This window comes from Labrenzia sp. THAF35, from assembly GCF_009363595.1.
Lineage (GTDB): Bacteria > Pseudomonadota > Alphaproteobacteria > Rhizobiales > Stappiaceae > Roseibium > Roseibium algicola.
In genome coordinates, this window is the sequence record NZ_CP045380.1 from 969,173 (window position 1) to 1,084,515 (window position 115,343).

98 protein-coding genes (2 of these 98 running past the window's edge) are annotated in these 115,343 nt (G+C 60.6%); 56 read left to right on the forward strand and 42 right to left on the reverse strand.

The window, feature by feature from the left end:
- The 3 genes from FIU93_RS04465 to gcvA all read right to left on the reverse strand — a co-directional run.
- Positions 1 to 22: the 5' end (the start) of a hypothetical protein gene (locus FIU93_RS04465; protein ID WP_055656968.1), read on the reverse strand. 713 nt of this gene lie to the left of the window's left edge; 22 of the gene's 735 nt are visible here — the first part of the coding sequence; the start codon lies at positions 20 to 22; its stop codon lies off the left edge, out of view.
- A gap of 97 nt (positions 23 to 119) precedes the next feature.
- Positions 120 to 1,028: a lipid kinase YegS gene (gene yegS, locus FIU93_RS04470; RefSeq protein WP_055656966.1), complete on the reverse strand. Its 909-nt coding sequence runs from the start codon at positions 1,026 to 1,028 to the stop codon at positions 120 to 122.
- Between the two features lie 267 nt (positions 1,029 to 1,295).
- A complete protein-coding gene (gcvA, locus tag FIU93_RS04475; protein WP_152504933.1) occupies positions 1,296 to 2,219 on the reverse strand; it encodes a transcriptional regulator GcvA in 924 nt (307 codons plus the stop codon).
- Positions 2,220 to 2,376: 157 nt separating this feature from the next.
- On the opposite strand from gcvA, the gene FIU93_RS04480 reads away from it, so the two are divergent.
- Together FIU93_RS04480 and FIU93_RS04485 are read left to right on the forward strand one after the other, a co-directional pair.
- Positions 2,377 to 3,594, forward strand: a complete 1,218-nt coding sequence (locus tag FIU93_RS04480; RefSeq protein ID WP_152504934.1) for an acyl-CoA dehydrogenase — start codon at positions 2,377 to 2,379, stop codon at positions 3,592 to 3,594.
- A gap of 121 nt (positions 3,595 to 3,715) precedes the next feature.
- Positions 3,716 to 4,897 carry an FAD-binding oxidoreductase gene (locus tag FIU93_RS04485; RefSeq protein ID WP_152504935.1) on the forward strand — a complete coding sequence of 394 codons (1,182 nt, stop codon included), beginning with the start codon at positions 3,716 to 3,718 and terminating at the stop codon, positions 4,895 to 4,897.
- A gap of 11 nt (positions 4,898 to 4,908) precedes the next feature.
- On the opposite strand, the gene FIU93_RS04490 is transcribed toward FIU93_RS04485, so the two are convergent.
- Positions 4,909 to 5,997, reverse strand: a complete 1,089-nt coding sequence (locus FIU93_RS04490; protein WP_152504936.1) for an N-formylglutamate amidohydrolase — start codon at positions 5,995 to 5,997, stop codon at positions 4,909 to 4,911.
- A gap of 388 nt (positions 5,998 to 6,385) precedes the next feature.
- Here FIU93_RS04490 and FIU93_RS04495 point away from each other — a divergent pair, with 388 nt between their 5' ends.
- Positions 6,386 to 7,564 (forward strand): aminotransferase class V-fold PLP-dependent enzyme, encoded by a 1,179-nt coding sequence (locus FIU93_RS04495; RefSeq protein WP_152504937.1) that lies wholly within the window; start codon positions 6,386 to 6,388, stop codon positions 7,562 to 7,564.
- Positions 7,565 to 7,819: 255 nt separating this feature from the next.
- Here the strand turns inward: FIU93_RS04495 and pap are convergent, their stop codons facing one another.
- A complete protein-coding gene (gene pap / locus FIU93_RS04500; protein WP_075283379.1) occupies positions 7,820 to 9,286 on the reverse strand; it encodes a polyphosphate:AMP phosphotransferase in 1,467 nt (488 codons plus the stop codon).
- On the opposite strand from pap, the gene FIU93_RS04505 reads away from it, so the two are divergent.
- The 7 genes from FIU93_RS04505 to sulP all read left to right on the forward strand — a co-directional run bounded on the left by FIU93_RS04505 (position 9,285) and on the right by sulP (position 17,385).
- Positions 9,285 to 9,470: a hypothetical protein gene (locus tag FIU93_RS04505; protein ID WP_139314197.1), complete on the forward strand. Its 186-nt coding sequence runs from the start codon at positions 9,285 to 9,287 to the stop codon at positions 9,468 to 9,470. The genes pap and FIU93_RS04505 overlap by 2 nt on opposite strands.
- Positions 9,471 to 9,507: 37 nt before the next feature.
- Positions 9,508 to 11,583 (forward strand): bifunctional DedA family/phosphatase PAP2 family protein, encoded by a 2,076-nt coding sequence (locus tag FIU93_RS04510; protein WP_152504938.1) that lies wholly within the window; start codon positions 9,508 to 9,510, stop codon positions 11,581 to 11,583.
- A gap of 329 nt (positions 11,584 to 11,912) precedes the next feature.
- Positions 11,913 to 12,341 (forward strand): YeeE/YedE family protein, encoded by a 429-nt coding sequence (locus FIU93_RS04515; protein ID WP_031268741.1) that lies wholly within the window; start codon positions 11,913 to 11,915, stop codon positions 12,339 to 12,341.
- 4 nt (positions 12,342 to 12,345) lie between these two features.
- The gene (locus FIU93_RS04520) at positions 12,346 to 12,780 is read left to right on the forward strand and encodes a DUF6691 family protein (RefSeq protein WP_062491082.1); all 435 of its coding nucleotides are present in this window, start codon (positions 12,346 to 12,348) and stop codon (positions 12,778 to 12,780) included.
- Between the two features lie 36 nt (positions 12,781 to 12,816).
- Positions 12,817 to 13,710 carry an MBL fold metallo-hydrolase gene (locus tag FIU93_RS04525; RefSeq protein ID WP_152504939.1) on the forward strand — a complete coding sequence of 298 codons (894 nt, stop codon included), beginning with the start codon at positions 12,817 to 12,819 and terminating at the stop codon, positions 13,708 to 13,710.
- 127 nt (positions 13,711 to 13,837) lie between these two features.
- Positions 13,838 to 15,508, forward strand: a complete 1,671-nt coding sequence (locus tag FIU93_RS04530; RefSeq protein WP_022999240.1) for a bifunctional protein tyrosine phosphatase family protein/NAD(P)/FAD-dependent oxidoreductase — start codon at positions 13,838 to 13,840, stop codon at positions 15,506 to 15,508.
- A 92-nt stretch (positions 15,509 to 15,600) separates the two neighbouring features.
- Complete coding sequence (gene sulP, locus FIU93_RS04535; protein WP_152504940.1) at positions 15,601 to 17,385, forward strand: sulfate permease; 1,785 nt, start codon at positions 15,601 to 15,603, stop codon at positions 17,383 to 17,385.
- A gap of 149 nt (positions 17,386 to 17,534) precedes the next feature.
- Here sulP and FIU93_RS04540 read toward each other — a convergent pair whose 3' ends face one another.
- Positions 17,535 to 18,017, reverse strand: a complete 483-nt coding sequence (locus FIU93_RS04540; RefSeq protein WP_031268743.1) for a hypothetical protein — start codon at positions 18,015 to 18,017, stop codon at positions 17,535 to 17,537.
- Positions 18,018 to 18,153: 136 nt separating this feature from the next.
- Here FIU93_RS04540 and FIU93_RS04545 point away from each other — a divergent pair, with 136 nt between their 5' ends.
- From FIU93_RS04545 to FIU93_RS04555, 3 genes are all read left to right on the forward strand, one after another.
- The gene (locus tag FIU93_RS04545; protein ID WP_031268744.1) at positions 18,154 to 18,663 is read left to right on the forward strand and encodes an MmcB family DNA repair protein; all 510 of its coding nucleotides are present in this window, start codon (positions 18,154 to 18,156) and stop codon (positions 18,661 to 18,663) included.
- A 79-nt stretch (positions 18,664 to 18,742) separates the two neighbouring features.
- Positions 18,743 to 20,311, forward strand: a complete 1,569-nt coding sequence (locus FIU93_RS04550) for a deoxyribodipyrimidine photo-lyase (RefSeq protein WP_209010281.1) — start codon at positions 18,743 to 18,745, stop codon at positions 20,309 to 20,311.
- A 2-nt stretch (positions 20,312 to 20,313) separates the two neighbouring features.
- The gene (locus tag FIU93_RS04555; RefSeq protein WP_152507496.1) at positions 20,314 to 20,481 is read left to right on the forward strand and encodes a DUF2256 domain-containing protein; all 168 of its coding nucleotides are present in this window, start codon (positions 20,314 to 20,316) and stop codon (positions 20,479 to 20,481) included.
- An 80-nt stretch (positions 20,482 to 20,561) separates the two neighbouring features.
- Here the strand turns inward: FIU93_RS04555 and xylA are convergent, their stop codons facing one another.
- From xylA to xylF, 5 genes are all read right to left on the reverse strand, one after another.
- On the reverse strand, positions 20,562 to 21,881 hold the full coding sequence (gene xylA, locus FIU93_RS04560; protein WP_022999245.1) for a xylose isomerase: 1,320 nt from the start codon (positions 21,879 to 21,881) through the stop codon (positions 20,562 to 20,564).
- A gap of 25 nt (positions 21,882 to 21,906) precedes the next feature.
- Positions 21,907 to 23,358 carry a xylulokinase gene (gene xylB, locus FIU93_RS04565; RefSeq protein ID WP_152504942.1) on the reverse strand — a complete coding sequence of 484 codons (1,452 nt, stop codon included), beginning with the start codon at positions 23,356 to 23,358 and terminating at the stop codon, positions 21,907 to 21,909.
- Between the two features lie 149 nt (positions 23,359 to 23,507).
- Positions 23,508 to 24,275: an ATP-binding cassette domain-containing protein gene (locus tag FIU93_RS04570; RefSeq protein ID WP_006939086.1), complete on the reverse strand. Its 768-nt coding sequence runs from the start codon at positions 24,273 to 24,275 to the stop codon at positions 23,508 to 23,510.
- Positions 24,276 to 24,299: 24 nt separating this feature from the next.
- Positions 24,300 to 25,589, reverse strand: coding sequence for a sugar ABC transporter permease (locus FIU93_RS04575; RefSeq protein WP_031268746.1), 1,290 nt, complete (start codon positions 25,587 to 25,589; stop codon positions 24,300 to 24,302).
- A gap of 137 nt (positions 25,590 to 25,726) precedes the next feature.
- On the reverse strand, positions 25,727 to 26,758 hold the full coding sequence (xylF, locus tag FIU93_RS04580; protein ID WP_022999249.1) for a D-xylose ABC transporter substrate-binding protein: 1,032 nt from the start codon (positions 26,756 to 26,758) through the stop codon (positions 25,727 to 25,729).
- 350 nt (positions 26,759 to 27,108) lie between these two features.
- On the opposite strand from xylF, the gene FIU93_RS04585 reads away from it, so the two are divergent.
- The 4 genes from FIU93_RS04585 to FIU93_RS04600 all read left to right on the forward strand — a co-directional run bounded on the left by FIU93_RS04585 (position 27,109) and on the right by FIU93_RS04600 (position 31,915).
- Positions 27,109 to 28,293, forward strand: coding sequence for an ROK family protein (locus FIU93_RS04585; RefSeq protein ID WP_208984363.1), 1,185 nt, complete (start codon positions 27,109 to 27,111; stop codon positions 28,291 to 28,293).
- Entirely contained in the window at positions 28,290 to 29,711 is a 1,422-nt protein-coding gene (locus FIU93_RS04590; protein ID WP_152504943.1) for a di-heme oxidoredictase family protein, read from the forward strand. The genes FIU93_RS04585 and FIU93_RS04590 overlap by 4 nt, the downstream gene beginning before the upstream one ends.
- Positions 29,708 to 31,366 (forward strand): CRTAC1 family protein, encoded by a 1,659-nt coding sequence (locus FIU93_RS04595; RefSeq protein WP_152504944.1) that lies wholly within the window; start codon positions 29,708 to 29,710, stop codon positions 31,364 to 31,366. Before FIU93_RS04590 ends, FIU93_RS04595 begins: the two co-directional genes overlap by 4 nt.
- Positions 31,367 to 31,510: 144 nt before the next feature.
- On the forward strand, positions 31,511 to 31,915 hold the full coding sequence (locus FIU93_RS04600) for a Rid family hydrolase (protein WP_152504945.1): 405 nt from the start codon (positions 31,511 to 31,513) through the stop codon (positions 31,913 to 31,915).
- Positions 31,916 to 31,936: 21 nt separating this feature from the next.
- On the opposite strand, the gene FIU93_RS04605 is transcribed toward FIU93_RS04600, so the two are convergent.
- The 6 genes from FIU93_RS04605 to FIU93_RS04630 form a co-directional block, all read right to left on the reverse strand.
- The gene (locus FIU93_RS04605; protein WP_022999255.1) at positions 31,937 to 32,518 is read right to left on the reverse strand and encodes an NAD(P)H-dependent oxidoreductase; all 582 of its coding nucleotides are present in this window, start codon (positions 32,516 to 32,518) and stop codon (positions 31,937 to 31,939) included.
- Between the two features lie 4 nt (positions 32,519 to 32,522).
- Positions 32,523 to 33,929 (reverse strand): FAD-binding oxidoreductase, encoded by a 1,407-nt coding sequence (locus tag FIU93_RS04610; RefSeq protein ID WP_062491106.1) that lies wholly within the window; start codon positions 33,927 to 33,929, stop codon positions 32,523 to 32,525.
- Positions 33,930 to 33,931: 2 nt separating this feature from the next.
- Positions 33,932 to 35,236 (reverse strand): cytosine deaminase, encoded by a 1,305-nt coding sequence (locus FIU93_RS04615; protein ID WP_152504946.1) that lies wholly within the window; start codon positions 35,234 to 35,236, stop codon positions 33,932 to 33,934.
- Complete coding sequence (locus tag FIU93_RS04620; RefSeq protein WP_205838497.1) at positions 35,236 to 36,156, reverse strand: ABC transporter permease; 921 nt, start codon at positions 36,154 to 36,156, stop codon at positions 35,236 to 35,238. Before FIU93_RS04620 ends, FIU93_RS04615 begins: the two co-directional genes overlap by 1 nt.
- Positions 36,156 to 36,914, reverse strand: a complete 759-nt coding sequence (locus FIU93_RS04625; RefSeq protein WP_228872661.1) for an ABC transporter ATP-binding protein — start codon at positions 36,912 to 36,914, stop codon at positions 36,156 to 36,158. Before FIU93_RS04625 ends, FIU93_RS04620 begins: the two co-directional genes overlap by 1 nt.
- A 154-nt stretch (positions 36,915 to 37,068) precedes the next feature.
- Positions 37,069 to 38,079, reverse strand: a complete 1,011-nt coding sequence (locus FIU93_RS04630) for an ABC transporter substrate-binding protein (protein ID WP_022999260.1) — start codon at positions 38,077 to 38,079, stop codon at positions 37,069 to 37,071.
- A gap of 178 nt (positions 38,080 to 38,257) precedes the next feature.
- Between FIU93_RS04630 and FIU93_RS04635 the strand changes: the two genes are divergently transcribed.
- The gene (locus FIU93_RS04635) at positions 38,258 to 39,193 is read left to right on the forward strand and encodes a LysR family transcriptional regulator (protein ID WP_031268748.1); all 936 of its coding nucleotides are present in this window, start codon (positions 38,258 to 38,260) and stop codon (positions 39,191 to 39,193) included.
- A gap of 13 nt (positions 39,194 to 39,206) precedes the next feature.
- On the opposite strand, the gene FIU93_RS04640 is transcribed toward FIU93_RS04635, so the two are convergent.
- Complete coding sequence (locus FIU93_RS04640; protein ID WP_152504947.1) at positions 39,207 to 40,004, reverse strand: creatininase family protein; 798 nt, start codon at positions 40,002 to 40,004, stop codon at positions 39,207 to 39,209.
- Between the two features lie 501 nt (positions 40,005 to 40,505).
- On the opposite strand from FIU93_RS04640, the gene FIU93_RS04645 reads away from it, so the two are divergent.
- The 3 genes from FIU93_RS04645 (at position 40,506) to preA (ending at position 43,880) form a co-directional block, all read left to right on the forward strand.
- Entirely contained in the window at positions 40,506 to 40,760 is a 255-nt protein-coding gene (locus FIU93_RS04645) for a hypothetical protein (RefSeq protein WP_022999263.1), read from the forward strand.
- 369 nt (positions 40,761 to 41,129) lie between these two features.
- Positions 41,130 to 42,476 carry an NAD(P)-dependent oxidoreductase gene (locus FIU93_RS04650; protein WP_031268749.1) on the forward strand — a complete coding sequence of 449 codons (1,347 nt, stop codon included), beginning with the start codon at positions 41,130 to 41,132 and terminating at the stop codon, positions 42,474 to 42,476.
- A gap of 90 nt (positions 42,477 to 42,566) precedes the next feature.
- Positions 42,567 to 43,880: an NAD-dependent dihydropyrimidine dehydrogenase subunit PreA gene (gene preA / locus FIU93_RS04655; RefSeq protein ID WP_152504948.1), complete on the forward strand. Its 1,314-nt coding sequence runs from the start codon at positions 42,567 to 42,569 to the stop codon at positions 43,878 to 43,880.
- A gap of 111 nt (positions 43,881 to 43,991) precedes the next feature.
- Here the strand turns inward: preA and FIU93_RS04660 are convergent, their stop codons facing one another.
- The gene (locus FIU93_RS04660; RefSeq protein ID WP_152504949.1) at positions 43,992 to 46,283 is read right to left on the reverse strand and encodes an EAL domain-containing protein; all 2,292 of its coding nucleotides are present in this window, start codon (positions 46,281 to 46,283) and stop codon (positions 43,992 to 43,994) included.
- A gap of 127 nt (positions 46,284 to 46,410) precedes the next feature.
- Positions 46,411 to 47,406 (reverse strand): ABC transporter substrate-binding protein, encoded by a 996-nt coding sequence (locus FIU93_RS04665; protein ID WP_023014426.1) that lies wholly within the window; start codon positions 47,404 to 47,406, stop codon positions 46,411 to 46,413.
- A gap of 414 nt (positions 47,407 to 47,820) precedes the next feature.
- Between FIU93_RS04665 and FIU93_RS04670 the strand changes: the two genes are divergently transcribed.
- A complete protein-coding gene (locus FIU93_RS04670; protein ID WP_022999268.1) occupies positions 47,821 to 48,522 on the forward strand; it encodes a nitroreductase family protein in 702 nt (233 codons plus the stop codon).
- Positions 48,523 to 48,606: 84 nt separating this feature from the next.
- Here FIU93_RS04670 and FIU93_RS04675 read toward each other — a convergent pair whose 3' ends face one another.
- From FIU93_RS04675 to FIU93_RS04705, 7 genes are read right to left on the reverse strand one after another with little or no spacing between them, the layout of a single operon-like run.
- Complete coding sequence (locus FIU93_RS04675) at positions 48,607 to 50,442, reverse strand: V-type ATP synthase subunit A (RefSeq protein WP_152504950.1); 1,836 nt, start codon at positions 50,440 to 50,442, stop codon at positions 48,607 to 48,609.
- Positions 50,439 to 51,185 (reverse strand): hypothetical protein, encoded by a 747-nt coding sequence (locus tag FIU93_RS04680; RefSeq protein WP_152504951.1) that lies wholly within the window; start codon positions 51,183 to 51,185, stop codon positions 50,439 to 50,441. Before FIU93_RS04680 ends, FIU93_RS04675 begins: the two co-directional genes overlap by 4 nt.
- 1 nt (position 51,186) lies before the next feature.
- Complete coding sequence (locus tag FIU93_RS04685) at positions 51,187 to 51,888, reverse strand: hypothetical protein (RefSeq protein WP_062491117.1); 702 nt, start codon at positions 51,886 to 51,888, stop codon at positions 51,187 to 51,189.
- Between the two features lie 24 nt (positions 51,889 to 51,912).
- Positions 51,913 to 52,362, reverse strand: coding sequence for an ATP synthase subunit C (locus FIU93_RS04690; protein WP_006939055.1), 450 nt, complete (start codon positions 52,360 to 52,362; stop codon positions 51,913 to 51,915).
- Complete coding sequence (locus FIU93_RS04695) at positions 52,359 to 54,152, reverse strand: V-type ATP synthase subunit I (RefSeq protein WP_152504952.1); 1,794 nt, start codon at positions 54,150 to 54,152, stop codon at positions 52,359 to 52,361. Before FIU93_RS04695 ends, FIU93_RS04690 begins: the two co-directional genes overlap by 4 nt.
- A complete protein-coding gene (locus FIU93_RS04700; RefSeq protein WP_022999273.1) occupies positions 54,149 to 54,772 on the reverse strand; it encodes a V-type ATP synthase subunit D in 624 nt (207 codons plus the stop codon). Before FIU93_RS04700 ends, FIU93_RS04695 begins: the two co-directional genes overlap by 4 nt.
- Positions 54,772 to 56,139 carry a V-type ATP synthase subunit B gene (locus FIU93_RS04705; RefSeq protein ID WP_152504953.1) on the reverse strand — a complete coding sequence of 456 codons (1,368 nt, stop codon included), beginning with the start codon at positions 56,137 to 56,139 and terminating at the stop codon, positions 54,772 to 54,774. Before FIU93_RS04705 ends, FIU93_RS04700 begins: the two co-directional genes overlap by 1 nt.
- A gap of 676 nt (positions 56,140 to 56,815) precedes the next feature.
- Between FIU93_RS04705 and FIU93_RS04710 the strand changes: the two genes are divergently transcribed.
- Positions 56,816 to 58,603: an ethylbenzene dehydrogenase-related protein gene (locus FIU93_RS04710; protein WP_286202404.1), complete on the forward strand. Its 1,788-nt coding sequence runs from the start codon at positions 56,816 to 56,818 to the stop codon at positions 58,601 to 58,603.
- 62 nt (positions 58,604 to 58,665) lie between these two features.
- The gene (locus FIU93_RS04715) at positions 58,666 to 59,682 is read left to right on the forward strand and encodes a 2Fe-2S iron-sulfur cluster-binding protein (protein ID WP_152504955.1); all 1,017 of its coding nucleotides are present in this window, start codon (positions 58,666 to 58,668) and stop codon (positions 59,680 to 59,682) included.
- Between the two features lie 50 nt (positions 59,683 to 59,732).
- On the opposite strand, the gene FIU93_RS04720 is transcribed toward FIU93_RS04715, so the two are convergent.
- The 3 genes from FIU93_RS04720 to FIU93_RS04730 all read right to left on the reverse strand — a co-directional run bounded on the left by FIU93_RS04720 (position 59,733) and on the right by FIU93_RS04730 (position 64,921).
- Positions 59,733 to 62,624, reverse strand: a complete 2,892-nt coding sequence (locus FIU93_RS04720; protein ID WP_286202437.1) for an EAL domain-containing protein — start codon at positions 62,622 to 62,624, stop codon at positions 59,733 to 59,735.
- Positions 62,625 to 62,638: 14 nt separating this feature from the next.
- Positions 62,639 to 63,382 carry a substrate-binding domain-containing protein gene (locus FIU93_RS04725; RefSeq protein ID WP_286202405.1) on the reverse strand — a complete coding sequence of 248 codons (744 nt, stop codon included), beginning with the start codon at positions 63,380 to 63,382 and terminating at the stop codon, positions 62,639 to 62,641.
- Positions 63,383 to 63,886: 504 nt separating this feature from the next.
- Positions 63,887 to 64,921, reverse strand: coding sequence for a LacI family DNA-binding transcriptional regulator (locus FIU93_RS04730; protein WP_055659226.1), 1,035 nt, complete (start codon positions 64,919 to 64,921; stop codon positions 63,887 to 63,889).
- A 228-nt stretch (positions 64,922 to 65,149) separates the two neighbouring features.
- On the opposite strand from FIU93_RS04730, the gene FIU93_RS04735 reads away from it, so the two are divergent.
- The 9 genes from FIU93_RS04735 to FIU93_RS04775 all read left to right on the forward strand — a co-directional run bounded on the left by FIU93_RS04735 (position 65,150) and on the right by FIU93_RS04775 (position 75,162).
- Entirely contained in the window at positions 65,150 to 66,385 is a 1,236-nt protein-coding gene (locus FIU93_RS04735) for an ABC transporter substrate-binding protein (RefSeq protein ID WP_022999280.1), read from the forward strand.
- Positions 66,386 to 66,529: 144 nt separating this feature from the next.
- The gene (locus FIU93_RS04740; protein ID WP_055656892.1) at positions 66,530 to 67,420 is read left to right on the forward strand and encodes a sugar ABC transporter permease; all 891 of its coding nucleotides are present in this window, start codon (positions 66,530 to 66,532) and stop codon (positions 67,418 to 67,420) included.
- 110 nt (positions 67,421 to 67,530) lie between these two features.
- A complete protein-coding gene (locus FIU93_RS04745; protein WP_031268755.1) occupies positions 67,531 to 68,415 on the forward strand; it encodes a carbohydrate ABC transporter permease in 885 nt (294 codons plus the stop codon).
- Between the two features lie 11 nt (positions 68,416 to 68,426).
- The gene (locus tag FIU93_RS04750) at positions 68,427 to 69,518 is read left to right on the forward strand and encodes an ABC transporter ATP-binding protein (RefSeq protein ID WP_022999283.1); all 1,092 of its coding nucleotides are present in this window, start codon (positions 68,427 to 68,429) and stop codon (positions 69,516 to 69,518) included.
- Between the two features lie 31 nt (positions 69,519 to 69,549).
- Entirely contained in the window at positions 69,550 to 70,296 is a 747-nt protein-coding gene (locus FIU93_RS04755; protein WP_075283403.1) for a sugar phosphate isomerase/epimerase, read from the forward strand.
- Positions 70,297 to 70,305: 9 nt separating this feature from the next.
- On the forward strand, positions 70,306 to 71,427 hold the full coding sequence (locus tag FIU93_RS04760; protein WP_022999285.1) for a Gfo/Idh/MocA family oxidoreductase: 1,122 nt from the start codon (positions 70,306 to 70,308) through the stop codon (positions 71,425 to 71,427).
- An 11-nt stretch (positions 71,428 to 71,438) separates the two neighbouring features.
- Positions 71,439 to 72,485, forward strand: a complete 1,047-nt coding sequence (mgrA, locus tag FIU93_RS04765) for an L-glyceraldehyde 3-phosphate reductase (protein WP_022999286.1) — start codon at positions 71,439 to 71,441, stop codon at positions 72,483 to 72,485.
- Entirely contained in the window at positions 72,482 to 74,080 is a 1,599-nt protein-coding gene (locus tag FIU93_RS04770) for a glycoside hydrolase family 43 protein (protein ID WP_152504957.1), read from the forward strand. Before mgrA ends, FIU93_RS04770 begins: the two co-directional genes overlap by 4 nt.
- Positions 74,081 to 74,103: 23 nt before the next feature.
- Positions 74,104 to 75,162 (forward strand): sugar phosphate isomerase/epimerase, encoded by a 1,059-nt coding sequence (locus FIU93_RS04775; RefSeq protein WP_152504958.1) that lies wholly within the window; start codon positions 74,104 to 74,106, stop codon positions 75,160 to 75,162.
- Between the two features lie 390 nt (positions 75,163 to 75,552).
- Here the strand turns inward: FIU93_RS04775 and FIU93_RS04780 are convergent, their stop codons facing one another.
- Positions 75,553 to 76,767 carry an ROK family transcriptional regulator gene (locus tag FIU93_RS04780; RefSeq protein WP_077291250.1) on the reverse strand — a complete coding sequence of 405 codons (1,215 nt, stop codon included), beginning with the start codon at positions 76,765 to 76,767 and terminating at the stop codon, positions 75,553 to 75,555.
- A 114-nt stretch (positions 76,768 to 76,881) separates the two neighbouring features.
- Between FIU93_RS04780 and FIU93_RS04785 the strand changes: the two genes are divergently transcribed.
- The 5 genes from FIU93_RS04785 to FIU93_RS04805 are packed head-to-tail and all read left to right on the forward strand — an operon-like array spanning position 76,882 to position 81,979.
- On the forward strand, positions 76,882 to 78,108 hold the full coding sequence (locus tag FIU93_RS04785; RefSeq protein WP_228148121.1) for an extracellular solute-binding protein: 1,227 nt from the start codon (positions 76,882 to 76,884) through the stop codon (positions 78,106 to 78,108).
- Between the two features lie 25 nt (positions 78,109 to 78,133).
- A complete protein-coding gene (locus FIU93_RS04790) occupies positions 78,134 to 79,027 on the forward strand; it encodes a sugar ABC transporter permease (RefSeq protein WP_209010283.1) in 894 nt (297 codons plus the stop codon).
- Positions 79,024 to 79,863, forward strand: coding sequence for a carbohydrate ABC transporter permease (locus tag FIU93_RS04795; RefSeq protein WP_055656877.1), 840 nt, complete (start codon positions 79,024 to 79,026; stop codon positions 79,861 to 79,863). The genes FIU93_RS04790 and FIU93_RS04795 overlap by 4 nt, the downstream gene beginning before the upstream one ends.
- A 23-nt stretch (positions 79,864 to 79,886) precedes the next feature.
- Positions 79,887 to 81,029, forward strand: coding sequence for a sn-glycerol-3-phosphate ABC transporter ATP-binding protein UgpC (ugpC, locus tag FIU93_RS04800; protein ID WP_152504959.1), 1,143 nt, complete (start codon positions 79,887 to 79,889; stop codon positions 81,027 to 81,029).
- Positions 81,026 to 81,979 (forward strand): ROK family protein, encoded by a 954-nt coding sequence (locus FIU93_RS04805; protein ID WP_152504960.1) that lies wholly within the window; start codon positions 81,026 to 81,028, stop codon positions 81,977 to 81,979. The genes ugpC and FIU93_RS04805 overlap by 4 nt, the downstream gene beginning before the upstream one ends.
- A 168-nt stretch (positions 81,980 to 82,147) precedes the next feature.
- On the opposite strand, the gene FIU93_RS04810 is transcribed toward FIU93_RS04805, so the two are convergent.
- Positions 82,148 to 82,441: a hypothetical protein gene (locus tag FIU93_RS04810; protein ID WP_152504961.1), complete on the reverse strand. Its 294-nt coding sequence runs from the start codon at positions 82,439 to 82,441 to the stop codon at positions 82,148 to 82,150.
- 91 nt (positions 82,442 to 82,532) lie between these two features.
- A complete protein-coding gene (gene pcaQ / locus FIU93_RS04815) occupies positions 82,533 to 83,453 on the reverse strand; it encodes a pca operon transcription factor PcaQ (RefSeq protein ID WP_055656875.1) in 921 nt (306 codons plus the stop codon).
- Positions 83,454 to 83,545: 92 nt separating this feature from the next.
- On the opposite strand from pcaQ, the gene pobA reads away from it, so the two are divergent.
- From pobA to FIU93_RS04850, 7 genes are all read left to right on the forward strand, one after another.
- Complete coding sequence (pobA, locus tag FIU93_RS04820; RefSeq protein ID WP_152504962.1) at positions 83,546 to 84,715, forward strand: 4-hydroxybenzoate 3-monooxygenase; 1,170 nt, start codon at positions 83,546 to 83,548, stop codon at positions 84,713 to 84,715.
- On the forward strand, positions 84,715 to 85,506 hold the full coding sequence (gene pcaD / locus FIU93_RS04825; RefSeq protein ID WP_152504963.1) for a 3-oxoadipate enol-lactonase: 792 nt from the start codon (positions 84,715 to 84,717) through the stop codon (positions 85,504 to 85,506). Before pobA ends, pcaD begins: the two co-directional genes overlap by 1 nt.
- On the forward strand, positions 85,499 to 85,903 hold the full coding sequence (gene pcaC, locus FIU93_RS04830; protein WP_022999298.1) for a 4-carboxymuconolactone decarboxylase: 405 nt from the start codon (positions 85,499 to 85,501) through the stop codon (positions 85,901 to 85,903). Before pcaD ends, pcaC begins: the two co-directional genes overlap by 8 nt.
- Positions 85,904 to 85,916: 13 nt before the next feature.
- Complete coding sequence (gene pcaH, locus FIU93_RS04835) at positions 85,917 to 86,645, forward strand: protocatechuate 3,4-dioxygenase subunit beta (RefSeq protein WP_055656871.1); 729 nt, start codon at positions 85,917 to 85,919, stop codon at positions 86,643 to 86,645.
- Between the two features lie 2 nt (positions 86,646 to 86,647).
- The gene (pcaG, locus tag FIU93_RS04840) at positions 86,648 to 87,268 is read left to right on the forward strand and encodes a protocatechuate 3,4-dioxygenase subunit alpha (RefSeq protein WP_152504964.1); all 621 of its coding nucleotides are present in this window, start codon (positions 86,648 to 86,650) and stop codon (positions 87,266 to 87,268) included.
- A 188-nt stretch (positions 87,269 to 87,456) separates the two neighbouring features.
- Positions 87,457 to 88,293 (forward strand): 3-keto-5-aminohexanoate cleavage protein, encoded by an 837-nt coding sequence (locus FIU93_RS04845; RefSeq protein WP_152504965.1) that lies wholly within the window; start codon positions 87,457 to 87,459, stop codon positions 88,291 to 88,293.
- Between the two features lie 54 nt (positions 88,294 to 88,347).
- Entirely contained in the window at positions 88,348 to 89,661 is a 1,314-nt protein-coding gene (locus tag FIU93_RS04850; protein WP_152504966.1) for a lyase family protein, read from the forward strand.
- Between the two features lie 13 nt (positions 89,662 to 89,674).
- On the opposite strand, the gene FIU93_RS04855 is transcribed toward FIU93_RS04850, so the two are convergent.
- The gene (locus FIU93_RS04855) at positions 89,675 to 90,574 is read right to left on the reverse strand and encodes a LysR family transcriptional regulator (RefSeq protein ID WP_152504967.1); all 900 of its coding nucleotides are present in this window, start codon (positions 90,572 to 90,574) and stop codon (positions 89,675 to 89,677) included.
- A 202-nt stretch (positions 90,575 to 90,776) separates the two neighbouring features.
- On the opposite strand from FIU93_RS04855, the gene xdhA reads away from it, so the two are divergent.
- From xdhA to maiA, 6 genes are all read left to right on the forward strand, one after another.
- Positions 90,777 to 92,240 (forward strand): xanthine dehydrogenase small subunit, encoded by a 1,464-nt coding sequence (gene xdhA / locus FIU93_RS04860; protein WP_152504968.1) that lies wholly within the window; start codon positions 90,777 to 90,779, stop codon positions 92,238 to 92,240.
- A 17-nt stretch (positions 92,241 to 92,257) separates the two neighbouring features.
- Positions 92,258 to 94,600, forward strand: coding sequence for a xanthine dehydrogenase molybdopterin binding subunit (gene xdhB, locus FIU93_RS04865; RefSeq protein WP_152504969.1), 2,343 nt, complete (start codon positions 92,258 to 92,260; stop codon positions 94,598 to 94,600).
- Positions 94,601 to 94,603: 3 nt separating this feature from the next.
- The gene (gene xdhC, locus FIU93_RS04870) at positions 94,604 to 95,458 is read left to right on the forward strand and encodes a xanthine dehydrogenase accessory protein XdhC (RefSeq protein WP_173017269.1); all 855 of its coding nucleotides are present in this window, start codon (positions 94,604 to 94,606) and stop codon (positions 95,456 to 95,458) included.
- Between the two features lie 68 nt (positions 95,459 to 95,526).
- Positions 95,527 to 97,110: a xanthine/uracil/vitamin C permease gene (locus FIU93_RS04875; RefSeq protein WP_031268760.1), complete on the forward strand. Its 1,584-nt coding sequence runs from the start codon at positions 95,527 to 95,529 to the stop codon at positions 97,108 to 97,110.
- Between the two features lie 66 nt (positions 97,111 to 97,176).
- Positions 97,177 to 98,556 (forward strand): guanine deaminase, encoded by a 1,380-nt coding sequence (gene guaD / locus FIU93_RS04880; RefSeq protein WP_152504970.1) that lies wholly within the window; start codon positions 97,177 to 97,179, stop codon positions 98,554 to 98,556.
- A gap of 208 nt (positions 98,557 to 98,764) precedes the next feature.
- Positions 98,765 to 99,409: a maleylacetoacetate isomerase gene (maiA, locus tag FIU93_RS04885; protein WP_055656853.1), complete on the forward strand. Its 645-nt coding sequence runs from the start codon at positions 98,765 to 98,767 to the stop codon at positions 99,407 to 99,409.
- Positions 99,410 to 99,416: 7 nt separating this feature from the next.
- On the opposite strand, the gene FIU93_RS04890 is transcribed toward maiA, so the two are convergent.
- Positions 99,417 to 100,508, reverse strand: a complete 1,092-nt coding sequence (locus FIU93_RS04890; RefSeq protein WP_152504971.1) for a FecR domain-containing protein — start codon at positions 100,506 to 100,508, stop codon at positions 99,417 to 99,419.
- Positions 100,509 to 100,709: 201 nt separating this feature from the next.
- Here FIU93_RS04890 and FIU93_RS04895 point away from each other — a divergent pair, with 201 nt between their 5' ends.
- The gene (locus FIU93_RS04895) at positions 100,710 to 102,929 is read left to right on the forward strand and encodes an adenylate/guanylate cyclase domain-containing protein (RefSeq protein ID WP_173017270.1); all 2,220 of its coding nucleotides are present in this window, start codon (positions 100,710 to 100,712) and stop codon (positions 102,927 to 102,929) included.
- A gap of 72 nt (positions 102,930 to 103,001) precedes the next feature.
- Here FIU93_RS04895 and FIU93_RS04900 read toward each other — a convergent pair whose 3' ends face one another.
- The 7 genes from FIU93_RS04900 to FIU93_RS04930 form a co-directional block, all read right to left on the reverse strand.
- On the reverse strand, positions 103,002 to 104,783 hold the full coding sequence (locus tag FIU93_RS04900; RefSeq protein ID WP_152504973.1) for an ABC transporter ATP-binding protein: 1,782 nt from the start codon (positions 104,781 to 104,783) through the stop codon (positions 103,002 to 103,004).
- Positions 104,784 to 104,849: 66 nt separating this feature from the next.
- A complete protein-coding gene (locus FIU93_RS04905; RefSeq protein ID WP_022999313.1) occupies positions 104,850 to 105,800 on the reverse strand; it encodes an acetamidase/formamidase family protein in 951 nt (316 codons plus the stop codon).
- Complete coding sequence (locus FIU93_RS04910) at positions 105,790 to 107,418, reverse strand: ABC transporter substrate-binding protein (RefSeq protein WP_152504974.1); 1,629 nt, start codon at positions 107,416 to 107,418, stop codon at positions 105,790 to 105,792. Before FIU93_RS04910 ends, FIU93_RS04905 begins: the two co-directional genes overlap by 11 nt.
- A 71-nt stretch (positions 107,419 to 107,489) precedes the next feature.
- Positions 107,490 to 108,410 carry an ABC transporter permease gene (locus tag FIU93_RS04915; RefSeq protein ID WP_022999315.1) on the reverse strand — a complete coding sequence of 307 codons (921 nt, stop codon included), beginning with the start codon at positions 108,408 to 108,410 and terminating at the stop codon, positions 107,490 to 107,492.
- A 2-nt stretch (positions 108,411 to 108,412) separates the two neighbouring features.
- A complete protein-coding gene (locus FIU93_RS04920) occupies positions 108,413 to 109,300 on the reverse strand; it encodes an ABC transporter permease (protein WP_088665254.1) in 888 nt (295 codons plus the stop codon).
- A 4-nt stretch (positions 109,301 to 109,304) separates the two neighbouring features.
- The gene (locus FIU93_RS04925) at positions 109,305 to 109,907 is read right to left on the reverse strand and encodes an ANTAR domain-containing protein (RefSeq protein ID WP_022999317.1); all 603 of its coding nucleotides are present in this window, start codon (positions 109,905 to 109,907) and stop codon (positions 109,305 to 109,307) included.
- A complete protein-coding gene (locus tag FIU93_RS04930; protein ID WP_152504975.1) occupies positions 109,904 to 111,118 on the reverse strand; it encodes a transporter substrate-binding domain-containing protein in 1,215 nt (404 codons plus the stop codon). Before FIU93_RS04930 ends, FIU93_RS04925 begins: the two co-directional genes overlap by 4 nt.
- 682 nt (positions 111,119 to 111,800) lie before the next feature.
- Between FIU93_RS04930 and FIU93_RS04935 the strand changes: the two genes are divergently transcribed.
- The 4 genes in view from FIU93_RS04935 to FIU93_RS04950 are tightly spaced (at most 28 nt apart) and all read left to right on the forward strand, a layout consistent with a single transcriptional unit that may run on beyond the window.
- Positions 111,801 to 112,517: an FCD domain-containing protein gene (locus FIU93_RS04935; RefSeq protein ID WP_022999320.1), complete on the forward strand. Its 717-nt coding sequence runs from the start codon at positions 111,801 to 111,803 to the stop codon at positions 112,515 to 112,517.
- Positions 112,507 to 113,502 carry an ABC transporter ATP-binding protein gene (locus tag FIU93_RS04940; RefSeq protein ID WP_022999321.1) on the forward strand — a complete coding sequence of 332 codons (996 nt, stop codon included), beginning with the start codon at positions 112,507 to 112,509 and terminating at the stop codon, positions 113,500 to 113,502. Before FIU93_RS04935 ends, FIU93_RS04940 begins: the two co-directional genes overlap by 11 nt.
- A complete protein-coding gene (locus FIU93_RS04945; protein WP_152504976.1) occupies positions 113,499 to 114,599 on the forward strand; it encodes a dipeptide ABC transporter ATP-binding protein in 1,101 nt (366 codons plus the stop codon). Before FIU93_RS04940 ends, FIU93_RS04945 begins: the two co-directional genes overlap by 4 nt.
- Positions 114,600 to 114,627: 28 nt before the next feature.
- On the forward strand, positions 114,628 to 115,343 hold the beginning of the coding sequence (locus FIU93_RS04950) for an ABC transporter substrate-binding protein (RefSeq protein ID WP_022999323.1). 790 nt of this gene lie beyond the right edge of the window; only the first 716 of its 1,506 coding nucleotides appear in the window; its start codon is at positions 114,628 to 114,630; its stop codon lies off the right edge, out of view.

The following is a 115,343-nucleotide window of genomic DNA, read 5'->3' on the forward strand; positions in this document are numbered from 1 at the left end:
TCTTGAGCTGGTATTCGTCCATGCTGTCCGTCTCTTGAAAGCCGTGCCCTGCGCCTTCCCGCACCTTGCACGGCTGACGGAAAGACGTCGTTTCAGCCTGCTGCCGGGCGCGGCGACCGTCAGCGCCTGAGGTCGATCTGGTGGTGCCTTATCCCAATCTGCCAAGACTGTCCATTCATCGGCTCGCCGTCCAGATTGAACTGCACGGGCTGCTGGGTCTCGATTTTCAGATTGCGCACCTTGCGCTGGATCGGGCCGCCGTTGATGTCGTCAACGCCGCTGTCCAGCAGCACCGACAAAAGGTCGATCACCTTGCCCGTCTGCGGGAAGGGAACGATGGTCAGATCGAGGAAGCCGTCATCAAGCTTGGCATCGGGGCACAGCCGAATGCCGCCGCCAGCGCGGCGGCCATTGCCCACGGCGAGGGCCAGGAACGAGCCCTCCCAGGAGAAATCGTCCGCCTCGATACGTGCTTCGCAGGCCGAAAGTTCCGAAAACCGCTGCAGACCTGTGAAGAGATAGGCAGCCCCGCCAAGAACGCGCTTCAGGTTCGGGTCGGTCTGTGATGTCACCTGTGAACCAAAGCCGCCAGTTGCCATGTTGATGAACACACAGCCGTTGACCTCGCCAATGTCGGTCGGTTTGGCGGATGCGCGCACGGCAAACCTCAGGCAGGAGGTGATATCCGCCGGATCAAGGCCAATGTGATTGGCAAAGTCATTTGCCGTTCCAAGAGGTAGAACCGCAAATGAAAAGGGAGGCTTTTCCCCTTCGGGCAAATCATGCAGGGCCGCATCCAGAACCTCGTTCAAGGTGCCATCGCCTCCGCCGCTGACAAGCGTGTCGATCCGCTCGCTCTCGTGATCGCGCAGGGCATCGCGAACCAGTCTCTCGACATCGCCGGCCTCATAGGTCACGCGAACGGAGACATTGTGGCCCATGGACCGTACGGCCTCTACCGCACTGCGGACATCGTCGCGGCCGGCGGACTTGCCATTGAGGATCAGGCGCAGATGGTGCTTTTCCAATTACGTCTCCTTGTCCCTGCTGCTTTCCTACACGAGCAGGGAAAATTGCCATCAGGCATGGCAGCAGATCATAACCCGGGGCCGGGCTATGGCAGTTTGAAAGCGGGACTGGTCTCTCCGAATGGTGCCTTTGAGCAAAACGCCGGCAAGGTGCAATCGTTCCGCTGAAAAGTGGGCCATGTGCCCGCCGGTTTCAATTTCTGCCGATCGCTAAAAAGTCGGGACCAAGGGAACCGTCGTGCCGGACGCACTGTCTTGACGCCTGCTTCAGCCCGGCAGCATGGTTTCCCGGCGCGTCCGTGCGGTGCGGGCTTCCTCCATCAGCCATTTTCGGAATGCAGACACCACCGGCCGCATCGTCCGGCCCTCAGGATAAACGAAATAATACGCCGTCTGCTGTGACAGGGAGAGGTCGAAAAGCCGGACGAGACGTCCTGAGGCCAATTCCGCCTCTACGAAAAAACGCGGGATCAGCGCGGCCCCAGCGTGGTGGATCGCGGCCTCGGAGATCATGACGAACTGTTCGAAACGCGCGCCTTGGAAGGCGGCATCTGTTTCCACGCCTGCAAGCTCAAACCACTGCCGCCAGGCAAGCGGGCGTGTTGCAAGCTGCAGGCGCGGCACGCGGGCAAGATCGGCAGGTGTGCGGATCTGGTGCCGATCGCGAAAGACGCGTGAGGCAACGGGGATGACTTCCTCGTCGAACAGCCGTTCGGCGATCGCCCCCGCCCAGACCGGGTCGCCGTGGTGAATGGCGCCGTCAAACGGCTCCTCGTCGAAATCGAACGGCTGCAGGCGCACACTCAGATTGAGGCCAGCATCCGGATAGCGGCGCCCGAAATCGGCAATCCGCGGTGCCAGCCAGCGGGTGCCAAAGGTCGGCAGAACCGCGAGGTTGAGAACGTCCGCACTGCCGGCATAGGACATCACCTGCCGCGTGGCCGCGGTCATCTGTTCCAGCGCTCCTCGGATATCGTGAAGGTAGATCCGGCCTGCGTCGGTCAGGACAATGCGCTGGCGAACCCGCCGAAACAGCTCGACGCCCAGCCTGTCTTCCAGCTGGCGAACCTGCTTGGACACTGCGCCCTGCGTCAGGTGCAGTTCCTCCGCGGCGCGGGTAAAGCTCAAATGCCGGGCGGCACATTCGAACGCGATCAGCGTGTCTGCCGGCGGGACGAAGGCGCGCCGCATGGCAAATTCCCCTACTTCATTCCATTTCGTCATGAATGATGGACGAGGTTTCGCTTTTACGCAAACGGATTTGAGGCAAGACTAGAGGAAATAGAATGACCCTGGCCGTCAAGCGGCCGCACATCATTGGCCGGATCACGGCCTGGGAGACACGACCATGAACGCACCCGCGAATGTTAAGTCCTCACCGGCCGGTGGCGGCTCCTTCGACTGGCAGGACCCGTTTCACCTGCGCGACCAGCTGAAGGAAGACGAACAGCTGATCCAGGATACGGCTCGCGCATTTGCCCAGGAAAAGCTGCTGCCGCGCGTCATTGAAGCCTACCGCGAGGAAAAGACCGACCGGGGCATCTTCAACGAAATGGGTGAACTCGGCCTTCTGGGCGTCACCCTGCCGGAAGACTACGGCTGCGCCGGTGCATCCTATGTCGCTTACGGCGTCGTTGCCCGCGAGATCGAGCGTGTCGACAGCGGCTATCGCTCCATGATGAGCGTGCAGTCCTCGCTGGTCATGTACCCGATCTATGCCTACGGCTCGGAAGAACAGCGCCAGAAATACCTTCCGAAACTGGCGAGCGGCGAATTTGTCGGCTGCTTCGGCCTCACCGAGCCCGATGCAGGTTCCGATCCGGCCGGCATGCGCACCCGCGCGGAAAAAATCGACGGCGGCTACAAGCTGACCGGCTCGAAGATGTGGATCTCGAACGCTCCGATCGCAGATGTCTTCGTCGTCTGGGCGAAGTCGGAAGCTCACGACGGTGCCATCCGCGGCTTCGTGCTCGACAAGGGCATGAAGGGCCTCACAGCACCGAAGGTCGGCGGCAAGCTTTCCCTGCGTGCCTCCATCACCGGTGAAATCGTCATGGACGGTGTGGAAGTGGGCGAAGATGCCCTGTTGCCGAATGTTTCCGGCCTGAAAGGCCCGTTCGGCTGCCTCAACCGCGCACGCTACGGCATTGCCTGGGGCGCAATGGGCGCTGCAGAAGACTGCTGGACCCGCGCCCGTCAATATGGCCTCGACCGCGAACAGTTCGGTCGCCCGCTGGCTCAGACCCAGCTCTTCCAGAAGAAGCTGGCGGACATGCAGACCGAAATCACGCTCGGCCTGCAGGCAGCGCTGCGTGTCGGCCAGCTGTTCGACGCCGGCAAGGTGGCGCCGGAAATGATCTCGCTGATCAAGCGCAACAACTGCGGCAAGGCCCTGGATATCGCGCGCCAGTCTCGTGACATGCACGGCGGCAACGGCATCCAGGAAGAATACCACATCATGCGCCACGCCCAGAACCTGGAAACGGTCAACACCTACGAAGGCACGCATGACATTCATGCGCTGATCCTCGGCCGTGCGCAGACCGGCCTGCAGGCGTTCTTCTAAGACCCTGAAGTCATGACATTTGAAGCGGGCGGCCAAGCCGCCCGTCTCTCGTTCGGTTCTCTTGAAAAGGGTTTGCGTCAGCAGGCCCGTTGTTTTTCCTGACAGCGCTTGAGGAGGCTCCATGGCGGACCAGACTGCGGATGTCGTCATCGTAGGGGGAGCCGTCATGGGCTCGTCCGTCGCCTGCCACCTGGCCATGCGCGACGATTTTTCCGGACGCATCGTCGTTATCGAGGCGGATCCCGCCTATGAAACCTGCGCCTCCGCGCGGTCGGCAGCGTCCATTCGCCAGCAGTTCTCCAGCGCCATCAACATCGAGATTTCGCTTTACGGCATCCGCTTTCTGCGGGAGATCGGAGCAGCGCTCAACGTGAACGGCGACAGGCCCGCTATCGACCTTCACGAGGGTGGCTACCTGTTCCTGGCAACGCCCGACAAGCTCAATATCCTTCAGGAAAATCACCGCCTGCAGCAGCAGCTCGGCGCGGATATCGCTTTTCTTGACCCGGACGGTCTCAAGGCGAAGTTCCCCTGGCTGGAGGTTTCCGACCTTGCCGCAGGCTGCCATGGCGTTACAGGCGAAGGCTGGTTCGACGGCTACGGCCTGATGCAGGCCTTCCGCAAGAAGGCCCGGTCGCTGGATGTCGACTACATTGCCGCAAAGGCCAGAGTGGCAGCCGACGGCAATGGCGGCTGGAGCGTTGAGCTATCGACGGGCGAGAGACTGTCGACACCTGTCGTCGTCAACTGCGCCGGTGCATCCGGCGGAGCCGAGCTTTGCCGTCAGGCCGGAATGGACGTTCCGATCGTTTCCAAAAAGCGCTGCGTCTTTACCTTTGAATGCAAGGACAAGCTGGAGCGTTTTCCGCTGCTGATCGATCCGAACGGCACCTACGCGCGCCCGGAAGGCACCGGCTACATCTGCGGTTCGGCGCCGCCTGAAGATCGCGATCCGGACTGCCACGATTTCGACGTCGATTATGGCCTTTTCGAAGAACATATCTGGCCGACACTGGCAACGCGCGTTCCCGCTTTCGAGGCAATCCGGCCGGGAGCCGCCTGGGCCGGCTGCTATGACATGAACCTCTTCGACCACAACGCCTTTGTCGGCGCAGTGCAGGGGCTGGACGGGTTCTATCTGGCACTCGGGTTTTCAGGACATGGTCTGCAGCAGTCACCCGCGGTTGGGCGCGGCCTTGCGGAACTGGTCGTGACAGGTGGCTATCAGACGCTGGATCTCTCGCCGCTGGCGTTCGACCGGCTGGCTGCCGGAACACCGATTATCGAAAAGAACGTGGTCTGACCGTCTGAAGCTTACTCGGCCACCAGCAAGGGCGTGACAGGTCCGTCCTCGACCTTGCTCGTCTGGGCGCTGGATACCTTGGGCAGGGTCAATGGATTGGCGGGGCTGATCTCCGCCTTTTCCGGTGCCGCGTCAGGCGTTTCCGCCGAAATATCGTCCGGGATTTCTGCCGCGCCTTCCGTCAACGCTTCGGCATTGTCGGTAACCGGGCCAGAGTTGCTGCCGCTGTCTTCAGCGTCCATCGTCTCCACCAGAGGCTCTTCCACCGGCAAGGGCAGGCTTTCAACCTGGTTCTGACCAGATGAGGCACCGCCCACCGACGTCCAGTCCACCAGCCGGGTCATTGCATCCTGCAGGACGGCCGTCAGACGGGCCATTCGCACCTTGTCCGGCTCGAAAGGCGGTGACTCATGGCGCAGGTAAGAGCGTTGTGCCAGCAGCAGCGTCATCGCATGCAGGCCGCGGTCCGGTCGACCGAACGTATGGGTGATGAAACCACCCTGGGTCTGCTCATCGACGCTGACCGTATACCCTTCCCGCCCCTTGAACGAGCCGACCAGTACATTGCGCAGGTCCGGATCACACGACTTTCCGCCCGCCGTGCCGATACTGACCAGCGGCAGTCCATTTTCGGTAACGCCCTTGATGTTCGAGCGCATGGACTGGCAATCGAGCACGATCACCTTGCGATGACTTCGCAAAAGCCGGTCGATCTGGCGGCGTAGGGCCTTGTGGAAGGGCGTATAGAAAAGCAGCGTGCGTTGTTCGATCTCGGTCGGGCCAGGCTCTTCGCCTTCCTGATAGATGCGCTTGCCATCCAGCGTGGTGGCGGGACACAAGGCGCGCGTCGGATCCTGCGCAGCGCTGACAGGTGTCTTGGGATCGCGGTCCAGATCGACAACGTAGCGGGAAATGGTGGAGCGCAGCACTGTCGCGCTCAACTCTCCGTGAAAGTCGAACACGCGCTCCAGGCGCCAGGCGAGATCGGCCTGAAGACGGCCCGTGGCGTTCAGCCTTTTTTCGACAGCGTTCGGGATCTCCGTGCCCGAATGGGGCAGGCAGACAATCAGCGGGCTTTGTCCTTCTTCAACCAGGATCATGCTGCAACGCCTAAACGACGAGACCAAACGGCCTCTAACTTGGAGAATTTACTTAACGGAAACAAGACATTTTCTTTACAACCAGAAGACACGTAACCACACCCGCGACAAGGCATGGTCGAATAGATCATTGTTTCCAGCAGCTTGCCAACCCTTATTGCCTGCACCGCTTCTGGGTGAAAGCCGTTTCCGGTCCGAAGCTCTCTTTCCCACACTATTTCGCGGTCGCACAAACAATCGTATCGCGCATGTTAATCCGGCGAGCTGACCAACTGGCGTCTTGACGGATGCCTGCAGGCGGGCAATTTTCACAGCAACACATCTTTCGGCGGCCAAGGCCGTCCCATCCCCTTCCGTTCAGGATCTGCCTTCAAACGAGGACCCGGCCATGACGCTTCGCAATGGCAAAGAATTTCTGATGATTCCAGGACCGACCAATGTGCCGGAGGAAGTCCTGCGGGCCATGCACCGGCCGGCAGTGGACATTTATGAAGGCCCGTTGCTGGAAACGACCGGGTTCTGCCTGCACGGTTTGCAGCGTCTGTTCCGGACCGAAGGCAAGACCTACATCTACGCAGCCAACGGTCATGGAGCCTGGGATGCCGCCCTGTGCAACACGCTGAAGCGTGGCGACAAGGTGCTCGTGCTGGAGTCCGGCCGCTTTGCCCTTGGCTGGGGAGAAGCTGCCAACGTGCTGGACCTCGATATCGAGGTTCTGCCGGGTGCCTGGGACAAGGGGGTCGACCCTGCTCACCTGCAAGAACGGCTGAAACAGGATACCGCCCACGAGATCAAGGCCATCCTGGTGGTTCAGGTCGATACGGCCTCCGGGGTCTGGAATGATATTGCCGCCTTGCGCAAGGCGATCGACGCAGCTTCACACCCTGCCCTGTTCATGGTCGACACCATTGCCTCGCTAGGCTGCATGCCGTTCGAGATGGACGCCTGGGGTGTCGATGTGGCGCTGACGGGATCGCAGAAGGGTCTGATGTGCCCGCCAGGCCTCTCCTTTGTTGCCGCCGGCCCGAAAGCCGACAAGGCACATGAAACGGCGGAGCTGCGGACCAACTACACCGACTGGACTTTCCGGCAAGGACCGGAGCACTACCAGAAATACTGCGGAACCCCGCCCGAGCACCTTCTGTTCGCCTTTCACAAGGCCCTCGATCTCATTTTCGAGGAAGGGCTGGAGAAGACCTGGCACAGGCATGCCCTTCTGGGTGAGGCAACCAGGCGGGCCGTTGCGGTCTGGGCGGAAAAGGGCGCGGTCGACTTCAACATCACCGACGCGCATGCCCGCTCGAACTCCGTCACCGTTGTGCGGTTCAACGAAGGCGACGTGGCGGCACTGAGGACCTTCACCAAGGAAGTCTGCGGCGTCACCATCGGTGGAACGATCGGTGAATTGTCCGGCAAGGGCATCCGCATTGCCCACATGGGCCACGTCAACGCCGTCATGCTGCTCGGCACGTTGTCAGCCATCGAACTCGGCTTCCAGAAACTGAGCATTCCCCATGGGCGGGGCGGAGTGCAGGCGGCGATGGATTACCTGGCTGGGGCTCTCTGAGAACGGTGGCACGCGTCCTGGAAAATGTCGGAATTTTGAGCGCGATCGACCGCCTTCCACACGGGTTCAAATGCCTGGCGATGCTTGCTGAGCAGCATTTTCGCCTGTCCCTTCAGCAATACGGTCCTCATCCTGAGGAAGCGAGTAGCGCTGTCTCGAAGGATGGCAGCATAATCCGGTACAAGCGGCCCATCCTTCGAGACGGACCTGACCGGTCCTCCTCAGGATGAGGGTCGTTTTGAAGTCTTTTTCTTCCTAAAGCTTCTCCTCCAGCCGGTCGCAGATCGTTTTCAGAACCTTGATCCGGGCATGGCGCTTGTCTTCGGAGGAGACCAGCGTCCAGGGGGCGTAGTGGGTTGATGTGCGATCGATCATGTCGCCGGCCGCGATGGCGTATTGGTCCCATTTCAGGCGATTGCGCCAGTCGTCATCCGTGATCTTGTGCTGCTTGTAGGCCGTGTCCTCGCGCGCCTTGAACCTGCGCAGCTGCTCGTCCTCGGAAATGGCGAGCCAGAATTTGCAGACAATGTAGCCAAAGTCCGTGAGTTCCTGCTCGAACTCGTTGATTTCATTGTAGGCGCGCAGCCAGTCGTCGTGTCCGGCGTAGCCTTCGACACGCTCCACCAGCACGCGTTCGTACCAGGACCGGTCGAAGATGGCGAAATGTCCCTTGGCCGGCACGCGCCGCCAGAAGCGCCACAGATAGGGGCGGGCCTTTTCCTCGTCGGTCGGTGCCGAGATCGGGTGAACCTTGTAGATGCGCGGATCGAGCGGACGGATCACCCTGCGTATCGCACCGCCCTTGCCGGCGGCATCATTGCCCTGAAACACCAGAACAACACCCGTCTTGGACAGGGACTTCATGTCCGACAGATCGGACAGTTGCTTCTGGTACTTGTCGCGAAGCTCTTCGTATTCCGACTTCTCCAGCTTTTCCGTCAGGTCGATGGTGTCGACCGCTGTTTCGCGCTTCAGCCCGCCGACCACGGGAGGTGCGGCAATCGAATGCGGTTCGCCGTCCTCCAGTTTCAGCTTCATGGCATTGGCAACCGTTTGTGCCAGCGCGGCATCGCGGTACTCGGGATCCTGCGAGGGGATGACAAACCAGGGCGCGTAGCCCTTGCTGGTTTCCAGAATGATCTTTTCGCCGGCCTCACTCGCCTTCTTGTGGTGCTTCAACGCTGCCCAGTCGGCCAGCACATGGCGCGCGGCATGTTTTTTCTCGATGTGCTTCAGCCGTTCTTCCTGTTCCTTCTTGGGCAGGTAGAACCAGAATTTCAGGATCAGCACATCCTCGTTGGCGAGCATTTCCTCAAACCGGCGGATCCGGGTCAGGGCCTTGTCGAACGCGTCCTCGTCGATCTTCTTGTAGATCCAGTCCCGCAGAACGGTCTGATACCAGCTCCCGAACACGATGGCCGTCTCGCCCTTGGGCGGCAGATCGCGCCAGTAGCGCCACAGCGGCGGGCGTAGCCGGGCCTCGTCCATCAATTCGCCATAGGCGTTGCAGACTAGATGGCGCGCATCCATCCAGCCATAGAGCCGAGCAACCGCTTCGCCCTTGCCCGCGCCATCCAGGCCATCAACCAGGATCATCGTCGAGAACGGCTGTTTCTCGACAACGGGCAGTTGGGCCGCCAGCAGCGCCTCGCGCAACTGCGGCTCCAGTTTCTTGAAGGTTTTCTTGTCCATGTTCTGCGGCAGGCGGGCGGATTCAAACATGAAGACCTCAAAAGAAAAGACGCACTGGCTGCATCTTGAAACACCCGCACTTAAAAAACCATCTCTTGCTTCAATGTTCCCGAATGGCAGGAGATTTCAATTTTTCGCTATCGGATGGAAGAAGGCGCAACTATATGAAGCGGTAACCGTTTGCTTCACGTCTTTGAAGGCACCCGGCATTTGACAGTTTTTCACTTTTCTCGACCAACACGACCGACCCCGTGACCGAATTTCTTGATCCTGTTCTGACCTTCATCGCGGAAAACCCGTCTCTGGCAGGTCTGATCTGTTTTCTGGCCGCCATGGGCGAAGCGCTGTTCCTGATCGGCCTTTTCGTGCCGACGACGGTGGTGCTGGTTGGCGCCGGAACGCTTGTCGGGCTCGGCAAGCTGGATCCCGTGCCACTGTTCATCTGGACGACCCTGGGAGCGACCGCAGGCGATGCGATTTCCTACTGGATCGGCTACACCTTCAAGGACAAGATCAAGACCATGTGGCCGCTGAACAAATATGCGGACATTGTGGAAAGCGGCGAGAATTTCTTCAAGAAACACGGCGGCAAGAGCGTCTTCATCGGCCGCTTCGTGCCTGGTGTAAAATCGGTGGTTCCAGGCATCGCCGGCATGGCCGGCATGAATTTCACCCGCTTTTCGGTGGTCAACGTCACCTCCGCATTCGCCTGGACGATCGTGCATATTGCCCCCGGTATCATTGCAGGTTCCGCACTTGATGCCATCGGCCAGATCAGCGGACGGCTGGCCCTGGTGCTCGGCGCTCTTCTGGTCATCGTCTTCCTGGCGGTGATGCTCGGCCGCTGGCTGATCCTGATTGTCCTGCCGCTGTTTCCCAACACCCATGCGGCCATCTTCAAACGCTTCGCCAAGCGTCAGGACCGGGTATCCCAATGGATCGCACGCAATTTCGACCCCGCGCATCCACGCTCGGCAGGCATGCTGGCCTCCGCGCTGATCCTGCTGATCTCCTTGCCGGCCTTCTTCTGGATTGTCGGAGAAATCGCCCCCGGCGAACCGATGGTGCGGGCCGACCTTGCCATCCTGAACCTGTTCGACAGCCTGCGCACGCCGGTCGGCGACCGGATCATGGTGTTCGTGACATCGCTCGGCGACGGGATCGTCGTTACCGCCGTCACCGTTGCGGTCGCCGCCTATCTGTTCCTGAGGAAAGCCTGGCGGCGCGGCATCGGCTTCGTCATCGCGATGGCCGGCACTGCCATGTTCGTGCCCCTGTTCAAGCTGATGCTGCATCGCTCGCGGCCGATCGAACTTTATGCGGGTGCCGACGCCTACAGTTTCCCCAGTGGCCATGCGACGCTGAACGCAGTGCTCTACGGCATTTGCGCCGTGTTGATCGCCCACGATCTCAGCCGTTGGGCCAAGGCCAGCATTTTCACCATCACCGCGACACTGGTCATTACCATCGGCTTTTCGCGTGTCTACCTTGGCGCCCACTGGATGTCGGACGTCCTGGCCGGACTGTTGTTCGGCATTGGTATGGTTTCCGCCTTCGCCTTCGTGTTCGGCCCGATCCACAACGAGAAGATCGGCCGGACGACACTTGCCGTCATCGTCGTTGCTACACTCGGCATCTTCGGCACCTGGCACCTTTCAGGTACCTATGACAAGGCACTTCAGATCTATGAGCCGCGCACCAACACCGAAGCGCTGACAGCAACGGGCTGGCTTGCAGGCGGTTGGCGGGCATTGCCTGCTGAGCGGATCGAACTGAATGGCGATACCGAGGAACCGCTGGTGATCCAGTACACCGGGTCCCTGGACCGCTTTGCCCAGGCTGCAGAAGCCGATGGCTGGCAGAAACCGCCGAAATGGTCCCTCTCGAGTGCAGGCGGGTTCGTGGAAGGCAAGACACCGCCGGATTCCCTGCCGATCCTGCCTCGAAGCCAGAACGGTCGCCAACCGTCTCTCGTTCTCATCCGCAAGGATCATTCCGCCGACGCAGACAAAAGCGGACGCTGGGTGCTTCGGCTCTGGCCGAGCCGCTATGCCATCCTGCAAGCGGGCAGCCTGCATCCGCTTTACCTCGGCAGCGTGGTACATGAGGATATCCTGCGCCCGATGGGCGAGTTTTCCGGTCCAAAAACGGATATCGAAACTCCGGACCCGACCGACAATCCGGCCCATCTGCTGCCTGGCGCGATAACGCGAAAGCGAGCGGACGGGACGGAAGTCGTGCTTGGCTTCAGCTATGGTCCGGTACCTCCGGCTGCGTCCGGGGTTCCCGCAAAAGATACGCCCGTGGCTGCACCGCAGGCTCAGTAATCTCGCCATCGCAGCAGTTCGGATCTGGTGCCTGCAACACGTTCCGGACCAGCCCCTTGCGCTGGTTTAGAGACGGTTGATCTGTTGAGCCTCCACACAACGCGGTCCCAAAAATGTCCTAATGGGCCGCCATTCTCTTGCGAGACATATTCGGATCAAGGCTTCGCTTTACGCCAAAAGACACCATTATTCCAGCGGGTTAGGCACCAATGGCCGAGTTTGTTTTTCGCGTGTCAGCTCCCCGGTCCCGGAAGCGCAATCGAAAATTACCCCTTGATACTTTTTTCGTATATTCATATATTTGAATATATCGTAATCAAGGGCACATCATGACTGACTTTACACCCCTTATGAGTTTCCTGGGTGGAACGCTGATCGGCGTTGCCACGGTTGCCCTGATGGCCGTGCTCGGGCGCATTGCCGGCATCAACGGCATTGCCAGCGGCTTTCTGACCACGCAGTTCAACCAGGACTGGGCCTGGCGCGCCGCCTTTCTGGCCGGCATGGTCGCCAGCCCGCTGATCATGCTTGGCGTAACCGGGCAGCTGCCGGAAATCACCGTGCCGTCCTCCCCGCTGCTGCTGGTGGTCGGCGGTTTTCTGACCGGTATCGGCACGACCTATGGTTCCGGCTGCACGAGCGGCCATGGTGTTTGCGGCATCTCGCGCCTGTCGGCACGGTCCATCGTGGCAACCGTCACGTTCATGGCAACCGCGGGTGTGACCGTCTACCTGACCCGCCACGTCTTTGGAGGATAACGGCATGAAACTTCTTTCCGCTTTTGCCATTGGCCTCCTCTTCGGCTGCGGCATCCTGATCTCGGGCATGGGCGACCCTGCCAAGGTTCTGAACTTCTTCGATGTGGCTGGCACCTGGGACCCGAGCCTTGCCTTCGTGATGGGTGGTGCGCTGCTTGTCACGGCCATCGGCTATCGTCTGGTCTTCCGGATGAACACGCCGCTGCTTGCACAGGGCTTCAACCTGCCTTCGAGAACCGATCTCGACGCCAAACTGATCGGCGGCTCCGCAGTTTTCGGCATCGGCTGGGGCCTGAGCGGTTTCTGTCCGGGTGGTCTCGTTCCGGTGCTGGGTCTGGGCATGGAGCCTCTGCTGACCGCCGGTGCTATCGTTGCCGGCATCTTGACCGCAAGATGGATGATCGCCCTCGGCCATCGCCAGCAACCCGCAAAAGCCTGACCCGGCTCGGCCGGCAAAAACAAACGGGAGATTGTTATGAGCAACTCAAACTATCCGGTCGACATGGGTGTCAAACCTGACGTCACACCCTTTTTCGATCCGGCCACCAACACGATCAGCTACGTGGTCAAGGACCCGGCTTCCAACGCCTGCGCCGTTATCGACAGCGTGATGGATATCGACTACGCCGCCGGCCGCATCACCTATGACCATGCCGATCAGATCATCGCCTATATCCGCGAGAAGGATCTTAAGCTGGAATGGCTGATCGAGACACATGTTCATGCCGATCACCTGTCGGCAGCGCCGTATATCCAGCAGAAACTGGGTGGCAAGCTGGGCATCGGCGACAAGATCACCGTCGTCCAGGAAACCTTCGGCAAGGTGTTCAACGAAGGCACGGAGTTCCAGCGCGACGGCAGCCAGTTCGACCGCCTGTTCCGTGACGGGGACGTCTATCAGATCGGCGAGCTGACCGCCTTTGCCATGTATACGCCCGGCCACACTCCGGCGTGCATGGTGCATGTGATGGGCGATGCCGCCTTCGTCGGCGATACGCTGTTCATGCCGGATGGTGGCTCGGCCCGTGCCGATTTCCCGGGCGGTGATGCGGCAACGCTTTACGACAGCATCCAGAAGGTGCTGGCCCTGCCGGACGACATGCGCCTGTTCATGTGCCACGACTATGGCCCGAACGGCCGCGACATCCAGTGGGAGACCACGGTGGGTGCCGAGAAGGAACACAACATCCACGTCGGTGGCGGCAAGACGAAAGAAGAATTCGTCAAGTTCCGCACGGAACGCGATGCCCAGCTCGACATGCCGAAGCTGATCATCCCCTCGCTGCAGGTAAACATGCGCGCCGGCAAGCTGCCGCCCGCGGATGAAAGCGGCAAGACCTTCCTGAAAGTGCCGGTCAACGGCCTCTGATCGAGGCCATTGAACGGCCCCTCTAGCAGAACCGAAGCAGGCGGCTGATCCCCGTGTATCCACGCGAGGCGGGCGTCTGCAGAAAATCGGTCGAGACTTCATCGCCGGGAGGAGGCGGACAGGACCCATGAAAGCAATCAATTCCCAGATATCGGTAGCTCCCCAGGTAAAACCCGAGGACATGGCCGACTTTGCACAACAGGGCTTTCGCTCGGTGATCTGCAATCGCCCCGACGGGGAAGGTGCCGACCAGCCCTCGTTCGAGGAAATCGAAGCGGCTGCCGGCAAGCTCGGTATGGAAGCGCGGTATCTGCCCATCGTTGCCGGCAAGGTGGGCGATACGGATGCCGAAGAATTCGGGCGGTTGATGGAAAGCCTGCCGAAACCGATCCTGGCCTATTGCCGGACCGGTACGCGCTCGGCAACGCTCTGGTCGTTGTCCCAGGCCGAAAAGCTGCCGCTCTCCGACATCCTCTCCAAAACCAAGGCCGCCGGCTACGACATGGCTGGCGTGGTGCGGCGCATCGCCAACGGCGGCCGCACACCGACCGAAACTGCCGAGGATGCGCGTTTCGACGTCGTCATCGTGGGCGGTGGCGCGGCCGGCATCTCGGTGGCTTCCAGTCTGCTTTCCCGCAAGTCGGACCTGGAAATCGCCATCATCGACCCAGCAGACGTTCACTACTACCAGCCCGGCTGGACGATGGTCGGCGGCGGTATCTTCGAGGCCTCGGACACCGCCAAGACCATGGGCTCCCTCATTCCGAAGGGCGTTCACTGGATCAAGTCGGCTGTCGCCGCCTTCGAACCAAAGGACAATGCCGTCGTTCTGGACGGCTGCCGAGTGGTCAAATACGGGCGGCTGGTGGTCTGCCCGGGCCTGAAGCTCGACTGGCACAAGGTCGAAGGCCTTGTTGACACGCTCGGCAAGAATGGCGTGACGTCCAACTATCGATACGACATGGCTCCCTACACCTGGCACCTGGTGCAGACCATGAAGGCAGGGCGGGCGCTGTTCACCCAGCCGCCCATGCCGATCAAATGCGCCGGTGCGCCGCAAAAGGCCATGTATCTTTCGGCAGACCACTGGCTGAAGTCCGGCACTCTGGACAAGATCGACATCCAGTTCATGAATGCCGGCGGCGTGCTGTTCGGCGTGAAGGACTATGTGCCTGCGCTGATGGACTACGTGAAGCGATACGATGCCGGCCTGAACTTCTTCCACAATCTGGTTGCCGTCGACGGGCCTGGCAAAAAGGCCGTCTTCGAGGTGAAGGAACCGGAAAAGGATCCACGCCAGGTGGAAGTCGAGTTCGACATGATGCATGTGACGCCCCCGCAGACAGCACCCGATTTCATTCGCGTCTCGCCGCTGGCAGATGCCGCCGGCTGGGTCGATGTCGACCAGTCCACGCTGCGCCACAAGACCTTCGACAACATCTGGTCGCTCGGCGATGTGATGAATGCGCCGAATGCCAAGACGGCCGCGGCTGCGCGCAAACAGGCTCCGGTGGTCGCGGAAAACATCGTTTCCGATATCGCAGGGCACAGCGCGACGGCCCAATATGACGGCTACGGCTCCTGCCCGCTCACCGTTGAACGTGGCAAGATCGTCCTGGCCGAGTTCGGCTACGGTGGAACGCTGTTGCCGAGCTTCCCGCGTTGGCTGGTGGACGGGACCAAGCCAACGCGCACCGCATGGCTCCTGAAGGAGCGAATCCTGCCTCCCATTTACTGGCGTGCCATGTTGCGCGGCAAGGAATGGCTGGCCAAGCCGGAAAAAGTATCGGCAGCATAACAAGCCCGGAAAACCGGCCCATCGTACCAACCTGCAACTCGAGCCGGTTTCCCGGCTCGAGTTTTTACCAGCCCCGACAAAGGCCAAGAAAAATGATCCGCCTAAAGCGCTATCTGCCCATTCTCGACTGGGGCAAAAGCTATGACAGGGAAACGGCGACAAACGATCTCGTTGCGGCGGTGATCGTGACGATCATGCTGATCCCGCAGTCTCTTGCTTATGCGCTTCTGGCTGGTCTGCCGCCCGAAGTCGGCCTTTATGCATCCATCCTGCCGCTTGTCGCCTACGCCCTGTTCGGCACCAGCCGTGCGCTGGCCGTCGGGCCGGTTGCCGTGGTCTCGCTGATGACGGCTTCCGCCGTTGGCGAACTGGCCAGGCAGGGCACCCCGGAATATCTGGGTGCCGCCATCATTCTCGCTTTCCTGTCCGGCCTGATGCTGATCGCCATGGGTCTGTTCCGGCTCGGCTTCCTGGCGAACCTCCTGAGCCATCCGGTGATTTCCGGCTTCATCACCGCGTCGGGCCTGCTGATTGCGTCCAGCCAGCTCAAGCACATCCTCGGCGTCAAGGCGAACGGGCATACGCTTTACGAAATCCTCGGCTCCATCCTGCAGCACCTTGGCGAGATCAACTGGATCACCTTCGCAATCGGCGTATCGGCCACGGCTTTCCTCTTCTGGGTGCGCAAAGGCCTGAAAAAGCTGCTGCTTGGTATGGGAATGAAACCGTTTTTTGCCGATATCCTGACCAAGGCCGGGCCGGTGGCAGCCGTAGCGGTGACCACGATCCTGTCCGCCGTCTTTCAACTCGGCGAGAAAGGCGTGCGTGTTGTCGGCGACATTCCCTCCGGCCTGCCGGTGCCGCATCTGCCAGCCTTCGACAGCGAGTTGTGGCTGGCGCTTGCCGGTCCCGCGCTGCTGATTTCGGTCATCGGTTTTGTGGAATCCGTTTCCGTTGCGCAGACGCTGGCAGCCAAGAAGCGTCAGCGGATCGAGCCGGATCAGGAGCTGATCGGCCTCGGCGCCTCCAACATTGCCTCCGCCATTTCCGGTGGCTATCCGGTCACCGGCGGGTTCGCCCGCTCGGTCGTCAATTTCGATGCCGGGGCAGCGACCCCGGCGGCTGGTGCCTTCACCGCCGTCGGCATTGCGCTGGCCACCTTGTTCCTGACCCCGCTGCTGACGCATCTGCCACAGGCAACTCTGGCCGCCACCATCATCGTTGCCGTGCTGTCGCTCGTCGATCTCGGCGCGATCAAGCGGACCTTCGCCTATTCCAAGAGCGATTTCGCAGCCATGGCCGCGACGATCCTGATCACCCTGTTCTTCGGTGTCGAGCCGGGCGTAGTGACCGGCGTTGCCCTGTCGATCGCGCTTTATCTCTACCGCAGCAGCCGGCCACATATGGCAATTGTCGGTGTCGTGCCGGGAACCGAGCACTTCCGCAATGTAGACCGGCACGCCGTGGTGACGGGTGACCGGGTGCTGACGCTACGGGTCGATGAAAGCCTGTTCTTTGCCAATTCGCGGTTTCTGGAAGACCGGATCTATGCACTGGTGGCCGAAAAGCCCGATATCGAACACGTGGTGCTGATGTGCCCGGCCGTGAACGAGATCGACGCCAGTGCCCTGGAGAGCCTTGAGGAAATCAACCACCGCCTGTCGGATTCCGGTGTTTCCTTCCACCTTTCGGAGGTGAAGGGACCGGTGATGGACCGACTGAAGCGGACCGATTTCCTGAAACATTTGAGCGGGCAGGTGTTCCTCAGCCAGTATGACGCCCTGTGCACGCTCGACCCGCTGACGGCGCATATCTCGGAAAGCCGCACGCCGAAGAAGACCGCGAAGTCGAACCTGTGGAGCGGGCCGGAGATCTGATCCGGCTCTGGCTATTTTGCTGTGAGAGGGTCGAACTGGTTGTTACCGCATTTCTGTCTGATCCACCGCTCCTCAGGATGAGGCATTTTTTGCTGTCAGGCGCTTGAGGCAGAGAGCCGCTCGCCCTCAAACCAACCAACAAAAAGGCATCAGTTGCTGTTTGACGACTGGAGGATCGGCACGATCTTCTCGCAGAAGCGGAAATGGACCGGCGGCTTCTCGCCTTCCTGAACCATGAGCCCTTCGGTGCCACGGGGCTGAACGGTGACCAGTTCGATCGCCTCGCCGCCATCCGTCAGCAGGCAATTGATGGCCGCACGCTGGGTCATCTTGCCGCTCTTTTCAGCTCCATAGACCTGGCAGATACGCCCCGGGGTTTCCAGAAGGCCGCGGTAGATGGCCAGCGTCGAGCCGGGTGCGCTTCGGTCGATCCGTGGAGCCGGACAATCCTGCAGTTCCCGCACCCATATGCCTTGCGCGAAATCCGCAAAACGCAGATCCAGTGCCCGCCCTTGCAGAAGGGGTGCGGATTTCGGCACCTGGAACATCAGGTCTCCCTTGCCTGCAAGCGCAGGCCCGCACGCAAACGCCAGTGCAACGCCCAACAAGGCATTTCGTGTGAAACCGTTCAACCGCTACCCCCTCCCGGAGTGACAAGATCCAACCGGATTATCCGATGCGCCGAAACATCGCGCAAGTTGGCAGGAAAGGTCAATGTCGCCAACGGCAAAACTTGCAAAAAACGAACAAATGTGGAACAAAATGCGCATGGAACCCGATCATCAGCCACTAGCGGGGCGGATTCAGCTGGATGACCCGCTCAAGGACGGACGTCAGTCGGAAACCGCACTGAAGGTCTGGCGCGGGGCCGCGCGGCTGTTGCGACAACTCGATTTCGCCTGCCTGCCGGAAGTTACCCTTGCCTCCGCCCGGCGGGCGGACCTCCTGGCGCTTGGGCCGAAACATGAGCTCTGGATAGTCGAGGTCAAATCCTCGATTGCCGATTTCCGGGCGGATACCAAGTGGCCGGACTACCGCCTTCATTGCGACCGGCTCTATTTCGCAACGCATCCGGACGTCCCGCTGGAGATCTTTCCCGAGGAGGCCGGGCTGATTGTTTCCGACGGCTTCGGGGCGGAGATCCTGCGCGAAGCACCGGAACACAAGCTGGCGGCAGCGACCCGGAAATCGGTAACCCATCGTTTCGCCCGCCATGCTGCACACCGCCTGCACAACCTGTCAGACCCGGACGGCGCACAGATCTTCAACCGGTTCTGACAAACGCTTCCGGCACAAATCCAACGCCCTGTTCACGCGTATCAAGGAAGAACGCCTTCCTGGACGGGAACAGAATGTCGTGACGAAAACCATCCAGATCGTCTGGTTCAAGAAGGACCTGAGGATTGAGGACAATGCAGCGCTCAAACGGGCAAGCCTTCACGGTCCGGTACTGCCGCTCTACGTCATCGAACCCGACCTCTGGCAACAGCCCGACATGGCCGGACGCCACTATGCGTTTTTGCTGGAATGCCTTTCCGAATTGAGACGAGACCTGGCAGCAGTTGGCCAGCCGCTGGTCATCCGCACGGGCGAGGTTACCGAGGTTCTCGGTGCCTTCTTGCGATCAAACGGAGTTGCCGGGCTCTGGTCACATGAAGAGACGGGAAACGACTGGACGTTTGCCCGGGACAAGCGTGTTGCCGCCTGGTGCAGGGCTCAGGGAATTCCCTGGACGGAGTGCCGGCAAACCGGCGTAATTCGACGCCTTCAAACACGGGACGGCTGGGCCGCGCATTGGGACCGCTTCATGGCAGAAGCGCCTGTCGATCCACCCCGCTTGTCGCCGCTTGCCGAAAGCAATCCCGGTATCGATCTCGGCAAGCCTCCAGCAGCATCGGAACTGGGTTTGCCCAACGACCATTGCCCGAACCGGCAGCGCGGCGGGCGGTCCCCTGCACAGTCAACTCTGCACAGCTTCCTGTTTCAGCGCGGCAAGCCTTATCGGGCTGCCATGGCGACGCCGGTGAAGGCCTTCGATGCCTGCTCCCGTCTTTCGCCATATCTGGCATTCGGTTCGTTGTCGCTGCGCGAGGTAACCCAGGCGACCTGGAGCCGCCAGCGTGATCTGAAGGGTTCGGAGTTTCCCGGCCGCAGCACGTGGCAGGCAGCCATGCGGTCCTTTTCGGGCCGCCTTCACTGGCACTGCCATTTCATGCAGAAGCTTGAAGACGAACCCTCTCTGGAGTTCCGCAACCTGCACCCCGCCTACGAGGGGCTTCGACCGGCCCAGCCTGACCGAGAACGGCTTGAAGCCTGGCAGAAAGGGGAGACGGGCCTGCCCTTTGTCGATGCCTGCATGCGAGCACTCGCGGCCACCGGATGGATGAATTTTCGAATGCGGGCAATGCTGATGGCAGTTGCCAGCTATCATCTGTGGCTGGACTGGCGAGCACCGGGCCTGCATCTGGCGCGGCTATTCACCGATTATGAACCCGGCATTCACTGGCCGCAGGTGCAGATGCAATCGGGAACCACCGGGATCAACACCATCCGGATCTACAATCCGGTGAAGCAGGGTCTCGATCAGGACCCGGAGGGTCTGTTCGTTAGACGGTGGGTGCCGGAGCTGAAGGACATTGCGACCGCGCATGTTCACGAACCCTGGAAGGCAGATAACGCAGGCAAGGTTCTGGGCAAATGCTATCCCTTCCCGGTCGTCGATTATCTCGAGGCGGCGCGCGAGGCGCGGGACAAGGTCTGGGCTGTACGGAAGGGACAAGCATTCCGCGGGGCAGCGGCAGATATCCAATCGAAACACGGCAGCCGGAAAAGCGGGATTGCAATGCGCGGCCAGGAGAAAGCCCGGCGCGGCAGGAAACCGCGGATCAAACCCGACCAGGCAGACCTTTTCGGGCCAAATTCATGAAAATGCGCAAGAAAGAGGATCTGCCGGTAAAGCTCTGTGCCACTTGCGGACGCCCCTTCACCTGGCGTCGAAAATGGGCCCGTGACTGGGAAGAGGTGCGCCATTGCTCCGAACGCTGCAGGCGCAACAAGGACGCGAAACAAGGGACTTCATCGGAAATGCGCAGCTGAGGCAGTCTGCCAACCAAGCGGTCAGTCGAATTAAGGAGGTCACGGTGCCCGTGACCTCCGTTCTTGTGTGCAGGCGGTCCTCAGACGAACAGGTTGACCAGGCTTTCCAGGTATTCCTGCTTGCCGGATTTCGGCTGCGGTTCCAGGTCGGCCTTGTGGACGCGCTCGGCCAATGTCTCGAGCGAGGAACCACCCTTGAGGATGTCGGCGTTTTCCGGCTTCTGCCAGCCGGCATAACGGTCATCAACGAAGCCCTTCAGTCGGCCGTCCTCGATCATGGCTGCCGCGGCCTTCAGACCGCGGGCAATCGCGTCGGCTGAGCCGACGTGCGCCTGGATCAGATCGACCGGGTCGAGTGACTGGCGACGCAGCTTGGCGTCGAAGTTAGTGCCGCCGGTGGTGAAGCCGCCCGCCATCAGGATCTCGTAGTAGGCGAGCGCCAGTTCCGGCACGTTCATGCCGAAGTGGTCGGTATCCCAGCCGCACTGATAGTCGTTGCGGTTCATGTCGACGGACCCGAAGATGCCGAGCGAACGGGCCATGTGCAGTTCGTGCTCGAACGAGTGACCGGCCAGAATGGCGTGGCCCTGCTCGATGTTCATCTTGACGTCGTTTTCCAGCCCATAGGCCTTCAGGAAGCCATAGACGGTGGCGACGTCGTAGTCGTACTGGTGCTTGGACGGCTCCTGCGGCTTCGGCTCGATCAGGATCGTGCCCTTGAAGCCGATCTTGTGCTTGTACTCGACCACCATGTTGAGGAAGCGGCCGAACTGGTCCAGCTCCTGTTTGATGTTGGTGTTGAGCAGGGTCTCGTAACCTTCGCGGCCACCCCAGAGCACATAGTTCTCACCACCGAGGCGATAGGTGACGTCCATTGCGTTCTTCACCTGTGCGGCGGCATAGGCGAAGACGTCCGGATCCGGATTTGTGGCCGCACCGCCCATGAAGCGGCGGTTGGAGAACATGTTGGCCGTGCCCCAAAGGAGCTTGATGCCGGTGTCGGCCATCTTCTTTTCGAAGATGTCGGCAATCGCGTTCACATTGGCATTGCTTTCGGCAAGCGTCCGGCCTTCCGGCGCAACGTCGCGGTCATGGAAGGTGAAGAACGGCATGCCCAGGATCTGGAACATCTCGAAGGCAACGTCTGCCTTCAGTTTGGCCTGTTCCATCGGATCGCCGCCAGCCGCCATCCAGGATCGGTTGAAGGTTTCGCCGCCGAACGGATCAGACCCCGGCCAGCAGAAGCTGTGCCAGTAACACACGGCAAGACGCAGATGGTCTTCCATGCGTTTGCCGAGGACGACCTCGTCCTTGTTGTAGTGACGATAGCTCAGCGGCTCGGTGCTTGCCGGCCCGGTGTATTGGATCGGCTGAAGATCGCCGAAGAACCCAGTGCTCATGTTGTCATCTCCTTGAATATGTTTCCTAAAAGCCGGCTTGTTTGAGCGCCGGATAAAGCTTGCGCCAGCGCTCGTAGCCTTCGGCATATCTTTGTGTGAGGGCCGGCACCGGATCGATGCTGGCCTTGAGGGCGGGCTTGGTGAAAATGCCCTCGGTGCTACCGAGCGCGGCGGCCTGACCGAGCCTGGCCGCGCCAAGCGAGCCGCCGAAGTCGCCATCCACCGGAACGTCGACCGGAACATTGAGCAGGCTGGCGATGATCTCCAGCCAGACCGTCGAGCGAGACCCGCCGCCGACCGCCAGAACGCGTTCGATACCGGTGCCGGCAACGCTGAGCGCTTCCAGGCAGTCCTTCAGCGCAAAGGCGACACCGTCGAGTACCGCGTGGCAGAGTTCGGCATCGTCGGTTCCGTGGGAAATGCCGAAGAAGCCGGCGCGGATGTCGACGTCGTTGTGCGGCGTCCGTTCGCCGCCGAGATAAGGCATGAAGGAAACGGGCGAAGGCCCTTCCAAATTGCCAACCAGACCGGTGAGTTCACCCGGATTGCGCTTCAGTACCTTTGCGAGCCAGTTGAGGCTGTCGGTTGCCGAAAGGATCACCCCCATCTGGTGCCAGGTGTCCGGCACGGCATGGCAGAAGGCGTGAACCGCGCTGTCGACGTTGGGCGAGAAGCGGTCGTTGGTCACGAACAGCACGCCGGAGGTCCCGAGCGAGACAAAGGCCGAGCCTGGATCGACCGCACCGACACCGCAGGCAGATGCGGCATTGTCGCCGCCGCCGCCGGCCACCACCGGAGCGGCGTCGAAACCCCAGCGGCCACAAAGATCCGCCTTGAGTGTGCCCGAGCTTTCGGAGCCTTCGACAAGGCGCGGCATGTTCTCACGGGTGAGGCCCGTGGCGGCCAGAAGCGCGTCGCTCCAGTCGCGTCTGGCGACATCCAGCCAGAGCGTTCCGGCAGCATCGGACATTTCGCCGACGTACTCGCCCGTCAGCTTGAAACGGACATAGTCCTTGGGCAGCAGAACCATGGTGGTTCTGGCGAAGATTTCCGGCTCGTTCTCGCGCACCCACTGCAGCTTCGGCGCAGTGAAGCCCGGCATCACCCGGTTGCCGCCGAGCGTCAGGAATTTCGGTTCGGCCGTTTCCAGTTCCGAGCATTGCTTGCCCGACCTGCCGTCGTTCCACAGGATGCAGGGGCGCAGCGGCTTACCGGTGGCATCCAGAAGCGTGGCGCCGTGCATATGGCCGGACAAGCCGATGCCACGCACCGCGGCCATGGCCTTCGGCGCTTCCGCCTTGAGCGCGTCCAGAACGGTTTCGCAAGCCCGCCACCAGCTGTCCGGGTCCTGTTCCGACCAGCCCGGATGGGGACGCTGGACCGTCAACTCCGCGGTTGCCGATGCGATCAGGGACTGGTCCTCACCAAGAAGAATGGCTTTGACCGAACTGGTACCGATATCGAGGCCGATATACATGAGGTGCGTTCCTCAAAAACAATCAAAAAGAATGCCGATGGCCCGTGACCGGGTGTCGGCATGAGGGTCCACACCGTCCGAACAGGGCCAGGCCAACTGTTCAAACCATGAGGAAGTCCCGCGGGCAAGAGCCCGCGGGTCCTGTCGGTTTATCCGACCACTGTATCGTCCACAAGAGCACCTGGACCCGGGATCGCCCCTTCCGGGCATTTACCCAGAATGATCATGCCGAGCACGTCGTCATCAGTGACGTCGGTCGTGCGGGCGGTGCCGACTAGCTGACCGTTCTTCATGACCGCGATACGGTCGCAAAGCTGGAAAACGTCGTGGATGTCGTGGCTGATCAGGAAGATGCCAAGGCCCTGTTTCTTCAGTTCCTGGATGAGTTCAGCCACCATCTGCGTTTCATGCACGCCAAGCGCGGCGGTCGGTTCGTCCATGATCAGGATCTTGGCGTTGAAATAGACCGCGCGGGCAATGGCCACCGACTGGCGCTGACCGCCCGACAGGGCTTTCACCGGCGCATGGAACTTTTTGAAGTTCGGGTTGAGCCGGCCCATGATCTTGCGGGTTTCCGCTTCCATGGCATCGTCGTCGACAAAGCCGAGCGGCGAGGTCAGTTCACGGCCGAGGAACAGGTTGGACGCGGCATCGAGATTATCCGCCAGAGCAAGCGTCTGGTAGATGGTCTCGATGTTCTGCGCCCGCGCGTCGCGCGGCGAGTGAATGTGCACTTCCTTGCCGTTGATGCGGATTTCGCCGCTGTCGGCCTTGTAGGCACCGGAAAGGATCTTGATCAGGGTCGACTTGCCGGCACCGTTGTGGCCAAGCAGACCCACGACTTCACCCGGATAAAGATCGACAGAGACATGATCCACGGCCTGCACCCCGCCGAAGGAGATGCACATGTCTTTCATTTCTACGAGAGGCGCGTCCATGTCTCAGTCTCCCGTGCGCTTGCGATAGATGATGTCGACGAGGACGGCGATGACGAGCACGGTGCCCACGACGATATTCTGCAGCGGGGCGTCGACGCCGACCATGGCCATGCCCGACTGCAATGACTGCATGATCAGCGCGCCCAGGATGGCGCCGTAGATCGTGCCGACACCGCCGGCAAGCGCGGTGCCGCCGATCACTGCCGCGGCGATGACCCTGAGTTCGTCCAGCGTGCCGATGTCGTTGGTCGAAAAGCCGAGGCGTGCGGCCGCGACGGCGGCTGCGAGCGCGCTGAGGCCGCCCATGATGGCAAACACCTTGACGGTCAGAAACCTGGTGTTGATGCCGGAGAGCTCCGCGGCATCCGGATTCCCGCCGGTTGCGAAGATGTAGCGTCCGAGACGGGTGCGGCGCGCGACGATGGTCATGACGACGGTAACCACGATCAGGAGCAGCACCGAGTAGGGAATGCCGTAGCCCATGACCAGGCCTTCCGGCATGGTTTCGCCCCGGGCCTCGAAGATCCGCTCAAGACGGGCGGTGGGAATGTCATAGGCATTCAGCACCCAGACGAACCCGAGAATTGCCCCGGTCGTGATGACACCCATGGTGACTTCCGCCCAGCCGGGTTTGACCGGGAACCCATGCGCAGCCTTGCGGCGGCGCGAGGAGACCTGCATCCACAGCGCAACGGCGACGGCCAGAACGCCGAAGATCCACGATCCCGTTTCGCCCATGGTGCCGCCGATACCGCCGATCATGGTGAAGGTTTCATCGAGCGGGCCGATGGTCTGACCGGAGGTGATGAACCAGGCAACGTTGCGCCAGACCAGGAGGCCACCAAGCGTCACGATGAAGGCCGGAATGCCGAGATAACCGACCATCCAGCCCTGGAAGGCACCGATCAGCACACCAACAACCACACCGGCCAAAATGGCCAGGATCCAGATAGCCGGATTGCCGAGGCCGAGCAGCGGCGGCAGGACATCCGTCTGGACAACCGCCATGACCGCCGCAACGGTCGCCAGAACGGAGCCGACGGACAGATCGATGTGGCGGGTGACGATAACGAACACCATACCGGTGGCCATGATGGCAACGGACACGGTCTGGATCGTCAGGTTGAAGATGTTGCGCGGCGTCAGGAACCGGCCATCCGTAATCACATTGAACACCAGGCACAGGACGATGAACGCCCCGATCATGCCGAGAAGCCGTGTGTCCAGCTGCAATGCGGCAAACAAGTTTCGTGCTGTCGGGCTTTTGGGCCCTGACAGTGCGGTGTCAGACATAGAGGTTACTCCTGCTTGGAGACCATTACGCTTACGCATCGGGTGGCCCATCCCGGGGAGCGGCTTTCGCAGCAGCTGTCCCTGTTGTTACGGCCCCGGTTAACAGTAACCGGGGCCGCACATTAAGCGTAGTGTTATTAGTTACAGGGAGCCGGGCCGTTCTCGACGCCCTGGCACAGATCATCCTTGGAGATCCAGCCTGCATCGACGACCGCGGTCAGGTTGTCCTTGGTGACCGGAAGCGGTGCCAGGAACTTGGCGGTCAGCTCGGTGCCGGACGGAGACGTCCAGGCAGCTGCGCCATCGACGCCGCCCATCTCGGTGCCACTGGCCAGGCTGACGGCGATTTCACCGGCGGCCTTGCCAAGTTCGCGAGCGTCCTTCCAGACGGAAACCGTCTGCGTGCCCTTTGCAACACGGTTCAGAGCGGCATGGTCGCCGTCCTGACCGGACACCGGAATGCCGTCCATGCCCTGTGCGGTCAGAGCGGCCACAACACCGCCGGCCGTACCGTCGTTGGAAGCAACAACCGCGTCGACCTTGTTGTCGTTGGCGGTCAGGATCTGTTCCATGTTGCGCTGTGCGTTCGCCGGCAGCCAGCCGTCGGTGTAGGCTTCGCCAACGATCGTGATGTCACCCGCATCGATTGCGGACTGCAGGACTTCCTGCTGACCACCGCGGAGGAAGTCCGCGTTCGGGTCGGTCGGGGAGCCCTTGATCATGACGTAGTTGCCCTTCGGCGCGGCAGCCAGAACGGCGCGAGCCTGCATGCGGCCAACTTCGACGTTGTCGAAGGTCAGGTAGAAGGCGCGCGGATCATCGATCAGGCGGTCGTAGCCGACAACCGGGATGCCTTCGTCGGCAGCAGCCTGCACGGCCGGGCCGATTGCCTGGGAATCCTGCGCCAGGATGATGAGGGCGGTCGCGCCTTGTGCGATCAGTGCCTCAACGTCGGAAAGCTGTTTTGCGGACGAGCTCTGCGCGTCGGCGGAAATGTAAGTCGCGCCGGCTGCCTCAAGGGCGCCCTTGATGGCGGCTTCGTCTGTCTTCCAGCGTTCTTCCTGGAAGTTGGACCAGCTCACGCCGACAATGACGTCTTCTGCGTGGGCCAGGTTCAGTGCGGTCGCGGACAGCAGAGCTCCCGCCAGCAAAGTGGTGATTTTACGCATTGCGATGTTTCCTCCAGTTGGCGCATCCCACGTCGGACGGATGTGCCTGAAATGCGTCAGTGTCGAAGCGCCTTTTCGAGGCGCCTTCAGAAAGGACAGCCTTATTGTTATTTTTTTTGGTGCCCGAAAAAAAGTTGCAGGAAAGCGCTGCTCCTGTCAACATGGTTTTGCAAAACACTGTTCCGCGGGGTTTGACACACCCGGTGAGAAGCAGGAAAACCGGGAGAAACCCGGGACAGAGGAAACACCTTGGGAAGAGCTGAGCGAGCATGACACGCAAGGCGGACCGGGATCAGATCCGGCGGCAAAACAGAAGTATTGTTCTACAGGCCCTGCGCCGGAACGGCCCTATGGCGCGGATAGATCTCGGCCAGATGACACGGCTGAGCCCCGCGACGGTGACGGCCATCACCTCCGATCTTCTGGACCAGGGATTGATCCTGAGCCTGGAGAGCGAGGAGCCCAAAACACCCCAGGCGCGTGGACGGCCACGCACCCTTTTGAAGCTCAAGCCGGACGCGGTCTATACGGTCGGCGTCCGTCTTTCGGTCAACAACATCGACCTGTCGCTGGTGAATTTCGCCGGCGAGGTGGTGTGCGACAGGCGCAGCCATTTTGACAGCGCCACCGAAGATGCCGACAGCTTTCCCGAAACCCTGATCACTGCGATCAGGCAGTTCCTCGACGAGGCCGGCATCGGCCCCTCACGGGTTCGGGAAATCGGCGTTGCCGCACAGGGTGTCGTTGAAACGGAAACCGGCGTCGTTGCCTGGAGCCCCGCCTTTGCCGGGCGCAAGATCCCTGTCGTCGGTCCATTGCACGAAGCCTTCGGGGCGGATTGCTACATTTCCAACGACACCAACATGATCACCGAGGCGCTGCACTGGTCGGACCCGAACAAGTACAGCGGGACATTTGCCGTGATCATGCTCGATTACGGTGTCGGCATGGGGCTTTACCTCGACAACCGGCTGTTTTCGGGAGCAAGCGGCACGGCCGCCGAGTTCGGCCATGCCAACCATCTGCCCGGCGGGGCGCTCTGCCGATGCGGCAAGAAGGGCTGCCTTGAGGCGTATCTTTCCGATTACGCGCTGGTGCGGGCTGCCTCGCATCTGCCGGAGAACACCGATCCGGGCACCATCAAGGCGGGCGTCAGCGGCCTTGCCCGGTTGATCGAACTGGCCGGCTCCGGAGACAAGGACGCCTGCAACGCGTTTCACGAGGCAGGCCGGGTTCTGGGCTATGGTCTTGCCCGGGTGATTGCGATGATCGACCCCAAGCGCGTGGTGCTGACCGGCGCTGCGATGCGTGCCTTCTCCTTCATGGAAAAAGGCATGTGGGAAGGGCTGGAAGAGGCTCTCGTTTCCGATCTCAGGAACAATTTCTCCCTGGACGTGATGCCGTGGAATGAGGACTTCATTCGCAGCGGCCTGATCGCCCAGTCGATGGAACGTCTCGACAAGGATTTTCTCGGCAACGCAACTCCGCCCTCGGGTCGCATAGCCCGGCTCGACCGCAAGGAGGCGACGGCATGACAGGCAAATCCCGGCTCGCAGTCTCTGCTCTCGTCCTCGGCATCACCCTGCCTGCATCAGCACTTGCCGATCCCGCACCCTGGAGCGAACGGGCCATCAAGGAAGACCTCGATATCGACGCCCTGGCGCAATCGGGCGAAGATGCGATCACCGTGCTGCAGCCGCTTGGAGAAGAGCTGTTCAAGGCCAAATTCACCACACTGGATGGCGCAGGTCGGCCGGACGCGACACGGGCTATCGTGCCGACAAAAGTGCGCCGCAAGGCACCGCAGGCGTTCCAGCGTCTTGCTGGAATGGACGCCAATTCCTGCTCTTCCTGCCACAATGAGCCTGTGATCGGTGGTTCCGGTGCGTTCACAGCAAACGTGTTCGTTTCCGAAGGTTTCGAAAGCGCCGACTTCGACACCACGGATCCCCAGTTTTCCAACGAGCGCAACACGGTCGCGCTTCAGGGAGCCGGGCTGATCGAATTGCTTGCCCGGGAAATGACCACGGACCTGCGCAGCCAGCGGACGGATCTGCTGGCCAGGGTGCGGAAAAGCGGTCAGGAAGAAACCGTCAGCCTGGAAACAAAGGGGGTCTCCTTCGGCAAGTTGACCGCCTTTCCTGACGGGACACTGGACGTTTCCCGTCTCGAGGGTATCGACGACGACCTGACCTTGCGGCCTTTCAGCCAGAAGGGTGTCTTTGCCTCGCTTCGTCAGTTCAGCGTGAACGCCACCAACGATCATCATGGCATACAGGCGGTCGAGCGGTTCGGCGCCGAGTGGACAGGATCGGACGACTTCGACGGTGACGGCCATACGGGCGAAATTTCGCCGGGCCAGATCTCGGCGCTGGTCGCTTTCCAGGCAACCCTTCCCGCGCCCACCCGAAAACAGGATCTGCCGGATGTCTGGCAGCAGGCGGCGGCAAAGGGAGAAGCGCTTTTCGGCACCATCGGCTGCAGCTCATGCCACATTCCCGAATTGCCGCTCGAAAGCCTCATCTTTCAGGATCCCGGCCCGTTCGACACCGCCGGTACCCTGCGCCAGAGCGATGTGAAGGCGCCGCTCGAACTTGACCTCGGCACGCTGGACTGGGTGAAGGCCCTGCCGCGCGATGACAAGGGCCGGGTGCTGGTTCCCCTTTACGGCGACCTGAAGCGCCACACGATTGCCGATGCCGCCAACGACACCTTCGGCAATGAACTGCTGGCCCAACGCTTCGTTGCGCGCGACGTTTTCATCACGTCCGAGCTATGGGGCATCGGCAGCACGGCGCCCTATGGGCACCGGGGCGATATCACGACGCTGGAAGAGGCGATTCTGGCCCATGGCGGCGCTGCTTCCGACAGCCGCAAGGCCTATGCAGGTCTGACGGAAACCGAGCAGCAGACGATCATCGCCTTCCTGCGCAGCCTGGAGATCGCGGAATGAAGCCTTTCAGCCTTTCCGTGTCCGGTGCGCTGTTGAGCGCAACCCTTGCGGCCCCGGCCCTGTCAGACGACACCCGTCAGACATCCGTTGCGCCCGTCCCTTCGTTTGTGGAAGAGGCTTCGGCTGCGGGCATCGAACATTCCTATGACGGTGCATGGGAATTCTTCGTTGGTGGCGGCACCGCGATCTTCGATTGCGATGGCGACCGCAAGCCGGATCTGTTCTTTGCCGGCGGCAAGAACCCGGCGCAGCTTTTTCGCAACGAAAGCCGTGTGGCAGGACCGCTGAAATTCACCGCGGTGGAAACCGGCCTCAACGAGAAACAGGCCACCGGCGTGCTCGGCGCCTATCCACTCGACATCAACAACGACGACATCCTGGATCTCGTCGTGCTGCGCCTGGGTGAAAACCTGATCCTGGAAGGCAAGGGCGCCTGTACCTTCGAGGTCGCCAACCGGGCCCTTGGCTTCGACGGCGGCCGTGAATGGAGCACCTCCTTTTCCGCCACCTACGAACCAGGGCTCGATTATCCAACGCTTGCATTCGGCAATTATGTCGATCGCTCTGCTCCCGGCTCGCCCTGGGGCACCTGTCACGACAACTTCCTGTTCCGGCCGGAAAAGACGGAGGACGGCAGCCCGCTCTACGCGGAAGCAACGCGCCTGTCGCCGGGATATTGCAGCTTGTCGATGCTGTTCACCGACTGGAACCGCTCCGGCGAACCGGCGCTCAGGATCTCGAACGACCGGCAATATTACCGCGGTGGCGAGGAGCAGCTCTGGGCCGTTGCGCCCGGCAGGCCACCTCGCCCCTATCGCAAGTCCGATGGCTGGCAACACCTGAAGATCTGGGGCATGGGCATTGCGTCCATCGACCTGGATGTGGACGGTTTTCCCGAATATGCGCTCACCAGCATGGGCGACACCAAGCTGCAGAAGCTCGACCCGGAAGCGGACGAGACCGTGCCGGTCTATCAGGACATTGCCTTCGACCTCGGCGTTACCGCGCACCGGCCCTATGCAGGGGAAGACCTGAAACCGTCAACCGGATGGCATTCCGAATTTCAGGACGTCAACAATGACGGGCTCTGGGACCTCTTCATTGCCAAGGGCAACGTGGAAGCCATGCCCGACTTCGCGGCCTATGACCCGGACAATCTCTTGCTCGGCCAATGGGACGGCCGCTTTGTGGAAACCGGCGACACCGCCGGGATTGCGCTGAACCGGCGCGGACGCGGTGCGGGTCTGGCGGATTTCAACGCCGACGGACTGGTGGATCTGGTTGTCGTCAACCGATCCGGACCGGTGAGCCTGTTCCGCAATACCGGACAGGGCACGGCAGAAGAACCGAAACAGCTCGGCAACTGGCTGGCTGTGGACGTGCGCCAGCCGGGCAAACCCAACTCCCGCGCAGTGGGTGCCAAGATCAGCGTGAAGACGGGAAACCGGACCGTGGTGAAGGACATCCAGGTGGGGGCAGGCCATGCCTCCGGCCAGATGGGCTTCGTTCACTTCGGCCTGGGTGTAGCGGAACGTGCCAACGTGCGAATCAAATGGCCGGACGGCGACTGGAGCCACGGCTACCGGGTCTTTGCCAACGGTCACGTGATCATTGAACGGGGTGCGGAAAAGGCAAAGCTCTGGTATCCGGAGTAGGCCCCGACAAGGCACCTTTCCGGTACTGAATAACTGGTTCGCAAGACGATCGTAAATTCAGAAAAGCTGCATTTTTTCAATGACTTTCCGGCTCTTATACCGGAACATGCATGACAAGATGCAATTTCTGGAGAACCTGCGCTCATGGCCGGTCCAACCGACAAGAAATCCTTCAATCCCCCTTCCGTACGAACACCCTTCGGGCAGTACAATCACGGCCTTTACGTGCCAGCCGGCGCCAGCCTTCTGGTGACCTCCGGCCAGCTCGGTATCCGGCCTGACGATACGATTCCGCCGGACGTGACCGGTCAGGCCGAAGTTTGCTTCGACGCCATCGCCGCGATCCTGAAGGAAGCGGACATGGGCTTCGAAGACGTCATCCGCATTTCCGGCTTTGTCACGCGGCGGGAAGATTTCGCGGATTATATGGCCGTTCGAGACCGCTACACCGGAGCGCTGAAACCGGTCTCGACCCTTTTGGTGGTTGGTGGCTTCACGCGTCCGGAATTTCTGGTGGAAGTGGAAGTGACCGCGGCGAAGGTGTTCTAGCCCAGCCAGCCCGGAGCGGTGTCAGAACCGCTCCATTTCCTTGCCGACCTTCTCCAGAAAGGCACCGGTCGAGGCCGGGGTGCAGTTGTTCATGTCGTAATGGGCCAGATATTTCACCGGTGCACCGATCTTGATCTGTGCCCGGATGACCCGATTGACCACCTTGCGCGGCGGATCGCCAACCAGAAACGCCCGCCACCGGCTGCCGCCATAGGTCATGACGGCCGCCATCTTGCGGATATGGCGCAAGGTCGGCGTCAAGGTGCCGTCTTCCAGATGAAACGAAACGCCTGGCAGCCAGACACGGTCGAAGTAACCTTTCAGCATCGCGGGAAAGCCGAAGTTCCAGACCGGCGTGCAGATGACCAGACCTTCCGCCGCCAGCAGGCGCTCGCAGTAATTGTCGACCAGTTCCCGGTTGTCGGGAACCGTGTGATAGATGTCCCTGTCGCGTGCGGAGAGGACGGGGTCGAACCCTTCCTCATAGAGATTGCAGCCGTCGACCTCATGCCCGGCCTTCGCCAGGCTTTCACAGGTCTTGTGATAGAGCGCACGGCCGAAACTGTGCTCCTGCGGGTGGGAATGGAGAACCAGTACACGCATCTGATCAGGCCTCGGCAAAGGCCTGAAGGCCCGGGAAAAGATAGTTCTGGCCGGAATTGAAGTCGAAGTCCGGATTGTCCCAGGCGATCATCTTGCCCGGATTGAGCAATCCCTCCGGGTCTGTCTCCTTCTTGAAGGCGAGCTGGACCTGGTCGGTCTGTTTCATGCCGCCTTCTTCAAGGGTGTAGCGATGCGGGTTGAACACCCGGCAGCCGTTTTCCTCGTGCAGCCGGATGATCTCGTCCAGCCGTTCTTCCGTCGTGTAGCGGATCAGGGGAAGGCCGGAACATTGCACCTGACCATCGAACCGCAGGAACTCTAGGTGTCCGAAGATCTCGCCCGGGAACATTTCGGTGGTCTTGCGCACAAGCTCCACGTGGTTCGGGCCCGGATACTGCGTCTGCAGGTAGGTGAAGGAACTGTCGAATTTCAGCGCCCGCAGTGTCGTGTGGTTCCAGGCAAGCTCATAGACATGCGGAATGCCCTTCATGCTTTCCACTTCGTCCGACCGGAAGCGCACTTCGCCCTTCATCCGTTCCGCAAGCGCAAGCATTGCCGACATGGAATGCGGCGCCACCATCAGCACGGTGACCGCCTCGCCTTCCTTCAGCCAGGGCTTGTGCCGCGTGAAGAAATCGAACGGAATGGGTGCAGCAATCGGGGCGACTTCCTTCAGCAGAATACCGTTGCTGCGTGCCAGCTTGTCGGAAAAGACGACCGCGTCCATGAAGGTTTCGTGGCCGACGATCACGTCCACCCAGTCATGAGCCGTTGTCAGCGGCATTTCGACTTCGGTGATGATACCGTTGGTGCCATAGGCATGACTGACCTTCTGCAGGTCCCAGGTGGACAGCTCGATCACCCTGGGTTCGGCTTCCATGGTGACGATACGCAGGCGCAGGATGTTGCCGAGATCGCGCAGGCCGCCCCAATGAACCGAACCGACACCGCCGGAACCACCGGCGATGAAGCCGCCGATGGTCGCGGTTTGCGCGGTTGAAGGATGGAAGCGCAGTTCCTGGCCCGAATGTTCCTTTGTAATCTTGTCGAGCTTGGCAATGACGATGCCCGGACCGCAGACGACCCGGCCCGGAGCGATTTCCTTGACCTCGTCCATCTTCGACATATCAAGCACGATGCCGCCGGACAGTGGCATCGCCTGGCCATAGTTGCCCGTGCCCGCACCCCGCGGCGTGACCGGCACACCGTGGGCAAATGCCGTTTTCAGAACCTTTATGACTTCGGCTTCATTTTTCGGCGAGACCAGAAGATCTCCGGTGACATTGTCGAGCTGGGCCTTGAGGACCGGCGAATACCAGTAGAAGTCACGGCTCTTGGCCTGAACCAGACGCGGATTGTCCTCAACCGCAATGCCATCAAGTTCGGCCTTGATTGTCTCGTAATCGGCCATGGTCAGCCTTTCGTCAGCGGGTCAAGTTCAGAATAATCCGGCAGGCGACGGTCGATGCCCATGCCATTCCGCATCACGATGCGGTCCGCCTGCGGACGGGACAGAAATTCGCTCCAGCTTCGAGCGTTGAAGATGACAAGATCGGCGCCCGACCCCTCGGCAATCCGCCCGGCTTCGGGAACTTGCAGAATATCGGCCGGAAGGCTGGTGACCACCTTGGCCGCATCATCGAGCGGGTGGTCCAGATGCGCAATACGCACCGCCTCGCGGAACACTTCCACCATGTCGAGATCGCCATAGGCGTAGAAAGGATCGCGGGTATTGTCCGATGAAACGGCCACCGGCACGCCTGCGGCCCGCAGTTCGTGCAGCAGTGTAACGCCACGCGACCGCGGTGTGCGGCCCGGGTGCCGGTCTTGCAGATACATGTTGCACATGGGCAGGGAAACGACGGATAGGCCTGCCTCCCGCACCTTGTCGATTGTCGCCTTGGCCTTGTCGTCGTCCTGGCGCGCCAGGGAACAGCAATGGCCGACTGTCACCGCGCCTTCGAACCCGTTGCGCAGCTTGGCTTCCGCAATAGCAAGCAGCGTCAGGACGTTGGCATCCTGGGTCTCATCAACATGCAGGTCGATATCCAGGCCGTTGTCCGCGGCCGTGCGAAACAGGATATCCAGCCTGCGGTCTAGATCCGGCAACGGGAAGGTCACGCCGCCAAGCAGCCCGCCGTTTGCCACGACAACCTCCACCAGGTCGGAAAAATAGGCGTCGTCATCGATGGCATCGATCGGAAACAGGGCGGCAGCCTGCAGGGCGATCCGGTCTTTCCAGCGTTCGCGCATGTCGGCGAACACCTCGAAGGAAATCCGGTGCTGCGGTGCCAGGCTGTCGAGATGGGTGCGCAGGAGGCTGGTCCCGTGCGCATAGGCACAGCGCAGGGAGAAGTCCATGCGCGTTTCAACGTCCCTGGCCGTCCAGTTTGCCTCCCGGTCGGCCCTGACAGCGGCAAGTGCACCGTCGAAATCGCCGGTCGGGTTGGGTTGCCGGTCCCAGATATGGCCCTTGTCGATGTGGGTGTGCATGTCGGCAAAGCAGGGCCAGACCATGCGCCTTTGCAGATCAACGCTTTCTATGTCCGCGGGGGCTGTCCCAGCCGGTAGGATGGCCTCAATGCGCCCGTCTGAAATGATCAGATCGGCCGACGACAGGCCCTCGCGCGCAGGGAGCGCCGACCCCGGCGTGACTGCGGCGGGCAGGGTTGCGGTGCGCAGCGCGAACCGGCCGGTTTTGGGAAGGTCGAGTGTCATCAGTTTTCCCGCTTCAGGCTGCTTTCGTGCCAGCGATGCAGTGTCCACCAGGAGATGAAGGACGTCAAAGCAAAGATCAGCACACCCAGGCTGGCAAGCAGGAACAGCGCTGCGAACAGACGTGAAATATTGAGCCGGAACTGGGATTCCAGAAGGCGGAAGGCAAGTCCCGAGCCTGCACCGGCCGATCCGGCCGCAAATTCGGCAACGACCGCCGCAATCAACGCAAGGCCGCCACCGATGCGAAGGCCGGTCATGAAATACGGCAGGGAAGCCGGCAGCTTCAGATAGATCAGCGTCTGCCAGCGCGAGGCGCCATAAAGTTCAAACAGGTTCAGGAGGTTGTGATCCACGCTTTTCAGCCCCTGCACCATGTTGGACAGGATCGGGAAGAAGGCGACGACAAAGGCGCAAATCAAAAGCGCTGCCTGCGTCGACGGAGCGTAGATCAGGATCAGCGGCGCGATCGCGATGATCGGCGTGACCTGCAGGATAACGGTGATCGGATAGAGCGCCGTCTCGATCCAGCGGGACTGCACAAGCAGGATCGCCATGCCGCCACCGCCGATCAACGCCAGGGCAAGGGAGGCAAGTGTGATCTTGGTCGTCACCCAAAGGGCGGGCAGCAGGATGTGCCAGTCGGACATCAGCGAATTCACCACCAGTCCCGGGCCGGGAAGAATGTAGTGCGGAATGTCATTCACGGTAACCATGACCTGCCAGAGCGCGATCAAGCCTGCGATGACGAAGATCGGCACCAGAACCGTCAGGATACGCTCCCGCCGCTTGGCAGCGGCAGCGCTTTCCTTTGTCGGCAGCTTGGCTGCTGATGCCAGCCTTTTGCGCGCGACTTGCGCTTCGCTGTCTGGTTCCTGCAGCACGTCGGCGGGTGCCAGTGTTTCGTTTGCTGGTGCGGTCATCAGTGCTCCTCGCCTCCCATGGCTTCCGACAGCATGGCAGAGACTTCCGCACAGGCCTGCCTGTACTCCTCGGAGGTACGGTACTGCGCATCCCGCTCCAGACTGGTGTGCAGGGGAAAGTCCGAATGCACGCGGCCCGGCCGGGCTTTCATCACCACGATCCGGTTTGCCAGATAGGCGGATTCATAGACGGAATGGGTCACGAAGATCACCGTGATGCCTGTCGCCTTCCAGAGCGCCAGCACATCGTCATTCAGCTTTTGGCGCGTGATCTCGTCAAGGGCCGCGAAGGGTTCGTCCATCAACAGCAGCTTGGGCTCGGTTACCAGCGCACGCGCAATGGAGACACGCATCTTCATGCCGCCGGAAAGTTCGCGCGGATAGGCATCGGCGAAGTCCTTCAGGCCTACGCTTTCCAGCGCGGTCATGATCCGTTCCGATGCCGCTTTCTTCGAGATGCCCTTGAGGCGCAGGGGAAGGTAGACATTGCCGAAGACGGTCTGCCAGGGCATCAGCGTCGGCTCCTGAAACACGAAGCTGATGTCGCCGTCAGGCAGCCCTCTGGAGTTGATGCGAAAACTCGGCCAGTCGATTTCGCCTTCCGATACGCCGCCAAGGCCGGCGATGATCCTGAGCGCGGTCGACTTGCCGCAACCGGACGGCCCCAGCAAACTTATGAACTCTCCGGGCCGGACCGTCATGGACATGCCGGACAGGGCCAGCGTCCCGTTGGAGAATACCTTCGAAACATTATCCATCGCCACCAGCGGGCGGGACGATTTCACACTGCGGGCCGACGGCGTCTTCGTTTCTGCGCTGCCCTGTTCGGCGATGACCATGCTCAACTCTGCATCTGGAGGCGGCCGCTTCGCACGCCGTGGCGCGAAGCGGAATGGATTTGCCAAACCGGCCTTACTTCTTCAGGTCGAGGCCGACGCCCTTGCAGACGAAGTCCGTGGTGTAGGACTGCTTGTAGTCAAGAGAGGCATCCACGACGGCGATCGAGGCCAGCGTATCGAAGAACGCCTTGAAATGCTCGTCGGTCATGCAACCGATGCCCTTCTCTTCCGTGTCGCCGGAATCCACGATGCCGTATTCCTTCATCTTCGCAAGGGAATAGGCGAGCTGACCGTCGGTCATTTCCGGGTTGTCTTTCTTGATCAACTCGTTTGCCGCGGCGTTGTCGCCATACAGGTAGTTGTACCAGCCCTCGATGGAAGCATCGACGAAACGCTGCACCAGATCCGGGTTTTCCTCGACCAGCGCCTTGGAAGTGGTGATCATGGTCGAGTAGGGCGTCCAGCCTTCATCGGCCAGAAGGAACACTTTCGGTGCCCAACCCGCCTGGTTTTCGATTTCATACGGCTCGGAGGTCAGATAGCCCTGCTGCGCGGACTTGGGATCGACAATGAAAGGAGCCGGGTTGAAGGTGTAGGGCTTGAACTGGGCGTCGGAGAAGCCTTCGAAGTTCTTCTTCATCCACTCGAAATAGGTGACGTAGCCGTCCTTGCCCATGTAGATGGTTTCAAGCTTGGCAAGGTCGGTGAACTTGTCGATGCCCTGATCGGGATGCGCCACGAGGATCTGCGGATCCTTCTGGAAGATGCTGGCGACGTTGATCAGCGGAATGCCTTCCTTGACGTAGTCGAAGCCCTTCAGCGTCCCGCCCATGTAAAAATCGATCTTGCCGGAAATCAGCAGCGCATCGTTGGCGGCCTGCGGGCCGCCCGGCGCGATCGTGACCTTCAGGCCGTATTTCTCGTAGGTGCCGTCGGCAACGGCCTGGTAAAACCCGCCGTGTTCCGCCTGCGCAAGCCAGTTGGTGCCGTAGCTTACCTCATCCAGCGCCAATGCCTGGTGAGTGGCGGTTCCGGTGAGAAGAACCGCTGCGAGAAGCGTCTTCGCAGATGGGAAAACTGTCATTTCGTACCCTCCAGTAAAACAAAACTACCGTGAAACCGCACATTTCCGAAAATATTTGATCCCTTGCAGCGCACGTTGAAAAGCATCAAAATTCGCCTGCAGCGATGCCTTATTGTCATCGCTATCTTTTCTGACGATCAATTGTGCCGCATGCACAAAAAGGAGGCACTTCTTGGCCCTGCTCCACTCCCGCAAGCTGCTTTACCTGGACGAGATCGCGCGCTGCGGCTCCATTCGGAAGGCAGCTGATCGGCTGAATGTGTCGTCTTCCGCCATCAACCGGCAAATCCTTGCCCTGGAAGAGGAATTCGGCGTTCCCCTGTTCGAACGCCTGCCGCGCGGGCTGCGGCTTACCGCGGCTGGAGAGCTGTGCGTTGAACATATCCGGGGTGTTCTGAAAGACTATGCCAGGCTAGAGACCCGGATCCGGGCGCTGAAAATGCCGCAGGCCGGCCAGGTTTCGCTGGTGACGACCGTCGGCCTCGCTTCGGGACCGTTGTCGGAAATCATCGCGAAGTTCATCGAGAAGAACCCGCGCGTTCACATCAAGCTGCGCAGTGACGGCGGCACGACGACGATCAATCCCGTCCTGACAGGCGAAGTCGACATCGGCCTCGGCTTCAACATTGCCGCAACGCCGGGCCTGCGGACGCTGGCCACCTTCGACATTCCCATTGGTGCGGTGGTTCCGCCCGGACACAAACTGGCGCAGGAAACCGGGCCGGTCGATCTCGTGGATGTGGTTCAGGAGCGTCTGGTGCTGGCCCAATCGGGAACCAGCCTGCGGGACGTGATCAATCTGGTGCTGTCGTCCGTGCCGATCCCGGTGGAACCGATCCTGGAAACGAACTCCTCGGAAACGGTTCGCCAGCTTGTCCGGCGCGGCATCGGCATCAGCCTGCTCAATCCACTGGACGTTCTGGCCGAATGCCGGCGGGGCGAGCTTGTTTTCCGACCGCTGAACGTTGCCCGGACACATCATCAACCGATGAAGCTGTTTACTCGGGCGCGAGCCTCGATGGACGCGGCAACGAGCCTGTTCGTCGAATTCCTGCTGCAGGAACTCGTTGCTCAGGTGGAGGAATTGCAACGGGAAGGCAACCTGCCCGTTTAAGATCCGAAGATCGTTATGGCTTATACAGGTTGGTCAGCGAATAGGCTGTGAAGTCACGCAGCATCTCAATGAAACCGGCGGCCTGATGGGCACTGATCACCGCTCCTTTTTCCGCCGTCCCCCTGGAGGCATCACCAACGACGCCGGCCGGGTTGAGATCATGGGCGATCCAGGCCAGGGCGTGGGGCGGCGTCGGCTGGATGTATTTGGAGTTTTCCAGCATCTCTTCGGCTTTTGAGATGAAGTTTTCGGCCTTGTCCATGCGGACCAGTTCAGGCCGGAAATGCAGCATCAAGGACGTTTCGACCTCGCCGCCGTGAATACCGAATTTGGACTCGTGAGCGGAAATCATGCCGTCCGGATGGCCGAACCGGCCCCAATGCGTCACCAGAACAGCCATTTCGTAACGCACGCGCAGTTCGCGCGAGACGATGCTGATGATGTCGGTGTTGCCGCCATGGGAATTGACGATCACCATCTTGCGAATGCCGGCTTCCGACACTTTCTGGCCAATGGCGGTCCAGACGGGGATCAGCAACTCAGCCCCGAGAGACAATGTTCCCGGGCCGTAGACATGTTCGTTCGCCTTGCCGATTTCCTGCACAGGCAACACCAGGATATCGAGATCTTCCGGCAGCTGTTTGCGCGTTTCGGCAAGCATTCCCTGAGCGATTGCGACATCGGTCGCGATCGGCAGATGCGGGCCATGTTGCTCGGTCGAGGCGGTCGGCAGGATTGCGATGGTTCGCTCGGGATCAAGCGCCGCAAAATCCGAGGCATTCAATTCGTTCCAGAAAAAATGCTTGGCCATCGGCGCTGCCCCAACTCTGTTGCCGTGATGCGTTCCTGTTTGGCGTAGGCAAGTCGGCGACACTTGAAAAGCATCATTATGTCTTCAGCCCGCTGCCTTTTTGTGTGCAGTGGGTTTCAAGCCCTTTACCGACCCGGAGCAAAATATGGCGACATCCGTGCGCCACTTTGTGCTCAGTCGAAAAATATTTTCCTTTTCTGTCCACAAACATGTCCACAGGCGCAGGGTTCCGAAAACAGGCTGAAACCGGTCATTTTCCCGCCACTGCAAATCCGGAAACCTTTTGTTAACCATGCAGTTAGCGGGAGTTCCCCAAGGAGATGCGCTGCATTCCGGGTTAACCCGCCCGACCCGGATGGCGAAAGTTTGGCCTCACCTATGCCTACCCAGAAGCGAAACGGCCACATTTACACCAAAGATTTGCCTTGTGATGTGCGAGGTAGGACGCCGCATTGAGGCTCGGGATGCGGCATTGGGTAAAATGTAAGGTGGGTAACCGACATGTATCTCCTGTTCTTCATGGGAGCCGTCCTCTATGGCGCCGTTACGCTGGTGTTTCTGATCCTGTCGTCTGCGGAATTGCTTGACAGCGGACTGAGCACACCAAAGCGGCTGCTGGGAGTTCTGGTCACATCGATCTTGTGGCCTGCGACTCTTGTTGCAGTCAGTCTTGTGCTCGCGTTCCAGAATGTGGCCGGACGGGTTCAAAGCCCCCGTCAGACAGCGCCCCTGCGCCTGTCACACCACTCGCACTAACCGGACACGGTTCCGGAACCAACGCTACCAGTTTGCCTGGCGGCCGCTTTAACTCCGGTGCACACAGGTGCGCCGGAGCTCTTCGGCGTGCGTGCGCGTTGATCTGTCCTGTTTTCCCCGCCAATACACCGTGACAGACAGCTGTCAGGCCGGATTTTGCGCCATGGCGCAAATTTCATCACAGCGCCTTTTTTGCGTTAAGGTGCTGTTTTTCCGGTAATTTTATTGCTGATTTTTTCCCTCAAGTTTTTAATCATTCCAAAAAAAATTTGACTAACTGTTCAAATTTTCTTCCAATGCATTCCTGAGCCTCCTCATCAAACGAAGGAAGCCACCTTGAAAACGATCGCCAACCTTCCGGAGATCTCCATGACCCAGACCAAAGCCGGCCCGGACATTGCCGCCGGGCGCTTGCCTGAGGACGCATACGCTGAGAATTTCAGCGACCTGCACCCGCTGCTGGACCAGCACGAAGCGCAGGTCGAAGCCGACCGTTGCTACTTCTGCTACGACGCCCCTTGCATGCAGGCATGCCCGACCAGCATCGACATTCCGCAGTTCATTCGCCAGATCTCGACCGGGAACCCGACCGGGGCCGCGAAGACCATTTTCGCCCAGAACATTCTGGGCGGCATGTGTGCCCGCGTCTGCCCGACCGAGACACTGTGTGAACAGGTCTGCGTGCGCGAAGTTGCCGAAGGCAAGCCGGTGAAGATCGGCGAGTTGCAGCGGTATTCGACTGATCACTTCATGTCGGAGTTCAGCTCGACGCCGTTCACGCGCGCTGCTGCAACCGGCAAGAAGGTTGCCGTCGTCGGCGCCGGACCTGCGGGTCTTTCCTGCGCCCACCGGCTGGCGGTGCACGGTCACGACGTCACCCTGTTCGATGCCCGCGAAAAAGCCGGCGGCCTCAACGAATACGGTATCGCCTCCTACAAGTCGGTCGACGACTTTGCCGCGCGGGAAGTGGATTTCATCCTGTCCATCGGCGGTATCGAAGTCCGGACCGGCATGCGCCTCGGCACCAATCTGGATCTTGCGACCCTGCGTGCCGAATATGATGCCGTGTTCCTCGGCATCGGCCTTGGCGGCGTCAATGCGCTTGGCCTTGAAGGCGAAGACAAGAGCGGCTCGATCGATGCCGTCGACTACATTGCCGACCTGCGTCAGTCGAAGGATCTTTCCCAGCTTCCGGTTGGCCGGCGCATCGTGGTGATCGGAGGCGGCATGACTGCGGTCGACATTGCGGTCCAGACCAAACTGCTGGGCGCCGAAGACGTCACGATCGCCTATCGCCGCGGTCAGGACCGGATGAACGCCTCCGAATACGAACAGCAGCTGGCCCAGACCAGCGGCGTCCGGATCATGACCTGGGCCCAGCCGAAGGGCCTTGTCGGTGAAAACGGTGCGATTACCGCGATTGAACTGGAGCGGACCCAGGAGCAGAATGGTTCCCTGACCGGTACAGGCGAAGTCATTACCCTGCCTGCGGACATGGTGTTCAAGGCCGTTGGCCAGACCCTGGTGCAAGCGGATCTCGGCGATGCGCTGTCCCTTGAAAAGGGTCGCATCGTGGTTGATGCGGACCGCAAGACCAGCCTTGCCGATGTATGGGCGGGCGGTGACTGCGTGCTGGGCGGTGAAGACCTCACGGTTGCCGCTGTCGAGGATGGCAAGATTGCCGCCGAGAGCATTAACGCTGCCCTGACCGCCTGAGACTTGCGCGCCTGAAACCTGAGCGACTGGGACCTGAGCGCCCGGCAGCAGCTGACGCGCTCGGCGCCACCGATTTGAGGGAGAGCCACTATGGCTGACTTGCGTACTGATTTTATCGGCATCAAATCGCCGAACCCGTTCTGGCTGGCATCCGCGCCGCCGACGGACAAGGAATATAACGTCGTCCGGGCCTTCAAGGCCGGCTGGGGTGGCGTCGTGTGGAAGACGCTTGGGGAAGATCCGGCGGTTGTCAACGTCAACGGTCCGCGCTACGGCGCGATCCATGGCAAGGACCGGCAGCTGATCGGCCTCAACAACATCGAACTGATCACCGACCGTCCGCTGGAAGTGAACCTGCGCGAGATCAAGCAGGTGAAGCGCGACTGGCCGGACCGGGCGCTCGTCGTCTCGCTGATGGTGCCCTGCGAGGAGCAGAACTGGATCGACATCCTCCGCCGCGTCGAAGAAACCGAAGCCGACGGTGTCGAACTGAACTTCGGTTGCCCGCACGGCATGAGCGAACGCGGCATGGGCTCCGCCGTCGGCCAGGTGCCGGAATACATCGAAATGGTCACCCGCTGGGTGAAGCAGCATTCGCGCATGCCCTGCATCGTGAAGCTGACACCGAACATCACCGATGTCCGCAAGCCGGCGCAGGCCGCCAAGGCGGGTGGTGCTGATGCTGTCTCGCTGATCAACACCATCAACTCGATCATGAGTGTCGACCTCGACATCATGTCGCCGTCTCCCTCTGTCGACGGCAAGGGTGCGCACGGCGGCTATTGCGGCCCGGCCGTAAAGCCGATTGCACTCAACATGGTCGCCGAAATCGCCCGCGACCCGGTGACCCACGGATTGCCGATCTCCGGCATCGGCGGCGTGACCACCTGGCGTGACGCGGCCGAGTTCATGGCGCTTGGCGCAGGCTCTGTGCAGGTCTGCACGGCCGCAATGACCTATGGCTTCCGGGTTGTCGAGGACATGATCGAAGGCCTCAGCGACTGGATGGACACCAAGGGCTACACCTCCGTCGACCAGTTTGTCGGCAGCGCGGTGCCGAATGTATCCGACTGGCAGTACCTCAACCTCAACTACATCGCCAAGGCCAAGATCGATCAGGATCTTTGCATCGAATGCGGCCGCTGCCACATCGCCTGTGAGGACACGTCCCACCAGGCGATCACCAACATGGTGGACGGCGTTCGCAAGTTCGAGGTGATCGACGAGGAATGCGTCGGCTGCAACCTGTGCGTCAATGTCTGCCCGATCGAAGGCTGCATCACCATGGAACCCATGGAGGCCGGCAGCATCGATCCGCGCACCAAGAAGCCTGTCGAAAAAGACTACGCCAACTGGACGACGCACCCGAACAACCCGATGGCCGTCAAGGAAGCAGCCGAATAGGCAAAGCTCCGGCGGTCACCTTCAACGCGGGCAGGATCCTCCCTTGCCCGCGTTTTTTTGTTCGCTTTTCAGTCTAGGGAACCTTGAAAGGGATTGCCGCAAGCAGGCAGATCAACCGCCGGCCCGACGGATGCCTTCCATCTGCGACAAAGGATCAGGCGGCATCAACTCGTTGAACGGCAGCGGCCTGTCGAAGAGATAGCCCTGCAGGAACTCGCAACCCGCCTCCACCAGGAAGTCGCGCTGTGCTTCCGTCTCGACCCCTTCGCCGACGCTTTGCATGCCCATTACCCGGGCAAGGCTCAGCATGGAGCGGACGACCATGTCCGCTTCCTCGTCCTCGCCGATACGCGACACGAAACTGCGGTCGATCTTCATCTTGTCGAAGCGATACTTGTGCAGGTAGTTCAGGCTGGAAAATCCGGTGCCGAAGTCGTCAATGGCGAGCCCGACACCAAGATCGCGCAGCTTGAGAATGGTGTTCCGCGTCTGCGCGCTTTCCTCCAGCATCAGGTCCTCGGTGATTTCGAGAACAAGCCTTTCCGGAGGAAAGTCGTATTTCCGCAGCAGTGCCTCGACCTTGTCCGCGAAACCTGTGGCCTGGATCTGGCTTGTGCAGACATTGACCGACACGCCGGTCTGCATCCAGCTGCCTGCATCGTGAAGCGCCCGCTCCAGCACCCAGGCACCGATCACAGGCATCAGTCCAGCATCCTGGGCAACCGGCAGGAACATCACCGGCGGCACCAGGCCGCGGCTTGGATGCCGCCAGCGGATCAGGGCTTCATAGAAGGCCAGTTCGCCCGACCGGGCGTCGACGATCGGCTGATAGAACAGGTCGAATTGCTCTTCACGCAGGGCTGAATCGAGATCCACACGGATCTCGCGCCGTTCGCGCAGAAGGTCGTCCATCCGCTCGTCGTAAATCCGGAACGAGCTTTTCTGCTCCATCTTGCAGCGCTGCAGGGCGATATCGGCAGCGCGAACAAGGCCTGTCAGTGTCTGGCCGTGGTCCGGGAAGCGGGCGATACCCGCGCTTACGGACGTTTCAATGCGCTTGCCTTCATAGTCGAACGGCTGCCGCAGCTTTTCAAACAGCTTGCCCGCCTCCTCAACGGCTTGCTCCAGCGTTTCCCAACGCTCCGTCAGGATCAGGAATTCATCGCCACCGCTGCGCGCGACCAGGTCGAACGGGCCGAGCACCGATCTGATGCGTTCGGCCTGAGCGACCACCAGGCTGTCGCCCACGGTGTGCCCGTAGATGTCGTTCACCTGCTTGAGGTTGTCGACGTCGAGATAAATGATCCAGGCGCCACGCTGCTGATCCTTGCGCAAGGCCAGCCTCTTCGTGGCTGTGGCGTGGAAATATCCGCGTGTGACGAAGCCTGTCAGGGAATCGTGATTGGCGGCGTAACGGGCTTCCTGTTCACGGGCTGCCAGCCGTGCCCTGGCGTTGGCATTCTGCCGGAGGGCAATCAGGGCCACTGTCAGAATGACCCCGAGCGACAGCAGGAGAACGGGTATCGAAGACAGGATGATCCCCGACGACTGGCTCATCGGATACCAGGCGAGATAACCAAGCACCGTGCCGGCCCCGTTCTGAACCGGGGTGCCGATCATGCCGTCGGGAATTTCCGAAGCGAATTTCAGATTGTCCAGGGCGAGGCTGGATAGAAGATTGCTGAGATGCGCCGCATCGATCTCGAATGCGTTGACGAGAACGTTCGGCGGCCCGAAGGACATTTCGATCCCACCGGGATCCGGTACGATCGCAAAGGCCGCGACGATGAAGGGGTGATCGTTGATCTCGACGATGTCGATGGCCGAAATGTCGGCCAAAGTCCCGGTGAAGCGGACTTCGCCTGGTTCTGACCGGACCAGGGCTTTGACGTAATTGCCGCGTATGCTGTCCAGCGTGCCGTTAATGCCCGTCTGGACGCTCTTGGAAAAGTCTTCCGCTCTCTCCTTGCCGTGGAAGTTGGAAGAAAAGAGGACCTTGCCGTCCGGACCGAAAAGCACCGTGTAGTCGTGGGCGAAATCCAGGGCCATGTCGACGCCGAACCTGGCCTCGATCCAGTCGGGCGACAGATTGGTATCGATATTCTGATAGGCGGCGTTGGAAGCGGCGTAGCGCTCCATTTCACGCAACAGCAACTGCTTGTGGTTCTGGAAGACACGCGCGACCGATTTGGTCTCCCGCATCGCAGCTTCGCGCTCCGCGACCAGCACCTTGAACAGCACGGCGCCGAAAGAAAAAATCACCGCGCAGAACATCAAAATGATGACGAGGCTGGAAGAAATGCCGAAAACGCTCGCGGTCATCCGGCGCGGTTCGTCGGATACTGTCTCCGCCGCGGAATGAACCAGGTCGAATTTGTCTGTTTTTCCAGACAGATCGCGCATTTCGCTTTCAAAATCCCAAGCTTTTGTCAGCGAAGCAGTCTGGGTTCAAACATTTAATTTTTAGTGCCTTGCCAGGCATCAGGCAAAGGCAGCCGGAACGATTTCCGCCCCGGCTGCCCGATTGACGTTACATCTTGTCGGTGACGACCGTTGTGGTGGCGCCTTCCGGCTCCTTGGTGATGACCGGGTCGGACCCGCCGGACAGGAGGGACTTCACGGTGCGCTCATAGGCAGACATGTCCAGTTTACCGTCAGATCCATCAACCAGCTTGTTGATTTCGCCGACCATGCGGATCTGATGCTTTTCTGTCTGCGCGCCAGTGGCGTCGTTTTCCAGAACGATTTCAGCAGCTTCTTCCGGGTTTTCGGCGGAATAGGCCCAGCCCTTCATGGAGGCTTTCACGAAGCGGGCGAGCTTGTCGACCATTGCCGGGTCGTCCAGGCTGGATTCCAGAACGTAGAGACCGTCTTCCAGCGTCGCGACACCCTGGTCTTCGTATTTGAAGACGATCAGGTCTTCTTCCGGAATGCCGGCATCGATGACCTGCCAATATTCGTTGTAGGTCATGGTGGAGATGCAGTCGGCCTGCTTCTGCAGCAGCGGATCAACGTTGAAGCCCTGCTTCAGGACAGTCACGCCTTCGTCGCCACCGTCCGTCGGAATGCCGAGCTGGCTCATCCAGGACAGGAACGGATATTCGTTACCGAAGAACCAGACGCCGAGTGTCCGGCCCTTGAAGTCTTCCGGCGAGGTGATGCCGGTTTCCTTCAGGCAGGTCAGCATCATGCCGGACTTCTTGAACGGCTGTGCGATGTTGACAAGCGGCACACCCTTTTCGCGCGATGCCAGGGCGGACGGCATCCAGTCGATGATCACGTCGGCTCCGCCACCGGCGATAACCTGCGGCGGCGCAATGTCCGGACCGCCCGGCTTGATCGTTACGTCCAGGCCTTCTTCGTCGTAAAAGCCCTTGTCCTTGGCCACGTAATAGCCGGCAAACTGGCCCTGTGTGACCCACTTAAGCTGCAGTGTCAGCTCGTCCGCGGCGTTGGCCGCACCTGACACCAGGCTTGCGCCCAGGACAGACGCGAGCGCCAGACTTTTCAATGCCTTCATTGCCATTCCCCTACTGGTTATGGGCGAGCCGCTGTCGGACTCACCCTTCTCTGGAACTTCAAACCCTAACCGGTGCGGACCTCGGAGCGGTTCCCGGCCGCCTGATCCTCTTCCGGTTGTTTGGCCGCATCCGGACGCCGGGGCATTTTGCCTTCTCAACGAACAGTGCTGACCAATTGGTCAAGAAAATCTAGAAAGGTGCCATGTCACTGGTCAAGGTTATTTTTTCATCAAGGCCATTTGGCGTTTCAAAGACGAGCATAGGCGGGCTTGGTTCAAGTTGTGAAGCCGGTGGATCGGATTTTTAGTTGCCTGACGCCCGGTCAGTCGATCCATACTTAACGGTGCATAGTGGGAGGAGATTGCGCGGCCCGGATTCCTTGCGAATCCGCCGGTCGGCAATGCAAATGGACAAAAAACATGATTTCCAAATCAGCCCTGGATTACCAACCGTTGCCGCTGCCGGACCGGCGAATTTACGACGACAAGGAAATGCTGGCCCGTGCGCAGGATTTTTATGACGATGTGCGGACCCGCCATACGGTTCGCCATTTCTCGGACCGTCCTGTGGACCGTTCCATCATCGAAGCCTGCATCCGCGCTGCCGGAACCGCCCCGAGCGGCGCCAATCACCAGCCATGGCATTTCGTGGCGATTTCCAATGCCGACCTGAAGCACAAGATCCGCCTGGCTGCCGAGGAAGAGGAACGCAAGTTCTATGATGGCGGCGCGGGCGACGAATGGATCAAGGCACTGGAGCCCATCGGCACCGACGCGGACAAGCCGCATCTGGACATCGCCCCCTGGCTGATCGTGATTTTCGCGCAGCGCTGGGGCACCTTCGACGACGGCACCCGCTACAAGCACTACTACGTGCCCGAAAGTGTCGGCATCGCCACGGGCCTCCTGATCACCGCACTTCACCATGCGGGGCTTTCAACCCTGACGCACACGCCCAACCCGATGAAATTCCTCAACGGGATCCTGAACCGCCCGGAAGCGGAAAAGCCGGTCATGATCCTGGCCGTCGGCCATCCCGCGGAAGACGCCACGGTACCGGCTGTCGCCAAGATCAAGAAGCCGCTGGAAGAGATCCTGAGCGTGTTCGAGGACCAGGAATAGCTTCAGAACCAAGTGCGTTTCCAGCGCGTCACCCCGGGCGGACAGCGCGAAGCCCGGGGCTTACTCACCCGCAATACACGGCGATCACCCCGTCACATGTGTCGGGGCAGCGCTGACATTGGCCTTTATTTTCTCCAGCAGTTCCTTGCGGTCCGGACTGCCGTCGGCGGCGTAGTTGAGGTTCTTGAAGAGCGATGTCTGTTCGGTGAAGAACTTGCGGACGGCTTCCTTGTCGTCAAAGGCAAAGTCGGTGCGGGCGATCCGGTAGACGAGATCGAAGGTTTCCTGCTGGCGCCTGAGCGGAGCCGACACGTCGACATCGTCAAAGGCATCCTGCTGCAGGTAGACCATGTCGAGAAACAGCGCCTTCTGCTGAAGGATGAAATCGTCGGTCGAGACGCCCTCTTCACCTGTCACCTGCATCATGCGGGTAATCTCGTCACCTTTGCGAAGAAGTTCAATCATTTCGGAAACGCGGGGCACCCAGTCCGGGCCGATATTGTTCTGGTACCAGTCGTTGAGCTGAATGTGATACCGAGACCAGGACAACAGCGGGTCGACCGCCGGATAGAAGCGCTTGTAGGCCCGTTCGGACGAGAGGCCCAGGAAGGTCTTGACCGTGCCGAGAGTCGACTGGGTGACCGGCTCCTCAAAATTGCCGCCGGCCGGAGACACCGTGCCGATCATGGTGAGACTGCCGGTCTCGCCGCTGGCGGTCCGCAACACACCAGCGCGTTCGTAGATGCCCTTGATGGCGCTGTCGAGATAGGCGGGGAACGCTTCTTCTCCCGGAATTTCCTCCAGCCGGCCGGAGGTCTCACGCATGGCCTGGGCCCAGCGGGAAGTACTGTCGGCGATCAAGAGCACGTCATAGCCCATCTGCCGATAATATTCGCCAAGGGTAATGCCCGTGTAGATCGAGGCCTCGCGCGCCGCCACAGGCATTGAAGACGTGTTGCAGATGATGACCGTACGATCCATGAGCGTGCCGTCTCCGGAAGGATCCGGCTGGTGCGGGAACTCGGTGATCGTTTCGACCACCTCGCCGGCACGCTCGCCGCAGGCAACCACGATCACGATATTGACCGCCGAGAAACGCGAAATCAGCGATTGCAGCACCGTCTTGCCCGCGCCGAAGGGACCCGGAATGCAGCCCATACCGCCACGGGCGATGGGAAAGAACGTGTCGATCAGGCGCAAGGTGGTGATCAGCGGCTCGCTTGGATAAAGCCGCTCGCTCTGACCGGCCTTGACCAGCCCCTCCGGGATCGCCCGGCGAACCGGCCAATGCTGGACCATGGTCAGGTCGCGGGTTTCGCCGCGATCGTTCTTGAGCGTTGCCACCACCTCGTTGATCGTGAACGTTCCTTCGCGTATCCGGTCCACTGTCCAGGAACCCGTCGTAACGAAGGGAACCATGATCCGGTGCTCGAACCTGCCTTCCGGAACCGTGCCGAGCGTTTCCCCGGCTTTGACCACGTCACCGGATTTCACCTTGGGTTCAAACGACCATTTGCGGTTCTGGTCGAGAGCATTGGTGAGCACCCCGCGCGGCAGGAAGAAGCCGTGCTCGGCCGCAATATCGGCCAGCGGGTTCTGCAAGCCGTCAAAAACCGTGCTGAGCAGGCCCGGTCCGAGAGCAACCGACAGCATCTCGCCGCTCTGGATCACCTTGTCACCGACGCGCACGCCCGCAGTGCTTTCGAACACCTGTGCTTCAGCGGACTTTCCGCGCACGCGCAGCACTTCGGCCTTCAGATATTCCCGCGGCTTGCCATCACGTTCGGGACCATGGGGGATAATATAGACCACCTCGTTCTTGATGAGAGGGGCAGAGCCGAGAGGCGACAGTGTGACGAGATCGTCCTGCACGGCGACGATTTCCGCGGTCGGTTCGGGCAACTGAACATGGCTCGTCATGAAGGGGCTCCCTCAAGGGCAGAAGTGAAGTCTGAGAAAAGATCCGGCCGGCCGGCTTGACTGCCGTCATCCGTCTTGCCGTCAAGGGCTGACGCCACGAGCGTGGCCAGCCGGGCACGTGCATCGGCCTCGTTGTAGCGTGACCAGCGTTCCACGATCACCCAGCGCAGCACGTAGATCGCAACGGCCTCGAAATCGAATTCATGCAGGTTGCCGTAATGGCTCATCTGTCGGAAGACCTGGGTGAGGACAAGACGTTCCATGGCGATGTGATCGCCCGCCTGCATCAATTGGTGAGCCTCGCCCACCCACGGCATGAAATGACCGAGCCCGAAGGCCGGGTCGCTCCAGTTGGCCTTGACCTGTGCGCACCAGCGGCCGAAGCCCCAATTTTCGATATCTCCGGCGCTTTCCTGTCCGTCCCGGCGGCGGCGCAGCGCTGCAATCAGCGTCCGCGTTTCCATGCGTGCCCCGACAAGATGTTGCAGATCCGGATAGGCAGCCAGATCGGCAAGAACCTTGTTTGCCCGCAGGATCACATCGATGTCGCGATCATAACCGGCAACACCGGCCCAGGCCGTCACCTCTACCATCTCGCGCAGCAGGCTCGCATGCGCGGGCTCCAGCATTGACAGCCGCTGCTTCAAGCGGAACCCCGAGATCGGCACGTCCTTGCGCGAGAACAGCTTGCCAAGATGGGGCAGGCTGGACACCAGCGCGATATATTGGTGCGGCCGGCTCATGTCAGCGCAGCACCCCTTCCATCACCGCTCTGAGACGCGGTTGCAGGTGCCGCTTCAACAGTGTCGCGATCGCTTCTTCGGTCAGATCGATGGAAACGTCCCTGTCGGTCAACTTCACCTTGATGCCGTCAAAGCCCGGTGCGGTGGAGAAGGTGACCCCTTGCCGCAACACTTCGCCCGCAAGCGCGATCACGAAGTGGGTGAGGGTTCCCGGCTCGACCGCCTCGGGCGATTGCTTCAACTCCTCGAAGGTGACGACCTTCTCCGGCAGGACGATCTCCATCGGCTCAGCGTCGCTGACCGACGCATTGTCCTTTGCGTTGGCGGCCATCGCCAGAATGAGGTTTTTCAGGAATTCCTGGTCGGCAAGTGTAGTTGCCACCAGCCGGCCGGCTTCCTGCTGAATGCGGTCGCCCAGCTCGTTGCGCAGGCTAAGGACAAGATCGCGCGCGGCAACCTTCAGCCCGTCTTCCGTCGCCGCCTTTTCCCTGGCCGCTTCCGCTCTTGCATCAGCCAGCAGGCTGTCCGCCTTCTGCCTTGCTTCCTCAACGATCGTTTCCGCCTTTTCCCTGGCCTTGGCCAGGATGGCATCCCCCTCCGACTGGCCCGCGGCCACGCCTTCGGACTTCAACCGTTCGATTAGCGCCTGGACACCGGCACCAGCGGCGTTCTCCAGGTCGTCTGCTGCGTCATGTTTGGACATTGCCGCCTCCTGTTCCTTCTGGCCCTAAGCGGGGATCGAGCCGGACAGGACCAGCGCGAAAACGAGAGCAAAGACCGAAAAGCCTTCCAGCACCGCCGCCGGTGCGAGGGAAATGCCGAAGATTTCCGGCTTGGCCTTGGAAGCATGAATGGCCGAGGCGAGCACCTCTCCCTGGCGAATGCCGGTGTAGAGCATGGTGACGCCGGACAGGAGGCCGATGCCGAAAAGCGCGGCGCCATTGGCTGCATCAATGGTGGGCTGCTGCAACGAGAACATGATCACGATGCCGTAGATCACCTGGGACGACGGCATCAGCGAAACACCGATGAACCTTCCATAACCACCGTCGCTGTCCAGCATGGCGCCGATCGCGGCACTGCCGCCAAGGGCGCAGCCCCAGGCACTGCCGATGGCGCCGAGGGCGACCGGCGCGAACAGCCCAAACCAGCCGAGAGCCACAACGAATTCGTTCACAGGCGTGTCTCCTCTTTCTTGAACGGACGGAAAGGCGTGCCCTCGTCCTTCAAACCCCAATTGAAAAATTCAATGACATTCAGACGCAGGCCATGCACGCAGCCGGCGATCAGCCCCAGCCCGATATTGATGGCGTGCCCGAGCACGAGAACCGCGATGGCGATCAGCAGACCGACGCCAGGAACCGCGTGGTTGAGCTGGCCCGAGAGCGAATTGATGGTTTCGGCAAGCGACGCTGCCGCAAGCCCCAGCGCAAACAGGCGCATGTAGCTGAGAACATCAGAGAAAATGTTGACGATACGGGCCAGCGAGGCGAGGCCATCGAAGACCCTGAGGCCGCCGGTCTTGAGCGATGTCACCTTGCGGTCGCTGCCGAAGATGCCGACCAGCAGGAGGCCAGCAACCACCGCGACCGGGCCGGCAACCGCAATGGAAGTGCCCTGCCCCAGAAACGTTGCCAGGCCACCGAGTGCCACCAGACACCAGCCGACAGGCTGCAGGCGACCGCTCAGGCTCGTTTCGTGCCAGGCGCGCATCAGGTTGGCAATGACGATATGGGTCACGCCGATGGTCAGCGTGATCTTCATCATCGTGTCGACGTCCTTCAGATGCAGCACCTTCAGGCGCGCGAGAAACGTGCCTTCGGGAGGCGCGACACCGAAGTAGCTACCCGTTGCCACGCCAAAGGCCGCCGTCGAGATCATGAGCCAGACGGACATCCGGAACATGCGCCGGCCCAACGCCGAACCTTTAAAGCGCGCCCGGAACAGGTACAACAGCAGCAGAAGAAGCAGGCCATAACCCGCGTCCGTCATGATCATGCCGAAGAAGATCACGAAGGATACATAGACGATTGCCGAAGGGTCCCACCCTCTGTAGCCGGGGGTCTGGTAGAATTCGACCAGATCCTCCCCCGCTTCCAGCGCCGGCCTGTTGTCGAGAAGCGTGGGCGGCGCATCGGCCTCTTCGACATCCGTCACCAGCAGGGCGATGCCGAGACTGTCCGAAAGCGTGCGGACTTCCGCGACCTGGTCCCGCCGCGCCCAGGCCTGAAGCACGAAGACCTGTTCGGTGTCCGCTGTTTCGAGCGACGCCCTGTGGCGGGCGGAATGGTCGCGGGCGGCGGCAAGGTTCTGCGCCAGCACGAACCGCCATTTGGTGAGAGCCTGACGCTGCAGTTCCAGCTCTTCCAGTTGGATGGTCGCATCTTCATGTTGACGCCGAAGCACCGAGAGCGCCTCGGCCCCCACGTGAACGCGCGGCACCGGCATGGCATTTGCCGCCGGTTCTTCCGGAGAAAGCAACACGATGTAGCTGCGGTACTTGTCGCGGTGGACGATCTCCAGGATCTTGTCGGAAGGATCGATCAGCTTGAGTTTGGCGTTGGGCACCACGTAGAACCACAGCCGGTGCTCGCCGATTTCGGCCAGGTCGGAAAAGCTGAATTCGCCCCAGGGCTCCACATCCTGAATGCGCTGGTCAAGGCGCGCCACCCGGTCTTCGCAGTCGCGAAGCGCCTTGCGGTTGGCAAGCGTCGTTTCGACCACCGTTTCCAGGTCAAAGTCGTCAAGATGGGTGACAGGACGACGCTGCGCCTTGCTGTCCATGAGCCAGCGCAGGGCTTCGCTCGCCTCGCGCCCCCGGCCTGCGGGAACGGCTTCCAGTTCCTTTTGTGCCGATGTCAGGGGGATCAGGTGCAGGGCGCCGAATTCCTGCGTGGCTTCCAGCACCTTGTCCTTGTCCTCAAGGATGCCGACCAGATTCACCTTGACGAGCGGGACGATGGTCATAGTTCGGCCACCGAGGTTTCAGCGCCGCGCGCTGCCGTCTTGCGTTTGGAGATCTTGGCACGGACCACGGCATCGCGTTCCGCGTCCGCCAGGGCCATGCGGATTTTCTTGATGTTGCGTTCCGCCTGCGGGATCAGCACCTTTTCGAACAGGTTGACCCTGCGAGAGATAACCGCTTCGGCCTCGATCAGCCGGGCAATACGCTCCTTGGCAATTTCCCGCTCCTTGTTGAGCCGCAACAGTTCCTGCATGCCTGCGACATAGGGGTCGACCCAATGTGGGCGCGCCAGACGGGAATAGGGTTTCGTCTCGACTTCGATATCCTCCAGGACCGGCAGCCGGGTGCCGGAGAGGTTCTGCTCGCCGACGACGGCCTGCTTCAACACCACGAGCCCTTCCAGCGGGACATGCTTGTTGGCCATCATCGGCAGAGACCGCGCAAGAGCGTTGAAGCGCTCCTCATACTCCGCCTCCAGGCGGACGGCTGCTTCCTTCGCCTTGGCGCGCTCGGCCATGATCTGGAGCCTCTTCAGCTCAAGAGACGGCAGGAAGCGCTTGTATTCCGAGAGCTGCCCGCTTTCCCGGGCTAGAGACGACTTGTTGAGGGCCAGCCTTGCCATCAGGCAGCCTCCTCGTCAGACGCTCCGCCGGCAGGTTTGCTTTTCGGGAAATACTTGTCGATCAGCCCCTGTTTCATCAAAAGCTGTTCCGGCTGGAAGCATTCCGCAAGCGTCTGCCAGCACAGGTCGAGCGCCTCCTCCAGGGGCATTGCGACATCGATATCCATGAAACGCCGCCGGAAAAGGCCGCCAAACTTCAGAAGCTGGTGGTCGTAATCCGACAATTCGAACGCCATGGACTGCTTCTGCTCCGCATCGCGTGCGCCGGAATAAAAGCGGATCATGGTGTTCATGATCTGGTTGTGATCCTCACGCGTCACTTTGCCGATCACATGCTGTTTCAAACGGGACAGCGAGCCGAAGGGATCCAGAACGCCGCTGTGCAGATAGAACTGGCCTTCGGTGATGTAGCCTGTGTTGTCCGGCACCGGATGGGTGACGTCATTGCCCGGCATTGTCGTGACTGTAAGGATAGTGACCGAGCCTGAGCCCTTGAAATCGCAGGCCTTTTCGTAACGGCGGGCCAGCTGGGAATAAAGATCGCCCGGATAGCCCCGGTTGGCGGGCACCCGTTCCATCGCAATGGAGACTTCCTTCATGGCATCTGCGAAGGCGGTCATGTCGGTGAGCAGCACCAGCACGCGCTTGCCTTCCTCAACGGCGAATTTTTCCGCAACCGCAAGGGCCATGTCCGGAACCTGCAGACGCTCTACCACCGGGTCGGACGCCTGGTTGATGAACATGACCGTGCGCGGGAAAACGCCCGCATCCTCGAACTGCTGCCGGAAAAAGGCATAGTCATCGAAGATCAGCCCGAGGCCGCCGAACACCACGATATCGGCATCTGCCTGGATGCCGATACGCGCCAAAAACGGGTTATAGGGTTCGCCGGAAACCGAGAAGATCGGGATCTTCTGACTTTCCACGAGGCAGTTGAAGATATCGATCATCGGCACATCTGTGCGGATCATACGCGAAGCAAGCACGCGCTTCATCGGGTTGGCGGACGGTCCGCCGATCGGGACGGAAGGGTCGCTGGACAGATCCGGACCCCGGTCAATCGGCTGCCCCGCACCGTCGAACACACGGCCGAGGATATTGTCCGAATAGGTGACCTTGGCCGGCTCACCCAGAAAGCGTACGGACGAATTGTTGGCGAGGCCCTTGGTGCCGGAATTGACCTGCAGCGAAACCATGTCCCGGTCGATGTTGATGACCTGCGCGAGAGACGTCGCACCGTCGCCTGAATCGACCAGTGCCAGATCACCCAGGCACGGGCGCCCCTCCGACTCGCTCTTCGTCGAAGACACCTGAATGCGAATGATATCGCCAACGATATCGACAATCCGTGTGTGGGAGACCAGCATTAACGCCCCCTTGGGAAGGAAATTAACTCACATCGGGCCAAACCCGTTCTGCTGCAACGCAAACCATCTTAGGCGGGTTTTTCGATCCCACACAACCTGAACTGTTGCCCGGCACCCAACTTGCTTCAACCAAAATGAAGTTAAGAGAGAAATGATTGCGTTCGTATGACTTGCATCAAAGTGCTCATGCCAGAGGCAGAAGGCTTACTCCCGTATTGCCGCAACCCCATTTCTCTTGCGTTAACGGCGGACCGACTTCGCTTATCCGCTTAATTCCGGCATAAGCCCCGGGGAAAAGCAGCATTCAGGAAGACGTGCAGTTGCGTTGCACAAATTTAAAGCAACTTTCAAACGATCCACCTGATATTCTACCTATATATTGGAATATCAATTCTCTAAGATCCCGATCATTCTTCATGATCGTTTCTTTTTCACGATCACGCGCCTTCCCGCCAATATTGTTCTTCAGTCATCTGAAATTTTTCCCAAGAGGAAGATTTTTAAGCATGCGCAAAACCACCCGGATAGGTTTAATGCCAGTTGTATTCGCCATTTTTTCTTCACTTTTGTTAAAATGTGATATTTTTTAGGCAAAGCGCTTTGAAATTTCCCGACATCCGGTTGCACAACCTATGCCGGTAACCCGGTCGCATTGCTGGCGGCCTTGGAGGAAAAGTTGACGGACCAAGTGACTGATCACGCCCTGGAACTGCCTTCATCGTCCAATTCATCCAAGAAATCCCAAACAGGCCGGCACGCCAATGGCGCGGATAGCGCGGCGAAAAGACCCGAGGACCGCAGCCCTCCGGTACGCAGCGACATCGGCACGATCCTCCTGCACTGGACGCTGGTTATCGCGATCGTCACCAGCCTGCTGACCGGCATGCGCCTGTCGGCGGATGCGGAACACGCCTGGTTCTCCAAACTTTTCGAACCGATCCTGCCACAGGGTGAAATCTGGACCTGGCACTATGTGTCGGCGATATTCGTTCTGGCGGTTATCTTTGCCTATGCGGCCTATATGACGCTTGGCCGCCTGAAACGGCGCATTTCCTCCAAGAAGATCGTTGTGCTGACGCTTCCTGCCAGCACCAAGCTGCGCCTGGCCGCGGTCAACGTCATCGCCTACTGGATCCTGTTCGGGGCAGTGCTCACCCTGTCGGCGACGGGCGTCCTGCTTTATATCGGTCATGGTGGCATCTGGGTGACGGTGCATTACACGGCCGCCCTCGTGGTGCTGGTCTATATCGTTGCCCATGTGGTGCTGCATTATTGCTATGGCGGCGTTGCCCAGTTGCTGCGGCTGTTCCGTCCGCAGGCGCTGCGCCGCTTCCCGGGCATGAGCCGTCACCCGCTGGCCCTGGCGACTGCCCTGGGCGCAATCGTGCTTGTTGGCGCCGTCAGCCTCGATTTCGGCACACGCGACAGTCTTGTCGTTGCCAAGGGCACCACCCTGCCGGAGCTGGACGGCACGCTGGACGATCCGGTCTGGCAGGACGCCACTCCTGTTTTCATCCGGACACAGCAAGGCTCGAACCTGGACGGAACGGGAGAATCCACCGTCGAAGTACGTGCCGTCCAGGTGGGAGACAAGATCGCGTTTGCCTTCCGCTGGGAAGACAAGAACCGGTCGCTGAAGCGGCATCCGCTGATCAAGCGTGAAGACGGCTGGCACATGCTGAACAACCGGGCCGACATTTCCGACGAGACCGCCTATTACGAGGACAAGTTCTCTGTTGCCTTTTCCACCACCGACACCTTTGGTGGCGGTGGCGCCACCCACATGGGCCCGAAGCCTCTGAGTGACAAACCAGGTGCCTTCAACTACCGCGGCCTGCACTATACGACTGACGGCAGCCTGGTGGACGTGTGGCAATGGAAAGCAGCGCGCGGCGGCATGCTGGGACGCGTCGACGACATGCACTTCGCAACACCCGTGGAACCGAACGAGGCCCAGGCTGCCGGCAAGAGCCGCTACAGCGCCGGCTACAATCCCGACGAAGGCAAGGCATTCTACGTCTACAATTACATCGGCGATCCCGTGACCCATTATCATGGGACGGTCGGCGTGCACCGGCTTCCGATCGACCACAAGAAAATGACGTCGTTGATGGGCACCATCGATCTGTCCACCGAAGTGAGCGAAGACGAGGGGGCTCAGTGGTGGATGTTTGAAAACGAAAGCGTGCCGTACTCGCCGGAAAAGGACGCGGAAATCCCGGTCGGAACGGTCATTCCGGGGGTTCTCATCCAGGGTGAATATTCCGGCAGCCGGGCAGATCTGCTGGGTGGATCCAGGTGGCACGACGGCCACTGGACACTTGAAGTTGTCCGGAACATGGACACCGGCCAGAGCCAGGACCTTGCCATGACGGATGGTCTCTTCATGTGGGTCTCGGCGTTTGACCACAACCAGACCCGCCACACCCGCCATTCCCGTCCCGTGCGGCTGACCTTCAATTGAGGCCTGCCCTTCCCGCCTTTCCTGTCTTTTCCGGACGTTTCTTTCAACGGATGTAATCACCCATGTCGAAAAGCACCTGTACGGTCACCATCAACGGGAAGGCCATCAAGGCCAATGTCGGCGACACGCTGATCGACGCCGGGCTCGGCGGACGCCTCGTCATCCCGCACGACTGCTGTTCCGGCCAATGCGAAACCTGCCGGGTTCGCGTTTTGAGCGGGCAGATCGACGACATGGGCACCCGGGAAAAGGACACCGTGCTCGGATGCCTTTCCGTTCTGGAAGGTGATGCCGAGATCGCCTATGACCCGGTGCCGCTGGTGAAGACCACAAAGGGAACGGTGGAGAGCATTCGGCCGATCAAGGACGGATACCTGGAAGTTCGGGTCAAGACGGTACGGCCGGTGCCTTGGCTGCCAGGGCAGTATCTGCGCGCGACCTTTGCAGGATATCCGCCGCGCGACTACAGCCCGACAACCCCGCTCAACCTGGATGCGGAAGAGAATGTCCTCGTGTTTCACATCAAGGTCTACCCGGACAGCATCGTATCGTCGAAGCTGGGCACGGAAATTGCCAAGGGACATGCCGTCAAGCTGCGTGGCCCGTTCGGCAATGCGTTTTTGCGGCGGCAGCAGAACCCGATCCTGCTCACATCGACCGGCACCGGATTTGCACCGATCTGGTCGATCGCCGTTGCCGCAAGCCTGGGCCAGACCGGCCGTGAAATCCGCATCATTGCCGGGTCGAGAACCCGGGACGGTATCTACATGCGCGACGCGGTTCGCTGGCTGCAAGGCCGGGGCATTCCGATTACCCTGACGGCAGGCGATGGCGACGACGAGACGGTGCGCAAGGCGCGCCCGCATGAACTGGTCGGACAACTTACGCCCGATCACGTCGTCTATTCGGCCGGTGCGCCGTCACATGTCGACGCCATGCGGGAGATAGCGCTTGGCGCAGGGGCAACCTTCTACGCCGATCCGTTTTTTGTGGCGGAAGAAGAGAGCGGCCTGCTGGCCCTTGCTGGAAACCTTATCCGAAAGGCATCCGCTCCCTTTACCTCGGCTTCCGCCGGTTGAAGCCGGAGCGCTACTCCAGCCCCTCCTGAACGTGAGTGGGTGTTGCCAGACTATTGCGCAGCAGTCGTGAGCGTGCGTTCGCCGGCATAGATCAGCTCTTCGGTGCTGGCGACAGGCATGGGTCTGCCCAGATAGTAGCCCTGCGCTTCCGTGCAGCCGATTTCGGTCAGCATGTCGAGAAGCTGCTTGGTCTCCACACCTTCGGCGGTGGTGGTCATGTTGAGATTGTTGGCGAGTTCGATGACCGCTTTCACGATGGAAATGGAGTCGTCCGAATAGGCCATCGACCGGACGAAGGACTGGTCGATCTTGATCTTGTCGAACGGGAACCGGCGCAGGTAACTGAGCGAGGAATAGCCGGTTCCGAAATCGTCCATGGACACCTTCACGCCCAGCGACTTGGCCTGGTGCAGCGAATCCAGAACGTCTTCGGAATCGGTCAGAAGCACGCTTTCGGTCACTTCCAGCTCAAGACGGTCGGCCTTGAGACCCGTTTGCGTCAGGGCATCGATCAGCACCGGACCAAATGCATGGCCACGCAGCTGCCGGGGTGACAGGTTGACCGCGATCCTGAGGTGGTCCGGCCAATTGGACGCGATACGGCACGCTTCCTTCAACACCCATTCGCCCAGCTGGGTGATCAGGCCGGTATCTTCGGCAAGCGGAATGAAATCCGCCGGAGAAACCATGCCCCGTGTCGGGTGGTTCCAGCGCACCAGCGCCTCGAAGCCGGACACCCGGTCGTCCACGAGCGTGTATTGCGGCTGGAAATAAAGCTCCAGTTCGCCATTGGCTACCGCGGTTCTGAGATCGGTTATGAGCTCTCTCCGGTCGTTCACGGCCGTGCCCATGTCCTTTTCAAAGAAGCGGTAGGTATTGCGGCCATCTTCCTTGGCCCGGTAGAGCGCAAGGTCTGCCTGCTTGAACAGTTCGTCGCCTGCGGTGCCGTCGGCCCGGGCAATTGTGATGCCGATGCTGACGCCGATTACGAGTTCATGATCCGTGATCTGGAACGGCTGGGAAATTTCCCAGATGACCGACTGCGCCAGTTCCTCGACATCAGCAAGCCTGCAGGGCAGACCGGTGAGGATCGCAAATTCGTCGCCGCCCAGGCGGACGACAACGTCCTTTCGGCCGATGAGGGCGCGCAGACGCTCCGCGACCTGCCGCAAAAGCTCGTCGCCAATCGGGTGCCCAAGGCTGTCGTTGACCGTTTTGAACTCGTCCAGATCGAGGCACAGAATGGCAAACTCGCCCCCCTTGACCAGTTGCTGGTTCAACAGCATGTCCAGCTGATCCCGGAATTCGATGCGGTTCGGCAGCTGTGTCAGAAGGTCGTGACGCGCCAGGAACGCCAGCCGGTCACGAGCTTCCTGCCGTTCGGTGATGTCTTCGGATATCGCCACCCAGCCGCCTTCCGCCAGCGGCTGGCGGGTGGTCAGGACGATACGGCCCGAGCGGATCTTCACCATTTCGGTGCTTTGCGAGCCACCTGAATACCTGTGATCTCCCATCCGGGAATCGTGCAGAGCCATGTCACCGGTTTCAACGGCATCAACTTTCTGCAGCGTTGCGAGCTGAGCAGCCGTCATACCCGACTTTATCCTGCCCGGCTCGACTTCGAACAATTCGGCGTAGCGCTGGTTCGAAACAATCAACCTGCCATCGACGTCGAACATGCACAGACCGTGCGACATGTTGTTGAGAGCAGCATCAAAGAGGACGTTCTGCTCGCGCAACTGGGCTTCCTGAGAGCGCAGGATGGAGTTCTTTTCGTGCACGCGTTCGCGCAAGGCGTCGCGTTCCTTGACGGATCGCTGCAAGGAAACGACCGATCTGGCGATGTCACCGACTTCGTCCAGCCGCTCGGTTCCAACCACCTTGCTTTCGAAGTCGCCCGCTGCAATGCCGGTCAATACGCGCGTGATCTTGGTCAGCGGCCGGGTAATCTGCCGCGACATGAGAAAGGCGACTGCAGCAAAAGCCACCAGCGCGATCAGTCCGAACAGGAACAGCCGCCGGAGCAGCTTGGCTTCTTCTTCGGTGCCGATGCGGGTCAGTTTGTTCTGGATTTCGGTCAGCGCCGCGATAGGCGTCAGCGCACAGACAGTCATGGGAACGACCGGGACACCACATTCGATGACATGCCCACCGTCCAGGGTGATGTTCGGCGTTTCCTTCGAGCGGGTGAGATCCGAATAGTTTCCGGTGAAATTCGCCGTGGAAATGATCTGGCCGTCGAAAACGATCGCCATTTCGAAGGAATTGATTTTTGCCAGATCCGCCAGGAGTGGCTCTTCCGGCCGCAGCCAACGTTGCGCCACAAGTCCACCGATCACATAGCCGAAATCATCGAAAACCGGGACAAACGCGATCTGAGACACTTCATTGACCCGATCGCCCGGCACGAACACACCCGTTTCGGATTTGGGCAAGACGCCGGAATAGGTCAGCTTCTCTCCCGGAAAGCTGTCTTTCAGCGACTTGGCGACCTCGTTGAAGAAGCTCAGACCCTGCATCTTGGACCCCAGTTCGACGAGGTCCGCAGAATAGGAGGAGGCGCCGATCACATGGCCTTCCTCATCCAGAACAACGATGCCGTCCACATCCGCCAGTTTCGCCGCCGGGCCAAGCAGTTCCGACATGGCCACGACATTGCGTGACTCAACGGCCTTGGCGGTATCCACCCTCTCCGACAACGCATTTATGCGCCGAAGCCTGTCCTGAAACAGGAACTCCATTCGGGTCCCGGCAAGCTTCACGTCGGCGGACAGGGTTTCCACAAGACGCGCGCGGGAAAGCTCCAGAAGCTCGGCCTCCTGACGCTGCATGCTGTCTTCAAGCTGGAAAGCCACCAGTCCGATAAGACCGGCAAATGCACACACCGCCGTGAAAACAGCGCCGTATGTATAATGCCAGAGAAGGGACGAGTGACGGATCATGTGGACCAATTGGGTTATCTACCGACGGGTACGCCACCGTAGTTACTGATCAATGTGTGAGCCTGATCCGACTGGGCGTAGTCGATGAAGGCCTTCATCTCCTCGTCCAGCGTGCCTTCCTTGTAGATCAAGGCGAGGGTCACGGAACTCGGATACCCCGGCTCGGTCGGATGGTGGCCGTCGATCTTGAGCACCGACAGTCCGTCTTCAAGCGGCTTCGAATAAGGACCGAAAGCAATCGCGCCTTCGACTTCGCGCGCGCTGGAAATCGCTTCCTGGGTGGTAAGGGCCGTTTTCGAGCGCGGCGAGAACTCCATTTCCGCCCAGCCCGGCATCGACGATTTCAAAACCTGCAAGGTGCTGTCCGCATCTTCACGGCGGACGAGGCGAACACGCAGATCGGCACCGCCCAGTTCAGACCAGTTGGCTATTTCACCGGTATACAGCTTGACCAGTTCGTCGCTCGTCAAAGATTTGATACCGGTGGACGGATGCGTGAAGATTGCGCTGGGGATTTTTGCAATCGGCAGGTAAACGAGGCCATATTCCACCTCGCTGTCCTTCAAGGGACGCGCGACCCGACCCAGGCGCTCCGTGCCGGAGCTGACGGCAGCGATACCGCCGCCCGAGCCAATGCTCGGTGGAATTTCAAGATTGATATCGGGACGATTTTCGACAAAGCCCGCACCAATTTCCTGAAGCATTTCAAGGCCGTCACCGGTACCCACGACTTTCAGCGGGCCCTGTGCCGACGACACGTCAGTGTGTAAGAAAAAAGTGCAAAGGGACAATGCCAAGGCAAAAGCCAAACTACGCATTTTTATCACCCAAAAATTGACGGTACTATCTAGAGTGACATATTCAAGTTAACTAAACGCTAAACCACCGCGATAAATTACAATAAATATGTAGTCTAATTTGATCTTGGAAATAAAAATAAAATAACGCCGAAATTAAACTGAAATCGGTTTTAGGCAATATTTGCCTAGTAGGAACAATTTACCGACTTAGCAAATTCGTTCACCCAATAAATTGACAGGTACACATGACCTGACTGCGAGCAAGAAAGATGTATTCGATTCAACCTTAGATTTTCTTTTCACACCGACGTTAAGTTGCATGATTTATGCTGCAGGCTAGATTCACTGCTGATCGACGCCTACATCGAATTCGCGAAGCCTGCAGAAATACAACCGCATGCCTGCCTGAACCTTGCGGGCTCGATTTTCGACCCCACAAGCGGTGGGCAACAGGGCTGCCAATCAACAAACCGGCGGCACGGCGCTGGCCCTCACTACCAGCTCTACATCAACCATTACCGGTTCCATCACGACGTCTGGCTTGGTGTGCGCAACGTCAATACAATCCAGCAGAAGGGAAACTGCCCTGGCACCAAGCGCTCGCCGGTCCTGCCGAATGGTTGTAAGTGCAGGGACATAAAACTCCGACAGCTCGATATCATCGAACCCGACAACGGAAATATCCTCCGGAACGCGGACACCGTTTGCGGTCAGGGTCGAGATCAGCCCGAAGGCAACCTGGTCAGACGCACAGAAAACCGCCGTTGGCCGATCATTCATCGCCAGGATCCTCTCACCGGCCATCCGGCCGGATTCCAGGGAAAAGTCGCCCCGGATGATCCATTCCTCACGGGCAGGCAGCTCCAGCCTTGCACGTTCGGCCAGCATGCCTTCGCGCCGGGCATGCGTCAGAACATTTTCCTGCGGACCTGTGATATGGGCAATCTTGCGATGGCCAAGGTCATACAGGTGCCGAACGGCCAGTTGCGCCCCGCGAACGTTGTCACTGCGCACGGAAGGCAACGCCACGTCGTGCGCCCATTCACACGCAAATACGATCTTGCCGGAGACGCCGTTGTCTTCGAACAGCTGCAATTCCTGGTGGGAGATCGCTCCGTCCAGACAGATCATGCCGTCGATCTGGGCGTCCAGAAAGTAGTCGACCACGTGTTTGCCACTGGTCGCATGGTCCTTGGTATCGGCGATCAGGACCGAATAGTCACGGTTGCCGAAGGATGCACTTATCCCGGCCAGGATCTGGGAAAAGAACGGATTGCCGAGGTTTGGCACCAGAACCAGGATGGCTCCGGCCTGCTGGGTGCGCAGGTTACGCGCTGCACGGTTGACCCGGTAACCGGTAGAGCGGATCGCCGCGAAGACGATGTCGCGGGTTGCCTCTGTCAAAAGTTCAGGATTGCTCAGCGCCCGGCTGACTGTTGCGGTCGATACGCCCGCCTCTTTGGCAACATCTTGAATTCGTGCTATTTTCTGGGCCAAGGCCTTCTCCGGTATTTCTCTTTTTTGAGCCTGGGCGCCTGCCGCCATGACGGCGGGTTCGTCCTCGAAACTGTCTGATCCGACATTCCGGGTTGACACAAGACCGTTTCCCGAGAATGATGAATGTAATCGATTACATATAGCATACAATAAAATGTAATCGATTACAAAATGCGGTGGAGGCCGCATGGTGAGGACAATCGGACAGTTCACGTTCGATGGGAGGAAATGATGAAAGCACTACGTGCAGTTTTTGCAGCAACGACCGCCCTTTGTGCAGCAACGGCCGCGAATGCGACCGACCTGGAAGTTACCCACTGGTGGACTTCAGGCGGCGAAGCGGCTGCGGTTGCCGAATTCGCAAAGGCATTCGACGCGACCGGCAACAAGTGGGTTGACGGTGCGATTGCCGGTTCCGGCGGCACTGCCCGCCCGATCATGATCAGCCGTATCACCGGCGGCGATCCGATGGGCGCAACACAGTTCAACCATGGCCGCCAGGCAGAGGAACTGGTGGAAGCCGGCCTGATGCGCGACCTCACGGACATTGCAGAGGAAGGTAACTGGAAAGAAGTCATCCACCCCTCCAGCCTGCTCGACAGCTGCACGCTGGATGGCCGCATCTATTGCGTTCCGGTCAACATTCATTCGCAGCAGTGGCTCTGGCTGAACAACAAGGTGTTCGAGGACAACGGCCTGGCGGTTCCGACCAACTGGGACGAATACGCTGCCGCAGCACCCAAGCTTCAGGAGGCAGGCATCGTGCCGCTGGCCATGGGGCAGCAGCCCTGGCAGACGACACTGGCGTTCCAGGTGCTTCTCACCGCGCTCGCAGGACCTGAGGCCTATACGAAGATCTTCGGCGAGAAGGATGCAGAGCTTGCCGGCAGTGAGGAAATGGCAAAGGTCTTCCAGGCCGCCGCGACTGCTCGCGACATGTCCAAGGACTCCAACGTCCAGGGCTGGAACGATGCCACCACCATGGTCATCACCGGCAAGGCCGCAGGCCAGATCATGGGTGACTGGGCGCAGGGTGAGTTCCAGGTCGCCAACCAGGTTGCCGGCGAGGACTACACCTGCCTGCCCGGCCTTGGCGTCAACGAGGTCATCATGACCGGTGGCGACGCGTTCTACTTCCCGAAAGTGGACGACCCGGCCATCACCGAAGCCCAGGGCGAACTGGCAAAGGTCATGCTTTCCCCGGAAGCCCAGGTTGCCTTCAACCTGAAGAAAGGCTCGCTGCCAGTGCGTGGCGACGTCGATCTGGCGGCTGCAAACGACTGCATGAAGAAGGGCCTCGACATCCTGGCCAAAGGCAATGTCATCCAGTCTCCGGACCAGCTGATGTCTGCCGACAGCCTGACTCAGGTGAACGACCTCTTCGTCGAGTTCTTCAACAACCCGTCCATGACCGCTGAAGACGCACAGTCGATGTTCGCGTCGATCGTCGGCAACGCCGACTAACAGCGGAAAAAGGCCCGCCGCCCGCGCCGCACGGTCCCAACTTTACCGGGACAGCGGCCAGGCGGCGTCCTCCAGCCCTGCGCGCTCCGGCGCGCAGGGAACGCCCGACATCACCCTGGACGTCTCGACAAGGAAGTTTTCGGCATGGCCGCAGCTACGCGCCCCGCGAGGTGGCATCGGAACATCAGCGCCAAGGTGGCCGCGGTTCCGATGATCATCACCGCCGTGGTGGTCTTCATCGGCGGAACCGCCTGGACGGTTCTTTATTCCTTCACCAACTCCAAGCTCCTGCCGCGTGAGAAATTCGTCGGTCTTGCCCAGTACGACCGGCTGTGGAGCAGTAGCAAGTGGCTGATCTCCATCGAGAACCTGGCCATCTACGGAGCTTTCTCGCTGATTTTCTCGCTGCTGATCGGCTTCATGCTGGCGGCCCTGCTCGACCAGAAGATCCGGTTCGAGGACACGTTCAGAACAATCCTGCTCTATCCCTTCGCGCTCAGCTTCATCGTCACGGGTCTTGCCTGGCAGTGGATTCTCAATCCCGATTTCGGCATCCAGCACGTGGTGCGCAGTCTCGGCTGGGAGAGTTTCAATTTCGACCCGCTCTACAATCCCGAGATCGTCATCTATGGCATCCTCATCGCCGGCCTTTGGCAGGGAACCGGGCTGATCATGTGCCTGATGCTGGCGGGTCTTCGGGGGATTGACGAGGACATCTGGAAGGCCGCCAAGATCGACGGCATCCCGATGTGGAAGACCTATCTGTTCATCGTCATTCCGATGATGCGCGGCATCTTCATCACCGCAATCGTGCTGATCGCCTCCGGCATCATCAAAGTCTACGACCTGGTCGTCGCCCAGACCGGCGGGGGGCCCGGCATCTCTTCCGAAGTTCCGGCCAAATACGTCTATGACGCCATGTTCCTGTCGCAGAACCTCGGCCAGGGCTTTGCCGCTTCCACCATGATGCTGCTGACGGTCGTCATCATCGTCGTTCCCTGGGCCTATCTCGAATTCGGAGGCAAGCGCAAATGACCAAGACGCCCCACCTCCTCAATGGCTCGATGAAATACGATGCCGGCCCGGCCGAAGCCGGCCCCGACCGGGCACTCCGCCACGGCGACGGCACGCCATCCGGCAGCCGGATGGTCGAAGGCCCCGCCGGCCGCAAGCCGCGCAAGGCGCTGTCCCGCAGGAACATACTGATTTACGGCACGCTGATCGTCGTCTGCCTCTATTACCTGTTGCCGCTCTACGTAATGATCGTCACCTCGCTGAAAGGCATGCCGGAGATCCGGCTTGGCAACATCTTCTCACCGCCCGTGGAGATCACCTTCCAGCCCTGGGTGAAGGCCTGGGCGGAAGCCTGCACCGGCCTCAACTGCGATGGCCTGTCACGCGGCTTCTTCAATTCGGTCAAGATCCTGATCCCGTCCGTAATCCTGTCGATCGCGATTGCCTCGGTAAACGGATATGCGCTTGCCAACTGGCGCTTCAAGGGCTCGGAAACCTTCTTCACGATCCTGATCGTCGGGGCCTTCATTCCCTACCAGGTGATGATCTATCCGATCGTGATCATGCTGCGGGAAATCGGCCTTTACGGCAGCCTGACCGGGCTGGTGATCGTGCACACAATCTTCGGCATGCCGATCCTGACGCTGCTGTTCCGCAACTATTTCGCCTCCGTGCCGCAGGAACTGTTCAAGGCGGCGCGCGTGGACGGGGCCGGATTCTGGGCGATCTACTTCCAGATCATGGTGCCGATGAGCCTGCCGATCTTCGTTGTCGCCATGATCCTGCAGGTGACCGGTATCTGGAACGATTTCCTGTTCGGCGTGATCTACACCAAGCCGGACCTTTATCCGATGACGGTGCAGCTCAACAACATCGTCAATTCCACGCAAGGGGTGAAGGAATACAACGTCAACATGGCCGCGACCATTCTGACCGGCCTCGTTCCCCTCACCATCTACTTCATCTCCGGAAAACTCTTCGTGCGCGGCATCGCCGCCGGTGCGGTGAAAGGCTAACGAGACGACCCATGGAACCAAGTATCTCCATCAATAACCTTTCCCTGAGTTTCGGAAGCCTGGACGTTCTGAAGGATCTCAACCTCGATGTCGGCCAGGGTGAATTTCTCGTGCTGCTCGGCTCTTCGGGCTGCGGAAAATCAACCCTTTTGAATTGCATTGCCGGGCTGCTGGACGTGACCGGCGGGCAGATCTTCATCGGCGGGCGCAACGTGACCTGGGAGGAGCCTTCCCAGCGCGGCATCGGCATGGTGTTCCAGTCCTATGCGCTCTACCCGCAGATGACCGTTGCCGGGAATCTGAGCTTCGGCCTGAAGAACGCGGGCCTGCCCAAGGCGGAAATCCAGGAACGGGTAAACCGGGCCGCAAAGGTCCTGCAGATCGAACCGCTGCTCAACCGCAAGCCGGCCGCCCTTTCCGGTGGTCAGCGCCAGCGTGCCGCCATCGGCCGGGCTCTGGTGCGCGATGCCGATGTTTTCCTGTTCGACGAACCGCTGTCGAACCTGGATGCCAAGCTGCGGGCGGACCTGCGGGTCGAGATCAAGCAGCTGCACCAGAAGCTGTCCAACACCATGATCTACGTCACCCACGACCAGATCGAGGCCATGACGCTGGCCGACCGGATTGCCATCATGCGTGGTGGCCAGATCCTGCAGCTGGCCTCCCCCAACGAGATCTACAACCGGCCGGCCAACAAGTATGTGGCCGAGTTCATCGGTTCGCCGACCATGAATTTCTTTGAAGGAGAGCTGGAAGAAGCCGGCGGAAACTACCGGTTCGCATCAGGCGGAAAGACCTTCTCGCTTGACGGATACACCTTCCAGAACGGCCCACCCGCCGCAGGCGCTGCCTGGTTCGGCATCCGTCCGGAACACATGGTCAGCGGTGCGGAAGCAGACACCGCGCTCGTTCGGTTGGACGGGCAGGTGGAACTGGTGGAGCCGCTCGGTTCGGACACGCTTGTCCGCTTTACCACCGGCGACCAGACGCTGTGGGTGCGCATGGACGGCCAGGCGAACATCCGGCACGGCGACGCAATCACGGTCGGGTTCGATCCCGCCCGCGCCAATCTTTTCGACAAAACCTCGGAATCCCGGCTCTAGGCCGGTCCTTAACCACTTCAGGACAATCAAGATGGATATTTCTTTCCAGCTCTATTCAGCCCGCGAATTCACCCCATGGGACGGCGTTCTCAAGCGGCTTGCGGATCTCGGCTATACCCAGGTCGAGGGGTTCGGTGGAAACTACGAGAACCCGGCGGCCTTTCGCGACATGCTCGACGCCCAGGGCCTCAAGATGCCGTCAGGACATTTCTTTCCGATGGAGCAGTTCGAAGACGACCTCGCCAAGGTGATCAGCACTGCCCAGACCCTTGGCATGGAGCGGATCTTCGTTCCCGCCGTGCCGCCCGAGCAACGCATTCCGGATGCGGCCATGTGGCAGTCCATCGCCGAGCGGCTGGAAGCCATCGGTCAAAAGATCCGCGATGCCGGCCTGCGGTTCGGTTGGCATAACCACGATTTCGAATTCAATGCCTGCGCCGATGGCCGCCTGCCGATGGACATCCTGATGGAGGCCGCCCCTTCCATCGAATGGGAAGCCGATATTGCCTGGATCGTGCGCGGCAATCAGGACCCGCTCGACTGGATCGAGAAATACGCCAGCCGCATCACCACGGCCCACGTGAAGGACATCGCGCCAGAGGGCGAATGTGCCGACGAGGACGGCTGGGCGGACGTCGGCCAGGGCACCATGGACTGGAAGGGCATCATGTCGGCGCTTCGCGGCGTCGGGGTCGATCTCTTCGTCATGGAACACGACAAGCCTTCCGACTTCGACCGTTTCGCCACCCGCTCCGTTGCGGCCTTCCGCACCTACTGAGGTAACCCCATGAGCAAGACACTTGGCATCGGCATCCTCGGATGCGGAAACATTTCGGCCGCCTACATGCGCCTCTCTCCGCTCTTCAAGGGCATCGAGGTGCGCGCCTGCGCCGACATCAATGAAGCTGCCGCAAAAGCACGTGCCGAGGAATTCGGCCTGAGAGCCGAAACCGTCGACGGCCTGCTGGCGGCAAGCGATATCGACATCATCGTCAACCTGACGGTTCCGGCCGTTCACTACGAAGTCTCCAGACGCGTGCTGGAAGCCGGCAAGCATGTCTATTCGGAAAAACCGTTCGTGCTCAGCCTAGAAGAGGGCGAATCCCTTGCCGCGATTGCGAAGGAAAAAGGCCTCAGGGTCGGGTCGGCCCCCGACACCTTCCTGGGCGGAGCACACCAGCTTGCCCGGCACCTGATCGATAGTGACGCCATCGGCAAGGTGACGTCAGGCACCTGTTTCGTACAGAGCCCGGGCATGGAAATGTGGCACCCGAACCCGGACTTCTTCTTCCAGGCGGGTGGTGGCCCGATCCTCGATCTCGGGCCTTACTACGTTTCCAACCTGGTGCAGCTACTTGGACCGGTGAAGCGGGTCTGTGCAATGAGTTCCGCCGGATCTGAATATCGCACCATCACCTCCGAGCCGCGCAACGGTGAAAAGATCAAGGTGGAAACACCGACCACCATCCACGCGGTGATGCAGTTCCAGTCCGGCGCCCAGATCACCTATTGCGCCAGCTGGGACGTGTGGCAGCACGGTCATTCCAACATGGAGCTTTACGGCCGTTCCGGCACGCTGCATGTGCCGGATCCGAATTTCTTCGGTGGTGAAGTGCGCATGACGGACAAGGGCAGTTTCGTGACCCTGTCGGAAGCCTGGAACCATCCGTTCTCCAAATCAAACGACCGCGGCCACGCCAATTACCGCACGGCAGGCCTGGCCGATATGGCCCTCGCCATACTGGAAAATCGGCCACACCGTTGCTCTTTGGAATTTGCTCTGCATGTTGTCGATGTGATGACGTCGATTCTCGCTTCAGGCGAGAGTGGGACTTTCATTGACATCAAAACCACCTGCGAGCGCCCGGAAGCCCTGGACCCGCAGGCGGCAAAAGGCCTTTTAGTATAACGGGATAGCCTATGACCTGGACAGCAGCGGAAACGCGCTACGACACCATGGAATACCGCCGATGCGGGAAATCCGGCCTGAAACTGCCGGTGATCTCGCTCGGCCTTTGGCACAATTTCGGCGACGACACGCCGCTCGACAAGAAACGGGAGATTGCCCGGACCGCCTTCGATCTCGGCATCACCCATTTCGATCTTGCCAACAATTACGGCCCGAAGCCGGGTTCGGCGGAAACCGCCTTCGGTGAACTGCTGCGGACGGATTTTGCACCTTACCGGGACGAGATGATCATTTCGTCCAAGGCCGGTTATGAGATGTGGCCCGGGCCTTATGGTGAGTGGGGCAGCCGCAAATACCTGATCGCGTCCTGCGACCAGTCCTTGAAGCGGATGGGCCTCGACTATGTCGATATCTTCTATTCGCACCGCTTCGACCCGGACACACCGCTGGAAGAGACCATGATGGCCCTCGACCACATCGTGCGGTCCGGACGGGCGCTTTATGTCGGCATCTCGTCCTATAATTCCAAACGGACACGGGAAGCCGCAGCCATCCTGAAGGAGCTGGGCACACCGTGCCTGATCCATCAGCCGAGCTATTCCATGATCAACCGCTGGGTCGAGGAAGACGGGCTTCTGGATACGCTCGATGACCTTGGCATCGGTTCCATTGCCTTCTCGCCGCTGGCCCAGGGCATGCTGACCAGCAAATATCTGAAGGGCATTCCGGAAGACAGCCGGGCGAACCAGGGCAAATCGCTGAAGACCCAGTTCCTGAGCGAAGACAACCTCGCCACCATCCGGGCTCTCAACGACATTGCCGAAAAGCGCGGCCAGACGCTGGCGCAGATGGCCCTTGCCTGGGTACTGCGCAAAGGCCGGGTCACAACGGCCCTGATCGGTGCGAGCCGGGGCAGCCAGGTAAAGGACTGCGTCGGAGCTGTCGCCAATCTCCAGTTTTCCGACGAGGAGCTGAAGCTGATCGAGGAAACCACCCGCGAGGCGGATATCAACCTGTGGGCGGCCTCGGCTGAACGGAAAGGACCCAGCCGGAAATGATCCGAAATCCCATCCTGCCGGGGTTCAACCCGGATCCCTCGATCTGCCGTGTGGGCGATGACTATTTCATCGCCACCTCGACCTTCGAATGGTATCCGGGCGTCCAGATTCACCGGTCGAAAGACCTGGTCAACTGGGATCTGGCCTGCCGGCCCCTCAGCCGGGCAAGCCAGCTCGACATGCGCGGCAATCCGGACAGCGGCGGCATCTGGGCACCGTGTCTTTCCTACGCGGACGGACGGTTCTGGCTGGTCTATACGGACGTCAAACGGCTGGATGGGAATTTCAAGGACGCGCATAACTACACCGTCACGGCCCCTTCCATCGATGGGCCGTGGAGCGACCCGATCTACGTCAGCTCACACGGGTTCGATCCGTCGCTGTTTCACGACGACGATGGCCACAAATGGTTCCTCGTCCTGCAATGGAACCACATTTCAAATTCCGTCGGCGGGCATCCGCGCCATCCGGCCTTCGACGGTATCCTGCTGCAGGAATGGTCGGAAACCGAAGGCCTGAAAGGCGAGATCCGCAAGATCTTTTCCGGAAGCCCGCACGGTCTGACGGAAGGTCCACATCTTCACAAGCGCGGCGGCTGGTACTACCTGACGGTCGCCGAAGGCGGCACCGGCTACGGGCACGCCGTTACCATGGCCCGGTCACGGTCTATCGACGGGCCGTACGAGCTTCACCCGCAAACCCACCTCATCACCGCCAAGGACGATCCGGACGCGCCGCTGCAACGGGCAGGCCATGGCCAGATTGTCGAAACGCCGGATGGCGACGTCTACCACACCCATCTGTGTTCCCGGCCCCTGCCCGGACGGTTCTCGCCTCTGGGACGGGAGACCGCGATCCAGAAATGCGTCTGGCGGGAGGACGGCTGGCTTTACCTGGAAGACGGCGGCATGGTTCCGAAGGTTGAGGTGCCGGGTCTGACGGCGACAGAACCTCGCCCCCCTCAACGGGTGGAGCGCGTTTTCTCTGGCGAAGTCCTGCCGCCGGAGTTCCAGTGGCTGCGCACGCCTTATCCGGAGCGGCTATTTTCCCTCACGGGCACGGCCCTGCGCCTGACCGGGCGGGAAAGCATCGGCAGCTGGTACGAGCAGTCGCTGGTTGCCCGGCGCCAGGAGCACCTCGGCTACCGCGTGGAAACCACGCTCACCGATTTTGCGCCAACGACCTACCAGCAGGCGGCCGGACTGACGACCTATTACAACCGGCACAAGTTCCATTTTCTGGCCGTGAGCTGGACAGAACAGCTCGGCCGTTGCCTGACGCTGCTTTCCTGCCCCGGCGACTGGCCGGATGGACGCATGTCGTTTCCGGCAGACCCTGTCGCGCTTGGCGGCGGACCGGTCGAGCTTGCCGTTGAGGTTGATGGTGCCCGCCAGCAATTCTTCTGGCGCCAGCAAGGCCGCGACTGGACGCCTTTCGGACCGGATCTCGATGCCAGTGTGATCTCGGATGAAGGCGGGCGCGGTGAGCACGGCTCCTTTACCGGCGCCTTTGTCGGTATGCTGGCCTTCGACATAACCGGACAAGGCAAGACCGCCGATTTCAGCAGGTTTTCATACGCACCGGAAGGCACGTGAGCTCACACTCTAAGGAGATATTCATGGCTGGACTGATCAAGGGGCCCGCAATTTTCCTGGCCCAGTTTGCCGGAGACGACGCTCCGTTCAATTCACTTCCCGCAATCGCCAAATGGGCTGCGGATCTCGGCTACAAGGGCATTCAGATCCCGACCTTCGACAGTCGCCTGTTCGACCTCGACAAGGCCGCCGAAAGCGAAACCTATTGCGACGAGGTCAAAGGCATCTGCGCGGACGCCGGCGTCGAGATTACCGAGCTTTCGACCCATCTGCAGGGCCAGCTCGTGGCGGTTCACCCCGCCTATGACCTGGCCTTTGACGGCTTTGCACCATCCCAAGTGCACGGCAATCCGAAAGCCCGGCAGGCCTGGGCGGTCGACCAGATGAAAAAGGCGGCGATTGCCAGCAAGCGGCTCGGCCTCACTGCTTCCGTCAGCTTCACCGGTTCGCTGGCGTTTCCCTATCTCTACCCCTGGCCGCAACGGCCTGCGGGGCTGATCGAAGAAGCCTTCAAGGAACTGGCGGCACGCTGGAAACCGATCCTCGATGTCTATGACGAAAACGGTGTTGATGTCGGCTATGAAATCCATCCCGGCGAGGACGTCTTCGACGGCGCCACCTTCGAGATGTTCCTGGAGGCGCTCGGCGGCCACACGCGCTGCCAGATCAACTACGATCCGTCGCACTTCCTGCTGCAGCAGCTCGACTATCTGGCGTTCATCGACATCTATCACGAGCGCATCTGCGCCTATCACGTGAAGGATGCCGAGTTCAATCCGGACGGACGCCAGGGCGTCTATTCCGGCTATCAGGGCTGGGTCAACCGCGCGGGCCGGTTCCGGTCCCTGGGTGATGGCCAGGTGGATTTTTCCGGCATCTTCTCCAAGCTCGCCCAACATGGCTATGACAGCTGGGCCGTCCTGGAATGGGAATGCTGCCTGAAGTCTCCAGAACAAGGCGCCGCGGAAGGGGCACCCTTTATCGAGCACCACATCATCGAAGTCACCGACAAGGCCTTCGACGACTTCGCCGGCGGCGAAACCGATCAGGAGCAGATCCGGAAGATGCTGGGCCTGAGTTAGGGGCGGCGCTTGGTGCTCACCCTCATTCCGGCAACCTAACCGGTCCAGGCTGGCGCAGCTTTTCCGCGATCACGATTGTCCCCCCAGGCGACCGAAGGGAACCCGAGGCCTACTTGGTGCCAGAGATTCGGGTTGATGCGGAGGCGTCTGCGAAACCCCCACGGCTTCAGCAAGCGGTCCTGAGAGTGGGCCCCGGATCTGCGCTGCGCTTGTCCGGGGCGACAAACTTCAATGCGGCACCTCTTCCTCCCCTCATCCTGAGGAAGCGCTTCAGCGCTGTCTCGAAGGATGGGCCGCTTGTTCGGGATTTGCCGCCCATGCTTCGAGACGGACCTGACGGTCCTCCTCAGCATGAGGGTTTCTTTCTGGCCGCCTCCTGCAGATGCCACGTCACAGCAACAGGTGCGAGACCGAGGGCGCATAGAGGGCGTCCACCGCGGCGGCGGTTGCGCCCAGCGCCACAGCGGTCGCCCCTGACGTACCGATACGGATCCTGTCTTCTTCAAGCGAACCATCAAGACGGCGAGGAAGCGGGGAGGCACTGTCGAGCAGCGCCTGGAGGAAGTCCGGACAAATGATGCCGCCCAGGATCAGCGCTTCCGGGTCGAGCATCATCTCGATCATGTTGATCATCTGGCGCATGAGCGGCGCGACATCGGCTATCCAGCCGAGGACTGCCGGATCTCCTTCGGCGAACAAGGCTTCGATCCGCCCAACGGAGCCTGGTTCCGTCGGCTCCAGGCCAAGCCTTTCGCACAGCGCGTTGAGTGACAGATACCGCTCCAGGCAGCCGGTGTTACCGCAGGAACAGGCCGGGCCTGTCGGGTCGATCACAACGTGCCCGATTTCACCGGCGTTTTTCGTCGCACCCGGATAGAGTGCGCCGTTCAGGACAAAGCCGGCGCCAAGCCCCATGCCGAACTGGATGAAGGCAAAGCTGTTGAAGCTGCGGCCGATCCCGTAAACATGCTCGCCCAGCGCGGCGGCCGACGCGTCGTTCTGAAGGACCACCGGCAAGCCGATCGCCGACTGAAGCTGCGCGAGATTTTCCGGCGAGCCGAAATCCGAAAATGTGGTGGCATCGGTGCCGCTGGAGGTCTGCGATCCGGTTTCGAAAGGGCCGGGAGCGGCAAGACCGACGCCGAACAGACACTTGGCCATACCGGGATGCGCCGCGCGGAACTCTTCTGCCATCGACAGGATCCGGCTGTTGGCTGCCTCGGGCGTGGCAGCGGCCATGGGGGCGGCCGACTGCCAGACGATGCTGCCCAGAAGATCGCAGGCAATCGCCGTCACAGACAGACGATCGACATGAAACCCGAGACTGTAGGCATGATCGGGCTTGAGCTGCACCGTCATGCCCGGATGGCCTCGCCCCCTGGCCTTCTGGGCATGCATCTCGACAATGCCGCGGCTTTCCAGCTCGCCGACGATGTTCTGCACCGTCTGGCGGGAAAGCGACGTGATTTCAGATATTTCCGTGCGACCGATCGGACCGCGCGTGCGGATGACTTCCAGCACCACGCGGTGATTATGCGTCTTGGCGCGGGTCAGGTTTGTGCCGCTGGTCCGGAAGGATGCGGGGATCGGAGCACTGTCGTTCATGGCGCCAATAGACCAGAAATTATTTTTTCTATCAATTTGACAAAATAAAAAAACCGAACATAGGATGCTTTGCCTACACAAAAACCGGAGGGCGAGATGAACACGTTTGGAAAGATGATTTTGGGGTCCGCCTTCGCGACCCTGGCCATGACCACGACGGCATTGGCCGACACCACACTGAATGCACTTTTCATGAGCCAGGCGGCTTATAGCGAAGACGACATCAAGTCGATGACCGCCAAGTTCGAGGAAGCAAATCCCGGCGTCACGGTTGCACTCGAATTCGTTCCCTATGAAGCCCTGCACGACAAGATCATTGCAGCGGCAGGTGCGGGCGATGACGGGTATGACGTTGTCCTGTTCGACGTGATCTGGCCGGCCGAATTCGCAACGCGCGGCTTCCTGCAGGATGTCACCGACCGCATTCCGGCCGACTATACCGACAAGGTTTTCGACGGTGCCTGGACGACGGTCGAATATGACGGCAAGCGCTATGGCATGCCCTGGATCCTCGACACGAAATACCTCTTCTACAATGCCGACATGCTGGCAGAGGCTGGCATTTCCGCCCCGCCCAAGACCTGGGCCGAGCTGGCGGAACAGGCCAAGCAGATCAAGGACAAGGGCATTGTCGAATATCCGCTGGTCTGGAGCTGGTCCCAGTCCGAGGCGATGATCTGCGACTTCACCACCCTGACGGCGGCCAATGACGGCGCGTTCTTCGATGAAGGCCAGCCGGCCTTTACCGCAGGCGGCGCCAAAGATGCCGTTTCCTTCATGAAGGCAACGCTGGACGAAGGCCTGAGCAACCCGTCTTCACGCGAATATTTCGAAGAAGACGTCCGCCGGGTGTTCTCCAACGGCGAAGCGGCGTTCGCCCTCAATTGGACCTACATGAACGCCCTGGCCAACGACCCGAAGGAAAGCAAGGTCGCCGGCAAGGTGAAGGTAGCTCCGGCACCAGGCGTCGAAGGCAAGTCAACCGCCTCCAGCGTCAACGGTTCCATGGGTCTCGGCATTCCGGCCAACAGCCCGCATGCGGATGAAGCCTGGGCCTATATCTCCTTCCTGACCCAGAAGGACGTTCAGGACAACTATGCCAAGCTCAGCCTGCCGATCTGGAAGGCGTCCTATTCCGAACCGAAGGTGATCGAAGGCCAGGAAGACCTAATCGCGGCGGCAAAAGAATCCATTGCTGTCATGTATCCGCGTCCGCTGGTGCCGTCCTACACCGAAGTCTCCGACATTCTCCAGAAGAACATCCATCAGGTCCTGCTCGGCCAGGCAAGCGTGGATGAAGCGCTGGAAGCTGCCGCAGACCGCGTCAAGCGCATCCGCTAAGTTTGCGACTGACGGGAGACTGACCATGCTTGGCCGACGCCAGAAACGTGAAAAATGGATCCTTCTGGCGCCGGCCCTGGCTTTGCTTGCGCTGGTCACGCTGATACCGCTTGCCAACACTCTGTGGCTGAGCTTCACCGACACGCGCATTTCCGCTCTTCCCGAGCCGGTGCATTTCATCGGCCTGGAAAACTACGTCTACGCACTCACCGACCCGGATTTTCAGGACGCCCTCTTCAGGACGCTTTACTTCACCATCGTCTCGGTGGGTCTGGAAGGCATTCTCGGTGTCGCGGTTGCCGTGCTGCTCAACCAGGAATTCCGCGGCCGGACGCTGCTTCGGGCTCTGATCATCCTGCCCTGGGCGGTGCCGACCATCGTCAACGCCGTTGCCTGGCGGTTGATCTATCACCCTGATTATGGCGCGCTGAACTCCCTGCTGTTCCAGCTGGGCCTCATTTCCGATTACCGCAGCTGGATCGGTGATCCGGCGGCCGCCATGAACATGGTCATCCTGGCAGATGTCTGGAAGAACTTTCCGCTGGTTGCCTATGTGGCACTGGCCGCCCTGCAGACAGTGCCCGGTGACCTCAACAAGGCGGCAGCCATCGAAGGCGCCGGGCCCTGGAAACGGTTCCGCTCGATCACCCTGCCCTGGATCGCCGGTCCATTAATGGTCGTCATGGTGCTGCGAACCATCGAGGCCTTCCGCGTCTTCGACATCATCTACGTCATGACCGGCGGAGGCCCCGCGGACAGCACCAAGACCGCGAGCTTTTACGTCTACCAGGAATATTTCAACTACCTCAGAAGCGGCAGCGGGGCCTCCTATGCGGTGCTGGTTGCCGGCATCAGTGCCGTTCTGATCGTGTTCTATTATTCCGCGACCAAGCGGCAGACGGCGGGAGGCGCGGCATGAAACGCTCGCTCGTTCAATCCATCCTGCTTTATGGTTGCGCCCTGTTGCTGGCAGCCTTCACAACAGGTCCGCTGCTCTGGCTTGCCGTCATGAGCATCAGCGCGCCGACCGACCTGACCGAGGTGCCGCTGCGCTGGATCCCCTCCGAACTTGACTTCAGCCGCTACACGAGCCTGCTCAGCCTTGAAGGCGGCAACGGCGAGCGGTTTTTGAGCGCACTCCGGAATTCCCTCCTGACAGCGGGCGGGGCAACCGTCATCGCGCTTCTGCTCGCCATTCCGGCTGCCTATGCCTTTTCCAGAAGACAGGCGTCGATGGTCCTGTTGTTCGCCTTTCTCGCAACGATCATGATGCCGCCGATCACCTATGTGCTGCCGCTCTATTCGACCTTCAGCAGCTTCGGCATGCTGAACCACACGGTGACGCTGATTATCGTCTATACGGCCATGCTGCTGCCTTTCGCCACCTGGCTGATGAAGGCCAATATCGACGTGCTGCCGGTGGAAGTGGAGCAGGCCGCCTTCATGGAAGGTGCCGGAACCGCCTACACCATCCGGCAAGTGGTGCTGCCACTGGCCCTTCCGGCCATTGCCGCCACCGCCATGCTGTCCTTCCTGGTGGCCTGGGACGAGTTCTTCTACGCCCTGATCTTCACCAACGATCTCAGCGCGAAGACCCTGCCTGTGGCGATCGCGGATTTCTCCGCCGGACGCGTTACCGACTACGGCGTCATCGCCTCGGTTGGCGTTCTGGCGACATTGCCGCCAGCCATCCTCGCCATCGCCTTCCAGAAATTCATCGTCTCCGGACTGGTCGCCGGATCCGTCAAGGGCTGACCTCAGCAGGAGACCGACAAGGAATGAATGCCGCAATGCCGCAAGACCCCATCCTCCAAATCAGCCGCCTGCAGAAGAGATACGGGGACGTGAATGTCCTCAAGGACATCGACATCTCCATGGCGCCCGGCGAGTTTCTTGTCCTGGTCGGACCGTCCGGTTGCGGCAAGTCGACCCTGCTGAGCTGCATTTCCGGACTGACCGACATTTCCTCCGGCACCATCCGTATTGCCGGCAAGGACCGCACCAACGACGAGCCGGCCGACCGGGATATCGCCATGGTGTTCCAGTCCTATGCCCTGTTCCCCAACATGAGCGTGGAACGCAACATCGGCTTCGGCCTTGAAGTCCGAAAGGTCGAAGAGGCCGAGAAGAAACGGAAGGTGGCCGAGGTCGCGGATCTTCTGAAGATCGAACACCTGCTGCACCGCCGCCCGGCGGAACTTTCCGGCGGACAGCGCCAGCGTGTCGCCATGGGCCGGGCCCTTGTGCGCGAACCGAAGCTGTTCCTGTTCGACGAACCGCTGTCCAACCTCGATGCCAAGCTGCGCGTGACCATGCGCACGGAAATCAAGCGCATCCATCAGACAACAGGCGCGTCCATCGTCTACGTCACCCATGACCAGATCGAAGCCATGACGCTGGCCAGCCGGATCGTTGTGATGAAAGACGGCGTGGTCCAGCAGATCGGCACGCCGCAGGAGATCTACAACAAGCCGGTGAATGCCTTTGTCGCGGACTTCATGGGCGCACCGTCCATGAACCTGATGACCGGCACCGCTACACGCGAGGGCGACCATCTCCGGCTGCAGATCCCGACGCCGGAAGGACCGCCGCTGGAACTGTTCGACTATGGTCCGGGGCCGGAAACGTTGTCCGCCGGCGGCACGGCAGAGCTCACCATCGGCCTTCGCCCGGAGGCGATGACGGATCTTGGCTTGCGGTCCGGTGGCATCGACGGCCGCAGCCTGCAAAGCGCCGATTGCCTTCTGGACGTGGTCGAACCGGCCGGCGCCGACACCTATGCGGTCATTCAACTTGGCGGAACGGAAGCCGTTGCCCGGCTGTCGGCGGATGCGCCGGTCACCGCCGGTCAACGCGTTCCGATCGCTTTCGACCTTTCCAAGATTTCCTATTTCGACATTGCATCGGGTAACCGCCTATGAGCATTCAACGAGGCCTTGCCGCCGACATCGGCGGCACCAACACCCGGCTGGCGCTGGTCGAGAACGGCCGCGTTCTGGAAAACACCATCGCGCGGTTCCGCAATGCGGATTTCGAAACACCAGAAGCGGCCATCGGCACCTATCTTTCGGAAGCCGGGCGACCGGCCTGTGCGTCTGCCGTCATCGCCATCGCGGCCCCCATCGATGGCCCCGCGATCCGCATGACGAACCATCCCTGGACTTTCAGTGCCGACTGCATCGGCAAGGTTCTGGGCGGAGCGAACATTACCTTCCTGAACGATTTCGAGGCGCTCGCCTACTCGCTGGACAAGGTCCCAACGGAGCGGCTTCAGCCCGTCTATGAACCGAGCCAGAAACTGCGCAGCAGCGCCACGCGCCTCGTCGTCGGCGCGGGAACCGGTTTCAATGCTGCCGCCCTGTTTCAGACACCTGCCGGATTTCATGTCGGCACCGGTGAATGCGGCCACTCGACTTTGCCGGTCGAAACCGAAGACGAACTTCGGCTCTGGAACTACCTCGCTCTCAACCGTGGACGCGCCTCCGTCGAACGGGCGCTGTCGGGAAGCGGTCTCAAGGAAATTCACGAGTGGTATTGCCTGGAGCAGGGCCTGTCGCCGCGCGACCTGTCACCGGCTGAGATTGCGGAGCGCGCCAATTCCGGATCCGATCCGATTTGCGTTTCCGCTGCTCGGCAATGGGTGACATTTCTCGGCCGGGTGATTGGCGACCTCTCGCTGGTGTTCCTGTCCCTTGGCGGCATCGTGCTGACAGGCGGCGTCACCCGAAGTCTGGCGAGGTTCCTGGCAGAACCGGAATTCATCAACGCCTTTTGCGCGAAGGGTCGCCAGCAAAAGCTGGTTTCCGGCATTCCGGTTCATCTGCTTGATGACGATTTCGCTGCTCTGGCGGGGTGTGCGTCGCGCATGTAAAAGGAGTTTTGCCTCGCTAATTCGGCGGATTGGAACCTTCGAAGCGCAAATCCTACGATTCCGCCTATGCAAAGTGCAGACAATCGCTATCAAACTTTGCCCGTCGATGAGGCAGACATCATTGCACGGGAGAGGTTTCGATTACTCTCATTGATTAAAAATCTCGCGCTACGATCCTGCAATTATCATAAGAAAAAAGCCGAATAAACTAATGTAGCCAATCCAGCCATATTTTTTAAAAACTCTATTGTTGAATGCTTCCTCAAACTCAATTGGCGGATTGTTTTCTTTAATTATGCGGTGACCAAAGCCTTTGTAGCCTGCTGTTACCCATTTATTTTCTTTTGCTTTCCATTTTCCTAGCAACACCTCTTGTGAATATTGCGCCCCCACAAGAAATATCATCCCCGCCACCCACAACAGCATTCCTATTTTTCCAGTATATTCATTGAATTCAAACACTTTATTCTCCGAATAAACTTTCGAAGTTGTTAGCCGAGAACTCTACATGGAAAGAGTTAAGCTTTACGCCTCAGCTAGTAAAATCAAGGTGTCAGGAACTCAGTCCCAGCTCCTCGATCACGGTCTGAACCGCCAGCCGGAAGACCTGTTCCTCGGCTCCCGGCTGGGTGTCCGGACGGGTCATCAGCCCGACCGGCCCCTTTGTCATGTCGGTGTCGAACGGCAGGCGGACGAGGTGACCGTCGGCGGTTTCGTTCTGCACCACGCCGGACGAAATGATCCAGACCGCGTCGGTCCGGCGGGTATAGACCCTGCCGAAAGCACCCGAGACCGTTTCGATCTTGTTCGGGATCTCGCCGACCCCATTGGCGATCATGAAGCGCTCGACCAGAGGCCGGATCGCCGCGCCTTCCGGCGGATAGAGCACGGGCCATTCGACGATACGCTTGATGTCCGGTCTTTCCAGTAGCGGGTGCCCGACCCGGACGATTACATCGACCCGCTCGGAATAAAGCTGGGTGAAGGAAACGCCTTCCATGGACACCGGCCTGCCGAGCCGGCCGATCACCAGGTCGAGTTCACCCATCTTCAGCCGTTCGATCAGGTAGCCGTGCGGGCCGTCCATGATCTGGACCATGACATGAGGTGCCAGTTCGGAAAACTCCTTGATGACCGGGGGCATGAAGCTGGCCGCGACACTCGGCAGAACGCCCACCTTCAAGGTTGCACGGGCGTGTTCGCCTTCCTTCTCGACCCCGTCCAGGCCTTGCTGCAGGCTCGCCAGCGAGATCTGCGCGAAATGCAGAAACACCTTGCCCTGTTTGGTCAGCGCGATGCCGGCCCGGTTTCGCGTCATCAGGCTGGCGCCGATGATATCTTCCAGTTCCTTGAGCGTTTTGGAGATCGCCGGCTGGGTGAGATTCAACTTGTCGGCAGCCAGTTTCAGGCTGCGCTCCTGCGCAATCTCCACGAAGCACTGGATGTGCCGGAACTTGATGCGTCGGTCGATCATTTAATTTCTCATTTTGGAAAGAAAGAAGCCGAATATCTCATTTTACTTCCCAATTTTGATCATTCAATATCAATTCAACAAGGGAGGATCGGATGCGAACTCAGGTTGTCATTGTCGGCGGTGGACCGTCCGGCCTGCTGCTCGGGCAGCTTCTTCATCTGAAGGGCATCGAGACCATCATTCTGGAGCGCAAGACGCGCGAATATGTGCTTGGCCGCATCAGGGCCGGCATTCTGGAAACGGGTCTCGTCAACATGATGCGCGAAGCAGGCGTGGCCGAGCGGATGGACAAGGAATGCTTCGTCCATGACGGCACCTGCATCTCGTACGAAAACGAGATGTTCGACATCAACTTCCAGAAGCTGATCGGCCAGAATGTCGTCGTCTACGGCCAGACGGAAGTCACACGTGATCTTTATGACGCCCGCGATGCGGTTGACGGTCAGACGATTTTCGAGGTCGAGGGGGTCGAAATCCGCGATGCGGACACAGACGCGCCCTATGTCACCTTTACCGTGGACGGCAGCGTGCGGCGCATCGACTGCGATTTCGTGGCGGGCTGTGACGGGTTCCACGGCGTCAGCCGCAAGACCATTCCCGACACCGTGCGCAAGGACTACGAGAAGGTGTTTCCCTTCGGCTGGCTGGGCGTTCTGTCCGAGACGCCGCCGGTGCATGAAGAACTGATCTATGCCAATTCGGCACGCGGCTTCGCGCTTTGCTCCATGCGTAACGAAAACCTGTCGCGCTACTACGTCCAGTGCAATGTCAGCGACGACATTTTCGAATGGACCGACGAGAAGTTCTGGGACGAACTGAGACGCCGGCTACCGGAAGCGGTTGCCGACAAGCTGGTGACCGGACCCTCTATCGAGAAATCCATTGCCCCACTCAGGTCCTTCGTGTGCGAGCCGATGCGCTGGGGCCGTCTGTTCCTGTGCGGCGATGCCGCCCATATCGTGCCGCCAACAGGCGCCAAGGGCCTCAACACCGCTGCCTCCGACGTGCATTACCTCTACGAGGGTCTGGTGCATTACTATCAGGACAAGGACAGCCACGGCATCGATACCTATTCGGAGAAAGCCCTGGCTCGGATCTGGAAAGCGGAGCGTTTCAGCTGGGCGACCACCAACATGCTGCACCGGTTCCCGGACCAGTCGGATTTCGATCTGAAGATGCAGCGGGCGGAAATCGAGTCTCTGCATCACAATGAAACCGCGCAGAAGTGGTTTGCGCAGAACTATGTGGGACTGCCCTACTGATGAAGATCGCGCGTCTGCCTTCTGCCGACATTCACTGGCGCCAAGATGGCGACCCGGACGGCACGCCTGTCGTCTTCGCCAATTCGCTCGGGACGGAATTGCGGCTCTGGGACAAGGTCATCGACCTTCTGCCGGAAACAGGCCTCCGGCTGATCCGCTTCGACAAGCGCGGTCACGGGCTGTCCTCCTGTCCCGAGAACCCCTACTCCATGGACGATCTCGCCAGCGACACGCAACAGCTGCTCGATCACCTTCAGATCGGCTCCTGTGTTTTTGTCGGGCTTTCCATCGGCGGCATGATCGGTCAGCTCCTTTCGCACCGGCAGCAGGAACGCATCAAGGGTCTGGTGCTGTCCAACACCGGCGCGAAAATGGGCGAAGCCGCCATGTGGCAAGACCGGATTGCCCGGATCCGTGCAGGCGGAATCGAGAGCCTTGCCGATGCCATTCTGGAGCGCTGGTTTTCGGAAGATTTCCGCCAGACGGCCGAATGCCTGGCCTGGCGCCACATGCTGGTTCGCACCCCGACGGAAGGTTACATCGGCTGCTGCGAGGCAATAGCCGGTGCGGATCTGACGGACAGCACATCCGGGCTTCGCCTGCCGGTGCTGGGCATCGGCGGCAGCGAGGACCTCGCCAGCCCACCGGCCATGGTGCGCGGCACGGCGGACCTCATCGCCGGCAGCCGCTACGTCGAAATTTCCGGTGCGGGTCATCTGCCCTGCGTCGAAAAGCCGGATGTCTTTGCCGGCCATCTCATGACTTTCCTGAAGGAGGACCTCCATGTCTGAGCGTTTTGAAACCGGCATGAAGGTCAGGCGATCCGTGCTTGGCGATGAACATGTCGACCGGGCGGAAGCCGCCAAGACGCCACTTGACGAACCATTCCAGACCCTGATCACCGAGGGTGCCTGGGGCACGGTTTGGGCGTCGGACGGCATCAGTCCGCGGGAGCGTTCGATGCTGACGCTCGCCCTTCTGGCGGCACTCGGCAATTTCGAGGAGATTGCCATGCATATCCGGGCAACCGCCCGCACCGGCGCCAGCAAGCAGGACGTGCTCGAGGCGTTTCAGCATGTGGCGGTCTATGCCGGCGTGCCACGTGCCAACCAGGCGCTCAAGATCGCCAAGGAAACTTACGCCGAAATGGAACGCAGCGGCCAGAAGCTGACCGCGACAGGCGGTTAACGGAGGAAAATCGATGTTGAAACCCGGACCTTTCTATCAGCGGGACCGCGAGTGGCATCCGCCTGCACATACGCCGGACTACAAGACCAGCGTGTCGCGCTCGCCGCAATATTCGATGATCAGCCTGGAAAACAACGTCAGCGAGATCACCGGGCCGACCTTCGGCCATAACGATATCGATCCGCTCGACAAGGACCTGATCTACAACTACGCGAAGGCGGGTGAAAGCGCGATCGGCGAGCGGATCATCCTGCATGGCCGGGTGCTGGACGAGAACGCGAAGCCGATCCCGAACACCCTGGTGGAGATCTGGCAGGCCAATGCGGGCGGACGCTACCGGCACAAGAAGGACACCTATCTTGCGCCCATCGACCCGAATTTCGGCGGCTGCGGCCGCACCCTGACCGACGAGAACGGCTACTACTATTTCCGCACGATCAAACCGGGCGCCTACCCCTGGCGGAACTGGGTGAACAACTGGCGGCCGGCCCATATCCACATGTCGATCTTCGGCACTGCCTTCTGTCAGCGTCTGATCACCCAATGCTACTTCGAGGGCGATCCGCTCATTCCGAAATGCCCGATCGTGAATACCATTCCCGATCCGGCGGCCATTGAGCAACTGGTCGCCAAGCTCGACCTCAATGCCACCATCCCGCTGGACACGATCGCCTACAAGTTCGACATCGTCCTGCGCGGACGCCGCTCGACCCTGTTTGAAAACCGGCCGGAGGGGAACTGATCATGACGCAGCAACTCGACTATCTGAAGGAAACGCCTTCCCAGACGGCCGGACCTTACGTTCATATCGGCCTCGCGCCAGGCGCCGCCGGTTTCGACATCTATCGGCAGGAACTGGGATGGGATATCGCAGGCCCCAATGCCAAGGGTGAGCGCATTCGTGTGGAAGGTGTCGTCATCGATGGCATGGGCTCGCCGATCAAGGACGTGATGCTGGAAACCTGGCAGGCCAACAGCGAGGGCATTTACGCCCATCCTGAACATGCCGGCGACGTGGAAGACGGGTTTCGCGGCTGGGGCCGGGTCATCACCGATTTCGACACCGGCGACTGGGGGTTCGACACGGTCAAGCCAGGCCCGGTCAAGCTGCCGGACGGCAAGGTTTCCGCGCCCCATATCAGCCTCTGGATCGTCGCGCGCGGCATCAATGTCGGGCTTCAGACCCGCCTTTACTTCGAGGACGAAACCGAAGCCAACGCGGCCGACCCGGTGATCAACCTGATCGAATGGGAAAAGCGCCGCCAGACCCTGATCGCCCGGAAGACCGAGCGCGACGGCAAGACGGTCTATCGTTTCGAGGTCAAGCTGCAAGGCCCGGACGAAACGGTGTTCTTCGATATCTGATGCGCGCCTAGATCGCTCCTCATCCTGAGGAGGACCGCAAGGTCCGTCTCGAAGGATGGGCTGCAAACTCGGAACAAGTGGCCCATCCTTCGAGACAGCGCTCAAGCGCTTCCTCAGGATGAGGCGGAAGAAGTGGCGACTGGTGGTGTACCCGTTTTGGGTGCAGAACGAGATATTGAGAGAAGGACATGTCCAAGCCCTGCATCATCTGCGTCGCGATTACCGGATCGCTGCCGAAGAAGGAAAACAATCCGGCGGTGCCGATCACCGTTACGGAGCAGGTGGAAAGCACCCAGGCTGCCTTCGAGGCCGGTGCGAGCATCGTCCACGCCCATGTGCGCAACGACGATGAGACGCCATCCTCGGATCCGGAGAAGTTCGCGCGGCTCAAGGAAGGGCTGGAAAAACATTGCCCGGGCATGATCATCCAGTTTTCCACCGGAGGCCGTTCGGGCGCCGGGAAGGAACGCGGCGGCATGATTGCCCTTCAGCCCGACATGGCGTCGCTGTCCGTCGGCTCCAACAATTTTCCGACCCGGGTCTATGAGAACCCGCCGGATCTGGTCGACTGGCTTGCCAGCGAGATGCACACCCATCATGTGAAACCGGAGATCGAGACGTTCGACCTCAGCCACATTCACCAGGCGGCCGCCATGAACCGGGACGGGCGTATTCCGGGCAAGCTTTATGTGCAGTTCGTCATGGGCGTGAAGAATGCCATGCCCGTCGACCGGGATGTCTTCGACTATTACATCAAGACCGTTGAACGGCTGGTACCGGACGCCGAATGGTGCGCGGCCGGGATCGGCCAGCATCAGTTCACTCTCAACGAGTGGTGCATTTCCTCAGGCGGGCATACCCGCACCGGCCTGGAAGACAACATCCGCCTCGACCGGGACACGCTTGCCCCTTCCAATGCGGCGCTTGTAAAACGGGCGGCGGATCTTTGCGAGAAATATGAGCGTCCCGTCGCGACCTGGCAGCAGGCGCGCGAGATCCTGGGTCTGCCGCTGAAGGCGGCTTGACCCGCCTTTCCACTTGGCTCTCAATAAGGGCCCATCCAGAGACCCTGCCGAGCCATGCCTCTTTCGCTATTTTCCAGCCAGATCCATTCCTCCCTCTTTGCTGACGGCGACCTGACCAAGCTTCTCGCTGACGGCAGCGATGTCGCGCACATGATCGCTTTCGAGCGCGCCCTTGCCATCGTACAGGGGCGCCTGGAGATCATTCCGGCGCAGGCCGCGCGGGAGATATCAGAGAAGCTCGCCGACGTTCACATCGAGCCCGCAAACCTTGCGGCCGGTACAAGATCCGCCGGCGTGCCCGTTCCAGCGCTTGTGGCGGAACTGCGCAAGCAGCTCAGCGCCGACGCAGGGGCCTGGCTGCACTGGGGCGCGACCAGTCAGGACGTCATCGACACGGCGCTGGTCCTTCAGGCGAAAGTCGCGCTGGAGATCTTGGGCGCTCGACTGGAAAAACTGGTCGATACACTGGAACGGCAGAGCGAGCGCCATGCGGATCAGCTCATGGCGGGGCGTACGCGCAGCCAGGTTTCGACACCGGTCACCCTCGGCTACCGGATCGCGCAATGGGCGCATCCGCTGATAGATGCGGAAAATGCCCTGCCCGCGCTCAGGTCCGCCGTGCTGCGCGTCCAGTTTGGCGGCGCCTCAGGCATCAACAGCGCAATCGCTCCGGATGGAACCGCAGTCTCGGCGGCGCTCGCACTGGAACTCGGCCTTGAAGACAGCCCGTCGTGGCACGTCAACCGGACGCCCATTCTGGCGCTTGCGGGCTGGCTGCAACAGGTCACCTCCGCCCTTGCGAAGATGGCTGGAGACCTGGCGCTTTCCGGCCGCACGGACATTGCGGAAGTTTCCAGCGGGACCGGTGGCGGATCCTCGACCATGCCGCAAAAGGCCAACCCGGTGCAGGCCGAGACCATTCAGGTGCTCAACAGCATTGCGATTGCCGCCCAGGCCGGGCTTGCCGCTGCCGCCAGCCCGCTGGAGGAACGCGACGGGACAGCGTGGCCGTTGGAATGGCATTTCCTGCCACAAATGCTGCTGGCCGCGGGCGCTGCGCTGGTGCACGCAGAAGAGCTTGCCACCAGCCTGCAGGCGCATGAGGGCAACCTGGCAGCAACGCTGGCGTCAAACCCGGAAATCATGGCCGAAACCGCCAGTTTCGTTCTCGCCCGGAACGGCGTTTCCCGCGCTGAGGCAAAGGATCTTGTCGCGGCAGCTGCAAAGGACCCGGCCCCCTTTGCCGAAGCCCTTGCAAGGATTTCGCCGGTCAGCCTTGACTGGCAGAAGGAACTGGACCCGCAACAGGTCGTCGCACCGGCAAGGGAGATGTCGGCGCGGATCTTTCAGACCCGCCGCAGAGGCTGAACAGGGTCAGGCCCTACCCGGCCACATCCGCGTTGCTGATCACGAAATCCACGAAGTGGCGGATCTTCGGGTCCTGAAGGCGCCTGTGCGGATAGAGGCAGCCGAAGATGGTGGGGGGAGGCGGCGTATCCTTCAGGATCTCCACCAGACGGCCGCTTTCCAGATGCTGGGCTACGTCGAACCTCGGCTTGTTGACGATGCCATATCCTGACAAGGCCCAGTCGGTGAGAACGTCGCCATGGTCGGCATCCATCTTGCCGGAAACCTGAAGCTTGCGCGGCCCGGCCGGTGTCTGCAGAACCCAGTAATATTCCGGCGAGCGAGGGTAGCGCAGCAGCAGGCAATTGTGCTCGTCGCTCAGCAGATCATCCGGGGTTCGGGGCGTACCGTGCTTTTTCAGATACTCCGGAGCCGCGCAGAGCACCCGGGGGCAATCGGATATCTTGCGGAGCTTCAGATTGGAATCCTGCGGAGTGCCAATGAAAAAAGCTACGTCCAGCCCGTCGGACAGGATGTCGACCTTGCGGTCCGACAGGCGCATATGCACTTCCGTTGCCGGGAATTTTTCAACGAAACGCGGCACCAGTGGGGCGATGATGCGCCGGCCGGCACCAAGCGGTGCCGTGACCCGGATGACCCCGCGCGGCGTATCGGAAAAGCTTGCGACGGCGGCCTCCGCGTCTTCGATGGATTCCAGCGCCTTCACCGCATAATCGTAGAACACCTTGCCGACCTCGGTCGGCGTGAGCGACCTGGTGGTACGGTTGAAGAGCCGCACGCCGAGATGCTTTTCCAGCTCCTTTATGCGCTTGCTGGCAACCGCCGGTGTCAGGCGCAAGTCGCGTCCACCGGATGTGATGCTGCCCAGTTCGACCACGCGGGTGAAGACGCGCAGGGATTCCAGATAGGACATGGCCTCTTGCCTCGGATTTGAATTCTCGTGCGATTACAGGGCGCTCGTTCTCATGATCGACTTTGGTCGCATTTCCCGAGCCACAGTATCGCACGGCCATTTTCAATGATCTGTTGAAAGAATTTCCGGAATCACCGGATTTTTTGCAAGTGTCCTGAAGCGTACCGTCCTCGGCTGAGAGAAGACTTTGCCCGAGGACGCGATGACCCACCGCACAGAAATCCGGTTTCTGCTGAACGGCGCCGACGTGATTGTCACGGATGCGCCTGCCGACAAGACCCTGCTCGACTACCTGCGCCTGGAGCGCCGGCTGACGGGTTCGAAGGAAGGCTGTGCGGAAGGCGATTGCGGCGCCTGCACCGTGTTGGTCGGCCGGCTGGCCGGCGGCGTTCTGAAATATGAGACCGTCAATGCCTGCATCCGGTTTCTCGCGTCGCTTGATGGATGCCACGTGGTCACCATCGAGCATCTGCGGGGAGAAAACGGTGGTCTGCATCCGATCCAGCAGGCGATGGTCGATTTCCACGGCAGCCAGTGCGGCTTCTGCACCCCAGGCTTCGTCATGTCGCTCTACGCGCTGTGGATGGGCAATCCGGAACCGACAGAAACGGAAGTCGAAAGCGCGATCCAGGGCAATCTCTGCCGCTGCACCGGCTACCAGCCGATCATTGCCGCTGCCATGGCCGCCAACCGCTACGGCTCGCCGGCACAGGATTTCCTGGAAACGGAACGGGCAACCATCACCGAACGTTTGACAGCGCTTTCCGACGGCCGCCGTGTCGTCACCGGCCCTGACGACAACCAGGCGATCCTTCCGGCGGATGTCGCCGACTTCGCAGCCGTTCTGGAAGACTTTCCGCAGGCGACCATTGTTGCGGGTTCCACCGATGTCGGTCTCTGGGTCACCAAGTTCATGCGCCCCATCGGCCCGGCCGTCTTCATCAGCCACCTTCAAGAGCTGAAATCGGTCACCTTGAGCGACACAGCGCTGGAGATCGGCGCAGGCGTCACCTACTCGGAAGCGCAGGAAACCATCTGCGAGATTTTCCCGCATCTGAAAAGCTACTGGGACCGGATCGCCGGCCAACAGGTGCGCAACATGGGTACCATCGGCGGCAACATCGCCAATGGATCCCCGATCGGCGATACGCCGCCCGTGCTGATCGCGCTCGGAGCGCAAATCGTTCTGCGCAAGGGAGCCACGCAGCGCAGCCTGCCACTGGAGCAGTTCTTCATCGAATACGGCAAACAGGACCGGGCGCCCTCCGAATTCGTCGAGAGCATCCTGATCCCGCGGCCTCGTTCCGGCCAGTTTCACGCTGCCTACAAGATTTCCAAACGCCGGGACGAGGATATCTCGTCTATGGCCGCCGGTTTCTGCGTGACCGTTTCCGAAGGCCGCATCACCGATTGCCGCCTGGCATTCGGCGGCATGGCCGGCACGCCGAAGCGGGCCGCCAAGGCAGAAGCCGCGCTGCGCGGCCAGCCCTGGGGGGAAGCTGCGTTCGTGGCTGCCGGCAAGGCGCTGGAAGCCGATTTCAGACCGCTTTCCGACTGGCGCGCCTCGGCCGAGTACCGGGCGACGGCCGCGCGCAACCTGCTGCAGCGCTTCTTCCTGACCCATGACGAAACGACCACGGAAGCGGTCGATCTGCTGTCTGCTTGAGTTTTGAGGCGAACCACATGAAACACGACATCATCACGGACGCCAAGAAGTCGATCAGCGGCGCTGTCCATACCGACCGCCGCCACGACAGCGCGGAAAAACACGTTACCGGCCGGGCAGAATATTGCGACGACATTGCCGAGCCGCAGGGCACCCTGCATGCCTATCTCGGCACGTCCACGGTTGCCCACGGCCTGATCAAGTCAATGGATCTGGAGGCGGTTCTGGCAGCTCCCGGTGTCATCGGAGTGCTGACTGCGGACAACGTTCCAGGCTGCAACGACATCAGCCCCACGGGCCAGAACGACGAACCGGTGTTTCCGGTCGACAAGACGGAATTCCATGGTCAGCCGCTGTTTGCCGTCATCGCAACAAGCCGCGACGCTGCCCGGCGGGCCACCGAGCTGGCAAAGATCGACTATGAGGTTCTGCCGCATGCGCTTGATCCCGTCAGTGCGATGGATGCCGGCTATCCGCATGTCACCGCGCCGCTGAAGCTGGAACGCGGCGAGATCGCCCCTGCCTTCGACAGCGCGAAGAACCGCATCCAGGGCCGGATGACGATCGGCGGCCAGGACCACATGTACCTGGAAGGCCAGATTGCCTTTGCCATACCGGGTGAGGACGACGACGTCGCCGTCCACTGTTCGACCCAGCACCCGAGCGAGGCGCAGCACATGGTTGCCCATGTGCTCGGCGTGCCGTCGAACGCGGTCACGGTCAACGTCCGCCGCATGGGCGGTGGCTTCGGCGGCAAGGAAAGCCAGATGAACCTCTTCTGCGCGGTGGCTGCCATCGCCGCGAAGAAGTGGAACTGCCCGGTAAAAATCCGCCCGGACCGCGACCAGGACATGACCGCCACCGGCAAGCGGCACGACTTCGTGGTCGACTACGACGTTGCTTTCGACGACAGCGGCCGGATCGAGGCTGTCGACGGCACCTTCGCGGCCCGTTGCGGATATTCCTCGGACCTTTCCGGGCCGGTCACCGACCGCGCGCTGTTCCACGCGGACAATGCCTATTTCTATCCGAATGTCCGGCTCACCAGCCGGCCGATGAAAACCAACACGGTCTCGAACACTGCTTTCCGAGGGTTCGGCGGGCCGCAGGGCGTGGTTGCCGCCGAACGCATGATCGAGGAGATCGCCTATGCGCTCGGCAAGGACCCGTTGGAGATCCGCAAGGCCAATTTCTATGGCGACCGCAACGACGGCCGTCTCCTCACCCCCTATCACCAGGAGGTCGAGGACAACATCTTGCCGCGCTTGATCGGAGAACTCGAAAGCTCCTCTGACTACCAGGCCCGCCGTGAGGCGATCCTGCAGCACAATGCCCGTTCCTCCATATTAAAACGGGGTATTGCGCTGACACCGGTCAAGTTCGGCATTTCTTTTACAGCCACCTGGTACAACCAGGCCGGTGCGCTGATCCACATCTACAATGACGGATCGATCCACCTGAATCATGGCGGCACCGAGATGGGTCAGGGCCTGAACACCAAGGTGGCCCAGGTCGTGGCAGATGCCTTCCAGGTGGATTTCGAGCGCATCAAGATCACCAAGACGACGACCGAAAAGGTGCCGAACACATCGGCGACCGCCGCCTCATCGGGCTCCGACCTCAACGGCATGGCCGCCTTGAATGCGGCCGAACAGCTGAAGGAACGGCTGGTCGCCTTTGCCGCCGAGCGCTGGAACACGGAACCGGAAACCATCCGCTTCCATAACAACATGGTCGAGATCGGGTCCGAACTGGTGTCCTTCAATGATCTTGTCCGCCAGGCCTACATGGCCCGTGTGCACCTGTCGGCCGCCGGCTTCTACAAGACCCCGAAGATCCATTGGGACCGCGCCGCCGGAAAGGGCCGTCCGTTCTACTATTTCGCCTATGGCGCATCCTGCTCGGAAGTTTCCGTCGACACACTGACCGGTGAATACCGGGTGGAGCGGACCGATATCCTGCATGACGTCGGCAAGTCGCTGAACCCGATCCTCGACAAGGGTCAGGTGGAAGGCGCCTTCATTCAAGGAATGGGCTGGCTGACGACGGAAGAACTGTGGTGGGACCAGGCCGGACGCCTCAGGACCCACGCGCCTTCGACCTACAAGATCCCGCTCGCCTCCGACCGGCCACGCCAGTTCACCGTGAAGCTTGCCGAATGGTCGGAAAACAAGGAACGCACCATCAAGCGCTCCAAGGCCGTGGGCGAACCGCCCTTCATGCTGGGTGTGTCCGTCTTCGAGGCGCTTTCCATGGCTGTTGCCAGTGTCGCCGATTACCGCGAATGCCCGCGCCTTGATGCCCCGGCAACGCCGGAGCGGGTGCTGATGGCCATCGAGCGGCTGAAAACCCGGGAGTAAATCATGACAATGCGCTCCAGCCAGACCGAAAGCTTCTTCGGCTCAGCCCACCCGATCGTCCGTGTCGTGCTGACGCGGGTTCGAGGATCGTCTCCCCGGGAAGCCGGCACGGAGATGTTCGTTGCCCCGAACAGCCTCTTCGGCACCATCGGCGGCGGCCAACTGGAGCACATCGTCATTACCCAGGCCCGTTCCATGCTGGCCGAAGGCACGCTTTCCTCCAGGCTCGACTTGCCGCTCGGCCCGGAAATCGGCCAGTGCTGCGGCGGACGGGTGGAAGTATCACTTGCACGCATGCGCAAAGCCGAACGGCAGGCAGTCATCAGCCGCCTGCGGAACGAGGACGATGCGCTGCCGCATGTCTATGTCATGGGCGCGGGACATGTCGGCCGGGCGATTGCCAACCTGCTGCAGCATGCGCCGGTGCACTGCGTGCTGGTCGATATGCGCAAGGAAGAGCTGGCGCAATGCCAGGCGCGTGTCGACATGCGCCTGCGGGCCATTCCGGAAGTCGAAATCTACAATGCGCCTGCGGGCAGCGCCTTTATCGTGCTGACCCATGACCACGGCCTGGACTTCCTGCTGACGTCGGCCGCCCTGGAGATCGGCCATGCGTCCTACGTCGGCATGATCGGGTCGGCCACAAAACGCGCCAAGCTGCGCTCCTGGTGCAACAGCCATTGCAATGGCCTTTCCATCGACCAGCTGACCTGCCCGATCGGCGCAACCGCCAGCCGGGACAAGCGCCCCGAGATCATTGCCGCTTTTGTCGCCGCAGAAGTCCTGACCGCCCTGACCTCGGGCGCAAGAGCTGCCGGCGATACGGAGGAGGCTGCGCTGCTGGAGGCCGCGCAGTGAAACAACGGCTGCCCTGTCCTTTGGGAGATGGAACAGGACGGCTGTCTTACCCTGAAAGGAGACCCGACATGCGGGTTGGGAGGAACGACTACACTTTGTTTTCGAGGGGGGATTTCAGCGCCTTCTGGGCCCTGTTCACCGACAACCTCGTAAACCTCATGGTCCTGGCAGGCATCTGCCAGTTCGTATTCCAGATGCCGGCGGACATTGTCTACGGCAAGATCGTGCCGGGTGCCGCCATTGCGATCCTGGCCGGTGTCGCTGCCTATGTCCTGCTGGCCAAACGCGCCGCCGCACAGCATGGCCGGGACGTGACCGCGCTGCCTTACGGCATTTCGACACCGGTGATGTTCGTCTATCTCTTCGGCGTCATCGGACCGATCTACTGGGCGACCAATGATCCGGTTCTTGCCTGGCAGGTCGGCATCGGCGCGGGCTTCATGGGCGGCATCGTCGCAGCTCTTGGTGCGCTTGTCGGTCCCTGGCTGAAAAAGGTGACCCCGCGTGCGGGCATGCTCGGCACCTTGTGCGGCATCGCCCTAGTGTTCATCGGCACCGTACCGCTGGCAACGGTGTTCGAGAACCCGTTCATTGGCTTTGCCTCGATGATCATCATCCTGTGGGGTCTCGTCGGCCGGTTCCGCCTGCCGTTCAACATTCCGGCCGGCCTGCTGGCCCTGATGGTCGGCACCGGGGTCGCGCTGGCCACCGGTCAATCGACAATCAGCTTCGAGGGCGTCGGCTTCTATCCGCCCGTTCCCTACCTTGGCGACCTGATGGCCGGGATCCAGCATCTCTTCAACCATCCGGAGCTGTTCCTGGTGCTGGTGCCGGTGCAGATCTACAATTTCATCGAAACGATGAACAACGTGGAGAGCGCGGAAGCCGCAGGCGACCACTATCCGGTGGCAACCTGCCAGATCACCGACGGTGTCGGCACCATGATCGGCGCGCTGTTCGGTTCGCCCTTCCCGACGACCGCCTATATCGGCCATCCGGCCTACAAGCGCATGGGTGCTCATGCAGGATACGTGATCGGCGTCGGCGCAGTCATTCCACTGGCGGCCTTTTTCGGATTGCTTGCCTTCCTGAACAACCTGATCCCGGTGGCCGCTGCCGCCCCCGTTCTGGTGTTCGTCGCGCTCAGCCTGATCACCAACACTGCCCATGCCGTGCGCACCGACCATATGGCCGCCGTCACCATCGCGATGATGCCGCATGTCTCCAGCTTCCTCATCATCAAGTGGGGCTCGCTGATCGGCGCGCTCGGCGCGACCGGGGCCACAGGCATGCTGGCCCTTGGCGATCCGAAACTGACCGCAGCGCTGCTGCAGCAGGGCGCCCATTACGAAGGTCACCTCGCCCTCAGCCAGGGTGCTATCCTGACGGGTCTGATCTGGGGCGCCATCGTTGCCAGTGTCATTGACGGCAAGTTCCGCAATGCCGGTGGCTTCGCCTTTGCCGCCTTTGCAATGGCCTCGGTCGGGATCATCCATTCCGCAACGCTTCACTGGCCGGAATTTACCACCGTCAGCCTCGGCTACCTGATCGCTGCCGCCTTCCTGTTCATCTACCCGATCTTCCATCGTGAAGACGCGGCAGAGCCGGAAGCCGAACCGATTGCCACTGCCCAGGTCAGCCCGGGCGAATGAACCAGACCTAAAACCACTTCGGGGCGGATCTTCCGCCCCGAACTCCGACAAACGGGACCTTTCTCGATGCCTTCCGACCGTCTCTTGCTTCGTGGCCGCCTGCTGACTTTTTCAGCCGAGCCACAATCCCCGGACGACACCTCCGCCTTCGATTACATCGAGGATGGTGCGCTTCTGATCGAAAATGGCCTCATCCTGCGGCGTGGCAGCTATTGCGAAGTGGTTGCCGGGGCGGGTGATGCGGAAATCATCGATCACCGGCCGAAGCTGTTAATGGCAGGCTTCATCGACACCCATATCCATTTTCCGCAGGTTCAGATCGTCGCCTCCTGGGGTGCGCAACTTCTTGACTGGCTGAACACTTACACGTTCCCCGAAGAGACCCGCTTTGCGGATGAAGGCCATGCTGCCGCCATGGCCTGCCGCTTCTTCGACCTGCTGACCGACCATGGCACCACGACGGCCGTTGCCTATTGTTCGGTTCACAAGGCCTCGGCGGAGGCCTATTTCGAGGAAGCCGAGCAGCGCAACATGCGGATGATCGGCGGCAAGGTGCTGATGGACCGCAACGCCCCGGACGGGCTGCGCGACACGCCGCAATCCGGCTACGACGACACGAAGGACCTGATTGCCAAATGGCATGGACGAGGGCGTGCGAGCTACGCCATTACGCCGCGCTTCGCGATCACCTCAACTCCGGGACAGATGGAGATGGCCGGTGCGCTGGTTGCCGAACATCCGGACTGCTTCGTCCAGACCCATCTGTCGGAAAACAAAAACGAGATTGCCTATACGCTGGAGCTTTACCCGGAAGCCCGCGACTATCTCGATGTCTACCAGCGCTACGGCCTCCTGTCGGACAAGATGCTGCTCGGCCACTCGATCCACCTGGAACAGCGCGAGATTGATGCGCTGGCCGAAACCGGCGCCCGGCCGGTGTTCTGCCCGACGTCGAACCTCTTCCTCGGCAGCGGTCTTTTCGATGATGCAGGCTTGCGCTCGAAGGGCATCGTCAACGCCATTGCCACCGACATCGGTGCCGGCACCAGCTATTCCATGCTGCAGACACTGAACGAGGGTTACAAGATCCTGCAGCTGCAGGGCCAGAAACTGCATCCCTTCCGCGCCTTCCACTGGATCACCCGCGGCAATGCCGTCGCGCTCGGCCTGGAAGACAGGATCGGCACCCTGGACGAAGGCACGGAAGCGGACATCGTGGTGCTGGACAGCCGTGCGACCGAGGCAATGGCCCTGCGCATGGAGCGCGCTTCGACCCTTGCGGAAGAGCTTTTCGTTCTGCAGATGCTGGGCGACGACCGGGCCATCGACGAGGTCTATGTCGCCGGCAAACCGCAGAAGGGCAAGGCACCGGCGGTACCGCAGCCCGCGCCAGCAAGGACACGCAAAACGCCTGCTACCCGAGAAAGGGACCTCGTCCTGTCCTGACCTGCGAACCTGGCTACGAACTTCGACGTTACCCCGGGCGAGCATCGCGAGACCCGGGGTGACCTCCAGCGGAAGAGAAAAGATAACGGCAAGGGCTTCTTCACCGGCTCAGCAAAAAATCGTCCTTTCCCGCGTTCCGCGCACACGGACTTGCCAATTCATGGCCAAATAAGTGTATCAATGCACACCGTGTTGCTGGGAGGGATTCGTGGCGAAAGATATTGTTTTATATGACTACTGGCGGTCCTCGGCGAGCTATCGCGTGCGCATTGCGCTCAATCTGCTGAAGCTCGATGTTGACTACCGGCCGGTGAACCTTCTGACCCGCGCCCATCTGGAAGATGACTATCTCGCTCTCAACCCTCAGGGCCTGTTGCCCGCGCTGATCGTTGACGGCAAGACGCTGACCCAGTCGCTGGCCATCATCGAATATCTGCATGCGACCACACCCGGTTCGACCTTGATGCCCGACGATGTCGACGGCCAGTACCGGGTGCGTCAGCTCTCCTATGCCATTGCCATGGAAATCCACCCGGTCTGCAATCTCGGCATTGTTGGTCATGTGGCGGAGCTGACCGGCGGTGGCGATGATGCCAAGAAAGCCTGGATGCAGCGCTTTATCGGCAAGGGCCTTGCCGCCTTCGAGAACCTACTGGATGACAACGGTCCGTTCTGCCACGGCGAAACGCCGAGCATGGCCGACTGCTGCCTGATGCCTCAGCTCTACAACGCCAATCGCTGGGGTGTGGATGTTTCCGGATTTCCGAAAATTCTGCGTGCTGCTGCTGCCGCCGAAGCGCTCGACGCGTTCAAGGACGCCCATCCGGATGCCATCGGCGCGCCGCCCGCCTGATAAAAGGCTAATTATTGCGGCGTTCAGCCTGGCTGCGGGCCTGTCTGTTTTCTCCCGGTGTGCTGCCGCTCCTGCCCGGTGAATCGCTGCTCTGGCCGGGTGCGTTTGCACTGTTTCCGCGAGAGCCGCCGGAGAATCTTTCTCCCGCATTGCCGACAGCATTGCCGTTGCCCGGATTGTTGGGAACGCCAGCGCTCGCAGGCGCACCGCCAGATTGTGCCGCCGGTTCTGGCGAACTGGAAACGGAATTGCTCGGCTCTGAGCTATTCGAACCAGGGCTGTTCGGCTCGGGGCTGTTCGGCTCGGGGCTGTTCGGCTCCGGGCTCCTCCGCTCGGGGCTGTTCAGGTTCTCGGTTGGTTGTCGCGGGCTGAACAGGGCGCGGAAAATGTTCCTGGGTTGCTGCTCGGGAACCCGATCGGGTGCCAGTCTTGCATTTTTCACGGTGCATCCAGACCCGCGCTGCCTGAACTGTCTGTTCAGGTTCGACTCATTTACGAGTAGCGGAAAGAGTGACTTCGACCGATTTCTGAGCGAATCCGAATTCAGCCGATCCTGTTTCACCCCGCGCCGACCGATAAGGACATAGTCGCACCGGTTTCTGACCAACTGGCAGCGCCCGCTCCTGTCGCATGCGTTGATCGCACCGCGCAACAGGGCGACATTGGTTCCCTGAGGTGTGATGGTCACATCGAAAGCCGTGCCCCGCACGCCGATCGTGCCATTCGGCGTCCGGATGCTGTAAGCGGAAGACTTGCTGCGCCCGCTGATGAAGCGGAAGGCGCCGCGCGTTGCACTAACAGTAAGCTTGCTAACAGTCTGACCCGTGATCACGAAGTCATCGATCTTCACATCCGCATTGGGACCGACAACAATCTTGGTGCCGTCGATCAGCCGGATCTGTGCGTTTCCGCTGGAATTGGCACGCAACCGGTCATCCCTGAAAATGGATGTGTTTGATGCCAAGATGCGGGGGTCACCTCCCCCCGTCGCTTTGACGGTCTTTCTTGCATCAACAGTTATGCCAACCTTGTCGGCCAAGGACACCGACGAATAAAAGATGGATAACGATAAAACTATTAAAACCGGGGCAAACCTCATAGCTCCCACTCCAGCCCGACCGACGGGATTTTACCACATCCTTAACCAACAGACGAATCGTTTCCGATTTCTCGGTTCAAACATTGTTCTTTTTGTCAAGGTCTATTTTTCTCAGAAACGCGTATTCTAGCGTGGAGTGGACACCAGACATTGGAACGGTGTCGCGGCTCCCGAACAGCACTGTCGGTCAGGGGCATGCCGGTGGGAAAGACGCTTTTCAACTTGCTACGCAACAGGCACGTTTTCGTCCTGGGTCTGACGCTGATCCTCCTTTTCGGCGCCCGTGAACTACGCCTGTCCGATCCCCCGTTCATAGCGTCCCTGCGCTGGATCACCTTCGACACCTATCAGCGCTTCAAACCGAGGGAGGCTTTGGGGCAACCGATCCGGATCATCGACATCGACGAGAAGTCGATAGCGCAGCTAGGCCAATGGCCGTGGCCGCGTACGCAGATTGCCAAACTTCTGGAGCGTATTCAGAACCTGGGAGCTGCCTGCGCCGCCTTTGACATGGTGTTTTCCGAGCCCGACCGGACAGGACCGGCGGGGTTCTTGCGGGAGCTGGAAGAACGCGGTTGGCCCGGCCGCGACGAGATCAAGCCACTGCTCTCGGGAATACCCGACAATGATGCCGTTTTCGTTCAGTCAATGGCCGGGCTGCCAACGATCCTCGGGTTTTTCAACGAACCGAGATCGGCAATGGGACTGCCCGATGCCAAGGCTGCCTACGTCGTCCTCGGGGAAGATCCGACACCGCTCCTCGACCCGATCAGAGGCAGCGTGATGAGCCTGCCGCCCTATCAGGCTGTCGCGGAGGGAAGTGGTACGATTTCCCTTGGGCAGGCGGATTCCGACGGGGTGGTGCGCCAGGTTCCAATGTTCATCGCCGGCACGAACGGTGAAATATATCCGGCCCTGGCACTTGAGACGCTTCGTGTCGCACTTGGCGACAAAACCTTTGTTCTCAAGACTTCGGAAGCGAGCGGCGAGTTCAGTGCAGGAACACTCGCCATGACCGAATTCAAGGTTGGAGAGTTCCAGGTTCCGGTGACGGCCAATGGCCATCTGCTGATCTATTATTCGCGCAATGACCCGTCTCTCTATCTTTCTGCGCGGGATCTTCTGAACCTGTCGGACGAGGAGCTGGCCCCTCTGATCGAGGGCCACATCATCCTCTTCGGATCGTCGGCCGCCGGATTGCGAGACATCAGGCTCACGGCTCTCGGCGAGAGCGTTCCGGGTGTTTTCATGCATCATCAGATCATTGATCAGATCCTGTCGAATACGTTTCTCAACCGTCCCGACTGGGCGACCGGAGCCGAAATCGCGGCGCTGTTCATCGTGACACTCATCATCGGCGCCATATTGCCGTCAACGGGCGCGATCCCATCGGCTGCCGTTGGCGCCGTCCTGAGCGCGGCAGTTAGCGGCGGAAGCTGGTTTGCCTTTTCCAGCTATGGCCTCCTTCTGGATCCGGTCTTCCCCATGCTGGTTTCCGGGCTTATTTTTCTCCTGACCACAATCTTGATGTTTGCCTTCGCGGAGCGGGAAAAGCGGTTTGTCCGAAGGGCGTTCCAGCGCTATCTCGCACCGGACTTGCTCAGAAAGCTGGAGGAACAGCCTCACACGCTGCGTCTCGGAGGCGAAATCCGCGACATGACGATGATGTTCATGGACGTGAGGGGGTTTACGCCGATTTCTGAAAATCTGCCTCCCGAAGAGGTGGTCGCATTCCTGAACCGTCTGCTGTCTCCACTATCGGAATGCATCCAGAGACGGGAAGGCGCAATCGACAAATATATTGGCGATTCAATCATGGCGTTCTGGAACGCACCGCTTGACGTTGCCGATCATCCGGTCAAGGCCGCCCATGCTGCGCTGGACATGATAAAAATCGTCAAGGAACTCAACGATCGGGATGCCTTCGGCTTCAAGTCCGGACCCCATAAATTGGGCGACGTCCGTATTGGCATCGGCCTGAACAGCGGACCTGGTTGCGTTGGCAACATGGGCTCGAGTTCGCGGTTCAACTACTCGGTCATCGGTGACGCCGTCAACGTTGCTTCCAGAGTCGAGACAGCCTGCAAGCAGGTCGGCTGGCCTATTTTGCTGACGCAACCAACTGCCACCGCGTGCAAGGCCATGGCACTTCTGGAAGCAGGGTCGATTACACTTAAAGGCAAGGCTCAGCCGGCAACTCTCTACGCACTTGTCGGCGATGAGACACTTGCCCGAACGAAAGAGTGGCAGGCATTGGAAAGGCTGCACAGGGAACTTATCGAAGGACGTACGCGCGTCGCCAGTCGCGCAGAGATTGAACGCCTTGTGAACGCCTGCCTCGCGGTGGCTCCGGTCGACTTGAGCGCCTTCTACGACAGTTTCATGCCGTCGCCCATCATCGAGGAACTTGCCGGGGAGTAATGCCTGCAGTGCATTCTCGCAGGATGCATGCGAGGTAAAGCGCCGCCAGCCCCACGCTCGGTTCCTACGGCTTCAGGCGACAGCCACCAGATGCCGGTCGCCGACATCATGGTAACGCACCCGCTCGACCGATTGCCCAAGCGGCAACACCGGTGATGGGATTTCGCCCGTCGGCACATCGAAAACGGTGCGCCGGCGCTTGGGATCGGGGATCGGCACAGCCTTCAACAGTCGCTTGGTATAGTCGTGCTGCGGGTTTTCGAACACCTGACGGCGCGTTCCCATCTCCACGATCTGGCCGAGATACATGACCGCGATCCGATGCGAGACCTGCTCGACAACCGCCATGTCGTGGGAAATGAACAGGTACGAAAGGCCGAGATCCTCCTGCAGTTCCTGCAGAAGATCCAGAACACGGGCCTGCACCGAAACATCGAGCGCCGAGACGCTTTCATCCGCGACAATGACCTTGGGCGAAAGCGCCAGTGCGCGGGCAATACAGATGCGCTGGCGCTGTCCACCGGAGAATTCGTGGGGATGCCGGGTGATCACATCGGCCGGAAGGCCGACCCGGTCGAACAGCGATGCCACCTTGTCCTTCAGGTCCTTGCCCCGCGCCAGACCGTGGATCACCAGTGGTTCGCCGACGATTTCGCCGACGGTCATGCGTGGGTCGAGGGAGGCATAGGGATCCTGAAAGATCATCTGCATGTCGCGCCTGCGGCGCTGCTGTTCCTGTGCGCTGCCGATGCCGACATGCTGGCCGGCGACCCGGATGCTCCCTTCCCAGGGCACCAGGTTCATGAGCGCCTTGCCGATGGTGGACTTGCCGCAGCCGCTTTCTCCGACGAGGCCCAGGGTTTCGCCGGGTGCCAGCGTGAAAGAAACGCCTTCGACCGCATGAACACGGGATGTCACCCGATTGAGCAGGCCGCCATGCAGGTCGAAGCGGACGACAAGGTCTTCCACCTCGAGGACCGGTGCTTCGGGCTGGTCCTTTTTCCGGGCCGCACTGTCGACACCTGTCATGGCGCCAAGCTTGGGTACGGCCTCCAGAAGGTGCCGTGTGTAACTGTCCACCGGACGTTCGAACACGTCGGAAGCCGTGCCGCTTTCCACGATGTTGCCGTGGTTCATGACGATCACCCGGTCGGCCATTTCGGCAACGACACCCATGTCGTGGGTGATCATGATCACCGCCGTGCCGAAATCGCGCTGCAAGTCGCGGATCAGCTGCAGGATCTGTGCCTGGATCGTCACGTCGAGCGCCGTCGTCGGCTCATCGGCAATCAGCACCTTCGGATTGCAGGCCAGCGCCATGGCGATCATCACCCGCTGGCGCATGCCGCCGGAAAGCTCGTGCGGATATTGTTTCAGCCGCCGTGCCGGTTCCGACAGACGTACCGATTCCAGCATTGCCAGCGCGCGCTTGTTGGCTTCACTACCCGAGACATCCTGATGCGCCAGGATCGCCTCACGCAACTGGCGACCAACCGTCAGCACGGGATTGAGCGAGGTCATCGGCTCCTGGAAGATCATGGCAATGTCGCCGCCGCGAATGCGGCGCATGGCGTCCTCGGGAAGCTTGATCAGGTTCTTGCCCTGAAACAGGACCTCGCCGCCGGAGACCCGGGCCATCGGCTCCGGCAGAAGTCCCATGATGGACAGAGCCGTGATCGACTTTCCGGATCCGGATTCGCCCGCGATACAAAGGGTTTCACCGCGCTTCAGGTCAAACGACAGGCCCTTGACCACGGTCTTGCGGCCGGAAGGCGTCGCGACGTCCGTGCGCAGATCTCTTACGGAAAGAACGACGTCTTCGGCAACGGCTACATGGTCTGACTGGCTGGACATCCGGACGCCCTGGTCTTTCTTGAACTCTGGAAAACGGGCGGCGGCGGTGACCGCCGCCCGGTTGCGTTACTGAAGCACGACTTTCGGGAAGTAGAACGAAACCACCCAGTTGGGCATGTCCACGATTTCCGAAATCCGGAGATCGCCGCAGACCGAGCACAGCATGTAGGCATCGACCGCGCTGTAGCCGTGACGGGCACACAGGAGGTCGATCATGTTGGAAACGGCTGCCTGGGCGCCTTCGAAGAGATCGCTGCCGATACCGGTGGTGACTTCGTAGCCCATCTCGTCGAGATGGCGGGTCACCGGGCCCGGGGTTTCGAACCGTGGCATCTTGAGATTGGCACCCTTGATCAGGTCCAGCTCGACCACCGTGTTCATCGGGCTTTCGATAGCGGTTCCGCAGACCTCGCCATCGCCCTGCGCCGCGTGGGTGTCGCCGATGGAGAACAGGGCTCCGGCAACTTCCACCGGCAGGTAGAGCGTTGTTCCGGCGGCAAGGTCGCGGATATCAAGATTGCCACCTACCCGCCGGGGCGGGACGATGGAATGAAGACCCGCTTCCGCCGGAGCGACACCGATGGTGCCGGCAAAGGGCTTCAACGGCACCTTGCCAAACGGGGCAAACGCCGAGGTTCCCAGCTTGTCCTTGTCATAGGACCAGATATGCAGGGCCGGATCCTTGAACTGGTCCGCCAGCAAACCGAAACCCGGAATGTTGGCGGTCCAGCCAAAGCCGGAGGGTTTGAACTCGTGGATCTTGACCACCAGCGCATCGCCCGGCTCGGCCCCATCCACATAGATGGGGCCATTGACCGGATTGATCTTGCCGAAATCCAGCGTCGAAACATCCGCGACAGTGCTTTCGGGCGTGAGCTGCCCGGCCGAACTGTCGAGACATTCGAATTCCAGCACCGTGCCCGGTGCCACCGTTTCGGCCGGGGCATTGGAGTTGTCCCAACCGAAGTGGTGCTGTGCCGCGTGGATCGTGTAAGCGGCCTTGCAGTTACTGCACATCTTTCGCCCAAACGTAGTCGTAGTTGACGGGAATGTGGACCGGATCGACGAAGATGGCATCGGGGCCACCCAGCCGCTCGGACCGCATCGTGAAACGCTGCTCGTGGAACACCGGCGCCCAGGCCGCGTCGTCCATCACCGAGATGAAGATCTTGCGCCAGGCTTCCTCACGCTCGGCCTTCTTCGCCGGGTCGGTGATACTGTCGGCAGCAGTGGCCTGCTTGTCCAGCTCCTCGTTGCAGTACCAGGACCAGTTCCACCCGCCCTTGACCGCGCCGGCACAGCCCAGGATCGGGCCATAGAAGTTGGACGGATCCGGGAAGTCGGCGATCCAGGCCATGCCGCCGGACCAGATCATCGGTGCCTGGTCGGGCTCGCCGCCGGCCGCAATCACGTTGGCCTGGGCCAGTGCCTTGATTTCAGCCTTGATGCCGATTTCGGCAAGGTCGGCCTGGATGGACTGGGCAATGCGCGGGTTCGGGTCGGTGTTGTAGACATAGAGTTCGGTTTCGAACCCGTCAGCCAGACCGGCCTCGGCCAGAAGCGCCTTGGCGGCTTCCGGGTCATAGGCATATCCGGTGTACTCGTTGTCATAGCCCGGCATGGTGGGCGGCAGCGGCTGGTTTGCCGGGACTGCGCGGCCGTTGATGATGCGCACGACGCGATCCTTGTTGATCGCCATGTTGACGGCCTTGCGCACCTCCAGCTTGTCGAAGGGCGGCATCTTCACGTTCATGGTGACATAGCCGGTGTGCAGCTGACCACCTTCGATGATCAGGTCCTTGTATTGCGGGTCTTTGGTCACTTCCAGGAACTTCGCCGGGGGAATGCCATCGCCCGGAATATCGGCTTCGCCGCGCTGCAGGCGCAGGAGCGCAACCACTGGCTCCTGGCCGACTTCAAAGGTGATTTCGTCAAGCTTGGGAACGCCAGCGCGCCAGTAGTCCTCGTTGCGCTTGAACACAAGGCGCTGGCCGAGCGTCCATTCTTCCAGCGAGAACGCACCGGTGCCGACCGGATGCTTGCCGAAGTCAGCGCCCCATTCCTCGACGGCCTCTTTCGGCACGATGGACGAGAAGTTGATGGCCATCACATGCAGGAAGGTCGCGTCCGGGCGGGACAGTTCGATCTTGACCGTGTAGGGGTCAACGACGGTGACGCCTTCCAAGCTGGTGGCATCGCCGGACGCCATGGCATCAAAGCCCTTGATGGAGCCGAAGAAGCCGGCGCCCGGGCTCTGGGTGGCCGGGTTGGTGACGCGGTCGAGCGAATATTTCACGTCTTCCGCCGTCATTTCACGGCCGTTGTGGAACTTCACGCCTTCGCGCAGCTTGAAGGTGAAGACCGTGCCGTCATCGGAAATCGTGTAGTCCTCGGCCAGATCCGTCATCAGGTTGGTGGTGCCGGGTTCATAGTCCATCAGGCCGTCGAACAGGCTCTTGATCATCGACCAGTTCTGCCAGTCGTAGCCAATTGCCGGATCAAGCGTCGAGACGTCGTCCTTGTAGGTGACGATCATCGATCCGCCCTGCTTGATGTCGTCCGCCAGAGCGGATGCCGATGTCAGGGCGGTGGCGGCGAGAAGGGCGGCAGCCCCTGCCAATACTGTCTTCTTCATAGTCCAACCTCCGGTTCTTACGGTGATGTGCCGGGCCGCTCTGAGGGCGGTTTTCCGGCGGTTGCCGCGCGTCAGCGCAGCTTGATCCTCGGATCAATCAGGGGAGCGATCAGGTCGGCAAGGAAATTGCCGGCAACGATCGCGAATGCGGACACGAGCGTGACGCCCATGATGATGGGAATGTCGACCCGCTGGATGGCCTGCCAGGCGAGCTGGCCGATGCCCGGCCAGCCGAACACGCTTTCAACCACCACGATGCCGCTCATGAAGAGGCCGATATCGATCCCGATCATGGCGATGATCGGCAGCAAGGCATTGGGAAGGGCGTGGCCGAACAGGACCTGCCAGCGTTTCAGGCCTTTGGCGCGCGCCGTGCGGATGAAGTCCTGGCGCAGCACGTCGATCATGGACGAGCGCATCATGCGCGAGTACCAGCCTGCGCCCAGGAACCCGAGGGTCAACGACGGCAGCACCATGTGCATGAAGGTGCCGTAACCGCCGATGGGGAACCAGCCGAGCTGCACCGAAAAGACGTAGAGCAGCAGGATGCCGATCACGAACTGGGGCGAGGAAACCCCGACGAAGGAAAGGACCATGAGGCTCGTATCTGTCGCCGTGTTCCGGCGCAGGGCTGCGACGAGCCCCATGGTAAGTCCGATCGCCAGTTCGCAGACGATGGCGCCGACCATGAGAAGGAGCGTTGCCGGCAGACGCGACCAGATGAGCGCGCCCACTTCCGTCTTCTGCAGGTAGGAGCGGCCGAGATCGCCCTGCAGCAGCCCGGTCAGATAACGGAAGTACTGCTGGTAGAACGGCAGGTTCAGACCAAGCTGCTCGCGAATGTTCTCGACCGTCTGCGCGGTGGCGCTGCGGCCTGCGATCTGGCGGGCCGGATCGGCCGGGATCAGATAGAGCAGGACGAAGGTCAGGAAGGTGATGCCGATGAGGATCAGTACGGACTGGAACACCCGGCGCAGAATATAACCACCCATGATCAGTGCCTCCCCTTCTGTGTCGGATCGAGCACCTCACGCAGGGCGTCGCCCAGAAGATTGAAGCCCAGCGCCAGCGCGATGATGGCGATCCCCGGGAAGAACACCAGCCAGGGCGCCGAGGTGAAATAGGTCTGGTTTTCGTAGATGATGTTGCCCCAGGAAGGGGTCGGCGGCTGTACGCCGATGCCGAGATAGCTGAGCGTTGCCTCCAGCAGCACTGTCGTCGAGATGCCCAGCGTGCCGAAGACGACGATGGTCGACAGAAGATGCGGCAGGATGTGGCGGAACAGGATACGGAAGAGGCCCGCGCCCATGGCCCGTTCGGCCAGGATGAATTCGCGCTCCGACAGCGACCTGGTTTCGGTATAGACGACACGCGCCATCTGCACCCAGTTGACCATGGCGATCACCATGGCAACGATCCAGAGCGATGGTCTGAACAGGGCCGCCAGCGTGATGGCAAGCAGCAGCGCCGGGAAGGCCATCATCAGGTCGGTGAAGCGCATCAGCACCGTTTCAACCCAGCCACGGAAAAAACCGGCGAGGATGCCGACAAAGGCACCGACTGCAACGGCGATCCCGTTGGCGACAACCCCGATGATGAGCGACGTCTGCGCGCCGTAGATCAGACGTGACAGGAGATCGCGCCCGAGCAGATCCGTGCCCAGCCAGAAGGTTTCGCCCGGAGGCAAGGGTGCGCCCTCCAGGGTCAGCCCTTCGAAGAACTGTTCCGCCGGGTCGAAAGGCGCGACAAAGGGAGCAAAGACTGCGGCCCCGACGATTACACCGACCAGGGCCAGGGCAAAGACGGCTAGTTTCCTTTCCAGGAGACGACGCCAGACGCCTTTCGGTATCTCGGGTGCGGCGGTTTTCACGGTGTCTGGCATCGCTTCAGGCTTCACGTCGGCCGGCATTCTGCCCTCCTGAACGCGCCAGCAGATCAAGCGCAACGTCTTCCATGGTTTGCCGGCTCGCCATCGCCATATCCTGAAGAAGTTTGTAGGCGGTATCGGCGTCGCTGCCCTGGTGCTGCATCAGGAGCAGGATGGCTTCGGCCACCTGAGGCCGACAGGCAAGGCGGGCTTCCAGTTTCGCGATCCTTTCCTCCGATGCGCGGCGCATGGCAAAGGTTCGCGTGGCAACGACGAGCGCGCCGTAGACACCGCTGGAGGCGATGGGCTTGCTCAGATGGGCAATGGCACCGCGCCGGATGGCCCATTCGACCCGCCCGGGAGCCTCGCTGCCCATCAGCGCGATCATCGGCATTGGGTGTTCTTCAACCGGCCAGGGGAACTGGGCATCATGACCGGCATCGGCGTCGAAGATCACAAGATCGGCTTGCCTTGCTTCCTCGGGAAGTTCCGGCCAGGCGGTCGACACCGCAATGCCGAGACGGTCGAGCTGCCGGCAGACGGCATCCCTGTCGGAATGCGGCTTGTGCAGCACAGTCGCGGACCAACCGCGGAAACTCGGGGTGCGGAACAGGCTGCTCATGACGACACCAGCCTCAGTCTCGGCGTATTACCGTTGTCCGGTACCGGTGTATCACCAGATGAACCGGCGTTGCTTTCCAGCGGGTCATAGTGAACCAGATAGGGATCCGGCGCCAATGGGCCGGACGTCTTTTCGATGATGCGGAACCGGGAGCGGACGCGCTCGGGCCCGGTGGTTTCCACCACCGCGATCAACGGCTGCAGGTAAGCGTGCTGCGTTTGCGGATCGATCCGGATGTCTCGCAACGGCGTCCGGTGCGGCCGGCGACACAATTCCGCCAGGACATGATCCGGTGCATCCGAACCACACGCCTCGATAGCGCGGGCGAGCAGCCAGACGGCCTCATAGGGGCCGACAAACATGGATGAAATCGACGCATCCGGGCCGCGCAGGCCTTCCAGCCGGCTCAGGAAATCCTCGTTTTCCGGCGTGTCCAGCGTTTCGAAGTATGTCGAGGTGGACACAAGACCCTCGGCGGCAGCCCCCAGGATCGGCAGCTCGGCTTCCGTCAGATTGCAACTGAGGATCGGGCAGCGGTTCGGCGCAAAGGCGGGATCTTCCTTCGCAAGCCTCTTCATGGCGCGCAGGAAGGCGTAGCTGCTTTCGCCGATCAGGTTGTTGAAGATGAAGTCCGGCCGTTTTTCCCGGATTTCAACGATCAGATGGTCGATGTTCTCGTCGCCAATGGCGACATAACGCTCGCCCAGAACTTCGCCGTCACACCCGGCCAGAAGTTCGCGGGCGATGCGGTTGGTTTCCCAGCCCCAGATGTAGTTGGACCCGAGAAGGAAAGCGCGGCGGCCGGATTCCGGAACGATGTGGCGGAAAAGCGGAACCACGCCCTGGTTCGGGCAAGCGCCTGTGTAGACCACACGATCATGGCTTTCGAAGCCCTCATATGGCGTGGTGTACCAGAGCAGCCCGCGGCCACGCTCCATCACCGGCAAGACTTCTTTGCGGGAGGAGGAGGTCTGGGTGCCGATGATGTGCCGGCAGCCGGCCTCCCGCATCATCCTGTCCGCTTCCACGGCGTAGTTTTCGGCAGAGCCCTTCGGGTCACCATCCACGCGCAGGAAACGGAAATCGAACAGGCCGGAAGCGTTGATTTCATCGATGGCGATCCGGGCACCCCAATAGCCTTCCTGCCCGATCGCGGCATAGGAACCGGATTTCGAAAACAGAACGCCAACAGGTATTTCACCAAAGGCCATGTATTACCCTGCCCTTCAGCCGAACGATGCAAACCGCGGGGGCTGAACATAAAAAAACCCCGACCCGCAGGTGGTCACCTGCGACAGATCGGGGCGCAATTGCCATGCGGCTGAACGATTGCCGCTATTTCGATATCAGGATCGCCGAAGAAAAAAATCTTGTCAATCGCCGCAAAGCTCAAAGATCAGCCACGCATAAAATTTCGCCACAAATGACGACGGCGACAAACGGCTTCCTATGAACCAATTTCAGGAGTTTCGCCAACCGCGAGCCAGAGCATCAAAAAGCACTCTTTTTCTTGAAAAGAATGACAAATTTCCTCCCGAACTGAGCAACAATCAACCTCATGAGGAAGGGGATGCAATACAAAATTTCGCCTCAGGAGATAACCTGACGAAAATAGCGGAACCGATTAAAATTTGTTCCCCAGCACAAATTTCAGGCAAGCACCTCGCAAAGCCTTTTCGCAAAGGTGTCCCCTTCAGGCCTTATTGAGGTTTTTCTTCATATTCTACAGATGCTTACACAATGACTGACTGAAGCCTTGCCTTTAAATTCCTGAACTCTCAAGCCTGGTCCGAAACCCGCATCGGGCACATCTTGGCAAAATGCACTACTTGCACAGCTAAAAATATCGCGCCAATAATGCGACCAATTCAAATTGGTTCGAATTGGTATGGCATGAGCGGCACCGACAAACCTTCGCAGCGCAACTCCAGCATGGCCTTGGAACGACTTCGGATCATCGTGGACCAGCTCACGGCTGAGGGCGAGGAACAGCTTCCCACCGAGCGTGAATTGTCCGAAACCATCGGTGTCGGCCGCAGGGCCGTACGCCGGGCGCTGGAAGTACTTGAAACCGAAGGCAAGATCTGGCGCAGGCAGGGAGCGGGAACCTTCATCGGCAGCGAACCTGCACAGCCGGAAAAGCAGATCCTGTCGCTGCACGAAAACTCCAACATGCTAGAGGTCATGGAAGTCCGGTTGCAGATCGAGCCGGTGCTGGCCCGGCTGGCCGCGCTGCGCGCCGCGCCTTCCGATATTGCCGCCATGAGCGACCTTGCGGACCGCGTCGGCAAGGCCGAGGACATGGACAGCCGCGAACTCTGGGACAGCGCCCTGCACCGGGCCATTGCACGGGCAGCACGCAACACGTTGTTCCTGGCACTTTTCGACGTTGTGGACCGGGTCCGGCAGGACACCGCCTGGCGCCATGTGCGCGAAGCGTTGAGAACCGACGATGCCCTGACGCTGTACCGGGCGCAGCATGTCGACATCATCGCGGCCATTGCCAACCGGGACCCAATCGCCGCGGAAAAGACCATGCGCGCCCACCTGCTGGCGCTGCAGGAGCGTCTCCTTTTCCAGAGTGCAAGCGAGGCGGCAAATGCCGACTGAGGCCCCCGTTCTTGAGGTTCAGGACCTCTCGCTCCGTTTCAAGGGTGCCCCGGCAAACATCGTCGATGGTCTGTCCTTTGCAGTCCGTCCGGGCGAAACCCTGTGCATCGTCGGAGAAAGCGGCTGTGGCAAGTCGGTAACCGCCTTGTCGCTGATGGGCCTGCTGCCCCGGGGTGTTGCCAGGGTCATGTCCGGCACGGCAACTTTCGCGGGGCAGGACCTTCTGGCCCTGCCAGAGCGCGCGCTCGCCGACCTGCGCGGCGACCGTATTTCCATGATCTTCCAGGAGCCGATGACCTCGCTCAATCCGTCTTACAGGATTGGCGACCAGATATCGGAAATCGTGCTGCGGCATCGCCCGGTGAACCGTGTGCAGGCCCGCGCAAGGGCACTGGAAATGCTGGAGCGGGTCAAGATTCCGGCCGCTTCCAGCCGGCTGGACGATTACCCGCATGAGCTTTCCGGCGGTATGCGTCAGCGCGTCATGATTGCCATGGCACTTGCCAACGACCCGGTTCTGCTGATCGCCGACGAGCCGACCACCGCGCTGGACGTAACCATCCAGGCTCAGATCATCGACCTGATCGAAGACCTGCAGAAGGAGAGCGGTACGGCGCTGATCATGATCACGCATGATCTGGGCGTCGTCGCCGAAATCGCCGACCGCGTCTGTGTGATGTACGCGGGGCGCGCGGTGGAGGAAGGCCCGGTCGCCGCAATTTTCGACGATCCGCAGCACCCCTACACCATCGGCCTGATGAGCTCCGTGCCGTCGGTCGGGCCCCGGTCCGGCAGGCTGGCAACCATTGGCGGCATGGTGCCTGCCATCGACAACATGCCGTCCGGGTGCCGGTTCACACCGCGCTGCCCCTTTGCCGGAACCGGTTGCGAAACAACGCCGGCACTTGTCGAACTTGGCCCATCTCACCGGGCCGCCTGCCATTACGCCCCCTTGGAAAGCGCATTTGCGGAGGCTGCCGGATGAGCCTGCCAACCCGGAACAAGATCATCGAGACGCGCGCCGTCACCAAGCGTTTCGGCGGCCGCAAGAGCCTTTTCAAACCGGCAACCTCGGTCAGTGCCGTCAACGGTGTATCGCTGACCATCAAACGCGGAGAAACCTTCTCCATCGTTGGAGAAAGCGGCTGCGGAAAATCCACGCTGGCACGTCTTCTCGTCCGCCTGCTGACACCGTCGGACGGTGCGGTTCTTTACGACGGCAACGACATTTCCGCCCTGTCCGAACAGGAAATGCGCCGGTTGCGGAAAGACCTGCAGTTCGTGTTCCAGGACCCGTTTTCCTCTCTCAATCCGCGCATGACCGTCGGCGCGCTGATCGAGGAACCGATGAAGGTTCACACAGCGCTGACCCGCACCGAAAGGCGGCAGAAGGTCGCCGAGCTTCTGAACAAGGTCGGTTTGCGTCCAGCCTTTGCCAACCGATATCCGCACGAGTTCTCCGGCGGTCAGCGCCAGCGCATCGGCATTGCCCGGGCGCTTGCCAGCGGTCCCAAGGTGATCGTCGGTGATGAACCCGTCTCGGCACTGGATGTTTCGGTGCAGGCCCAGGTCATCAATCTTCTGGAAGACCTGAAGTCGGAATTCGACCTGACGCTGATCCTGATTGCCCACGATCTGGCGGTTATCCGCCACATGAGCGACCGGGTGGCTGTCATGTACCTGGGCGAAATCGTCGAGTTGGCGCCGAACGACGCGCTCTTCGACAAGCCCTTGCATCCCTACACCCAGGCCCTGATGCGCGCGATCCCGATTGCCTCACCCCATGGGCGGTCGATGAAGGCCGCTCTCCTGGGCGACGTGCCCTCGCCGCTGGATCCGCCTTCAGGCTGCCGTTTCCATCCGCGTTGTCCGCACGCGACCGACCTTTGCAGCCGGGAGAAACCGGTGCCCGCCAATGTTGTCGGTGACCGGACCGTCGCCTGTCACCACTGGGAAAAGATTGCAGACGATGCCCAGCCCCCGGTTCAGGAACCGCCAAGGAGCCCCAATGCGGAAAAGCGCTTCGCGCTGTTCCGGACCCGAAGTCAACAAAAAGAGCCGACGACGGCCGCAAGACCATAAATCGAGCCCTTCCGAGAGGAGTACAAACATGCGTAAGGATTTCCTTGCCGCGCTGCTGCTCAGCGCAACGACCCTGGCCACGGCCGCCCAAGCCGCCGATCTTCGTATCGGCCTGCAGGACGATGCCGATGTGCTGGATCCCGATCAGTCCCGGACCTTTGTCGGCCGTATCGTCTACACCTCGCTGTGCGACAAGCTGGTGGACATCACCCCGGATCTGGAAATCATCCCGCAGCTGGCCACCGGCTGGACCTGGTCCGACGACGGCAAGGTTCTGACCATGGACCTGCGCGAAGGCGTGACCTTCCACGACGGCACGCCTTTTGACGCGGAAGCGGTGAAGGCCAACATCGAGCGCTCGAAGACCCTTCCGGAAAGCCGCCGCAAGAGTGAAGTCAAGTCCATCGAGGGCGTGGAAGTTTCCGGCCCGCTGCAAGTCAAGATCAGCCTCGCCTCGCCGGATGCAACGCTGCTGGCCCAGTTCGCCGACCGCGCCGGCATGATGGTTTCCCCGACCGCCGCAGAAGCCGCCGGCGCCGACTTCGGCAACAACCCGGTCTGTTCCGGCCCGTTCAAGTTCGTTGAACGCGTCCAGCAGGACCGCATTGTTCTGTCCAAGTTCGACGGCTACTGGAACAAGGATGCCATCAACTTCGACACCGTCACTTTCCTGCCGATCCCCGATACAACCGTGCGTCTCGCCAACCTGCGCTCCGGCGATATCGACATGCTGGAACGCCTTGC

What these genes read in the sequence shown, in the direction of transcription:
- gcvA (WP_152504933.1), bottom strand. Translation starts at nt 2,219, where the DNA reads ATGCGGCGCGCCTTCGTCCCGCCGGCAGACACGCTGATCGCGTTCGAA.
- FIU93_RS04480 (WP_152504934.1), top strand. Translation starts at nt 2,377, where the DNA reads ATGAACGCACCCGCGAATGTTAAGTCCTCACCGGCCGGTGGCGGCTCC.
- FIU93_RS04485 (WP_152504935.1), top strand. Translation starts at nt 3,716, where the DNA reads ATGGCGGACCAGACTGCGGATGTCGTCATCGTAGGGGGAGCCGTCATG.
- FIU93_RS04490 (WP_152504936.1), bottom strand. Translation starts at nt 5,997, where the DNA reads ATGATCCTGGTTGAAGAAGGACAAAGCCCGCTGATTGTCTGCCTGCCC.
- FIU93_RS04495 (WP_152504937.1), top strand. Translation starts at nt 6,386, where the DNA reads ATGACGCTTCGCAATGGCAAAGAATTTCTGATGATTCCAGGACCGACC.
- FIU93_RS04505 (WP_139314197.1), top strand. Translation starts at nt 9,285, where the DNA reads ATGAAGACCTCAAAAGAAAAGACGCACTGGCTGCATCTTGAAACACCC.
- pap (WP_075283379.1), bottom strand. Translation starts at nt 9,286, where the DNA reads ATGTTTGAATCCGCCCGCCTGCCGCAGAACATGGACAAGAAAACCTTC.
- FIU93_RS04515 (WP_031268741.1), top strand. Translation starts at nt 11,913, where the DNA reads ATGACTGACTTTACACCCCTTATGAGTTTCCTGGGTGGAACGCTGATC.
- FIU93_RS04520 (WP_062491082.1), top strand. Translation starts at nt 12,346, where the DNA reads ATGAAACTTCTTTCCGCTTTTGCCATTGGCCTCCTCTTCGGCTGCGGC.
- FIU93_RS04525 (WP_152504939.1), top strand. Translation starts at nt 12,817, where the DNA reads ATGAGCAACTCAAACTATCCGGTCGACATGGGTGTCAAACCTGACGTC.
- FIU93_RS04530 (WP_022999240.1), top strand. Translation starts at nt 13,838, where the DNA reads ATGAAAGCAATCAATTCCCAGATATCGGTAGCTCCCCAGGTAAAACCC.
- sulP (WP_152504940.1), top strand. Translation starts at nt 15,601, where the DNA reads ATGATCCGCCTAAAGCGCTATCTGCCCATTCTCGACTGGGGCAAAAGC.
- FIU93_RS04545 (WP_031268744.1), top strand. Translation starts at nt 18,154, where the DNA reads ATGGAACCCGATCATCAGCCACTAGCGGGGCGGATTCAGCTGGATGAC.
- FIU93_RS04555 (WP_152507496.1), top strand. Translation starts at nt 20,314, where the DNA reads ATGCGCAAGAAAGAGGATCTGCCGGTAAAGCTCTGTGCCACTTGCGGA.
- xylA (WP_022999245.1), bottom strand. Translation starts at nt 21,881, where the DNA reads ATGAGCACTGGGTTCTTCGGCGATCTTCAGCCGATCCAATACACCGGG.
- xylB (WP_152504942.1), bottom strand. Translation starts at nt 23,358, where the DNA reads ATGTATATCGGCCTCGATATCGGTACCAGTTCGGTCAAAGCCATTCTT.
- FIU93_RS04570 (WP_006939086.1), bottom strand. Translation starts at nt 24,275, where the DNA reads ATGAAAGACATGTGCATCTCCTTCGGCGGGGTGCAGGCCGTGGATCAT.
- FIU93_RS04575 (WP_031268746.1), bottom strand. Translation starts at nt 25,589, where the DNA reads ATGTCTGACACCGCACTGTCAGGGCCCAAAAGCCCGACAGCACGAAAC.
- xylF (WP_022999249.1), bottom strand. Translation starts at nt 26,758, where the DNA reads ATGCGTAAAATCACCACTTTGCTGGCGGGAGCTCTGCTGTCCGCGACC.
- FIU93_RS04585 (WP_208984363.1), top strand. Translation starts at nt 27,109, where the DNA reads ATGGCGCGGATAGATCTCGGCCAGATGACACGGCTGAGCCCCGCGACG.
- FIU93_RS04590 (WP_152504943.1), top strand. Translation starts at nt 28,290, where the DNA reads ATGACAGGCAAATCCCGGCTCGCAGTCTCTGCTCTCGTCCTCGGCATC.
- FIU93_RS04595 (WP_152504944.1), top strand. Translation starts at nt 29,708, where the DNA reads ATGAAGCCTTTCAGCCTTTCCGTGTCCGGTGCGCTGTTGAGCGCAACC.
- FIU93_RS04600 (WP_152504945.1), top strand. Translation starts at nt 31,511, where the DNA reads ATGGCCGGTCCAACCGACAAGAAATCCTTCAATCCCCCTTCCGTACGA.
- FIU93_RS04605 (WP_022999255.1), bottom strand. Translation starts at nt 32,518, where the DNA reads ATGCGTGTACTGGTTCTCCATTCCCACCCGCAGGAGCACAGTTTCGGC.
- FIU93_RS04610 (WP_062491106.1), bottom strand. Translation starts at nt 33,929, where the DNA reads ATGGCCGATTACGAGACAATCAAGGCCGAACTTGATGGCATTGCGGTT.
- FIU93_RS04615 (WP_152504946.1), bottom strand. Translation starts at nt 35,236, where the DNA reads ATGACACTCGACCTTCCCAAAACCGGCCGGTTCGCGCTGCGCACCGCA.
- FIU93_RS04620 (WP_205838497.1), bottom strand. Translation starts at nt 36,156, where the DNA reads ATGACCGCACCAGCAAACGAAACACTGGCACCCGCCGACGTGCTGCAG.
- FIU93_RS04625 (WP_228872661.1), bottom strand. Translation starts at nt 36,914, where the DNA reads ATGGATAATGTTTCGAAGGTATTCTCCAACGGGACGCTGGCCCTGTCC.
- FIU93_RS04630 (WP_022999260.1), bottom strand. Translation starts at nt 38,079, where the DNA reads ATGACAGTTTTCCCATCTGCGAAGACGCTTCTCGCAGCGGTTCTTCTC.
- FIU93_RS04640 (WP_152504947.1), bottom strand. Translation starts at nt 40,004, where the DNA reads ATGGCCAAGCATTTTTTCTGGAACGAATTGAATGCCTCGGATTTTGCG.
- FIU93_RS04645 (WP_022999263.1), top strand. Translation starts at nt 40,506, where the DNA reads ATGTATCTCCTGTTCTTCATGGGAGCCGTCCTCTATGGCGCCGTTACG.
- FIU93_RS04650 (WP_031268749.1), top strand. Translation starts at nt 41,130, where the DNA reads ATGACCCAGACCAAAGCCGGCCCGGACATTGCCGCCGGGCGCTTGCCT.
- preA (WP_152504948.1), top strand. Translation starts at nt 42,567, where the DNA reads ATGGCTGACTTGCGTACTGATTTTATCGGCATCAAATCGCCGAACCCG.
- FIU93_RS04660 (WP_152504949.1), bottom strand. Translation starts at nt 46,283, where the DNA reads ATGCGCGATCTGTCTGGAAAAACAGACAAATTCGACCTGGTTCATTCC.
- FIU93_RS04665 (WP_023014426.1), bottom strand. Translation starts at nt 47,406, where the DNA reads ATGGCAATGAAGGCATTGAAAAGTCTGGCGCTCGCGTCTGTCCTGGGC.
- FIU93_RS04670 (WP_022999268.1), top strand. Translation starts at nt 47,821, where the DNA reads ATGATTTCCAAATCAGCCCTGGATTACCAACCGTTGCCGCTGCCGGAC.
- FIU93_RS04675 (WP_152504950.1), bottom strand. Translation starts at nt 50,442, where the DNA reads ATGACGAGCCATGTTCAGTTGCCCGAACCGACCGCGGAAATCGTCGCC.
- FIU93_RS04680 (WP_152504951.1), bottom strand. Translation starts at nt 51,185, where the DNA reads ATGAGCCGGCCGCACCAATATATCGCGCTGGTGTCCAGCCTGCCCCAT.
- FIU93_RS04685 (WP_062491117.1), bottom strand. Translation starts at nt 51,888, where the DNA reads ATGTCCAAACATGACGCAGCAGACGACCTGGAGAACGCCGCTGGTGCC.
- FIU93_RS04695 (WP_152504952.1), bottom strand. Translation starts at nt 54,152, where the DNA reads ATGACCATCGTCCCGCTCGTCAAGGTGAATCTGGTCGGCATCCTTGAG.
- FIU93_RS04700 (WP_022999273.1), bottom strand. Translation starts at nt 54,772, where the DNA reads ATGGCAAGGCTGGCCCTCAACAAGTCGTCTCTAGCCCGGGAAAGCGGG.
- FIU93_RS04705 (WP_152504953.1), bottom strand. Translation starts at nt 56,139, where the DNA reads ATGCTGGTCTCCCACACACGGATTGTCGATATCGTTGGCGATATCATT.
- FIU93_RS04715 (WP_152504955.1), top strand. Translation starts at nt 58,666, where the DNA reads ATGTCGAAAAGCACCTGTACGGTCACCATCAACGGGAAGGCCATCAAG.
- FIU93_RS04720 (WP_286202437.1), bottom strand. Translation starts at nt 62,624, where the DNA reads ATGATCCGTCACTCGTCCCTTCTCTGGCATTATACATACGGCGCTGTT.
- FIU93_RS04735 (WP_022999280.1), top strand. Translation starts at nt 65,150, where the DNA reads ATGATGAAAGCACTACGTGCAGTTTTTGCAGCAACGACCGCCCTTTGT.
- FIU93_RS04740 (WP_055656892.1), top strand. Translation starts at nt 66,530, where the DNA reads ATGGCCGCAGCTACGCGCCCCGCGAGGTGGCATCGGAACATCAGCGCC.
- FIU93_RS04745 (WP_031268755.1), top strand. Translation starts at nt 67,531, where the DNA reads ATGGTCGAAGGCCCCGCCGGCCGCAAGCCGCGCAAGGCGCTGTCCCGC.
- FIU93_RS04750 (WP_022999283.1), top strand. Translation starts at nt 68,427, where the DNA reads ATGGAACCAAGTATCTCCATCAATAACCTTTCCCTGAGTTTCGGAAGC.
- FIU93_RS04755 (WP_075283403.1), top strand. Translation starts at nt 69,550, where the DNA reads ATGGATATTTCTTTCCAGCTCTATTCAGCCCGCGAATTCACCCCATGG.
- FIU93_RS04760 (WP_022999285.1), top strand. Translation starts at nt 70,306, where the DNA reads ATGAGCAAGACACTTGGCATCGGCATCCTCGGATGCGGAAACATTTCG.
- mgrA (WP_022999286.1), top strand. Translation starts at nt 71,439, where the DNA reads ATGACCTGGACAGCAGCGGAAACGCGCTACGACACCATGGAATACCGC.
- FIU93_RS04770 (WP_152504957.1), top strand. Translation starts at nt 72,482, where the DNA reads ATGATCCGAAATCCCATCCTGCCGGGGTTCAACCCGGATCCCTCGATC.
- FIU93_RS04775 (WP_152504958.1), top strand. Translation starts at nt 74,104, where the DNA reads ATGGCTGGACTGATCAAGGGGCCCGCAATTTTCCTGGCCCAGTTTGCC.
- FIU93_RS04780 (WP_077291250.1), bottom strand. Translation starts at nt 76,767, where the DNA reads ATGAACGACAGTGCTCCGATCCCCGCATCCTTCCGGACCAGCGGCACA.
- FIU93_RS04785 (WP_228148121.1), top strand. Translation starts at nt 76,882, where the DNA reads ATGATTTTGGGGTCCGCCTTCGCGACCCTGGCCATGACCACGACGGCA.
- FIU93_RS04790 (WP_209010283.1), top strand. Translation starts at nt 78,134, where the DNA reads ATGCTTGGCCGACGCCAGAAACGTGAAAAATGGATCCTTCTGGCGCCG.
- FIU93_RS04795 (WP_055656877.1), top strand. Translation starts at nt 79,024, where the DNA reads ATGAAACGCTCGCTCGTTCAATCCATCCTGCTTTATGGTTGCGCCCTG.
- ugpC (WP_152504959.1), top strand. Translation starts at nt 79,887, where the DNA reads ATGAATGCCGCAATGCCGCAAGACCCCATCCTCCAAATCAGCCGCCTG.
- FIU93_RS04805 (WP_152504960.1), top strand. Translation starts at nt 81,026, where the DNA reads ATGAGCATTCAACGAGGCCTTGCCGCCGACATCGGCGGCACCAACACC.
- pcaQ (WP_055656875.1), bottom strand. Translation starts at nt 83,453, where the DNA reads ATGATCGACCGACGCATCAAGTTCCGGCACATCCAGTGCTTCGTGGAG.
- pobA (WP_152504962.1), top strand. Translation starts at nt 83,546, where the DNA reads ATGCGAACTCAGGTTGTCATTGTCGGCGGTGGACCGTCCGGCCTGCTG.
- pcaD (WP_152504963.1), top strand. Translation starts at nt 84,715, where the DNA reads ATGAAGATCGCGCGTCTGCCTTCTGCCGACATTCACTGGCGCCAAGAT.
- pcaC (WP_022999298.1), top strand. Translation starts at nt 85,499, where the DNA reads ATGTCTGAGCGTTTTGAAACCGGCATGAAGGTCAGGCGATCCGTGCTT.
- pcaH (WP_055656871.1), top strand. Translation starts at nt 85,917, where the DNA reads ATGTTGAAACCCGGACCTTTCTATCAGCGGGACCGCGAGTGGCATCCG.
- pcaG (WP_152504964.1), top strand. Translation starts at nt 86,648, where the DNA reads ATGACGCAGCAACTCGACTATCTGAAGGAAACGCCTTCCCAGACGGCC.
- FIU93_RS04845 (WP_152504965.1), top strand. Translation starts at nt 87,457, where the DNA reads ATGTCCAAGCCCTGCATCATCTGCGTCGCGATTACCGGATCGCTGCCG.
- FIU93_RS04850 (WP_152504966.1), top strand. Translation starts at nt 88,348, where the DNA reads ATGCCTCTTTCGCTATTTTCCAGCCAGATCCATTCCTCCCTCTTTGCT.
- FIU93_RS04855 (WP_152504967.1), bottom strand. Translation starts at nt 90,574, where the DNA reads ATGTCCTATCTGGAATCCCTGCGCGTCTTCACCCGCGTGGTCGAACTG.
- xdhA (WP_152504968.1), top strand. Translation starts at nt 90,777, where the DNA reads ATGACCCACCGCACAGAAATCCGGTTTCTGCTGAACGGCGCCGACGTG.
- xdhB (WP_152504969.1), top strand. Translation starts at nt 92,258, where the DNA reads ATGAAACACGACATCATCACGGACGCCAAGAAGTCGATCAGCGGCGCT.
- xdhC (WP_173017269.1), top strand. Translation starts at nt 94,604, where the DNA reads ATGACAATGCGCTCCAGCCAGACCGAAAGCTTCTTCGGCTCAGCCCAC.
- FIU93_RS04875 (WP_031268760.1), top strand. Translation starts at nt 95,527, where the DNA reads ATGCGGGTTGGGAGGAACGACTACACTTTGTTTTCGAGGGGGGATTTC.
- guaD (WP_152504970.1), top strand. Translation starts at nt 97,177, where the DNA reads ATGCCTTCCGACCGTCTCTTGCTTCGTGGCCGCCTGCTGACTTTTTCA.
- FIU93_RS04890 (WP_152504971.1), bottom strand. Translation starts at nt 100,508, where the DNA reads ATGAGGTTTGCCCCGGTTTTAATAGTTTTATCGTTATCCATCTTTTAT.
- FIU93_RS04900 (WP_152504973.1), bottom strand. Translation starts at nt 104,783, where the DNA reads ATGTCCAGCCAGTCAGACCATGTAGCCGTTGCCGAAGACGTCGTTCTT.
- FIU93_RS04905 (WP_022999313.1), bottom strand. Translation starts at nt 105,800, where the DNA reads ATGTGCAGTAACTGCAAGGCCGCTTACACGATCCACGCGGCACAGCAC.
- FIU93_RS04910 (WP_152504974.1), bottom strand. Translation starts at nt 107,418, where the DNA reads ATGAAGAAGACAGTATTGGCAGGGGCTGCCGCCCTTCTCGCCGCCACC.
- FIU93_RS04915 (WP_022999315.1), bottom strand. Translation starts at nt 108,410, where the DNA reads ATGGGTGGTTATATTCTGCGCCGGGTGTTCCAGTCCGTACTGATCCTC.
- FIU93_RS04920 (WP_088665254.1), bottom strand. Translation starts at nt 109,300, where the DNA reads ATGCCAGACACCGTGAAAACCGCCGCACCCGAGATACCGAAAGGCGTC.
- FIU93_RS04925 (WP_022999317.1), bottom strand. Translation starts at nt 109,907, where the DNA reads ATGAGCAGCCTGTTCCGCACCCCGAGTTTCCGCGGTTGGTCCGCGACT.
- FIU93_RS04930 (WP_152504975.1), bottom strand. Translation starts at nt 111,118, where the DNA reads ATGGCCTTTGGTGAAATACCTGTTGGCGTTCTGTTTTCGAAATCCGGT.
- FIU93_RS04935 (WP_022999320.1), top strand. Translation starts at nt 111,801, where the DNA reads ATGAGCGGCACCGACAAACCTTCGCAGCGCAACTCCAGCATGGCCTTG.
- FIU93_RS04940 (WP_022999321.1), top strand. Translation starts at nt 112,507, where the DNA reads ATGCCGACTGAGGCCCCCGTTCTTGAGGTTCAGGACCTCTCGCTCCGT.
- FIU93_RS04945 (WP_152504976.1), top strand. Translation starts at nt 113,499, where the DNA reads ATGAGCCTGCCAACCCGGAACAAGATCATCGAGACGCGCGCCGTCACC.